98 protein-coding genes (1 of these 98 running past the window's edge) are annotated in these 115,343 nt (G+C 69.9%); 37 read left to right on the top strand and 61 right to left on the bottom strand.

Annotation, left to right across the window (positions count from 1 at the left end; translation table 11 throughout):
* Positions 1-135 precede the first annotated feature (135 nt).
* The 15 genes from QSK15_RS10575 to QSK15_RS10505 form a co-directional block, all read right to left on the bottom strand.
* A complete protein-coding gene (locus tag QSK15_RS10575) occupies positions 136-1,119 on the bottom strand; it encodes a LacI family DNA-binding transcriptional regulator (protein ID WP_209444598.1) in 984 nt (327 codons plus the stop codon).
* Positions 1,120-1,531: 412 nt separating this feature from the next.
* A complete protein-coding gene (locus QSK15_RS10570; RefSeq protein WP_285793986.1) occupies positions 1,532-3,637 on the bottom strand; it encodes a family 43 glycosylhydrolase in 2,106 nt (701 codons plus the stop codon).
* Positions 3,638-3,976: 339 nt separating this feature from the next.
* Positions 3,977-5,479, bottom strand: coding sequence for an L-arabinose isomerase (gene araA, locus QSK15_RS10565; RefSeq protein WP_285793985.1), 1,503 nt, complete (start codon positions 5,477-5,479; stop codon positions 3,977-3,979).
* A gap of 26 nt (positions 5,480-5,505) precedes the next feature.
* A complete protein-coding gene (gene yjfF / locus QSK15_RS10560) occupies positions 5,506-6,495 on the bottom strand; it encodes a galactofuranose ABC transporter, permease protein YjfF (RefSeq protein WP_030333976.1) in 990 nt (329 codons plus the stop codon).
* Positions 6,492-7,562, bottom strand: coding sequence for an ABC transporter permease (locus QSK15_RS10555; protein ID WP_285793984.1), 1,071 nt, complete (start codon positions 7,560-7,562; stop codon positions 6,492-6,494). The genes yjfF and QSK15_RS10555 overlap by 4 nt, the downstream gene beginning before the upstream one ends.
* Positions 7,559-9,100 (bottom strand): sugar ABC transporter ATP-binding protein, encoded by a 1,542-nt coding sequence (locus tag QSK15_RS10550; protein ID WP_285793983.1) that lies wholly within the window; start codon positions 9,098-9,100, stop codon positions 7,559-7,561. The genes QSK15_RS10555 and QSK15_RS10550 overlap by 4 nt, the downstream gene beginning before the upstream one ends.
* Positions 9,101-9,288: 188 nt before the next feature.
* Positions 9,289-10,293: an ABC transporter substrate-binding protein gene (locus QSK15_RS10545; protein WP_285793982.1), complete on the bottom strand. Its 1,005-nt coding sequence runs from the start codon at positions 10,291-10,293 to the stop codon at positions 9,289-9,291.
* 125 nt (positions 10,294-10,418) lie between these two features.
* Complete coding sequence (locus tag QSK15_RS10540; RefSeq protein WP_285793981.1) at positions 10,419-11,111, bottom strand: L-ribulose-5-phosphate 4-epimerase; 693 nt, start codon at positions 11,109-11,111, stop codon at positions 10,419-10,421.
* Complete coding sequence (gene araB / locus QSK15_RS10535) at positions 11,108-12,790, bottom strand: ribulokinase (protein WP_285793980.1); 1,683 nt, start codon at positions 12,788-12,790, stop codon at positions 11,108-11,110. The genes QSK15_RS10540 and araB overlap by 4 nt, the downstream gene beginning before the upstream one ends.
* Positions 12,791-13,420: 630 nt before the next feature.
* Positions 13,421-14,209: an ABC transporter permease gene (locus QSK15_RS10530; RefSeq protein ID WP_285793979.1), complete on the bottom strand. Its 789-nt coding sequence runs from the start codon at positions 14,207-14,209 to the stop codon at positions 13,421-13,423.
* Positions 14,206-15,183 (bottom strand): ATP-binding cassette domain-containing protein, encoded by a 978-nt coding sequence (locus tag QSK15_RS10525; protein ID WP_285793978.1) that lies wholly within the window; start codon positions 15,181-15,183, stop codon positions 14,206-14,208. Before QSK15_RS10525 ends, QSK15_RS10530 begins: the two co-directional genes overlap by 4 nt.
* Positions 15,184-15,216: 33 nt before the next feature.
* The gene (locus tag QSK15_RS10520; RefSeq protein WP_285793977.1) at positions 15,217-16,059 is read right to left on the bottom strand and encodes a DUF4097 family beta strand repeat-containing protein; all 843 of its coding nucleotides are present in this window, start codon (positions 16,057-16,059) and stop codon (positions 15,217-15,219) included.
* A gap of 71 nt (positions 16,060-16,130) precedes the next feature.
* Complete coding sequence (locus QSK15_RS10515) at positions 16,131-16,655, bottom strand: hypothetical protein (RefSeq protein WP_285793976.1); 525 nt, start codon at positions 16,653-16,655, stop codon at positions 16,131-16,133.
* A 91-nt stretch (positions 16,656-16,746) separates the two neighbouring features.
* Positions 16,747-17,892: an FUSC family protein gene (locus tag QSK15_RS10510; protein WP_285793975.1), complete on the bottom strand. Its 1,146-nt coding sequence runs from the start codon at positions 17,890-17,892 to the stop codon at positions 16,747-16,749.
* Positions 17,893-17,948: 56 nt separating this feature from the next.
* On the bottom strand, positions 17,949-18,917 hold the full coding sequence (locus tag QSK15_RS10505) for an SDR family NAD(P)-dependent oxidoreductase (RefSeq protein ID WP_285793974.1): 969 nt from the start codon (positions 18,915-18,917) through the stop codon (positions 17,949-17,951).
* An 84-nt stretch (positions 18,918-19,001) separates the two neighbouring features.
* Between QSK15_RS10505 and QSK15_RS10500 the strand changes: the two genes are divergently transcribed.
* Positions 19,002-19,928: an AraC family transcriptional regulator gene (locus tag QSK15_RS10500; RefSeq protein ID WP_285793973.1), complete on the top strand. Its 927-nt coding sequence runs from the start codon at positions 19,002-19,004 to the stop codon at positions 19,926-19,928.
* 130 nt (positions 19,929-20,058) lie between these two features.
* Positions 20,059-22,290 carry a hypothetical protein gene (locus QSK15_RS10495; protein WP_285793972.1) on the top strand — a complete coding sequence of 744 codons (2,232 nt, stop codon included), beginning with the start codon at positions 20,059-20,061 and terminating at the stop codon, positions 22,288-22,290.
* 10 nt (positions 22,291-22,300) lie between these two features.
* Here QSK15_RS10495 and QSK15_RS10490 read toward each other — a convergent pair whose 3' ends face one another.
* Positions 22,301-23,056, bottom strand: a complete 756-nt coding sequence (locus tag QSK15_RS10490) for an SDR family oxidoreductase (RefSeq protein WP_285793971.1) — start codon at positions 23,054-23,056, stop codon at positions 22,301-22,303.
* Positions 23,057-23,186: 130 nt separating this feature from the next.
* Here QSK15_RS10490 and QSK15_RS10485 point away from each other — a divergent pair, with 130 nt between their 5' ends.
* Positions 23,187-23,870, top strand: coding sequence for a class I SAM-dependent methyltransferase (locus QSK15_RS10485; RefSeq protein WP_285793970.1), 684 nt, complete (start codon positions 23,187-23,189; stop codon positions 23,868-23,870).
* On the opposite strand, the gene QSK15_RS10480 is transcribed toward QSK15_RS10485, so the two are convergent.
* Entirely contained in the window at positions 23,814-24,344 is a 531-nt protein-coding gene (locus QSK15_RS10480; protein WP_285793969.1) for a P-loop NTPase family protein, read from the bottom strand. The two genes, QSK15_RS10485 and QSK15_RS10480, sit on opposite strands and share 57 nt — an antisense overlap.
* A 172-nt stretch (positions 24,345-24,516) precedes the next feature.
* On the opposite strand from QSK15_RS10480, the gene QSK15_RS10475 reads away from it, so the two are divergent.
* Both QSK15_RS10475 and prfH read left to right on the top strand, forming a co-directional pair.
* Complete coding sequence (locus tag QSK15_RS10475; protein ID WP_285793968.1) at positions 24,517-25,704, top strand: RNA ligase RtcB family protein; 1,188 nt, start codon at positions 24,517-24,519, stop codon at positions 25,702-25,704.
* Entirely contained in the window at positions 25,701-26,315 is a 615-nt protein-coding gene (gene prfH, locus QSK15_RS10470; protein WP_285793967.1) for a peptide chain release factor H, read from the top strand. Before QSK15_RS10475 ends, prfH begins: the two co-directional genes overlap by 4 nt.
* 4 nt (positions 26,316-26,319) lie before the next feature.
* Here the strand turns inward: prfH and QSK15_RS10465 are convergent, their stop codons facing one another.
* Positions 26,320-27,225: an alpha/beta fold hydrolase gene (locus QSK15_RS10465; protein ID WP_285793966.1), complete on the bottom strand. Its 906-nt coding sequence runs from the start codon at positions 27,223-27,225 to the stop codon at positions 26,320-26,322.
* Positions 27,226-27,416: 191 nt separating this feature from the next.
* Here QSK15_RS10465 and QSK15_RS10460 point away from each other — a divergent pair, with 191 nt between their 5' ends.
* The 3 genes from QSK15_RS10460 to QSK15_RS10450 all read left to right on the top strand — a co-directional run bounded on the left by QSK15_RS10460 (position 27,417) and on the right by QSK15_RS10450 (position 30,364).
* Positions 27,417-28,238, top strand: a complete 822-nt coding sequence (locus tag QSK15_RS10460) for a PIG-L family deacetylase (RefSeq protein WP_285793965.1) — start codon at positions 27,417-27,419, stop codon at positions 28,236-28,238.
* Positions 28,239-28,627: 389 nt separating this feature from the next.
* On the top strand, positions 28,628-29,821 hold the full coding sequence (locus QSK15_RS10455; RefSeq protein ID WP_285793964.1) for an endo-1,4-beta-xylanase: 1,194 nt from the start codon (positions 28,628-28,630) through the stop codon (positions 29,819-29,821).
* Between the two features lie 201 nt (positions 29,822-30,022).
* The gene (locus tag QSK15_RS10450) at positions 30,023-30,364 is read left to right on the top strand and encodes an ArsR/SmtB family transcription factor (RefSeq protein WP_030333934.1); all 342 of its coding nucleotides are present in this window, start codon (positions 30,023-30,025) and stop codon (positions 30,362-30,364) included.
* Between the two features lie 21 nt (positions 30,365-30,385).
* Here QSK15_RS10450 and argS read toward each other — a convergent pair whose 3' ends face one another.
* Positions 30,386-32,104 carry an arginine--tRNA ligase gene (gene argS / locus QSK15_RS10445; RefSeq protein ID WP_285793963.1) on the bottom strand — a complete coding sequence of 573 codons (1,719 nt, stop codon included), beginning with the start codon at positions 32,102-32,104 and terminating at the stop codon, positions 30,386-30,388.
* A gap of 349 nt (positions 32,105-32,453) precedes the next feature.
* On the opposite strand from argS, the gene QSK15_RS10440 reads away from it, so the two are divergent.
* The 3 genes from QSK15_RS10440 to QSK15_RS10430 all read left to right on the top strand — a co-directional run bounded on the left by QSK15_RS10440 (position 32,454) and on the right by QSK15_RS10430 (position 34,476).
* Positions 32,454-33,221 (top strand): superantigen-like protein SSL4, encoded by a 768-nt coding sequence (locus tag QSK15_RS10440; protein WP_285793962.1) that lies wholly within the window; start codon positions 32,454-32,456, stop codon positions 33,219-33,221.
* 179 nt (positions 33,222-33,400) lie between these two features.
* The gene (locus QSK15_RS10435) at positions 33,401-33,889 is read left to right on the top strand and encodes a nitroreductase/quinone reductase family protein (protein WP_285793961.1); all 489 of its coding nucleotides are present in this window, start codon (positions 33,401-33,403) and stop codon (positions 33,887-33,889) included.
* Positions 33,890-34,044: 155 nt separating this feature from the next.
* Entirely contained in the window at positions 34,045-34,476 is a 432-nt protein-coding gene (locus tag QSK15_RS10430) for a DUF6223 family protein (RefSeq protein ID WP_285793960.1), read from the top strand.
* Between the two features lie 51 nt (positions 34,477-34,527).
* Here QSK15_RS10430 and QSK15_RS10425 read toward each other — a convergent pair whose 3' ends face one another.
* The 4 genes from QSK15_RS10425 to QSK15_RS10410 all read right to left on the bottom strand — a co-directional run bounded on the left by QSK15_RS10425 (position 34,528) and on the right by QSK15_RS10410 (position 39,001).
* Positions 34,528-35,190, bottom strand: coding sequence for a response regulator (locus QSK15_RS10425; RefSeq protein WP_279518873.1), 663 nt, complete (start codon positions 35,188-35,190; stop codon positions 34,528-34,530).
* Positions 35,187-36,314 carry a sensor histidine kinase gene (locus tag QSK15_RS10420; RefSeq protein ID WP_285793959.1) on the bottom strand — a complete coding sequence of 376 codons (1,128 nt, stop codon included), beginning with the start codon at positions 36,312-36,314 and terminating at the stop codon, positions 35,187-35,189. The genes QSK15_RS10425 and QSK15_RS10420 overlap by 4 nt, the downstream gene beginning before the upstream one ends.
* A 68-nt stretch (positions 36,315-36,382) precedes the next feature.
* Positions 36,383-38,263, bottom strand: a complete 1,881-nt coding sequence (locus QSK15_RS10415; protein WP_285794379.1) for an ABC transporter ATP-binding protein — start codon at positions 38,261-38,263, stop codon at positions 36,383-36,385.
* Between the two features lie 249 nt (positions 38,264-38,512).
* Positions 38,513-39,001, bottom strand: a complete 489-nt coding sequence (locus tag QSK15_RS10410; protein WP_285793958.1) for a MarR family winged helix-turn-helix transcriptional regulator — start codon at positions 38,999-39,001, stop codon at positions 38,513-38,515.
* Positions 39,002-39,108: 107 nt separating this feature from the next.
* Between QSK15_RS10410 and QSK15_RS10405 the strand changes: the two genes are divergently transcribed.
* From QSK15_RS10405 to QSK15_RS10395, 3 genes are read left to right on the top strand one after another with little or no spacing between them, the layout of a single operon-like run.
* Positions 39,109-40,158 (top strand): LLM class flavin-dependent oxidoreductase, encoded by a 1,050-nt coding sequence (locus tag QSK15_RS10405; protein ID WP_285793957.1) that lies wholly within the window; start codon positions 39,109-39,111, stop codon positions 40,156-40,158.
* Positions 40,151-41,179: an LLM class flavin-dependent oxidoreductase gene (locus QSK15_RS10400; RefSeq protein WP_285793956.1), complete on the top strand. Its 1,029-nt coding sequence runs from the start codon at positions 40,151-40,153 to the stop codon at positions 41,177-41,179. Before QSK15_RS10405 ends, QSK15_RS10400 begins: the two co-directional genes overlap by 8 nt.
* Positions 41,180-41,205: 26 nt before the next feature.
* Positions 41,206-41,907, top strand: coding sequence for an NADPH-dependent F420 reductase (locus tag QSK15_RS10395; RefSeq protein ID WP_285793955.1), 702 nt, complete (start codon positions 41,206-41,208; stop codon positions 41,905-41,907).
* Between the two features lie 182 nt (positions 41,908-42,089).
* Here QSK15_RS10395 and QSK15_RS10390 read toward each other — a convergent pair whose 3' ends face one another.
* Both QSK15_RS10390 and QSK15_RS10385 read right to left on the bottom strand, forming a co-directional pair.
* On the bottom strand, positions 42,090-42,818 hold the full coding sequence (locus tag QSK15_RS10390) for a tetratricopeptide repeat protein (protein ID WP_285793954.1): 729 nt from the start codon (positions 42,816-42,818) through the stop codon (positions 42,090-42,092).
* A 14-nt stretch (positions 42,819-42,832) separates the two neighbouring features.
* Positions 42,833-43,606, bottom strand: a complete 774-nt coding sequence (locus QSK15_RS10385; protein ID WP_285793953.1) for a GNAT family N-acetyltransferase — start codon at positions 43,604-43,606, stop codon at positions 42,833-42,835.
* A gap of 202 nt (positions 43,607-43,808) precedes the next feature.
* Here QSK15_RS10385 and QSK15_RS10380 point away from each other — a divergent pair, with 202 nt between their 5' ends.
* The 5 genes from QSK15_RS10380 (at position 43,809) to QSK15_RS10360 (ending at position 47,569) form a co-directional block, all read left to right on the top strand.
* Positions 43,809-44,255 (top strand): iron chaperone, encoded by a 447-nt coding sequence (locus QSK15_RS10380; protein WP_285793952.1) that lies wholly within the window; start codon positions 43,809-43,811, stop codon positions 44,253-44,255.
* A gap of 104 nt (positions 44,256-44,359) precedes the next feature.
* The gene (locus tag QSK15_RS10375; protein ID WP_285793951.1) at positions 44,360-44,911 is read left to right on the top strand and encodes a hypothetical protein; all 552 of its coding nucleotides are present in this window, start codon (positions 44,360-44,362) and stop codon (positions 44,909-44,911) included.
* Between the two features lie 3 nt (positions 44,912-44,914).
* Complete coding sequence (locus QSK15_RS10370) at positions 44,915-45,727, top strand: inositol monophosphatase family protein (protein ID WP_285793950.1); 813 nt, start codon at positions 44,915-44,917, stop codon at positions 45,725-45,727.
* 65 nt (positions 45,728-45,792) lie between these two features.
* On the top strand, positions 45,793-46,197 hold the full coding sequence (gene sodN / locus QSK15_RS10365) for a superoxide dismutase, Ni (protein ID WP_285793949.1): 405 nt from the start codon (positions 45,793-45,795) through the stop codon (positions 46,195-46,197).
* A 61-nt stretch (positions 46,198-46,258) separates the two neighbouring features.
* Entirely contained in the window at positions 46,259-47,569 is a 1,311-nt protein-coding gene (locus QSK15_RS10360) for a radical SAM protein (RefSeq protein ID WP_285793948.1), read from the top strand.
* A gap of 57 nt (positions 47,570-47,626) precedes the next feature.
* Here QSK15_RS10360 and QSK15_RS10355 read toward each other — a convergent pair whose 3' ends face one another.
* Complete coding sequence (locus QSK15_RS10355) at positions 47,627-49,162, bottom strand: pectate lyase family protein (protein WP_285793947.1); 1,536 nt, start codon at positions 49,160-49,162, stop codon at positions 47,627-47,629.
* Between the two features lie 477 nt (positions 49,163-49,639).
* Here QSK15_RS10355 and QSK15_RS10350 point away from each other — a divergent pair, with 477 nt between their 5' ends.
* Positions 49,640-50,953, top strand: a complete 1,314-nt coding sequence (locus QSK15_RS10350) for a hypothetical protein (RefSeq protein WP_285793946.1) — start codon at positions 49,640-49,642, stop codon at positions 50,951-50,953.
* A gap of 61 nt (positions 50,954-51,014) precedes the next feature.
* Here QSK15_RS10350 and QSK15_RS10345 read toward each other — a convergent pair whose 3' ends face one another.
* The 8 genes from QSK15_RS10345 to QSK15_RS10310 all read right to left on the bottom strand — a co-directional run bounded on the left by QSK15_RS10345 (position 51,015) and on the right by QSK15_RS10310 (position 62,461).
* Positions 51,015-52,094 carry a hypothetical protein gene (locus QSK15_RS10345; RefSeq protein WP_285793945.1) on the bottom strand — a complete coding sequence of 360 codons (1,080 nt, stop codon included), beginning with the start codon at positions 52,092-52,094 and terminating at the stop codon, positions 51,015-51,017.
* 60 nt (positions 52,095-52,154) lie between these two features.
* Positions 52,155-52,787, bottom strand: a complete 633-nt coding sequence (locus tag QSK15_RS10340) for a hypothetical protein (protein ID WP_285793944.1) — start codon at positions 52,785-52,787, stop codon at positions 52,155-52,157.
* A gap of 27 nt (positions 52,788-52,814) precedes the next feature.
* Positions 52,815-55,235, bottom strand: a complete 2,421-nt coding sequence (locus tag QSK15_RS10335; protein ID WP_285793943.1) for a family 43 glycosylhydrolase — start codon at positions 55,233-55,235, stop codon at positions 52,815-52,817.
* A gap of 188 nt (positions 55,236-55,423) precedes the next feature.
* The gene (locus QSK15_RS10330) at positions 55,424-57,934 is read right to left on the bottom strand and encodes a glycoside hydrolase family 43 protein (protein ID WP_285793942.1); all 2,511 of its coding nucleotides are present in this window, start codon (positions 57,932-57,934) and stop codon (positions 55,424-55,426) included.
* Between the two features lie 236 nt (positions 57,935-58,170).
* Positions 58,171-59,331: a serine hydrolase domain-containing protein gene (locus QSK15_RS10325; protein WP_285793941.1), complete on the bottom strand. Its 1,161-nt coding sequence runs from the start codon at positions 59,329-59,331 to the stop codon at positions 58,171-58,173.
* 3 nt (positions 59,332-59,334) lie between these two features.
* A complete protein-coding gene (locus QSK15_RS10320; protein WP_030333883.1) occupies positions 59,335-60,159 on the bottom strand; it encodes a carbohydrate ABC transporter permease in 825 nt (274 codons plus the stop codon).
* Positions 60,156-61,109 carry a carbohydrate ABC transporter permease gene (locus QSK15_RS10315; protein WP_285793940.1) on the bottom strand — a complete coding sequence of 318 codons (954 nt, stop codon included), beginning with the start codon at positions 61,107-61,109 and terminating at the stop codon, positions 60,156-60,158. The genes QSK15_RS10320 and QSK15_RS10315 overlap by 4 nt, the downstream gene beginning before the upstream one ends.
* Positions 61,106-62,461, bottom strand: coding sequence for an ABC transporter substrate-binding protein (locus QSK15_RS10310; RefSeq protein WP_285793939.1), 1,356 nt, complete (start codon positions 62,459-62,461; stop codon positions 61,106-61,108). Before QSK15_RS10310 ends, QSK15_RS10315 begins: the two co-directional genes overlap by 4 nt.
* 371 nt (positions 62,462-62,832) lie before the next feature.
* Here QSK15_RS10310 and QSK15_RS10305 point away from each other — a divergent pair, with 371 nt between their 5' ends.
* Positions 62,833-63,858 carry a LacI family DNA-binding transcriptional regulator gene (locus QSK15_RS10305; protein ID WP_285793938.1) on the top strand — a complete coding sequence of 342 codons (1,026 nt, stop codon included), beginning with the start codon at positions 62,833-62,835 and terminating at the stop codon, positions 63,856-63,858.
* Positions 63,761-64,885 (top strand): glycoside hydrolase family 68 protein, encoded by a 1,125-nt coding sequence (locus QSK15_RS10300; RefSeq protein ID WP_285793937.1) that lies wholly within the window; start codon positions 63,761-63,763, stop codon positions 64,883-64,885. Before QSK15_RS10305 ends, QSK15_RS10300 begins: the two co-directional genes overlap by 98 nt.
* A gap of 64 nt (positions 64,886-64,949) precedes the next feature.
* Here the strand turns inward: QSK15_RS10300 and QSK15_RS10295 are convergent, their stop codons facing one another.
* The 6 genes from QSK15_RS10295 to QSK15_RS10270 form a co-directional block, all read right to left on the bottom strand.
* Positions 64,950-67,343 (bottom strand): RICIN domain-containing protein, encoded by a 2,394-nt coding sequence (locus QSK15_RS10295; RefSeq protein WP_285793936.1) that lies wholly within the window; start codon positions 67,341-67,343, stop codon positions 64,950-64,952.
* Positions 67,344-67,423: 80 nt separating this feature from the next.
* On the bottom strand, positions 67,424-68,275 hold the full coding sequence (locus QSK15_RS10290) for a sugar phosphate isomerase/epimerase family protein (RefSeq protein ID WP_285793935.1): 852 nt from the start codon (positions 68,273-68,275) through the stop codon (positions 67,424-67,426).
* A 6-nt stretch (positions 68,276-68,281) separates the two neighbouring features.
* A complete protein-coding gene (locus QSK15_RS10285) occupies positions 68,282-69,466 on the bottom strand; it encodes a substrate-binding domain-containing protein (RefSeq protein WP_285793934.1) in 1,185 nt (394 codons plus the stop codon).
* 12 nt (positions 69,467-69,478) lie between these two features.
* Entirely contained in the window at positions 69,479-70,462 is a 984-nt protein-coding gene (locus tag QSK15_RS10280; RefSeq protein WP_279518848.1) for an ABC transporter permease, read from the bottom strand.
* A 2-nt stretch (positions 70,463-70,464) separates the two neighbouring features.
* Entirely contained in the window at positions 70,465-71,436 is a 972-nt protein-coding gene (locus tag QSK15_RS10275) for an ABC transporter permease (RefSeq protein WP_285793933.1), read from the bottom strand.
* A gap of 173 nt (positions 71,437-71,609) precedes the next feature.
* Positions 71,610-73,127 (bottom strand): sugar ABC transporter ATP-binding protein, encoded by a 1,518-nt coding sequence (locus tag QSK15_RS10270; RefSeq protein ID WP_285793932.1) that lies wholly within the window; start codon positions 73,125-73,127, stop codon positions 71,610-71,612.
* 526 nt (positions 73,128-73,653) lie between these two features.
* Between QSK15_RS10270 and QSK15_RS10265 the strand changes: the two genes are divergently transcribed.
* Complete coding sequence (locus QSK15_RS10265) at positions 73,654-77,205, top strand: ThuA domain-containing protein (RefSeq protein ID WP_285793931.1); 3,552 nt, start codon at positions 73,654-73,656, stop codon at positions 77,203-77,205.
* A 128-nt stretch (positions 77,206-77,333) separates the two neighbouring features.
* Here QSK15_RS10265 and QSK15_RS10260 read toward each other — a convergent pair whose 3' ends face one another.
* From QSK15_RS10260 to QSK15_RS10225, 8 genes are all read right to left on the bottom strand, one after another.
* Complete coding sequence (locus QSK15_RS10260) at positions 77,334-78,338, bottom strand: aldo/keto reductase (protein WP_285793930.1); 1,005 nt, start codon at positions 78,336-78,338, stop codon at positions 77,334-77,336.
* A complete protein-coding gene (locus tag QSK15_RS10255; protein ID WP_285793929.1) occupies positions 78,338-79,216 on the bottom strand; it encodes an amidohydrolase family protein in 879 nt (292 codons plus the stop codon). Before QSK15_RS10255 ends, QSK15_RS10260 begins: the two co-directional genes overlap by 1 nt.
* Entirely contained in the window at positions 79,213-79,974 is a 762-nt protein-coding gene (gene kduD, locus QSK15_RS10250) for a 2-dehydro-3-deoxy-D-gluconate 5-dehydrogenase KduD (protein ID WP_285793928.1), read from the bottom strand. The genes QSK15_RS10255 and kduD overlap by 4 nt, the downstream gene beginning before the upstream one ends.
* The gene (locus tag QSK15_RS10245) at positions 79,971-80,996 is read right to left on the bottom strand and encodes a zinc-dependent alcohol dehydrogenase (protein WP_285793927.1); all 1,026 of its coding nucleotides are present in this window, start codon (positions 80,994-80,996) and stop codon (positions 79,971-79,973) included. Before QSK15_RS10245 ends, kduD begins: the two co-directional genes overlap by 4 nt.
* 105 nt (positions 80,997-81,101) lie before the next feature.
* On the bottom strand, positions 81,102-82,325 hold the full coding sequence (locus QSK15_RS10240) for a mandelate racemase/muconate lactonizing enzyme family protein (RefSeq protein WP_285793926.1): 1,224 nt from the start codon (positions 82,323-82,325) through the stop codon (positions 81,102-81,104).
* A 1-nt stretch (position 82,326) separates the two neighbouring features.
* Positions 82,327-83,154: a carbohydrate ABC transporter permease gene (locus QSK15_RS10235; RefSeq protein ID WP_285793925.1), complete on the bottom strand. Its 828-nt coding sequence runs from the start codon at positions 83,152-83,154 to the stop codon at positions 82,327-82,329.
* The gene (locus tag QSK15_RS10230; RefSeq protein WP_285793924.1) at positions 83,154-84,128 is read right to left on the bottom strand and encodes a carbohydrate ABC transporter permease; all 975 of its coding nucleotides are present in this window, start codon (positions 84,126-84,128) and stop codon (positions 83,154-83,156) included. Before QSK15_RS10230 ends, QSK15_RS10235 begins: the two co-directional genes overlap by 1 nt.
* A 10-nt stretch (positions 84,129-84,138) precedes the next feature.
* A complete protein-coding gene (locus tag QSK15_RS10225) occupies positions 84,139-85,401 on the bottom strand; it encodes an ABC transporter substrate-binding protein (RefSeq protein ID WP_285793923.1) in 1,263 nt (420 codons plus the stop codon).
* Positions 85,402-85,547: 146 nt separating this feature from the next.
* On the opposite strand from QSK15_RS10225, the gene QSK15_RS10220 reads away from it, so the two are divergent.
* Positions 85,548-86,318, top strand: coding sequence for a FadR/GntR family transcriptional regulator (locus QSK15_RS10220; RefSeq protein ID WP_285793922.1), 771 nt, complete (start codon positions 85,548-85,550; stop codon positions 86,316-86,318).
* Between the two features lie 72 nt (positions 86,319-86,390).
* Here QSK15_RS10220 and QSK15_RS10215 read toward each other — a convergent pair whose 3' ends face one another.
* From QSK15_RS10215 to QSK15_RS10200, 4 genes are all read right to left on the bottom strand, one after another.
* Positions 86,391-87,776 (bottom strand): RICIN domain-containing protein, encoded by a 1,386-nt coding sequence (locus QSK15_RS10215; protein WP_285793921.1) that lies wholly within the window; start codon positions 87,774-87,776, stop codon positions 86,391-86,393.
* A gap of 413 nt (positions 87,777-88,189) precedes the next feature.
* Positions 88,190-89,656, bottom strand: a complete 1,467-nt coding sequence (locus QSK15_RS10210) for an endo-1,4-beta-xylanase (protein WP_285793920.1) — start codon at positions 89,654-89,656, stop codon at positions 88,190-88,192.
* Between the two features lie 478 nt (positions 89,657-90,134).
* The gene (locus tag QSK15_RS10205) at positions 90,135-90,611 is read right to left on the bottom strand and encodes a tetratricopeptide repeat protein (RefSeq protein WP_285794378.1); all 477 of its coding nucleotides are present in this window, start codon (positions 90,609-90,611) and stop codon (positions 90,135-90,137) included.
* 114 nt (positions 90,612-90,725) lie between these two features.
* Positions 90,726-91,724 (bottom strand): PaaX family transcriptional regulator, encoded by a 999-nt coding sequence (locus QSK15_RS10200; RefSeq protein ID WP_285793919.1) that lies wholly within the window; start codon positions 91,722-91,724, stop codon positions 90,726-90,728.
* A 265-nt stretch (positions 91,725-91,989) separates the two neighbouring features.
* Here QSK15_RS10200 and QSK15_RS10195 point away from each other — a divergent pair, with 265 nt between their 5' ends.
* Entirely contained in the window at positions 91,990-93,339 is a 1,350-nt protein-coding gene (locus tag QSK15_RS10195; protein WP_285793918.1) for an extracellular catalytic domain type 1 short-chain-length polyhydroxyalkanoate depolymerase, read from the top strand.
* A gap of 86 nt (positions 93,340-93,425) precedes the next feature.
* Here the strand turns inward: QSK15_RS10195 and QSK15_RS10190 are convergent, their stop codons facing one another.
* Entirely contained in the window at positions 93,426-94,991 is a 1,566-nt protein-coding gene (locus QSK15_RS10190) for an arabinofuranosidase catalytic domain-containing protein (protein ID WP_285793917.1), read from the bottom strand.
* 181 nt (positions 94,992-95,172) lie between these two features.
* Entirely contained in the window at positions 95,173-96,969 is a 1,797-nt protein-coding gene (locus QSK15_RS10185; RefSeq protein ID WP_285793916.1) for an RICIN domain-containing protein, read from the bottom strand.
* Positions 96,970-97,308: 339 nt separating this feature from the next.
* Between QSK15_RS10185 and QSK15_RS10180 the strand changes: the two genes are divergently transcribed.
* From QSK15_RS10180 to QSK15_RS10165, 4 genes are read left to right on the top strand one after another with little or no spacing between them, the layout of a single operon-like run.
* On the top strand, positions 97,309-98,547 hold the full coding sequence (locus QSK15_RS10180; protein ID WP_285793915.1) for a sugar ABC transporter substrate-binding protein: 1,239 nt from the start codon (positions 97,309-97,311) through the stop codon (positions 98,545-98,547).
* A gap of 18 nt (positions 98,548-98,565) precedes the next feature.
* Positions 98,566-99,537 carry a carbohydrate ABC transporter permease gene (locus tag QSK15_RS10175; RefSeq protein WP_285793914.1) on the top strand — a complete coding sequence of 324 codons (972 nt, stop codon included), beginning with the start codon at positions 98,566-98,568 and terminating at the stop codon, positions 99,535-99,537.
* The gene (locus tag QSK15_RS10170; protein ID WP_285793913.1) at positions 99,534-100,358 is read left to right on the top strand and encodes a carbohydrate ABC transporter permease; all 825 of its coding nucleotides are present in this window, start codon (positions 99,534-99,536) and stop codon (positions 100,356-100,358) included. Before QSK15_RS10175 ends, QSK15_RS10170 begins: the two co-directional genes overlap by 4 nt.
* A gap of 56 nt (positions 100,359-100,414) precedes the next feature.
* Positions 100,415-102,127, top strand: a complete 1,713-nt coding sequence (locus QSK15_RS10165; protein WP_285793912.1) for an amylo-alpha-1,6-glucosidase — start codon at positions 100,415-100,417, stop codon at positions 102,125-102,127.
* A 10-nt stretch (positions 102,128-102,137) separates the two neighbouring features.
* Here QSK15_RS10165 and QSK15_RS10160 read toward each other — a convergent pair whose 3' ends face one another.
* On the bottom strand, positions 102,138-103,151 hold the full coding sequence (locus QSK15_RS10160; RefSeq protein ID WP_210857605.1) for a LacI family DNA-binding transcriptional regulator: 1,014 nt from the start codon (positions 103,149-103,151) through the stop codon (positions 102,138-102,140).
* Positions 103,152-103,350: 199 nt separating this feature from the next.
* Here QSK15_RS10160 and QSK15_RS10155 point away from each other — a divergent pair, with 199 nt between their 5' ends.
* The 3 genes from QSK15_RS10155 to QSK15_RS10145 all read left to right on the top strand — a co-directional run bounded on the left by QSK15_RS10155 (position 103,351) and on the right by QSK15_RS10145 (position 106,247).
* Positions 103,351-104,829, top strand: coding sequence for an arabinofuranosidase catalytic domain-containing protein (locus QSK15_RS10155; protein WP_285793911.1), 1,479 nt, complete (start codon positions 103,351-103,353; stop codon positions 104,827-104,829).
* A 120-nt stretch (positions 104,830-104,949) separates the two neighbouring features.
* Entirely contained in the window at positions 104,950-105,297 is a 348-nt protein-coding gene (locus QSK15_RS10150; protein ID WP_285793910.1) for a PadR family transcriptional regulator, read from the top strand.
* An 8-nt stretch (positions 105,298-105,305) separates the two neighbouring features.
* Complete coding sequence (locus QSK15_RS10145; protein WP_285793909.1) at positions 105,306-106,247, top strand: hypothetical protein; 942 nt, start codon at positions 105,306-105,308, stop codon at positions 106,245-106,247.
* A gap of 31 nt (positions 106,248-106,278) precedes the next feature.
* Here QSK15_RS10145 and QSK15_RS10140 read toward each other — a convergent pair whose 3' ends face one another.
* Positions 106,279-106,878 carry an alpha/beta fold hydrolase gene (locus tag QSK15_RS10140; RefSeq protein WP_285794377.1) on the bottom strand — a complete coding sequence of 200 codons (600 nt, stop codon included), beginning with the start codon at positions 106,876-106,878 and terminating at the stop codon, positions 106,279-106,281.
* A 104-nt stretch (positions 106,879-106,982) separates the two neighbouring features.
* On the opposite strand from QSK15_RS10140, the gene QSK15_RS10135 reads away from it, so the two are divergent.
* Positions 106,983-107,579 (top strand): VanZ family protein, encoded by a 597-nt coding sequence (locus QSK15_RS10135; protein WP_285793908.1) that lies wholly within the window; start codon positions 106,983-106,985, stop codon positions 107,577-107,579.
* A 13-nt stretch (positions 107,580-107,592) separates the two neighbouring features.
* Here the strand turns inward: QSK15_RS10135 and QSK15_RS10130 are convergent, their stop codons facing one another.
* Genes QSK15_RS10130 through QSK15_RS10120 form a run of 3 tightly spaced genes read right to left on the bottom strand, consistent with a single transcriptional unit; the run spans position 107,593 to position 109,974 of the window.
* Positions 107,593-108,372 (bottom strand): MerR family transcriptional regulator, encoded by a 780-nt coding sequence (locus QSK15_RS10130; RefSeq protein WP_285793907.1) that lies wholly within the window; start codon positions 108,370-108,372, stop codon positions 107,593-107,595.
* Between the two features lie 46 nt (positions 108,373-108,418).
* The gene (locus tag QSK15_RS10125) at positions 108,419-109,180 is read right to left on the bottom strand and encodes an ABC transporter permease (RefSeq protein WP_285793906.1); all 762 of its coding nucleotides are present in this window, start codon (positions 109,178-109,180) and stop codon (positions 108,419-108,421) included.
* Complete coding sequence (locus tag QSK15_RS10120; RefSeq protein WP_285793905.1) at positions 109,177-109,974, bottom strand: ABC transporter ATP-binding protein; 798 nt, start codon at positions 109,972-109,974, stop codon at positions 109,177-109,179. The genes QSK15_RS10125 and QSK15_RS10120 overlap by 4 nt, the downstream gene beginning before the upstream one ends.
* Positions 109,975-110,166: 192 nt before the next feature.
* On the opposite strand from QSK15_RS10120, the gene QSK15_RS10115 reads away from it, so the two are divergent.
* Entirely contained in the window at positions 110,167-111,621 is a 1,455-nt protein-coding gene (locus QSK15_RS10115; protein WP_285793904.1) for an alkaline phosphatase PhoX, read from the top strand.
* Between the two features lie 59 nt (positions 111,622-111,680).
* Here the strand turns inward: QSK15_RS10115 and QSK15_RS10110 are convergent, their stop codons facing one another.
* Complete coding sequence (locus QSK15_RS10110; protein ID WP_285793903.1) at positions 111,681-112,055, bottom strand: cupin domain-containing protein; 375 nt, start codon at positions 112,053-112,055, stop codon at positions 111,681-111,683.
* A 188-nt stretch (positions 112,056-112,243) separates the two neighbouring features.
* Here QSK15_RS10110 and QSK15_RS10105 point away from each other — a divergent pair, with 188 nt between their 5' ends.
* Positions 112,244-112,741, top strand: a complete 498-nt coding sequence (locus tag QSK15_RS10105) for a GNAT family N-acetyltransferase (RefSeq protein ID WP_285793902.1) — start codon at positions 112,244-112,246, stop codon at positions 112,739-112,741.
* A gap of 49 nt (positions 112,742-112,790) precedes the next feature.
* Here QSK15_RS10105 and QSK15_RS10100 read toward each other — a convergent pair whose 3' ends face one another.
* Positions 112,791-113,288: a YcxB family protein gene (locus QSK15_RS10100; protein WP_285793901.1), complete on the bottom strand. Its 498-nt coding sequence runs from the start codon at positions 113,286-113,288 to the stop codon at positions 112,791-112,793.
* Between the two features lie 97 nt (positions 113,289-113,385).
* On the opposite strand from QSK15_RS10100, the gene QSK15_RS10095 reads away from it, so the two are divergent.
* Together QSK15_RS10095 and QSK15_RS10090 are read left to right on the top strand one after the other, a co-directional pair.
* Positions 113,386-114,345, top strand: a complete 960-nt coding sequence (locus tag QSK15_RS10095) for a PaaX family transcriptional regulator (RefSeq protein WP_285793900.1) — start codon at positions 113,386-113,388, stop codon at positions 114,343-114,345.
* Between the two features lie 278 nt (positions 114,346-114,623).
* On the top strand, positions 114,624-115,343 hold the 5' portion of the coding sequence (locus tag QSK15_RS10090) for a cellulose binding domain-containing protein (protein WP_285793899.1). Its footprint extends 486 nt past the window's final position; 720 of the gene's 1,206 nt are visible here — the first part of the coding sequence; the start codon lies at positions 114,624-114,626; the stop codon falls past the right edge of the window.

The raw sequence follows: 115,343 nt of genomic DNA, 5'->3' as shown, positions 1-115,343 counted from the left end.
ACGTCTTATCGGCGACGTAGCCGCAAACTGCCGCACGCCGACACCGACACCGACGCCGGCCCACACCCGCACCCGCACCCGCTCAGCGGACAGCCGCGGCGGGACCGATTCCCGCCGCTGGGGCACCGCTTGTCGTCAGCGCGGTGGGGCGACACTCTGGCGGGCGACCAGAGCCGGGGCGACGGTCTGCCGCAGCGCCCCGCCGGTACCCGACTCGATCTGCGACAGCAACATCTGCAGGCTCGCCCGCGCCACCGCGTCGAAGTCCGGTCGGACGGTGGTCAGCGGCGGAATGAAGTACGCCGCCTCCGGCACGTCGTCGAAGCCGACCACACTGATCTCGTCCGGCACCCGCCGGCCGAACTCGTGCAGTGCCCGCAGCACGCCCAACGCGAGATGGTCGTTGGCGGTGAAGACGGCGGTGACCTCCGGCATCCGCGCCAACATCTGCCCGCACCGGTAACCCGACGCGGCCGACCAGTCCCCCGGCATCGGCGGCGGCGGATCCAGCCCGGCGGCCAGCAGCGCCTGCCGCCAACCGTCGATCCGGCCGACGCTGTCGAACCAGTCGGTCGGGCCGGAGACGTGCCAGACGGTGCGGTGCCCGGCGTCGAGGAGATGTTGCGTGGCCGCCCGGGCTCCCGCCACCTGGTCGACGGTCACCAGCGGCACCGGCCGGCTCGGATCGCCGTCGACAGTGACCAGCGGGACGTCCTTGGGTAGGCGCTCCAGCGCCTCACCGGCCGACTCGACCGGGGCGATGACCACGATGCCGGCGACCCGGTGCGACAGGTGTCGCTCGACGGCCGCCGAGATGGACCGGTGGTCGAGATTGCGCACGCTGCCGACACTGACCGCGAAACCCTCTTCCGCGGCGGTCTGCTCCAACGCGGCCAGCAGCGACGCCGGGCCGTAGAGCGTCGTGTTCTGCGCGACCACACCGATGACCTGTGATCGGCCGGTCACCAGGGCGCGCGCCGCGCCGTTGGGGCGGTAGCCGAGTTCGGCGATCGCCGCGCGCACCCGGAGCCGGGTCTGCTCACGGACGTTGGGATGCCCGTTGAGCACCCGCGACACCGTCTGATGGGAGACACCGGCGAGACGAGCAACGTCCGTCATCGCGGGACCGTGGACGGCCATTTCACTCCCCCCGCTACATCTCCGGCCCGCGGCCCGTCGACGTCGACTGGAGCGGCCCGGCCCGATCCCCCTCGCTCAGTCACCACGCCGGTGCTGAATCCCAGGTGACCAGCGCTGGATCGCCGACAGTCTACGCCAGCAACCGTCCTGAACACGGCACGGCTCTGTCGGGTCTGCGTAACCCGCCCACGCCGTACCACCCTGCCCCCACCGGAGGTGCGCGCCAGCCGGTGCGGCGCAGGGCCCCCGACGTGGTACGCCGGCCTGCCCGCGCTCCTGGACAGAGCGTGGAGCAGGCCGGCGCAGGCCCGACGCGGTGGCGCCGACTCGACATGCCGTACGGCGTGCGGGGCCGGCGCCACCGGTCAGACCGGACGTCGTGTGACTGGTGTCACGGCGTCGTCAGGTCGAATCGCCGCACGGTGACCGCGCCACCGAGCGCCTGTGTCGCGTGGTTGAAGATGGCGAACCGGTAGCCCATGAAGAACTGCCAGTTGTTCGCCAGCGTCAGGGCGTTGCCGAACGAGGTGAAGTTGACCCCGTCGGTGCTGTACGAGAAACGGGCCTGCCGCCCGGAGCCGGGTCTGATGTCGGCGTTGGCACGCAACCAGATCCGGCCACCGGAGACGGCGGTGCTCGCCACCTCGCTGCCGGTGCTGGTGGTGTTCCAACTGCCGTCCATGGTCAGGCCGTTCTGCATGACCAGGCGGGTGGAGCCGTTGTCCCGCCGGACGCCGATCCAGGCCGAGGAGTTGCGCAGTACCGCCAAGCCGGTGCGGTCACCGTCGCGCATGGTGGAGTAGTCCAACTCGATCGTGGCGGTCGAGGTGGGTCCCTGAATGCGGTGGGTCAGCGTGTTGCGGGCCTTGTACAGGTCGCCGGTGACGGTGGCGGTCTGCAGGTTCAGGCCGTTGTTGACCGACCACTTGCTGTTGTCCGGATTGTGGTTCCACTCCCACTGCGGGCCGAGGGTGGTGCCGGCGAACGTGTCGGTGCCGGTGAGCGGCTTGACCGCCCGGGGCGGCGCGGGCAGGTTCGGCTTCGGGTACGAGCTGCCCCAGGCGCCGTTGACCGTCTGCAGCACGGGCCAGCCGTCGCCGGTCCAGGTGATCGGGGCCAGCGCCGGCATCCGACCACCGGGGTACGCGTCGACGAACGACATGTAGTACCAGTCGCCGTTCTGGGTCTGCACCAGCCCACCCTGGTGCGGCACGCCGCCACCGGAGATCGGACCGGGCAGGTTGAGCAGCACCTGACGCTGCTCGTACGGGCCGAACGGGCCGTTCGTCGACTTCAGCACGTACTGGCCGTTGGCCGGGCGGGTGAGCCAGATGTAGTAGGCGCCGTTGCGCTTGTAGAACCGGGCACCTTCCAGCGTGCCGATGCTCGACGGCGTCTGGTACACCTGCTGCGCGCGCACCTGGGACTTCCCGTCGGCGGAGAGCTGGGCCACGCTGATGGTGCCGTTGCCGTACGCGATGTACGGCGTGTCGTTGTCGTCGAACAGCAGGCCGGCGTCGTAGTAGCAGTTGGGGATGGTGGTGTGCTTGCTCCACGTGCCGTCGACGGCGGACGCGGTGTAGATGTGCGTCTGCGCGAAGTCGATGCACCCGGCCCAGTAGTACTGCCTGTTGCTCGGCCGGTAGTTCAGCGTCGACGCCCAGATCCCGTCGACGTACGCGTTACCGCCGCTCATGTCGTACTTCGACCCGAAGTCGAGTCGGGGCACGGCGTGCCCGGCGAACTCCCAGTTCACCAGGTCGTAGGAGCGCAGCACCGGCGCGCCCGGCGAGTAGTGCATGGTGGACGACGTGAGGTAGTACGCGTTGTCGACCCGGATGATGTCGACGTCGGCGAAGTCCTGCCAGATCGCCGGGTTCGAGAAGGTGCCGTTCGACGGGGGCGGCGTGGTGGGGTTGCTCCCGCCGTCGACGCGGACGAACTGCCACTGCTGGTTCGCGCCGTTCCAGTCGTCGTACTGCACGATGTTTCCGCCGTCGGCGGTCGAGGCGCTCTGCACCTCCATCACCTTGTTGCTGTTCCGATTGATCAACCGGACGTAGCCGCCGTCGGAGTCGGCCAACCGGAACTGCTGGTTGGTGCTGTTGTTGTCGGTCCACTGCACGATGCTGGCGCCGTTGGCGGTCGAGAAGCCCGAGACGTCCAGCACCTTGTTGGACAGCCGCGACTTCACCCGGTAGTAGCCGCCACCGGAGTCGACGAACTGCCACTGCTGCTGGTTGCCGTTGTTGCGGGTCCACTGCGTGATCCGCGCGCCGTCGTTGGTCGCCAGGTTGTACACGTCCAGGGCCTTGCCGCTGTTGCGGTTCACCAACACGTACCAGGCACTGGTGTCGACAGTCGCCGCTGACGCGGGTGCCGAGGCGACGGCTGCGGCCGCGCCACCGACCACCAGTGTCATCGCGGCGACGGCAAGTCTCGACAGCCACCCGCGCCGACGCGGCGCACCCCGGGGAACCCGACCGATGGAAAGCATGATCCTCCTCTGCTGACGTCAACCGAGCGATCTGGGTCGGCGTCCGTGGCACCGGGCGGGGCACCGAGCTGACCGACGTCCGGCCATGTGATCGCTAACACCGCCAGCCCGACAGTCGCGGCGATGAGCTGCCGCAACCGGGAGAGGTGGAACGCGCGCGTGGCCGGACAGTCAAAGACATCGACCATCTTGGCTATAGACTGTGAGCGATAACATGCTGTTAGTCAAGCCGTAACACGGCCGCCTCGCGGCACGCCGGGACCACACGCGAACGGGTGGTCCACCCCAGCCGCAGGCAGGGATGGACCACCCGTGTCGAGCGCGATCGGAGCGCGCGAATCAGAAGCCGCGGGCCAGCCGGTAGTAGGCCTGGTTCCAGCGGATCTCGTCGGCGAAGCGGCGCGGCTGCGTCTCGGCGTCGATGACGACGAGCTCGGTGCGGCTCATCTCCGCCAGGTCGTGCAGCTCCTCCACGCCCACTGCCTGCGACAGCACCGTGTGGTGCGGGGCGCCAGCGGTGATCCACGCCTCGGCCGAGACCGGCAGGTCGGGGCGCGGACGCCACACGGCGCGGGCCACCGGCAACCGGCGCAGCGGCTGCGGCGGGGACACCACGTCGATCTCGTTGGCCACGAGCCGGAAGCGCTCCCCCATGTCCGCCAACCCGAGCACCACCGCCGGACCGGGTGCCGCGTCGAACACCAGCCGGACCGGGTCCTCCCGGCCACCGATGCTCAGCGGGTGGATCTCCACGTTGGGCACGTCCGACGCGATGGTCGGGCAGACCTCCAGCATGTGGGCGCCGAGCACCAGCTCGTTGCCCGGGGTGAGGTCGTAGGTGTAGTCCTCCATGAACGAGGTGCCGCCACTCACGCCCACCGACATCGCCTTGAGGGTGTGGACCAGGACTGAGGTCTTCCAGTCGCCCTCGCCGCCGAAGCCGTAGCCGTCCGCCATCAGCCGCTGCACGGCGATGCCCGGCAGCTGACGCAGCCCTCCGAGGTCCTCGAAGTTCGTCGTGAAGGCCCGGAACCCACCCGCGTCCAGGAAGGCGCGCATGCCCAACTCCAGGCGCGCGGCGTAGCGCAACGCGTCGTGCTGATCGCCGCCGGGCAGCAGCTCGCCGACGATGCGGTAGGTGTCCTGGTACTCCTTGACCAGGTCGTCCACCTGCGCGTCGGTGACCTCGCCGACCACCTCGACCAGGTCGTTGACGCCGTAGGTGTTGACCGAGACCCCGAACCGCAGCTCGGCCTCGACCTTGTCGCCCTCGGTCACGGCGACGTCGCGCATGTTGTCACCGAAGCGGGCCAGGCGCAGCGACCGCATCGCCGACCACCCGATCGCGGCCCGCGCCCACGCCCCGATGCGGGTGGTCACCCGCGGGTCACTGACGTGCCCGGCCACCGTCTTACGCGCCACACCGAGGCGCGTCTGGATGTACCCGAACTCGCGGTCGCCGTGGGCGGCCTGGTTCAGGTTCATGAAGTCCATGTCGATGTCGTTCCACGGCAGCAGAACGTTCGCCTGGGTGTGCAGGTGCAGCAGCGGTGTCTGCAACGCGTCCAGACCGGAGATCCACATCTTGGCCGGCGAGAACGTGTGCATCCAGGCGATCACCCCGACGGCACCCTGAGCGGCGGCCTCCCGGCAGACCTGCAGGATCTCACCACTGTTGGTCAGGACGGGCTTCCAGACCACGCGGGCGGGAATCTGCGGTGAGTCGTCGAGTGCTGCCGCGATCTGGCGGGACTGCTCAGCCACCTGGCGGAGCGTCTCCTCGCCGTACATGCCTTGGCTGCCGGTGAGGAACCAGATCTCGGGTTCGGTGTGTGGTGCCATGGGGTTGCCTTCCGCGAGAGGGGCGGTCACTTGTAACGGATTCCGATGAGACGCTGCAGGAGGATGAACGCGAAGAGCAGGCCGCCAATCACGATCTTGGTCCACCAGGAGTTGAGGCTCCCATCGAAGGTGATGAGGGTCTGGATCACGCCCAGGACCAGCACGCCGAGCACCGTGCCGAAGACGTAACCCGCGCCACCGGTGAGCACCGTGCCACCGATGACGACGGCGGCGATGACGTCCAGCTCCATCCCCACGGCGATCAGCGGCGCGCCGGAGAGGGTGTAGAAGGACAGCAGGATCCCGCCGATGGCCGAGCACAGACCACTGATCGTGTAGACGGCGATCCGGGTCCGCCCCACCGGCAGGCCCATCAGCAGCGCCGACTGCGGGTTGCCGCCGATGGCGTACACGTTGCGCCCCAGCCGGGTGTAGGCCAGCACGTACGCGGCGATCGCGACCACCACGAAGGCGATCAGCACGCTGATCGACACGAAGTTGCCGCGCGGGTTCCCGATCCGCTCCTGCGACATCGCCGTCCAGAAGCCGTCGGTGATCGGGATCGACGCGCCGGAGATGAACGTGCACATGCCCCGGGCGAAGAACATCCCGGCGAGCGTGACGATGAACGGCTGGATCTCGAAGAAGTGGATCACGCAGCCCATCAGCAGACCGAGCGTCGGGCCGATGAGCAGCGCGATGACGAGTACCAGCGCCGCCGGCATGCCGTCCTGAAGCAGCGCGGCCGACACCATCGCCGTCATGGCGACGACCGAACCGACCGACAGATCGATGCCACCGGTCAGGATCACGAAGGTCATGCCCACCGCGACGACGAGCAGGAAGCCGTTGTCGATGAACACGTTGAAGATGACCTGGACGTTGGAGAACGCCGTGTACTGCGAGACACCGATGCCGTACATCACCAGCAGCAGGGCGAGCGTCGCCAGGACCGGTATCTGCTTCCTCGGCAGCCGGAACCGGTTACGACCGGCGGTAAGCGTTCCAGTGGTCATGCCGGCACCTGCTCCTTCGGCTTGTCGGCGACGGGGGCGGGCGGCGGGGCGTTGCGCCTGCGGCGGGTGAACCGGGCCCGGAAGGCCGGCGCCTGGATGAGGCAGACGGCGATGACGACGACCGCCTTGAACAGCAGCGACGTCTGCGGCGAGATGTCCATCGCGTACACGGTGGTGGTCAGGGTCTGGATGATCAGCGCCCCGATGATGGTGCCGCTGAGGAAGAACCGGCCACCCGCGAGGGAGGTGCCGCCGATGACGACAGCCAGGATCGCGTCCAGCTCGACCCAGAGGCCGGCGGCGTTGCCGTCGGCACTGGAGACGTTGGCAGTCATCATGAAACCGGCGACCGCGGCACACGCGGCGCTGATCACGTACGCGAGGAAGATGACCCGGCCGGACCGGATGCCGGCCAGCCGACTGGCCACCGAGTTGCCGCCCACCGACTCGATGATCATGCCGAGCGCGGTGCGACGGGTGAACGCGGCGACGAGCAGCGCCGCGGCGAGAGCGATGAAGATGGCCAGCGGCAGGGTCAACGCGTGGCCCAGGCCGATCGCCCGGTACGGCTCGGAGTTGATGGTGATGATCTGACCCTCGGTGATCAGCTGGGCGAGACCCCGGCCGGCGACCATCAGGATCAGGGTGGCGATGATCGGTTGGATGCCGATCACGGCCACCAGCACCCCGTTCCAGGCGCCGAGCACGAGCGAGACGCCCATCGCCAGCGCGAGGGCGGTCGCCACCACGGCAATGCTGCTCTGGTCGGGCTGCTTGCTGATGTACATGCAGGCGATCGCGCCGCTGATCGCGCAGAGCGAGCCGACCGACAGGTCGATGCCGCCGGTCGAGATGACCAGGGTCATGCCCAGCGCGACGAGGATCAGCGGTGCGCTCAGCCGCAGGATGTCGATCGGCGTGCCGTACAGGTGCCCGTCCTTGAGCTCGATGGACAGGAACCCGGGCCGGTAGATCGTGTTCGCGGCGAGCATGACGAGCAGCACTGCGGCGGGCCAGAACAGCCGGTGTCCGGTCATCGCCCGATAGCGGCTCATGGTGTCGTTCATCGGTCTGCCTCCTCCCGGTGGGATCCGCTGGCGATGGTCTGCATGACGCGCTCGGCGTCGAGGCTCTCGTCGTTGGCGAGCTGCGCGACCATCTGCCGGTCCCGCATCACGGCCACCTTGTGGCTCAGGCGCAGCACCTCCTCCAGCTCGGCGGAGATGAACAGCACCGCCATGCCCCCGTCGGACAGCTGCGTCACGAGCTTCTGGATCTCGGTCTTCGCGCCGATGTCGATGCCCCGCGTCGGTTCGTCGAGGATCAGCAGCCGTGGCTCGGTGATCAGCCACCGGGCCAGGAGCACCTTCTGCTGGTTGCCGCCGGAGAGGTTGCGGACCGGAACCTCCGGGTCGGCGGGCCGGATGTTGAGGGCCTTGACGTACTTGTCGACCAGCTCGTCCTGGCGACGACGTGGAATGGGCCGCAGCCAGCCGCGCGCCGCCTGCATGGCGAGGATCATGTTCTCGCGCACCGACAGGTCGGCGACGATCCCCTCCGCGCGGCGGTTCTCCGAGCAGAAGCCCACGCCGTGGTCGATCGCCTGGGCGGGGGTGCGCAGGCTGCTCGCCGTGCCGTCGACAGCTACCTGACCCCCGTCGCTCCGGTCGGCCCCGAACAACAACCGCGCGACCTCGGTACGCCCCGAGCCCAGCAGGCCGGCCAGGCCCACCACCTCGCCGGCGTGGATGGTGAGGCTGAACGGCTCGACAGCGCCCGCCCGACCGAAGTTCGACACCGCCACCAGGGGGGTGCCCTCCTCTAGGGTGGCCAGGTCCCGCCGGGAGTGCTCCTCAATGCCCTCCAGGACGTCGAGCTCCTTGCCGATCATCTTCTCGACCAGGGACAGCTGGGGCAGCTCAGTGGTGAGGTACTCGCCGACCAGCCCGCCGTTGCGCAGCACGGTGATCCGGTCCGCGATCTCGTAGACCTGGTCGAGGAAGTGGGTCACGAACAGGATGGCGATGCCCTCGTCGCGCAGCTGCCGCATGATCCGGAACAGCTGCGCCACCTCGTCGGCGTCGAGGCTGGACGTCGGCTCGTCCAGGATCAGCACCCGCGCCTTGATGTCGATCGCGCGGGCGATGGCGACCATCTGCTGGATCGCCAGGGAGTACGAGCCGAGCGGCGCGCTGACGTCGAGGTCGAGATCGAGGCGGGCCAGCAGGGCTCGGGCGCGGCGGCGAACCTCGCCCCAGCGGACCGCGCCGAAAACGCGAGGCTCACGGCCGATGAAGATGTTCTCCGCCACCGAGAGATTGGTGCAGAGGTTGACTTCCTGGAAAACGGTGCTCACACCGGCGGCGGTCGCCTGCATCGGCCCGGTGAACGACACGGGCTCGTCGTGGAGGGTGATCGCGCCCTCGTCGGTGTCGTAGACACCGGTGAGCACCTTGATGAGGGTCGACTTGCCGGCGCCGTTCTCGCCCATCAGGGCGTGCACCTCGCCGGGGAAGAGCCGGAAGTTGACGTCGTGGAGTGCGCGCACCCCGGGGAAGGACTTGCTGATCCCGGTCATCGTCAGGACCGGACGGCTATCCGTCATCCCATCAGACCTCTTCTGGGTTCTCGACACGGAAGGGCCGCCACGCCCCCGCGACGCCCGCCCGGTCGCCCCTGGAGGTCGCTCGGGCGGGCGTGGTACGGAGGTCGTCGCGGGCCAAGCCCGGTCCGTTTCGGGTAGGGAGGCGACGCGGCGGGGCCGCCACGCGAGCGCGGCGACCCCGTCGTCGATCAGTACTTACGGTTGGGCAGAGCTTCCTTCGCCTGCTCCTGCGTGAAGGTGGTCTCCTCGGTCTCGATCCGAGCCGGCACCTCCTCGCCCGCGTGGACCTTCTTGGCCAGGTCCATCAGCTGCGGGCCGAGCAGCGGGCTGCACTCCGCGATGAAGTTGAACTTCCCGTCGGCGAGAGCCTGCATGCCATCCTTGACGGCGTCGACGGTGATGATGGTGATGTCCTTGCCGGGCGTCTTGCCGGCCGCGGTGATCGCCTCGAGCGCGCCCAGACCCATGTCGTCGTTGTGCGCGAACAGCACGTCGATCTTCGGGTACGCCTTGAGGAACTGCTCCATGACCTGCTTGCCGCCGGCCCGGGTGAAGTCACCCGGCTGCGAGGCGATGATCTTCAGGTTCGGGTTGGCGGCGATCGCCTCACCGAAGCCCTTCTTGCGATCGTTCGCCGGCGCCGCACCGGTGTTGCCCTGCAGTTCGACGATGTTCACCGGGCCCGACGCGCTCTTCTTCTGCTCGACCAGCCACTCACCGGCGAGGCGGCCCTCCTTGACGAAGTCCGAGCCGAGGAAGGTCTTGTACAGCGACTTGTCCGCCGAGTCCACCGAGCGGTCGGTCAGGATGACCGGAATGCCGGCGTCCTTGGCCTCCTTGAGCACGGTGTCCCAGCCGGACTCCACCACCGGCGAGAAGGCGATCACGTCGACCTTCTGCTGGATGTAGTTGCGGATCGCCTTGATCTGGTTTTCCTGCTTCTGCTGAGCGTCGTCGAACTTCAGCTCGATCCCCGCGGCGGCAGCGGACTCCTTGATCGAGGTGGTGTTCGCGGTACGCCACCCGCTCTCCGCCCCGACCTGGGAGAAGCCCATCGTGATCTTGCCGTCGTCCTTGGACCCGCCGCCGCCGGTGTCGCTGTTACCGCAGGCCGCCACGCCGCCGACCAGCAGCACGCTGGCGAGGACCGCGGCAGCGCGCCACGGAGCGGACTGCATTCGCATCTTTCCCATCGAATCTCCTTGGTGGATGTGGTGGGTAACCGCGACCGACCGCCGAGGTGCGAGAGAGCGGCGTACGCGGGTGGTGCGTGCTGGTGCGCGTGGTGCAGACCGACGGGTCCGGGGTTCGGTGAGGGTCAGGAACCCGCCGGTGCGACTGGTTGTTGGCCGTAGACGTTCTGGTAGCGGTCGTAGAGCGAGTCGATGTCGGCCTGTGCCATCGGGACCGGCCGCCCGAGGGTGTGTGCCAGGTGCGCGGTCCGGGCCACGTCCTCGCACATCACCGCCGCCTTGACCGCCGCGCGGGCGTCGCGGCCGATGGTGAACACGCCGTGGTTGCGCATCAGCACCGCCGGCGAGCGGTGCCCGGCGAGTGTGGCCACGATGCCCTTGCCGATGTCGTCGCCGCCGATCAGCGCGAACGGACCGACCGGGATCTCCCCGCCGAACTCGTCGGCCTGCGCCGTGAGGTGGCAGGGGATCGGCTCGCCGCACGCCGCCCAGGCGGTCGCGTACGAGCTGTGCGTGTGGACGACACCACCGACCTCGGGCATGGCCCGGTAGACGTAGGCGTGGGCGGCGGTGTCGCTGGACGGGGCGAAGTCGCCCTCGACGAGAACGCCGTCGAGGTCGCACACCACCATCGTGGCCGCGGTGAGGTCGTCGTAGCTCACCCCACTCGGCTTGATCACCATCAGGTCCTGACCGGGAACCCGCGCGGAGACGTTGCCGGACGTCCAGGCGACCAGGTTGTACCGGGTCAGCTCGGCGTGCAGGCGGGCGACGGTCTCGCGCAGCTCGCCGATCTGTCGGGTCACCTCGGCGTTCACGCCACCACCTCCAGCGGTGTCTCGTGTGTGGTGGCGGCGGTCTCGACCGCCGCGTTACGGATCGCCCGCAGGCGGAGCATGACGTCGTTGCCGCCACGACCGAAGTGGTCGTGCAGCGCCCGGTACTCGGCGTAGAGGGCGTCGTAGGCGCGGGCCCGCTCGGGGTCCGGGCGGTAGACGGCCTCGTGCACCCGACCCATCGCCTGCGACGCCTCGTGGATCGAGGGGAACTCACCGGCGGCAACCGCGGCGTGGATCGCCGAGCCCAACGCCGGCCCCTGCGACGAGGCGATGATGTTCAGCGGACGCCTGGTCACGTCGGCGTAGATCTGCATCAGCAGCGCGTTGTTGGTCAGACCACCGGCGATCACCAGGTCGTTCACCGGGACTCCGGCGTCGACGAACGCCTCGATGATCATCCGGGTGCCGTACGCGGTGGACTCCAGCAGGGCCCGGTAGATGTCCGCTGGCCGGGTGGCCAGGGTCATCCCGACGATCATGCCGCTGAGGTCGTGGTTGACCAGCAGGGACCGGTTGCCGTTCCACCAGTCCAGCGCGATCAGGCCGTGCGCGCCGACGGGCTGACTCGCGGCCAGCTCGGTGAGGCGCTCGTGCGAGTCGATGCCGGCCGGGGCGGCGTGCTCGACGAACCAGCCGAAGATGTCGCCGACACCGCTCTGCCCGGCCTCGTAACCCCACGCGCCGGGGCTGATGCCGCCGTCCACGACACCGCACATACCGGCCACCTCGGCGACCTCCGCGCCGTTGACCACGTGGCAGGTCGAGGTGCCCATGATGGCGACCAGTCGACCGGGCTGCACCGCCTGCGCGGACGCCGCGGTGACGTGCGCGTCGACGTTGCCGACGGCCACCGCGATCCCCTCCGGCAGGCCGGTCCATGCGGCGGCCTGGGCGGTGAGCGCGCCGGCGCGGGCACCGAGGGGCAGCAACGGGCCGTCCAACTTGGACACGAAGTCACCGAAGTTGGGGTTCAGGGCGGTCAGGAAGTCCTTGGCGGGATACTGACCGTCCTGCAAGATGCCCTTGTATCCGGCCGTGCAGACATTGCGGGTCTCGGTGCCGCAGAGCTGCCAGACGATCCAGTCGGCCGCCTCGATGAAGCGCTCGGCCCGGTCGTAGACCTCCGGGTCCTCCTCCAGGATCTGCAGGCCCTTGGCGTACTGCCACTCGGCGGAGATCTTGCCGCCGTACCGGCCGATCCACGGCTCGGCCCGCTCGTGGGCCAGCGCGTTGATCCGGTCCGCGTGCGGCTGCGCGGCATGGTGCTTCCACAGCTTGACCCAGGCGTGCGGTCGGTCGCGTAGCTCGGGCGTCTCGCACAGTGGAGTGCCGTCGGCGAGCGTCGGCAGCACGGTGCAGGCGGTGAAGTCGATGCCGATGCCGACCACCGCCGTCGGGTCCACCCCTGCGGCGGACACCGCCGCCGGCACGGCGTACCGCAGCACGTCGCGGTAGTCCTGCGGGTTCTGCAGGGCCCAGTCCGGGGGTAGCGCTCGACCTCCCGGCAGCGCCGTGCTGATCACGCCATCGCCATACTCGTGCACCGCGGTCCCCAGTTCGGCACCGTCGCCGACACGGACCACCAGAGCTCGCCCGGACAGGGTGCCGTAATCGACACCGACGACATAGCGGTCGTCAGCTCCGTCCACACGGTTCATGTTCACCTCCACCGTTAACGGGGATAGTGTTAACGCTCACATCCAGCCTCGTCAAGACATCTACCCGCAACAGCTCCGTAACGGAACGCGGAAGGCGGACCGACTCGGGAGGGTTGATAGCGGACCGGTGCAAAGCGCACCATTCCGGCGGCAAGTGCGCCGATCAGGTGCCGAACGGGGCCTTGCTGCGGAGCGGACGCCCACCAAACGACCGTCGACAGGCGGGGCGACAGGTGCGGGGCGCCGGACAGTGCGGGACGACCGTCCGATAGCGACCACCTAAACTTTCGGTGGCAATGGCAGCGATAACATCATCCAGCCCGAGCGTTCCCCCGCCCGGATCCGCGCCGCTGCCGTCAATGACCATGCGGGCTCATGGGTGAGCGCTCCGCACGGGTGGCCCCGCCCAGCGCGCAACCGGGCGACGCGGCCGTGTTATCGATAACATTCAACGTCTTGATGTGCTCTCGCCGCCCGGGTCGGGCAGCGGCGGGACACGTGCTCCACAGCCCGGTCAGGTGCTCGCGCCGCCGCACCCGCAGGCCGCGCGACACCACGAACCGGCGGCCCGCCCCCCTGGGCCGAACCGCCGGTTCCGCGTGCTGATGGCGAGACCGCGCGCCGGTCGGGTCAGCTCGTCCGGTTGCGGTTGTAGAGCGACTTGGCCCAGAGGAAGCAGGCCACGGTGATGACGGCGCACCAGACGACGGCGATGGTGGCGTTGTTCCCGATCCCGGTGCCCAGGAGCAGGCCGCGAAGGGTTTCCATGACGGGCGTGAAGGGCTGGTAGTCCGCGAACCACCGCACGGCGGCCGGCATGGAGTCGGTGGGGACGAACCCGCTTCCGAGGAACGGCAGCAGGATCAGCGGCATGGGCAGGTTGCTGGCCGTCTCGACGCTGTCACTGACCAGACCGAGGGCGACGGACAGCCAGGTGAGCGCAAAGGTGACCATGGCGAGGACACCGACCGCGGCGAGCCACTCGACCGGGTTGGCGGTGGGCCGGAACCCGACCAGCAGCGCCACGACGATGACGGCCGCGAGGCTGAGCATGGTCTGGACGAGGCTGCCCAGCACGTGACCCGTCAGGACCGACGGTCGGAAGATCGACATCGTCCGGAACCGGGCGATGATCCCCTCGGTCATGTCCATCGCGACAGAGATGGCGGTGCCCTGCGCGGCACTGACCACCGTGATGAGCAGGATGCCGGGGGTGACGTAGTTGGCGTACTGGGAGCGGTCGCCGGACGGGCCGAGGCCCGCGCCGAGCGTGCCGCCGAAGACGTAGACGAAGAGCAGCAGGATGATGATCGGGATGCCGATGAGCAGGAACGTCATCGACGGGTACCGCCGCATGTGCAGCAGGTTGCGCCGCAGCATGGTGCTCGAGTCGCGGACAGCGAGGGAGAGGGTGCTCATCGCGCGGAGGCCCTTTCGTGATGGGTCCGGCCGGCCCGGGTGTCCGGCTGGCCGGTGAGGGTGAGGAAGACGTCGTCGAGGTCGGGGGTGTGCACGGAGAGCCCGGCCACGCTGATCGAGGCGCTGTCGAGCTGGTCGAGCAGGGATCGCAGTGACCCGACCCCACCGTCACTGGGCACCTGGAGGGTGAGCGCCGCGTCGTCCCGGGTGGCCGCCCGCAACGTCCGGGCCGCCGAGTCGAGCCCTTCCTGGTCGGCGAACTGCAACACGACGTGACCGCCCGGGATGAGCCGCTTGAGCTCGCGTGGTGTGCCCTCGGCGATCAGACGGCCGTGGTCGAGGAACGCCACCCGGTCGGCGAGCTGGTCGGCCTCCTCCAGGTACTGCGTGGTGAGCAGGATGGTGACGCCCTCGGCGACGAGCGCCCGGATGATGTGCCACATGGCCCGGCGGCTGCGCGGGTCGAGGCCGGTGGTCGGCTCGTCGAGGAAGATGACGCGGGGCTCGCCCACCAGGGTCATCGCCAGGTCGAGCCGCCGGCGCATGCCACCGGAGTACGTCGACACCGGCTTGCCGGCCGCCTCGGTCAGGTCGAACTGGTCGAGCAGGTCGGCGATCCGACGCCGTCCGGCGGCCCTGCCCAGGTGACACAGGTCGGCCATCAGGGTCAGGTTCTCCCGGGCGGTGAGCAGGTTGTCGACGGCGGAGAACTGGCCGGTGACGCCGATCAGCGCGCGTACCGCGTCGGGCTCCCGGGTCAGATCGTGGCCGAAGATGCGCGCATCGCCGCCGTCGGCCCTGATCAGGGTGGAGAGGATCTGCACGGTGGTGGTCTTGCCGGCCCCGTTCGGACCGAGCAATGCGAAGATCGTGCCCTCGGTGATCATCAAGTCGACGCCGTCCAGGACGACCTTGTCGCCGTAGGACTTGCGCAGGCCGGTGGCGACGATCGCGGGGTTCATGGAGCTGGTCATGGTCTCCTCATTCGGGATCGGGTGCGGTGGGGGTCAGGCGCGGCGGATCATGATGTCGCCGTAGGAGGTGTTCGCCCGGACCTCGACCGTCTCGTCGGTCTGCGCCGGGCTGCCGGTCGACTCCAGCGCGTTGTGCACGCGGCCATGCTTGGAGCTGACGTCGAGCCAGGCGGCGGTCCCGCGACGGATGCCGACCTCGATGGCGCCGTACGAGGTCTGCACGTCGATCGCGCCGCGGGCGACCTCACCCAGCCGAAGGTTGCCGTAGGCGGTACGGGCCGTCACCGAGGCCAGCGACGCGTCCACGGTGATGTCGCCGTAGGCCGTGTTGATCCGGACGTCGCCGCCGCTGCGGCCGATCCAGCAGTCGCCGGACGAATTCTTGATCTCGGCGGTGCCGTCGACCGCGCCGATGCGTACCTTGCCGGACGAGGCCTTCACCCGGGCGGGTCCGAGGACGCGCTCGACCGCGACCTCGCCGTGGCTGCTGTCGATCTCCAACGGCCCGGTCTCGTCGAGCCGGATGCCGCTGCCGGTCTTGATCCGGCACTCGCCGAGCCGGCCCTCGCAGCGGAACGCCGCCCACGACGCCTCGGCGTGCACCCGCGACCCGGTCGGCACCTCGACCAGGACGTCGACCGACGGCCCGGGGCCGAACCCGTAACGGCGCCAGCTCCTGGGCACCCGGATCATCAGTTGCCCGGCGGCGAACTCGACGGTGGTCTGATCGGCGGCGCTCACGTCGGCCTTGCTCGACGGGTCGCGGGGGCGCACGGTCACCACCGTGTCGCTGCGGTCGCTCGCGGCGATCCAGGCGTCGCCGATCGGCAGCTCGATCTGGACGGAAATCGGTTCTGGCGTCTCGAAAACAGGCATGGTGGTCTCCCGGAAGGTGGTCGGCGACGCTTGCCGCTGGTCAGCGGCGCGGCGGAAGGGGGTACGGGAAGTCAGCGGGCCCAGCCGGTGAAGCGCTGGCCGGAGGTTGGCTCCACCCGGCGCGGCGGACGACGTTCCGGGTCGCCCGCCCCGATGGCACCGGCGACGGCGCGCACCAGCCAGGCGTTGACCGAGAGCCCGGCGCGCCCAGCGGCTTCCTCGACGCTGGCCTTCAGGTGGTCGGGCAGCCGGAGGTTGATCCGCGAGGTGCCGCCCTCGTCGCCGTCGGGCGCGGACACCGGCACCGCCAGCGGTGGCGGGCCGCTGGACTCGCTCGCCAGCTCGACCGGCGGGCTGGCCGGGGTCACCACGAAGTCGGGCTCGCGCCCGCGCAACCGAACGTGCACCGAGCCCGGCGCGAGGTCACGAGTGATCTCGTCAGCCGCATCGGAGAGCGCTTCGAGCAGCGTGAGACGGGTGGCCGCCTCCAACTGCGTGAAGAGCCGTTCGGCCAGCACCCGGGCCTCCGGGTCCACACCCTCCGCCGCCACGGCGAACTCGTTACGCAGGTTCTCGACGTATGACCTCAGCTCCATGGCACCATGATGGCATCACTTTGGCTCAGTTGGCAACAGTGATGGCTCATATATGTGCCAGCGACTGGCACCAGGGGGTGCCGCCGGGCTGTCAGAGATCGCCGAAAGCCCTCCGGACCAGGTGATTCGCGTCCTCCTGGGTCAGGCCGGTGGCGACCAGCAGGTCACTGACCGTGGTCCGGATCTGCGCCACCACCACCGCACCGGAGAAGCCCACACCGTCCCGATAGGCGTTCCCGGCCGTTCCGACGGCCCGCAACCCCTGCTCCCGCGCCCGGTACGGCTCAGCGCCGGCGGCGAACTGCCGCTTGAGCAGGCGGACGGTCTCGGCCAGCTCGCCCACCGCCCTCGGCAACGACTCCGGTACCGGCTCGCCGTCCTCGATGAGCGTCACTGACCGCCGGATCAGGGTGCCGCTGTTGCGCACCGCCCGGTCGATCGGCTCCGCCGCCTGCGCGTACCGGCCCACCGGTCCGTGTCGCTGGTGCCAGTACACCGGCGACAGGGTGCTCGCCTCCCGGGCACCCTGGGTCGCTTCGACGAACGCCTTCAACCGGCCCGCGCTCTGTCGCAGCTCACCCCGGGCGGTACGGGCCCGGGCGGCGTCCCGCTCGGCCAGCGCCCCGGCGGTGGCGTCGAGCTGGGTCATCAGGAGATCGAGCGCGGGCCGGGCGGCCCGGTTGAGAACCCGTAGCGGGTTCAACGGCAGCAATACGGCGGTGACCAGCAGCGCCACCCCTCCCCCGACCAGCGCGTCCACGAACCGGGGGATCTCCAGGTCCCGGACGGTTGGGCTGAGCGTGGCGATGAGCACCGCCGTCGCCCCGGCCTGGATCACCACCGCCGCGCTGCCGGCGAGGAAGAGTGCGACGACGATCGCCAGCACCACGATCAGGGCGAGCTGCCACCACCCGGTGCCGATCACCAGGAGCAGCAGGTCGCCGATCAGCACGCCGACGGTGACACCGATGATCAGCTCGATGGTGCGACGCAACCGCTGGCCGACGGACGCGGCGAGCGTCGAGACGGCGGAGATCGGCGCGAAGACCGGCTGCGACACGTGCAGCAGCGAGTGCGCCACGAACCAGGACAGCCCCGCGGCCAGGCCGGCCTGCAGGGCGAGGCCGCCGATGGCGCGTACCCGACGGGCCCGGTCATGCCAGGCGTCCAGCAGGCGGTCCCAGCGCCGCGCTGTCGACGGGCCTGCGTCCGCTCCGCGCCGACCGGCAGCGACCATGGCGGCACCTACCCCGCCACGACCGGCTCAATCCTCGCCCGCAGGCGTCGGCGCTCTCAGCGTGCGGCGAGCGTCTTCTCGGCGTACGCCCAGAGCCGGTCGGCGGCGGCCGGGTCCAGCGCGTGGGCGGCGACCCCGCCGGTGGCGTCGGGGCCACCGCTGACGACCTCGGCCTCCTGGTTGTCGTCGAAGTACCGGCCGCCGACCCCGTCGAGCAGGGGCGAGCCGGCGAGCAGCACCGTCGTCGACGCGCCCTGCGCGGGCGTCTTGTAGTAATCCGCCTCGATGAGGTTGCCCGCTTCGTCCATCGCGCCCATCGCACGCATCGTGTCGTCGTCGATGTGGCGCTGGAGGTTGGTGAAGATGTACCCGGGGTTGAGGGCGTTCGCGGTGATCCCGTCAGCCGCCCACTGGCGGGTGATACCGACAGCGAGCAGCACCTCAGCGGTCTTCGACTGGCCGTAGGCCGACCACGGGTCGTACGGGCGCCGCTCGAACTGCGGGTCGTCGAAGTCGAACGGCGCGGCCAGGTGCGCCCCGGAGCTCACCAGCACGACCCGGGCCGCCGTGGCGGCGCGCAGGTTGTCGTGCAGCCCCCGGGCCAGCGCGAAGTGACCGAGGTGGTTCGTGGCGAGCTGGAGTTCCCAGCCCACGGCCGTCAGCTGGCGGGTCGGGATCGCCATGATTCCGGCGTTGGCGACCAGCACGTCGAGCGGGCCCTGCCAGGCTGCGACGAAGTCGTCGACCGACGCCAGGTCGGCGAGGTCGAGGGCGGCCGAACGGACCGTGCCCGGGGTGGCGTCGGTGGCGAACTCCTCGGCGAGCCGGTCGGCCGCTCGGGGATTCCGGGTCGCGACGGTGACGTCGGCGCCGGCCCCGGCCAGCGCGCGTACCGTCTCTACACCGATGCCGGAGGCGCCCCCGGTGACGATCATCCGGCGCCCGGTGAGGTCGACACCGTCGAGGATCTCGGCGGCGGCGGTGCGGGCGTTGAACGGTGTGGTGAGGCGTGAGTTCGCTGTCATGGAACCCAGGCTACGAACGTACGCCTCGGACTGCCTATAGTCTGGAGTCCTTCATACTTTCGTGAGAGTCCAGTGGAGGTGGGGATGGATCCGCTGGAGGACGTCCTGGCCCTGCTCGGCGCGACGAGCCACGTCTCCGCCGGCCTGGTCGGGGGCGGGCGCTGGGCCGTCGGTTTCGACCCACCGGCCGCTGCCAAGTTCAACGCCGTCCGGCGCGGCCGATGCGCGCTGCGGGTCGAGGGCCACGCCGACCCGATCGCTCTCGGTCCGGGGGACTGCTTCCTGCTGACCCGCCCGGCGGCCTACACGCTCTTCAGTGACCCCGAGGCGCCGGTCGAGCCCGCGTACCCGATCTTCGCCGCCGCCGTCGACGGCGTCGCGCACGTCGGCCACGGTGACGACGTGTTCCTGATCGGTGGCGCCTTCGCCCTGGGGGGACGGGCGCGCGGCCTGCTGCTGGACAACCTCCCGCCGGTCATCCACGTGCCCGCCGACACCCCGGAGGCCGATACCGTCCAGTGGGCCCTCGGCGAGATCGACGCTGAACTGCGATCGACGCGGCTCGGCTCCCACCTCGTCGCCGAGCATCTGGCGCTGGTCCTGCTGATCCGGGTGCTGCGGCTGCACCTGGCCCGCGACGACCAGCCCACCTCGGGGTGGCTGGCCGGCTTGACCGACCCGGTGGTAGCTCCGGCGCTACGCGCGATGCACGCGCGACCCGCACACCCGTGGACGGTGGACGAGGTGGCCCGGGCAGCCACCGTCTCCCGGTCGACACTGGCCGCCCGCTTCAAGAAGGTCGTCGGGGTGGGCCCACTGGAGTACCTGACCGGGTGGCGGATCGAGCTCGCGGCGGACCGCATCCGGCGCAGCTCCGACACTGTCGCCACCATCGCCCAGTCCGTCGGTTACGGCTCGGAGAGCGCACTGAGCGTGGCCTTCAAGCGCACCACCGGCCTCTCGCCGCGCGCCTACCGCGCCGAGATCGCGAAGGCCGGCCGCCGGGATTGAGGGCGTCCGGTTCGGGTAGACCCCGCTCCGCTGTCACAACGGTCGGCGGCGCCGACGCGTGACGTCGGGGCTCGGTCGTGGGCCACGAATTGCGGGACGCCTCGGGGGGACGTCGGATGGATCAGCGCGGTTGAGCGGGCCGGACAGCTCCGGTGGCGTCGTGGAGCTACGGGTGCACGGAGTCTCCGGCGCGAGTCCCGCACAGGTGCTGGGTCTGCAGCAGACCGGACAGGTCGCCGGTGACCGCAGTGGCGGGTTCTACCGGCCGCGCCCCCGGTGCTCGGACAGTGCCGGCGTGCCGGGGGTGACGCTGGAGGCGTACCGCTGGGGTGACCTGCCCTCCGGTACGGTGGCCCGCACCCTGGCGGTGGTCTTCCTGCTCCCCTTCATGCTTGTCAACGTCGCGATCTGGATGCGCCCGGCCAACCCCGGATCCGAGGCGATGGTCAAGTCCCTGTGCCGGCTGCTGGCACTGACGCTCACCGTGCTGTACGTGCTCGCCATCGCCGGCGTTGCCCTGGACCTCCTCGGTTGGAAGTGCCTGGCCTCACCGGACTGCCTGGCCGGACGCAGTTGGTTGTCCTGGTTGGGCGGGCGGCCGGTCGGGCTGCGGCTGGCGGTGCTCGCGCTCGTCCCGGCCGCCGCGATCGGCCTGATCTGGCGGGTCAGCTGCCGCCCGGGGCGGACGTTCGAGGCGTTCCGCGCGCCCGATCAGGGCATCTCCGCGTCTCGGCTCGGCACCGTCGGCCAGTGGGACGCCGAGCCGCTCGTGGGTCGGTTGCGGGCCATCCACGTCGCCGCGGCCTTCGCGACGCTGGACCTCGTCCTGCTCCTGGCCCGCGGCGCGAGTGACGCCTCGGCGGCCTCCATCGCGCTGGCGGCGATCACGATGGTGATCCTGGCCGGCTGTGTGGGGCTGCTCTGCACACCGCCGCTGATGGACCGGTCCGCCGACGACGAGCGGCTCGACCGGGTCACCCGCACCCTCCGGACCGCCGCCATCGTCCTGACCGTGGTCGTGGTGGCGTACGTGCCGACGAGCACGCAGTCGTGGCCGGCGGAGCACGGGCTGCCCGGCTACGACACGACACTGGCCGGTCTGTTCGTGGCACAGACGACGCTGTTGGCCGCCCTGGCCGTGGTGCTGCTCTGGCGCCGACGCCGGGAGAGCGCCGCCACCCCGCTGTTCGGGCTGGGCGCCCTCGTCGTCGCGGCCACCGGGATCAGCATGGCGGTGGCGTACTCCGCCGAGCTGGTCTACCGGGTGGCGGACTTCCTGGACCGCGACGCCTCGACCGGAGCGGGCATCGCCTCCGGCCCGCCCCGCGCCTACACCTGGGCGATCTTCGGCTTCTTCCGCGCGGTGCTGTTCACCGCGATCGTCGCCGGCCTCGTCGTCCTGCTCTCCCGGCGGAGCCGACGCCGGGCCGCGGCAGCGATCGTCGCGCGCGACTTTCCGAACCCGCCCGTCGGGGCAGACCGCCGACTGCGGCAGATCCGCGACGCGATAGCCCGGGCTCGCTTCACCGAGAAACTGGTGCCGCTGGCCGTGCTCTACGGCTGTCTCGCCGGAGTCGGCACGGCCACCACCACCATCGGCCTGCTCGGGCAGGCCCCGAGCGACGTCATCGAACGCGGCATCGGACTGCCGGCGGACGCGATCACGTTCGCCATCGCGTTCGGTAGCTGGGTCATCGCGGCGATCATTCTCGCCCTGATCGTCGGCGGTATCTTCGCGTACCGGACCGAGCCGTACCGCCGGCACATCGGGGTCCTCTGGGACCTCGGCACCTTCTGGCCCCGGGCCGCCCACCCGTTCGCACCCCCCTGCTACTCCGAGCGGGCCGTGCCGGAACTCGGCCGCCGGATCACCTACCTCGTCGAACGCGGCGACGCGGTGCTGCTCACCGGGCACAGCCACGGCTCGGTGCTGCTCGCCGCCACGGTGCTCCAACTGCCGCCGCACATCGGCGACCGAGTCGCAGTGCTCACCCACGGGTCACCACTGCGCCGCCTCTACGCCCGACTCTTCCCCGCCTACGTCGACGACACGGCACTGCACGAGATCGGCCGTCGGGTGGGTTGGCGCTGGGTGAACCTGTGGCGCGACACCGACCCCATCGGCGGCTGGATCTTCTCCCCGCACCCGTCACGCGCGCCCACCATCGCCGACGACCCGGCCGGCGGGGTGGATCGCCGGCAGCGTGATCCGCGCGGCCTGGTGGCACCCCCTGGGGACAGCGTCGCCCCACCCATCCACGGGCACTGGCCGGACGAGTCCGACGAGCCGTTCACCGAGGCCGTTCAGGAGTTGGTGCAGCGCCTCGGTGGGCGGGCTGGCCCGCCCACGACGCCGAGGTAGCGGGGCCGGCTCAGCGTCCCCGGCCGGCCGCCGTACGCCAGTCGTCCAGGCCGGTGCCGGGGATGCGGGCGCCGTCGGCCGGAACGAGCGAGCGTTCGTTCAGCTTGGCGCCAAAGTACCGGGCGTCGGGGTCGGCCACCACCGTGCGGCGATCCTGCTGGTCGGCGAGGAGCGAACGGCCCAACTCGTCGAGCCGGAACTGCTCCGGACCAGCGACCTCGACCACGGAGTTCGTCGGCGCGCCGAGCGCGACCTCGGTCACCGCGGCCGCGACGTCGTCAGCGGCCATCGGCTGGATGAGGACCGGTGCGAGGTGCACGGTGTCGCCGTCCGTGGCGGCGTCGATGATGCCCTGGAGGAACTCGAAGAACTGGGTGGCGTGCACCACCGAGTACGGGATTCCGGAGGCGACGATGAGCTTCTCCTGGGCGACCTTCGCGCGCATGTAACCGCTGTCCGGGATCCGGTCGCTCCCCACGATGGAGAGCGCCACGTAGTGATTCACCCCGGCGTCCGACGCGGCGGCGAGGAGCGTCCGGGTCGAGGTCTCGAAGAACTCCAGTACGGCGGCGTCCTCGAACGACGGCGAGTTCGACACGTCGACGACGACCTCGGCGCCGGCGAGCGCATCGGCCACTCCTTCGCCGGTCAGGGTGTTCACGCCGGTCTTCGGCGATGCCGGCACCGCCTCGTGGCCCTGGGCACCGAGGCGGTCCACGACCTTGGAACCGATGAGGCCGCTGCCCCCGATGACGACGATCTTCATAGCCGATCCACATCCTGTCTGCACTGGGTTGAGTCGTGCTGCCCATCAGTAAGACGCAAAGCGTGCGCGGATGCAGGACAATCGCCGGAGAAAGCGTTCTACGGAGATCACGCCATCAGTGGAGGTCGACGTGGCCACGGTGTCCCACCCCGTGTTCGCCCGGGTGTACGAGCGACTCAGCGTCGCCATGGACCGCGCCGGCACGGCGGCGTTCCGGCGGGAGCTGGTCGCCGGCCTGTCCGGCCGGGTGATCGAGATCGGTGCGGGCAACGGGCGGATGTTCGCCCACTACCCGCCGGGGGTGACCCAGGTCCTCGCTGTCGAACCGGAGCGGCGGCTGCGGGCCGCCGCCGAGCGCGCCGCCGCGGACGCGCCGGTTCCGGTCACCGTCGTCGACGGTCTGGCCCAGGCGCTGCCCGCCGCAGACGGCGAGTTCGACGCGGCCGTGGTCGCGTTGGTGTTGTGCACGGTGCCCGACCAGTCGAGCGCGTTGGCCGAGATCAGCCGGGTGCTGCGCCCCGGAGGCCAGGTGCGGTTCTTCGAGCACGTGGCCGCCGAGCAGGCCACCGGTCTGCGCCGCGCCCAACGTCTCGTCGACGCCACAGTGTGGCCGAGGCTGTTCGCGGGCTGCCACACCAACCGCGACACCGTCGCCGCCATCGCAGCGGCCGGCTTCGAGGTGGCGCAGCTGCGCCGGTTCCGGTTCCCGGCCACCAGCAACAGCCCGTCCTCCCCCTGCGTCCTCGGCCGGGCGGTCTCACCGGCGGGGCAGCCCGGCCAGCCAGACGTCCAGCTCCGCCGGGGAGCGCAGTAACACCACTCGCGGCGCGGACGGGTCCGCCTGCCAGGCCCGCATCCGCCGGCGGGCCCGGCCGAACGCGGTGACGTGCCACAGCAGGATCGAGTCCCGGGACAGCACACTGCTCAGCGACTCGCGGTTGCCGTTGCAGATCACCTCGCCGGTGACCACCCGACGGACGGTGCGGCGGAGCAACCGTCCGAACGAGCGCCACCGTGGATAGTCCAGGCCGACGACCAGGTCGGCGCGGGCCAGCGGGACGTCCCGCCACCCGTGGTACGCCCCGTCGATGATCCAGCGGTCCCGTCGGCAGATCTCCTCGATCCGGCTGCGCTGCCGGGTGACCGGCACCTCGACCCAGCCCGGTTGCCAGAGCAGATCGTCCACCGGATACCACGGCAGTCCGAGGTGGTCGGCCAGCCGCGCCGCGAGCGTGGACTTGCCGGAGCCGTACACCCCGTAGACCAGGACGCGACGCGGTGCGCTCATCGCGGCAGCGTACGTCGTGAAGGAAAATCAGTTGTCGGGCCTGACCCGCCTGGGCCAGAGTGACGGCCATGACGTACTGACGGACACCACCCCCTGCTCCGCGCCACCGGTGACGCCTCCCCGGGGCCGTGACGCCGTCCGTTCCCACGTTCGCAGCGAGAAGTGAGCCTCCTTGTCCCAGCACCATCTCCCTCGGGAGCCCCTGCCCCCGTCCGCCCCGGCCACCGTCACGGTGTTCGCCTCGTCGACGAGCTGGATCGAGTCCGCAGCGCTCGCCCAGTGCCGACAGGTCGCCGCCCTGGACGGCATGCGGCACGTCGCCGCGATGCCGGACCTGCATCCCGGCAAGGGCGCGCCGATCGGCGCGGCCATGGCGTCGACTGTGCTGTACCCGTTCCTGGTGGGCTCCGACATCGGCTGCGGCATCGCCGTGTTTCCGATCAAGCTCAAACGGGCCGTACCGGAACGGCTCGCCGCCCGGTTCCCCGACCTCGACCAGGCGTTCAACCCGGTACGCGACGCCGACGACCCGGCCTGGGCCGCCGTCGACGGTGACGTTCCGGCCGGTCACCTGGACGGCCTCGGGACGGTCGGCCGGGGCAATCACTTCGTGGAGCTGGCCCGGGTCGACGCCATCCTCGACGGGCGGCACGCCGGCCGGCTCGGGCTCGAGGCGGGCGACCTGGTGCTCATCGTGCACAGCGGTTCCCGTGGCCTGGGCGAGCGGATCCTGCGCGCGCACACCGAGGTCCACGGCGCCGGGCCGGCTCCCGATCCCGCCGCCTACCTGCGCCGCCACGACGACGCCGTGCGCTGGGGATCGCTCAACCGCCGGGTGCTGGCCGCCCGGGTGGCGCACGCGTTGGGGACCGAGCCCACCGCGCCGATCGTCGACCAGTGCCACAACCTGGTCGAGGTTCGGGACGGGGTCTACCTGCACCGCAAGGGCGCGGCACCGGGTGACGGGCGCGACGTCCTGATCGCCGGCACCCGGGGCACGGCGTCCTACCTGGTGGCCGCGCACGCCGGGCCGGACGCCAACCATTCCGTGGCCCATGGCGCCGGCCGCAAGATGTCGCGCGCCGACGCCCTGCGGCGGGGCCGGGCCAAGCACACAGTCGAGGAGCTGCGGCGTACCCCGGTCGGGTCGCTGGTGGTGTGCGGTGACCGGCAGCTGCTCTTCGAGGAGGCGCCCACGGCGTACAAGCGCATCGAGCAGGTGATCGCCGACCTGGTCGAGCACCGCCTGGCCACGCCGGTGGTCTCAACGACGCCAGTGGTCACCTACAAGACGCCCGATCCCGGGCCCGCCGCCCGCGCGGACCGGCGGGGACAGCGCGGCAGGCGGGGCCGGTCGTGAACGTGTTCCTGCTGCTGTCGGCCGGGCGGGGGCCGCAGGAGTGCGCCTGGGCACTGGGTCAGCTGCTGCACCGCCTGCGGGGCGAGGGCACCCGCCGAGGCCTGACGCTCCAGCAGGTGCACGCGGTGCCCGGTGACCGCACCGGCACCTACCGGTCGGTGCTGATCCGGATCTCCGGCGCCGACGCCGACGCGTTCGCGGCGTCGTGGACCGGGACGCTGTGCTGGCAGGCACCCAGCCCGTACCGGTCGGGCAACGGCCGGAAGAACTGGTACGTCACCGCCCAGCCGCCCGAACGCGACGCCCGACCCACGACGTTCCGCGAGGCGGACGTCGACATCGTCGCCTGCCGCACCGGCGGGCCGGGTGGTCAGCACCGGAACAAGGCCAGCACCGCGGTACGCGCGACGCACCGCCCCTCGGGCATCGTGGTCGTGGTGGACGAGGAGCGGCAGTTCAGTCTCAACCGCCGGATCGCAGTGGATCTGCTGCGCCAGCGCGTCGAGCACTGCGACGAGGCGGCCCGGCGGGCCGTCACCACCGCCCGGTGGCGCATCCACGACGGGCTGGTCCGCGGTGACCCGGTGCGGGTGGAACGCCCGACGCGCTAGCGACTCAGACCTCCAGCACCGCGTCCGCGAAGGCCTGCGGCGCCTCCTGCGGCAGGTTGTGCCCGACGCCGCCGCCGACGGTCCGGTGCTCGTACGGCCCGGTGAACTGCTTGGCGTAGACGGTGGGTTCGACGTGGGGCGCACCGTTGGCGTCGCCTTCCATGGAGATGCTGGGCACGCTGATCTTCGGTTGCCCGGCGAGGCGCTGCTCGATCTCGTCGTACTGTGCCTCGCCGTCGGCGAGGGCCATCCGCCACCGGTAGTTGTGGATCACGATGTCGACGTGGTCGGGGTTGTCGAACGACGCTGCGCTGCGGTCGTAGGTCGCGTCGTCGAACGTCCACCGGGGGGACGCGGTGTGCCAGATCAGCTTGTTGAAGGCGCGCCGGTTCTTGTCGTAACCTTCCCGCCCGCGCTCGGTGGCGAAGTAGTACTGGTACCACCACGCCAACTCCGCCTTCGGCGGCAGCGGCGCCTTACCGGATTCCTGGCTGGCGATCAGGTAGCCGCTCACCGAGACCAGCCCTCGGCAACGTTCGGGCCACAGCGCGGCCACGACGTCGGCGGTCCGAGCGCCCCAGTCGAAGCCAGCCAACGTCGCGGTGTCGATCTTCAGGGCGTCCATCAGGGCGATGAGGTCGAGCCCCATCGCCGCCGGTTCGCCGTTGCGCATGGTGTCGTCGGAGAGGAACCGGGTCGTGCCGTAACCCCGCAGGTACGGGACGACGACCCGGCGACCGGCAGCGGCGAGCAGCGGTACGACGTCGACGAAGCTGTGGATGTCGTACGGCCACCCGTGCAGGAGGATCACCGCGTCCCCGTCGGGCGGCCCGGCGTCCACGTACCCCACGTTCAGGAGTCCGGCCTCGACCTGTCGCAGGTCGGTGAACCCGCCAGCGGCCCTTGCCATCGGCTCTCTCCAAACGTCCGGACCTGCTCGGATGGGGTGATCACGGCCGAATCTAGCGACCCTCCCCGGGCGTGATCACCATTCGCGCAAGGACCGCTGCGCCGACCCCGAACTGGCTAGGATGCCCGCTTCCCGCAGTCGTTGCGGGTGGAGGTCGTGGGGTGGTAGCCGCAGAACCGTAGGGTGGTGGCATGGCTGAGCGACCTCTGACCCTGATGGCGGTGCACGCCCACCCCGACGACGAGGCGACGAGCACCGGGGGCGTCCTCGCCCGCTATGCCGCCGAGGGGGTCACGACCGTGCTGGTGACCTGCACCGACGGGCGATGTGGGGACGGCCCGGGTGGGGTCAAGCCGGGCGAGGAGGGGCACGACCCGGCCGCCGTGGTGGCGATGCGTCAGGCCGAACTGGAGGCCAGCTGCGCGGCGCTGAACGTCACCCACCTGGAGACCCTCGGCTACGCCGACTCCGGAATGATGGGCTGGGCGACCAACGACCAGCCCGGCGCGTTCTGGACGACCCCGGTGGCGGAGGCGGCGGCCCGGCTCGCAGAGCTGATCCGGCAGTACCAGCCGGACGTGATCGTCACGTACGACGAGAACGGTTTCTACGGCCACCCGGACCACATCCAGGCCCACCGGATCACCATGGCCGCCGTCGAGCAGACGGACGTCCCGGCGAAGGTCTACTGGACCACGGTGCCGCGTACGGCGTTCGCGGAGTTCGGTCGGATCATGAAGGAGCTCGGCGTCGAGTGGGCCGAGCCGGACGCGTCGCAGCCGCAGCTCGGCCTCCCCGACGACGAGATCACCACCTGGGTCGACACGGGCAAGTACGGCGCGCAGAAGTTCAACGCGCTGGCCACGCACGCCAGTCAGACCGAGAACATCTTCTTCCTGCAACTCGGTCAGGAGCGGTTCACCGAGCTGATGGGCGTGGAGACCTTCCTGCGGGTCCGGGACCGGACCGGCGCGCCGACCCCCGAGGACGACCTCTTCGCCGGCCTGCGCTGACCGGTCGCAACCAGCGACACCCGGGCATCGTCGACCACCGCGTCGACGATGCCGGCGGCGTGCGCCGCAATCATGCCCCCGCGGCAGCCTGCCGCAGCCCTGCCCTGCGGCGGTCTCGGGCCGCCGTGCCCCACGCCCGGGGACTGGCCAGGGTCTCCGGAAGTTTCGACCGCTGACCGCCTGGAGCGGCGCAGGTCATGTGATGAATTTCCGGAAGTTTTCACCGTTGACGCCCAGACATCGATCGGCTTAACGTTTCGAACGGGTTTCCGGTTTCCGACCGGAACTACCGGTGTCGCCACCTGACCCGACCACGTTCCCGCCGGCCAGCACCGGACCCTCGCCTCCTTGATCGACACATTCCCATTGATCGTTTGGAAGGAAGGCACATGAAGCTCAGGCAGTGGTCGACCGTCGGCCTGGTCGCCGTCGCGACCGTCGCGACGCTGAACACGGTGCCGGCCACCGCGAGCCGGCCGTACGACCCCACGACGCAGAGCCTCGCCACCCTCGGCCTGCGCCACGGTCTGCACGTCGGCACCGCGGTGAACATGGACGCCCTCAACGACGCCGATGATCCCCAGTACCGCAAGCTGGCCTCCACCGAGTTCGCCTCGGTCACCGCCGAGAACGTGATGAAGTGGGAGAGCCTGGAGCCCGCCCGTGGCACCTACAACTGGGCCCCGGCCGACGAGTTCGTCGAGTTCGCCAAGCGCAACCGGCAGAGCGTGCGCGGTCACGTGCTGGTCTGGCACAACCAGTTGCCCGCCTGGTTGACCAGTGGCGTCGCCGACGGCTCCATCAGCAAGCAGGAGTTGCGCGAGCTGCTGCGCAAGCACATCACCACTGTCGTCAACCGCTACAAGGGCAAGATCTGGCAGTGGGACGTGGTCAACGAGGCGGTCAGCGACCCCTGGGACACCCCGTCGACCCTGCACTACAAGGGTTTCTGGGCGCAGAACCTCGGGCCCGGCTACATCGCCGACGCGTTCCGCTGGGCACGGGCTGCCGACCCGAAGGCGCTGCTGTTCTACAACGACTACAACATCGAGGCGTTCGGCTCGGGCAACCCGGCCGACGACAAGACCCAGTTCGTGTACGACATGACCAAGAGCCTGCGCGCTCAGGGTGTCCCGATCGACGGCGTCGGTGCCCAGGGCCACCTGGGCACCCAGTACGGCAACTTCGACACCCTCCAGGTGACAGCGGCGCTGAAGAAGTTCAGCGGGCTCGGCGTCGCGACGGCGTTCACCGAGGTCGACGTCCGCAGTCAACTGACGGCGGGCGTCCAGGCGGGCAACTCGGAGGAGATCAACCCGCGGCTCCAGGCGTCGGCCGCCAACTTCAGCGTGCTGATGAAGGCGTGCCTCGCGGTGCGGAGCTGCCTGTCGTACACGGTCTGGGGTTTCAGTGACAACCACTCGTGGGTGCCCGGCTGGTTCAGCGACCCGCCGGAGGGCCTGGCCACCATCTACGACGAGAACTACCAGCCCAAGCGGGCCTACCACGAGTTGAAGTCCGACCTGATCTTCGCTGGGCCGCCGTACGTCCTGCCCCGCGTCGCCCCCAAACCGCGCCGCTGACACGCGTCTCGCCGGGCGGGCCGTGTGGAGCTTCGGGAAGCTCCACACGGCCCGTGTGCCACCACGGACGTCGGCGTTCGACTCACGTTCGGTGGCGTCGTTACGCCATCTGGACGCCATCGGAGGGCTGGTGTCGGTTTCTGCCGGTTTATTGATGGTGTTGGTGTCACTATGGCAGGCGTGGGAACTGCGAAAACTGCCATGCCTGCGATCTCGCCGCTCACCGGCGATCCCATCAAGCGGGCCGATGCCGAGCGGCTAGCGGGGGTGCTGAAGGCCTTCGCCGATCCGGCGCGACTCCGGTTGCTCAGCCTGATCCAGTCCGCGCCGGAGGGTGAGGCGTCGGTGAGTGACCTCACGTCGGCGCTCAATCTCTCTCAGCCGACGGTGAGTCATCACCTTCGGATCCTCACCGAGGCCGGCCTGCTCGAACGCGACAAGCGTGGGGTCTGGGCGTACTACCGCCTGGTTCCCGCCGCGATCGCGCAGATCGCCGACCTGTTGACGCCACCCCGGAAGCGGGCAACGAAGCGGGCCCGCTGACCGGGCCGGGGAGCCGGCCCGTCACATCCGTGCCAACGTTCGGATGCCGAGCAGGTCCAGCCCCTGCCGCAGGGTCCGGGCGGTCAGCTCGGCCAGCAGCAGCCGGCTCTCCCGCAGTTCGTCCGACGCGCGCAGCACCGGGCAGCGCTCGTAGAACGCGCTGAACGCGGTAGCCAGCCGGTGCAGGTACCCGGCGAGTTGGTGGAGTTCGAGGCTCCGCTCCACCTCGCCGACCACCCCGGCGAAGCCGAGCAGCTCGACCGCGAGCGCCCGCTCCGCCGGCTGCGCGAAGACGATGGGCGCGTCCGGCCGGGCGGCGGTCCCGGCGCGCCGCAGCACCGACCGGATCCGGGCGTACGCGTACTGGAGGTAGGGCGCGGTGTTGCCGTCCAGCGCCAGCATCCGCTCCCAGTCCAGGACGTAGTCCTTGGTCCGGTCGACGGACAGGTCCGCGTACTTGATCGCGCCGATGCCCACCGCGCGGCCGATCTCGGCGGCGGCTTCGGCGTCCAGGTCCGGGTTCCTGCTGCGGGCCAGGTCGGTGGCGCGGGCGACCGCCTCCTCCAGCAGGCCGACCAGCTTCACCGACTCACCGGCCCGGCTGCGCAGCATCCGACCGTCGGCGCCGAGGATGGACCCGAAGCCCAGATGCTCGGCCCGGACCGGTGGGTGGAGCCAACCGGCCGCCTCGGCGACGGCGAACACCATCGCGAAGTGCTGCCGCTGCGGCAGGCCGACGACGTACAGCAGCCGGGTCGCGCCCAGCTCGCCGACGCGCTGCCGCAGCGCGGCCAGGTCGGTGGCGGGATAGCCGTACCCACCGTCGCTCTTGCGCACGATCAGCGGCAACGGCGCGCCGTCCCGGCCGGTGAACCCGGGCGGGAAGACGCACTCGGCCCCACCGCTGGGCCGCAGCAGCCCCAGCCGGTCCAGGTCGTCGACGACGCCAGCGAGCAGCTGGTTGTAGGCGCTCTCGCCCCGGAAGTCGTCGCCGGACAACCCCACGTCGAGCAGGTCGTACACGGTCAGGAAGTACCGCTCGGACTGCGTCACCAGCAACCGCCACAGCCGCCGGGTCCGCTCGTCGCCGCCCTGCAACGCGACCACCCGCAGCCGGGACCGTTCCTGGAACGCCTCGTCGGCGTCGAACTTGACGCGGGCCGCCCGATAGAACGTGTCCAGGTCGCCCATCGACAGGTGCTGCGCGGCCTCGGCCTCACCGAGGTCGATCAGGTGCTCGATCAGCATGCCGAAGGGTGTCCCCCAGTCACCCAGGTGGTTGACCCGCACCACCCGGTGCCCGAGCCAGGTCAGCAGCCGCACCGCCGCGTCACCGATGACGGTCGAGCGGAGATGCCCGACATGCATCTCCTTCGCCACGTTGGGCGCCGAGTAGTCGACCACCACGGTCTGCGGCGTCGCCGTCGACGGCACGCCGAGCCGGGCGTCGCCCGCCAGCCCGGCGACCAGGTCGGCCAGCGCCCGGTCGGCGAGGGTCAGGTTGATGAAACCCGGCCCGGAGACCTCGGCCGACACGCCGAGGTCGTCGAACACCGCGTGGGCCAGCACCGCGTCGGCGATGTCCCGCGGCGGGCGGGCGAGCCGCCGGGCCAGCGCCAGCGCCGCGTCGGACTGGAAGTCCGCGCGCCCCGACCGCCGCACCAGCGGGTCGACCGGGCCGCCGGCCACCGCCGCGAACGCCGGTTCCAGCCGGTCGGACAACAACTTTTCAAGATCCATGGGTACGCCGATCTCGCTCGGACCCGCGCTGTCACGCGAGCCGTTGACGGGGAGATGCGGGCGGACCGAGGACGACCAGTGAACGACCGGCGGCTCGATCCGCCGGTCGCAGGAAACAGGTCAGCGCGGGCGGGCGACGGATCGCCGGCGTCGCTCCACACCAACCTGGACGTCACCCGACAGTCCGGTGGTGCAGTGAGCGTTTACGCTGGTCATGCGGGGCAGCCTAGCGGCCCGGTCGATGTGACGACACCTCAATTCCGGTGGCCCGGTCGATCCCCGCGCCGCCTGGTGATCGTTTCGGTCGGCGCGGCGCTGGGCACCTTCCTGGCACAGACAAGGGGTGATGATGAGCCGATCCGTACCACTGCCACCGGCGCGTACCCGGCGTGCGCTCGCGCTGCTCCCGCTGCTCGGCACCATCGCGCTGGCCGCCGCCTGCACCACCACTGAGGAACCGCCCGACTCGGCCCCGGCGACCACCGCGCCGTCCAGCACGGCGGCGTCAGCGCCCCCGACGGACGCACCGTCTCCGAGCGCGAGCAGTCCTCGGGTGACCATCCCGACCTCGGCCTTCGTCGAGTTGCCCGCCGAGCTGCGGAAGTCTCCGCGACGGACGACACCCGTCGAGGAGGCGCTGCCGACGTTGTGTGGCAACGAGTTCGGCACCGGCGGCCGGCAGGTCACCGCGAGCGCCGCGATGACCGTCACCTACCAGACGGCCGGCGAGCCCGCCAGCAACGTGCCGCAGGGGATGATCCATCAGACCATCTTCACCTTCGACGGCGCCGGAGCCTCGGCCTACCTGGACCGGCTCCGCACCGCCGTGCAGGCGTGCCCCTCGTACGAGCAGGCCGGAAACCGGGTCACCGTCAAGAGCGAGGTGCTGACCGGGGTCGGTGGCGAGGGGTTGCTGCTGACCCGGACCTGGCCCGAGACGAGCCTGAACGGCGAACGCACCGGCGGCACCGCGTCCAGCCAGATCGCCGTGGCCCGCGTCGACAGCACGGTGACGGTCTTCAACGACCAGGGGTGGGAGGGCACCAGCGGCAACCCGGCCATCCTGGACCGGGTCGTTCGCGACGGCGTCCGCGTCATCGACGCCTGGCAGCGGTAGCTCATCCGGCTGCCGCCGAGGCGGGGCTTCCACCGATCGGTCCGATCCTCGGTCGGATCATGGACAACAGGACGCAAGCTGTGCTCACGCCGGGAGACCTTGGGCTCTCGGTCCACAGTGGGGTTGACGGATACGGCAGCCTGCCGGGCCATCAGCAGTGGTCGGTGGAGGAGGTCGTCATGTCCGATGCTCAGGAGACGAAGGCACCGTGGCTTCCGCCGCGGTGGTTCATCCGGCTGGCCTGGTCGGTGCACCGGGGTCTGTACCGGGTCACCGGCAGCCGGGTCGGGCTGTGGCGGCCGCGCGAGCACCGCTGGGGCACGTTGCGACTGACCACCACCGGTCGCCGCACCGGCCAGCAGCGCAGCGTCATCCTCGCGTACTTCGAGGACGGCCCGAACCTGGTCGGGGTGGCGATGAACGGGTGGGGCGAGGGCGCCCCCGCCTGGTGGCTCAACCTGCAGGCCCACCCGGACGCGTCAGTGGACCTGGCCGACGGGCGGCGGCTGGTCCGCGGCCGGGCCGCCACCGCCGACGAGCGGGCGCGACTGTGGCCACGCTGGCGCGGGGCCGACAAGAACTTCGAGGCCCACGCGGCGCGGCGATCGTCGGAAACCACCGTGGTGGTGCTGGAACCCCGGTCGGCGGGTGACTCCGCAACGCCCTGACGCGCTGCCCGGCCCGAGACAACCGCCGAAGTACGACGTCCGGGGCGGATACATCCCGGGTGGTAGGCCCGTTGGCAACTCCGGCATGACGACTCGCGGGCGGTCCGGTTCCTACGCTGCCGCATGTAGTCGTCAGCCGACCGAGGGGAACCACGATGTCCGTCAGCCACCTGTTCGTCACCGCCGTAGCCGCCCCGCTCGGCGGGATCACGCTCACCGCACCGGCGGCCGCGCACGTCTCGGCAGAGTCGGCCGCCGCTGCCGTCTCCATGAGTTCCGGGCGTCTCGGCGCCAGTGTGGGCGCTCTGCTGGGATTGGCCGGTGCCGTCGTCGGAGGGCTGGCTCTGGCCCGCCCCGCCAGCCGCGTCGGCGTCGCCTCGGGCCGCCTCGGAGCCGTCCTGGCGCTGGCGGCGGGCCTGATCGGCCTGGCGCTCGGCGGGCTGGTGGTGGCCACCTCCGACGGTGGTGTCGGCACCGGCAACGGGCGAGGTGGGGCCTACGTGGCAGTGGTGGTCGGGGTGATCAGCGCGGTCCTCGGCGGGCTGGCGCTGGCCCGCGCCCGCCGCACCGACCGGCTGACCGCCTGACCGGTCCGGACGCGGGCCGGGTGGCTCTGCCGGCCAGCCCGGAGGCGGTGGTCACTGGCGGGTGAGCCAACCGGGCACGGTCAGACCGGACTCGTAGGCGAGGATCACCAACTGGGCCCGGTCCCGGGCAGCCGCCTTGGTCATGATCCGGCTGACATGTGTCTTGGCGGTGGCCGGGCTCAGCACCAGTCGCGCGGCGATCTCGTCGTTGGACAGGCCGGCCGCGACCAGCGCCAGCACCTCCCGCTCCCGCTCGGTGAGCACGCTCAGACGCGGCCCCGGGTCGGGATGCCCGGCCCGGGCCGCGAACTCGGCGATCAACCGACGGGTGATCGACGGCGCGATCAGCGCGTCGCCCCGGGCCACCACCCGCACGCCGTGGATCAGCTCGGCCGGTTCGGTGTCCTTGACCAGAAAGCCGCTGGCGCCGGCCCGCAGCGCCCCGTAGACGTATTCGTCCAGGTCGAATGTGGTCAGGATGATGACCCGGGCGTCGGAGTTCCCGACGATCTCCCCGGTCGCGGCCAGGCCGTCCAGTCCGGGCATCCGGATGTCCATGAGCACGACATCCGGCCGCAGGTGCCGGGCGAGCCGCACCGCCTCCGCGCCGTCGGCAGCCTCGCCGACCACCTCGATGCCGTCCTCGCCCTCCAGGATGGACCGGAAACCGGCGCGGACCAGGGTCTGGTCGTCGACGAGCAGCAGCCGGATCATGCCCGGTCCCCCGCCGGGGCGGGCCGGACCGGCAGTCGGGCACGGACCCGGAAGCCGCCGTCCGGCTGCGATCCCGCGCTCAACGAACCGCCCAGTGCCCGCGCCCGCTCACGCATCCCGACGATCCCGCTGCCCGGCGTACCCGGTTGGCTGGTGCCGTCGTCCTCGACCTCCACGAGCACGTCGTCGTGGTCGGGCCGGACCCGGATCACGGCGGTGGTGGCACCCGCGTGCCGTGCCACGTTGGTGAGCGCCTCCTGGACGATCCGGTACACCGCCAGGTCGACCTCCGGCGGCAGCGACCGGGTCTCCGCCACCTCGGTGCGGATCTCCAACTCCGGCCGACCGGCTGTCCTGACCAGGTCGCCGAGGCGGGACAGACCGGGCGCGGGCGCCTCCGCGGCGTCCTGCCGCAGGACGCCCAGCGTCGCGCGCAACTCGCTCAACGTCTCCTTGCTGGTCTGTTTGATCGCGGTGAGGGCCTGCTCGGACCGGACCGGGTCGGGCCGGTGCAACGCGGCGCTGGCCTGCACGTTGATCAGTGACAGGTGATGGCCGAGCACATCGTGCAGTTCCCGGGCGATGCGCAGCCGCTCCTCGGTGGCCCGCCGCCGGGCCTCCTCCTCCATCCGCTGCTCGGCGGCGGCCGCTCGGGCCTGCGCCTCGGCGAGGTAGGCGCGACGGTTGCGGGTCACCCCGACGATGACCGCGACGAGCCATCCCGCGTGCAGCAGTGTCGCCCCGTTCATGCTGTTCGGGGACCGGTTGTAGCTGTCCGCCACGGCGAAGGCGACCACCGAGGCGAGACCCAGCCCGATGGCCACCGCGAGGTGCCCCTCGTCGACGACGGTGTAGAGCGCCACGACGAACACCAGCATGATCGGACCGGGTCGGTGCAACAGCGCCCCGTACGCGCCGACGGCGGCCAGCGCCACGACGCCCACCGGCACCGGGTGACGCCGGCGGACGGACAGCGCGGCGGACGAGAGCAGCACCGCCGGCAGGGCCGCCCATTCGGCGGTGGTGTCGATGCCGCGCGACTGCACCACCAGGCCCACGAGGGCGATCAGGCCGACCACGAGCACCAGGGCCGTGTTCGCCGTCCGGACGCGCCACCCCGACATGCGCGGAAGCCTAGCCCTTCGATGGGGAACGGGAGAAGGCCTGACCTGCGGACCGGCGGTGACGGTCCTCAGTGGGAGGTCGGGGCGGGCCGGTTGCCGTCGGTCAGGTTCGCGTCGTAGCCGGCGGCCTGGAGGGCGAACAGTTCGGCGTACCGGCCTCCGGTGGCGACGAGGTCGGCGTGTGAGCCGGCCTCGACCAGTCGGCCGTGGTGCAGGACGAAGATCCGGTCGGCGTGCCGGACGTTGGCGAGCCGGTGCGTGATGAGGATCGTGGTGGCGCGACCTCTGCGGTCCCGAATGGCCTGGAACAGGGCGTCCTCGGCGCGGGGGTCGAGCGCGGAGGACGGCTCATCCATGATCAGCAGTTCGGCGTCGCGCAGGAAGCCGCGGGCCGCGGTGATGCGTTGCCACTGCCCACCGGAGAGGTCCTGCCCGCGCGCGAAGGTCCGGTCGAGCAGTGTCTCGTACCCGTGCGGAAGGTCGTTGATCATGTCGTGGGCGACCGCGCGGCCGGCGGCGGCCTCGATGCGATCCTGCCGGGCCTCGCTGTCGACGTCGCCGATGGCGATGTTCGTGGCCGCGGTGAACGGCCACTTGTGGTATTCCTGCGTCACGACCGCGATCCGGGCCCGCAGCCCGTCGACGTCGAGCTCCGACAACGGGCGGCCGTTCCACTCGATACGGCCGGCGGTGGGCACGCGCAGGCCGGCGATCATCGCGGCGAGGGTGGTCTTGCCCGAGCCGTTCTCTCCGACGAACGCGACCGTCTGCCCGGCGGTGATCGTCAACGTGACGCCGTCGACGGCCGGGGTGTCCCGGTCGGGATAGCGCAGGCTCACGTCGTTGACCGTCAACTCCCGCAGCCGGTCCGGGGCGTCCCCGGCTTCGGCGTCGGCGTTGCCCGGCAGGTAGGCGTCGGCGCGGGTCATGAAGCCGGTGTAGTCGCCGAAGTGCTGCCCCTCGGTGTAGACGTGGTCGACCTGGAAGGTCGCGATGGCGAGGGACCGTTGCGCGGACTGCACCGCGATGACGCAGGTCGCCGCCGCGGCGAGCGGGATCTGCCCGTCCAGGAGCAGCAACCCGAGCAGGGCGTAGACGGTGCCGGTGGCGAGGCCACCGATGATCGCCCCGACGGTGGTGGTCGTGGTGACGCGCCGGGCCAGGGCGAGCTGGATGTCGGTCTCCACCCGCATCACCCGGTCGTACTGGTCGAGCAGGAACCGGCGCAGACCGTAAGAGCGCAGCTCCGGTGCCGAGGCACGTTCGGCCATCAACTTGTGCAGCAGCCACAGTCGACGTCGGCGCACCGATCCGGCGGTGTACGTCTGGTAGCGCAGATGCCCGGCCCGCAACGACGCCCACGCCGTGGGCACCGTGGCGACCAGCAGTGCCAGCAGCAACAGCGGATGGATGATGATGACGGCAGCCGCCACGGCGAGCAGGCCGGCCAGCCCGGCGAGCAGGTTCATCGACGCCTGCACCAGCCCGATCGTCGACTCGGTGCCCCGGGAGGCGCGTTCCATGTCGTCGGCGAACGCGTCGGCGTCGAACGCCTCCAACCGGACCGCGGTGGACACCTCGAACAGGCCCCGCTCCACCTCCCGGCTCACCCGGGGCGTCAGCCCGTTCTGCGCGTACCCGGTGGCGATGCCCATCCCGGCGCGGAGCGCGACCGTCGCGGCCAGCACGGCCAGCGCGGGCAGCGCCGCCCGTACCTTGTCCGGTGTCGGCCCGCCGGCGAACAACTCCACCAGCACCCGCTGCGTGGCCAGCAGCCCGAAGGCCGCCATCACCCCCGCGCCGACGGTGGCCACGGCCACCACACCGGTACGGAGCCGGTCCGCGCGCCAACTGATGCCGAGGGCGGTCCAGACGAGCCTGGGTAGTTCCGCGAAGACGGCGAAGACGCCGGCCTCGGCGCGCGCCCGCACCCCCGTCTCCCACCACATCTCCCGCAGTTCCGGCAGCACCGACTCGGTGCGTCCCGGGCGGGACCGCGCTGGCCTGACCCGGTGGGCTTCTGCGGTGGCGGTCTCGCTCATGGACGTACCTCCCGGGCGGCGCGGCCGACGCCGTTCCCCGCGGATGGGCGGGGTGGCGGCTTTCTGGAGGATTGGACCACCCTGGCGTAGCTGTCGGCAATCTCTCGAACACTCGCAGTTATGGATGCGACATTGCCGGCCCGGCAGCCAGGCGTGTCATCGCGCGCGCAGGACGTCGAGGCGCGCTCGCAGTGCGGTGGCGATCTCGCCCGCCGCGACGATCTGGTCCGGGGTGAGGGCGTCGACGAAGAGTTCGCGGATGGCGCGCAGGTGCGGAACGGTGGCGCCCCTGAACGCCTCCGCGCCGGCCGTCGTGAGCAGCACCTCGGCGCCACGGGGCACCGTCGCGCACTCCTGGCGGCGGATCAGGCCACGCCGTTCCATCCGCCCGAGATGGTGCGAGAGGCGGCTCCGCTCCCACCCGATGTGCGCGGCGAGTTCGGACGACCGCATCGACTGACCCTGCGCCTCACTGAGGGCGAGGAGCACCGCGTAGTCGCCCGTCGAGAGCGAGGAGTCGCTCTGCAACCGGGACTCGAGCCGGGAGCCGAGCGCCGTCGTCGTCTCGATGAAGTCCCGCCAGATCCGCAGCTCGTCGGCGGTGGGGAGTTGGCGTCCCCGCCGGGCCGGTGTGGCGTCCGTCATCTCACTCTCCTGGGAATTGACGTGTCAATCGCAAAGTTAGCATCATTGACACGTCAACCGGTAGGTCTGCTTCCGCAGCTCGCCGGCTGAGCACCGAGGAGGAGACGATGGCAGCTGCAGACTTCGAGCTGGGGCTGAACTCGTTCGGGGAGGTCGCCACCGACGGCGACCGAACCCTGAGCGACGCCGAGACCGTACGGCTACTCGTCGACGAGGCACGGCTCGCCGAGTCGGCCGGAATCGACGTGTTCAGCGTCGGTGAGCACTACCGCGAGGGCCACAACGACTCGGCGACACCCGTGCTGCTGGCGGCGGCCGCGACGGCGACCGAGCGAATTCGTCTCGGCACCTCGGTCACCGTGCTCAGCACCAACGATCCGGTACGGCTCTACCACGAGTTCTCCACCCTCGACGCCGTCTCCAACGGCCGCGCCCAGGTGGTCCTCGGCCGCGCCTCGGCAACCGAGTCGTTCCCGTTGTTCGGTTACGACCTGGCCGACTACGAGCGGTTGTTCGAGGAGAAGCTGGACCTCTTCCTCCGGCTGCAACAGGACGAACCGGTCACCTGGTCCGGCACGGTACGAAGCCCGCTCACCGCGCAGCGGCTGCACCCACGGATGCGCTCCGGCGGCATCCCGACCTGGATCGGCGTCGGGGGAAGCCCGAACTCGGTCATCCGCGCCGCCCGGCACGGACTTCCGCTCATGCTCGCGATCATCGGCGGGCGTCCGCAGCGCTTCGCCGGCCACGTCGACCTCTACACCAGGGCGCTCGAACAGTTCGGGCATACCCTGCCGCCAATCGGGCAGCACTCCCTCGGCCTGGTCGCGGACACCGACGAGGAGGCGGTGGAGACGTGGTGGCGGTACTGGCAGCCGGTCGTGGCAGCCCTGGCAGCCGAACGGGGATTCTACAAACCGGACCGCGCGCGCTACGAGGCGGAAATCGACCACGGGGCGCTGTTCGTCGGCTCACCCGAGACGGTGGCGCAGAAGATCGCCACTGTCGCTCGCGACCTGCGGCTGAGCCGCTTCGACCTGAAGTACGACATCATGCACCTGCCCCGCGAGGCCCGTGCGCGCACCATCCACCTGCTGGGCAGAGAGGTCGCGCCACGGGTCCGGGAGCTGCTGGCGAAGGAGCCCAACCATGTCTGATCTCTTGTTCGGCCTTGACACGTTCGGCGACGTACCGCAGGACGACGCCGGCAGGCTCGTCTCCCACGCGGCGGCGATCCGGCAGGTCGTCGACGAGGCGGTGCTCGCCGACCAGCTCGGGGTCGACGTCATCGCCCTGGGCGAGCACCACCGGCCGGAGTACTCCGTCTCCACACCGGAGACGGTGCTGGCCGGCATCGCCACCCGCACCTCACGGATCCGGTTGGCCTCCGGCGTGACAGTGCTGAGCTCGGACGACCCGGTGCGGGTGTTCCAGCGCTTCGCCACCGTGGACGCGCTGTCGAACGGCCGGGCCGAGGTCATCCTCGGCCGCGGCTCGTTCACCGAGTCGTTCCCGCTGTTCGGTTACGACCTGCGCGACTACGACACGCTGTTCGAGGAGAAGATCGACCTGTTCGTGAAGTTGCTGGACGAGAAACCGGTCACCTGGAGCGGCACCCTGCGTGCCCCGCTGGAGAACGCCGACGTCTTCCCGAAGACCGAGTCGGGTCGCCTGGACACCTGGGTCGGCGTGGGTGGCTCGCCGCAGTCGGTCGTCCGCACCGCCCAGTACGGGCTTCCGCTCATGCTCGCCATCATCGGTGGCGCCCCCGACCGCTTCGCGCCCTACATCGACCTCTACCGCCGGGCCGCCGAGCAACTCGGCACGACCGCGCACCCGGTCGGGATGCACTCGCCCGGCTTCATCGCCGACACCGACGCAGAGGCCAAGGAGATCTACTGGCCGCACTACCGGATCATGCGGGACCGGATCGGCAAACTGCGGGGTTGGCCGCCGATCCGCCGCCAGGAGTTCGACTCCGAGGTGGAGAACGGCTCGCTCTACATCGGTTCACCGGAGACGGTGGCCCGCCGGATGGCCCGGGCGATCCGCAGCCTCGGCGTCGGCCGGTTCGACCTCATCTACTCGGCCGGAGCGCAGCCGGCGAGCGCCCGCATGCGCGCCGTGGAACTGTACGGCTCGAAGGTGATCCCCATGGTCCGCGAACTGCTCGCCTGACCGCCACTTCCCCGCGAGAGGACGACATGACCGACAACGATCGAAGCCGGCCCACCACCCTCGGCATCCTCGGCGCCGGCAAGGTGGGCACCGTCCTCGCCCGGCTCGCCGTCGCCGCCGGCTACCGGGTACGGGTAGCCGGCTCCGGCGACCCGGCGAAGATCGCCCTCACCGTCGAGGTGCTCGCCCCGGGGGCCGAGGCCACCACCGCGCTGGACGCGGCGACCGACGCCGACATCGTCGTACTCGCCCTACCCCTGGGCAAGCACCGCAGCATCCCCGCCGAGGCGTTGCGCGGCAAGCTCGTCGTCGACGCCATGAACTACTGGTGGGAGATCGACGGCATCCGCGACGACCTCACCGACCCGCGTACCTCGTCGAGCGAGATCGTCCAGGCGTTCCTGTCCGGCTCCCGGGTGGTGAAGGCGTTCAACCACATGGGCTATCACGACCTGGAGGACGAGGCCCGACCGGCGGGGGCGGCCGGGCGCAAGGCCATCGCGATCGCAGGCGACGACAGCGCCGACCTCACCGAGGTGTCGACACTGGTGGACGCGCTCGGCTTCGATCCGGTCGTCGCCGGCCCGCTGGCCGAGGGGGTACGACTCGAACCGGGCAGCGAGTTGTTCGGCGCCAACGTGAGCGCCGACGAGGTCCGCGCGATGCTCGACCGCTTCCCGGAGTCGGAGCGGGGACGGGTCGTCACCGCTGCCCGAGAGCCGTCCTAGTCGTCCTGCGAGCGTTCCCGGCGGGCGTCGCCACGATCCGCGCGACACAAGATCCGCGCAACATCAGGGATGTTGCTGGCTCACGCGCTCCGGAGGCAGCACTATCCGGGAAGTTGCGCGGATCTTGGGCGCGGGGTGCGGAGCGCGGGGGCGCAGAGCGCGAGGGCGCGCGGCGCGTGCGATCAGCGGTTGTCGTACCCGAAGGCTGTTCGCGGGTCGAGGCGCTGGCCCTCGGCGTACTCCTTGTCGAACGCGGCCGGGCCGAGCGCTCCGATCGCGGCGGCGCGCATCCGGGCGAGGTCCGCCGCGTCGTCCGGGTCCGGCACCTGACCGAGCGCCGCGAACGCGGCATCCGCGACGCCGATCATCCGCGCCGCCCGCAGGTGATCTCCCTCGGCGGTCGCGAGCGCGGCGCCCGCGACGCAGACGTACGGCACGAAGTCGGCCCAGCCGTTGTCGAACACCCGCTCGCGGTTCTCGGCGAACAGTGTCCGCGCCACGTCGAGGTTGCCCAGCCCCAGCTCGCAGAACGCCAGGTTGTGATACTCGGAGTTGACAGTCTTGGGTTGGCCGAGCGTCTCGTTGAGCGCGATGCTCTCCCGGTACAGCTCCCGCGCCCGAACCAGGTCGCCGGACATCCGCGCGACGCCGGCCAGCACGTGCCTCGGCCGTTCCTCGAGGGCGCGGTCGCCGGAGCGCAGCGCCACCGCCAGGGCCTCCCGCGCCCGGGCCTCCCCGCCCGCCAGATCGCCGCCGCGGATGGCGACCCGGGCGAGGCTGTAGCGGGCCTCCACCTCACCTGCCGGGTCGCCGGCCGCCCGCGCCCGCTCGATCTCGGCCTCGCTCATCCGCACCACGGCGTCGGTCTCGCCCCGTCGGAAGGCCGAACGCACGTTCTCACTGAAGCTCATGGCCTTCTCCCCCGTCACGCGTCGCTCGGTCGTGCCGTCAACATGGTCCAGTTCTGCACGAGCGTGAAGCCCATCGACTCGTAGAGCGGCCGGCCCATCGGGCTGCTGTGCAGGTAGGCGATGTCCGCGCCGGCCGCGATGCCGTCACGCAGCACCGCTTCGGTGAGCGCCCGGCCGAGGCCACGACCCCGGGCGGACGGTACGACGCCGATGTTGAACACACCGATCACGCCGGGGGCCCGCATGCCGAGGGCGGTGCCGACCGGACGGCCGGATTCCTCGGCCAGATAGCCGGTCACGCCGTCGGTGTCGAGCACCGCGCCGCCCATCAGCGAGCCGAAGGCACCGACGGGCGCCTCGAAGCTCTCGGCGAAGGCATCGGTGTACGTGTCGCTCTCGGCGGCGCCGACCCGGCGTACCAGGGTCTGCTGGGTCGAGCCGGTCCGGAACTCGATGGCGTCGGTGGCGCAGGCCATCAGCGGGAGGGCGCTGCGTTCGGTGAGCCCGTGCCGGGCCCCGAGGTCGGTGATCCCGGCGCTGGGCTCACCCCGGACGATGATCGACCAGTACGGAACCTGCCTGGCGACCTCGGTCGCCAACTCGTCGAGCGAGCCGAGGTCCGGGTCCGTGGTCAGATCGAAGACCCCGTTGAGCGACGCGACGCCGGTGCGGGTGACCCCCGCGCGAGCGGTGCCGCGTTCGGCGTACCAGCCCTTCGGTGTCACCCGGCAGAGTGTCCCGATGGCGTCGGAGTACGCCCTCGCCAACCGGTCGGCGGTGGTGCTCATGCCTGGTCCCCCCATGGAACTGTCCTGACGAGTCCGTCAACCTAGCCAGCAATCCGTTAGACCAGCAAACGTGACGATTCGGGCAGTCGGCGGTGCTCCGTACCGATCAGGAATCGAGAAGCCCCGAGGCCGGCGTCCGGCCTAGCCTTTTCCCAGAACGGCCGGCGGCACGCCGAACCGGACGACGAGAAGGAGACCACACATGTCCACGAAGACCACCACCGAGTCCGACGGCTTCACCGCCGAGGAGCGCGCCGCGATGAAGGAGCGCGCCGCCGAGTTGCGCGCCGAGGGCAGGAAGGGCGCCAAGAAGGCCGACGGGCTCCAGGCGGTCCTCGACCGGATCGCGCAGATGGAGCCGGAGGATCGGGCGCTCGCCGAGCGCGTCCACGTGACGGTGACCGCCGCCGCCCCGGACCTGGCGCCCAAGACCTGGTACGGGATGCCCGCCTACGCGAACGCGGACGGCAAGATCGTGGTCTTCTTCCAGGACTCCGGGAAGTTCAACTACCGGTACTCGACGCTGGGCTTCCAGGACACCGCCAACCTCGACGACGGCGACATGTGGCCGGCGTCGTACGCGCTGCAGAAGTGGAGCCCCGCCGTGGAGAAGAAGATCACCGAGCTGGTGCGGGCAGCGGTTTCCTGATCGTCCCGGCAACCGCCTGGATCGGGGCGACCGCAGTGGCCCGACCGACCCGAGGTGAGCGATGATCGGGGCCTGCGAGGAGAGGGAGGCACCGTGCGGACGATGTGGCGCAGGCGACCAGCGGCGACACGAGCAGCCCGGTGACGGCCAAGGCAGGTCAGGCGTTCGACACCGGTCGGGCCGTGTCAGACGTCGAGTCGCTGCTCGCCGCAGAGTTGCCCACGGACGGCGAGCCGGTCAGCGAGGGAGACCCGGCAACCGGGGAGTGGACCGGCACCCGCGGGGCGGGCTTCCGGATCATTCCGATCTGGGAGGGCGACGACCTCACGGGTGTGTACGGCACCGACTGGACCGACGCCGAGGAAGCCGCCACGGCGAAACTGGCTCTCGTCGTCGGTGAGCTGGACCGCCGTTGGGGCCCGCACCGCAGGGTGTCCATGCACGTACCGCTGTTCCGCAAGCAGGCCGGCACGCCGATGCCGGCGTTGTTCCAGTCTCTGAGCGACATGGACTGCTACGGCGACCTGACGGTCTGGGGTCCGATCGCGGCCGACGGCCGCTGGGTGGCGGTCTCGGTCAACCAGTGCGACGGTGACGCCCCGATGATCATGATCGCGGTGGTCAGTGAGTCCGCGATCATCGAACTGCCGGAGTAACGCGTGCCGATCACCGACCACGCGGTGGCCATCGCGGCGGCGGAGGCCGGCGCGGCTGTCGTCCGCGCGCGATACGGGTCGCCGCTGACCCGCTTCATGAAGATCGGAAACGACTTCGCCACCACCGTCGACATCGAGGCGGAGGAGGCCATCCTCGGCGTCCTGCGCGAGGCTCGTCCGAACGACGTCGTGGTGGGCGAGGAGAGCGGGCGCACGGGCACTGGTGACAACGGACGCACCTGGCTTGTCGACCCGCTCTGCGGCACGTTGAACTATGCCGCCCGCACCACGCTGGTCGCGGTCAACGTCGCGCTGCTCACCGGGACGGGTTGCGCCGTGGCCGCGTCGGCGGACCCGTTCAGCGGTGAGGTGTTCTGGACCGACGGCGGTGCCGCGTACGTCCGCCTCGCCGGCACCGACGAGCGTCTTGTCCCGTCGGCCGAGTCGAGGCTGGTCGACGTCAACCTCGACCCACCGTTCCCCAGCCGGGACGTCTTCCTGGCCGCCCGGATGCTCGCCGACGAGGACTTCATCGAGCGGTTCCACCCCCGGGTGGTCTCCACCAGCCTGGCCGTGGCGTGGGTCGCCGCCGGTCGCCGCGCCGCCTACCTGACGGACCGTCACGACCTGAGCCGCAGCGTGCACTTCGCGGCCGGAGTCGCGCTCTGCCAGGCGGCCGGCTGCGTGGTCACCGCGCTCGACGGCGAACCGCTGCACGCCGGTGGGAATGGTCTCGTGGTCGCCGCCGACCAGCGGACACACGCCGCCCTGCTGACCCTCGTCCGGAAGCAACGCCAGACGACGGCGCGACCTTGACATGAAGTGCGGTTGAGGTCTTAACCTCCCGTCCGGCACCTCAACCTGTCGTCGGAGGGAATCTGATGCACCTGCCCCGCCCGTTCCGCCCGCGTACCGTCGCGAGCGCCCACTGCGACCTGCCGTGCGGCGTCTACGACCCGGCCCAGGCCCGCATCGAGGCCGAGTCGATCAAGGCGATCTCCGAGAAGTACCAGGCCAGCGACGACCCGGAGTTTCGCACCCGCTCGCTGCTCATCAAGGAGCAGCGAGCCGAGCTGGTCAAGCACCACCTCTGGGTCCTCTGGACCGACTACTTCAAGGCGCCGCACTTCGAGAAGTACCCCCAGCTGCACGGCCTGTTCAACGAGGCGACGAAGCTGGCGGGTGCCGGCGGCGCGAAGGGCGCCGCGGACCCGGCGGTCGCCGAGCGGCTCCTCGGCAAGATCGAGGAGATCTCGAAGATCTTCTGGGAGACCAAGCAGAGCTGAGCAGCCGGTACCGGGTGGCGCAGGCCACCCGGTTCGGGGTACCACGTTCGGGAGGAACCGCATGACGTCGCGCACCGACCTCGTCGAAGAGTTGATGAGCCGTTTCCCACACGTGCCGCGGGAGGCGGTCCTCAAGGAGGACCTGCTGCGGGGCGGGCTCGCCTTCGACGACACGGCACTGACCGACAACGAGCACGGCGACGTCAAGCCGAAGTCGTACTTCATCTTCTCCTTCGACCACCGGACGCTGCCGGAGTTGGGGACGGCCGCGCTGCGCCGACCGCCGGAGGAGATCGTGCTCACCGGGGGTCCGTACGAGCTGCGGCGGACCGTCGTCTCGGTCCGCACCAACCCCAGTTCGCCGTACCGGGTCGGCACCGACGGCGATGGTCGGCTGCGCCTGTTCCTGGATGGGCGGCCGATCGCCGATGTCGGGCTGCCCCCGATGCCGGCGTACTACCGCCACACCCTCGCCAACGGCAAGTCGGTGATGGAGGTCGCCCCGACGATCCAGTGGGGCTATCTCATCTACCTCACCGCGTTCCGGGTCTGCCAGTACTTCGGCGCCAAGGAGGAGTGCCAGTACTGCGACATCAACCACAACTGGCGGCAGCACAAGCAGGCGGGCCGGCCCTACACCGGGGTCAAGCCCGTCGACGAGGTCCTTGAAGCCCTGGAGATCATCAACCGGCACGACACCGACCGCGCGTCGCAGGCGTACACGCTGACCGGCGGCAGCATCACCTCGCAGGTCAACGGGCTGGCCGAGGCCGACTTCTACGGCCGGTACGCGCAGGCGATCGAGGAGCGCTTTCCGGGCCGCTGGATCGGCAAGGTGGTGGCCCAGGCGCTGCCCCGAGCCGATGTGCAGCGGTTCCACGACTACGGGATCCGCATCTACCACCCCAACTACGAGGTGTGGGACAAGCGGTTGTTCGAGCTGTACTGCCCGGGCAAGGAGCGCTACGTCGGTCGGGAGGAGTGGCACCGGCGCATCCTCGACTCCGCCGAGGTGTTCGGCCCGCGCAACGTGATCCCGAACTTCGTGGCGGGCGTCGAGATGGCCGCCCCGCACGGCTTCACCAGCGTCGACGAGGCGATCGCCTCCACGGCCGAGGGGCTGAACTACTTCATGTCCCGGGGGATCACGCCCCGGTTCACCACCTGGTGCCCGGAGCCCACCACCCCGCTCGGCCGGACGAACCCGCAGGGCGCGCCGCTCGAATACCACGTCCGCCTGCTGGAGGTCTACCGGGCGACGATGGAGGCGCACGGTCTTTCCAGCCCGCCCGGGTACGGCCCCGCCGGGCCGGGGCGAGCGGTCTTCTCGGTCAGCTCCTTCATGGACACCCTGCCGTCGACTGATTCGTGACGGACGCCCGCGGGCGGGAGCGGCGTGCTCTGCCGCCCCCGCCCGCGACGACGCACGCTAGCTGGCGTACGTCTCGAACTCACCGACTCGTGGCGTACCGCCGGAGCTGTTGATCTTGAAGTTGATCTTGCTCAACGAGGTCGCGGAGAAGGTGATCGTTCCGGCCCCGCTGCCAGCGGCCAGGACCGCTCCGTTGTCGTTGTTGATCAGCTGCCAGGACCCGATGGAGCCCTGGGTGCCGGACGGCTCGCGGATCACCACCCGGGACACCCGGGTCGCCGAGCCCCACTTGATCGAGATCGTGCCGGTCGACCCGGCCGGCGACCAGTAGGTGCTCAGATCGCCGTCGCGGACGTTGCCGTAGCTGGTCCCGCTGGCCTTGCTGGAGCCGTCGGCGCCGGCGCCGAGGCTGAGGTTGGTCCCACCGGAGGGCGGCGGGGTGGTGGGCGGGGGCGTGGTCGGTGGCGGGGTGGTGGGCGGCGGGGTCTGCGGCGAGCAACTGCCGTTCGACACCTTCAGGCCCGTGTTGGCGCCGACCGTCTGGCGGACGATCTCCGGCACGCAGCTCGCCCCGTCGAGGCTGTACGGGTACGGGATGCCGACCGTGGTGGTGGAGGTCGGGTTGGGGCCGGCGGGGTAGTTCTCGCTGCCCGCGCTGGACCAGGTCACGTTGTCGAAGATGTTGCCGCCGACCTGCCAGTAGCCACGCTCGTTGGTGTAGAAGGTGCCCAGGACGTCCTTGGAGTCGCGGAAGTAGTTGTTCTCCACCTTGGCCCTGGCACCGGCCCGGGAGTTGATGCCGGACTCGCGCAGGCTCACGTAGTGGTTGTTGTAGATGTGGGCCACACCGCCGCGCAGCAGCGGCGTCCGGGAGTCGATGTTCTCGTAGAGGTTGTGGTGGTACGTGATGTAGCCGTTCGACAGGTCGCTCTCACTGGACCCGACGAGGCCGCCGCGACCGGAGTTGCGCAGGATGCTGTAGGACAGCGTCACGTACTGGGTGTTGTCCTTCATGTCGAAGAGGCCGTCGTACCCTTCGGACTCCCCACCCGAGGCTTCCAGGGTGACGTGGTCGACCCAGACGTTGCGAACCGTGCTCTCCATGCCGATCGCGTCCCCACCGTTCGAGGTGGGCGAGCCCGACTTCTTGACGTTCCGCACCGTCACGTTCTGGATGATGATGTTGCTGGAGTCCCGGATGTGGATGCCGAGCTGGTCGAAGACGGCGCTGCCGACCCCGATGATGGTGACGTTGCTGATCTGCTTGAGCTCGATCACGCCCGCCGCGGTGTTGCAGCTCGACCCCGACACCTTGCTGGTGTTGCCGTGGTTGATGGTCCCGCTGACCTCGATGGTGATCGGGGTGCTGCTGCTGGGCCGACCGCACAGCGCCGCGTGGATCGCCGTGCCGGTGGTGGCCCGCACCGTCTGCCCGCCCGCGCCGCCGGTGGTCCCGCCGTTCTGGGTGGCGTAGCCGGTGGCGCTGCCGACCGCCGCCGAGGCCTGCGGGGTCGGCACTGTCACCCCGACCGCGACCAGCACGGCCGCGGCGGCAAGCACCGCCCGACGCCGCAACACGACTCGTCGTCTCATGTCGCCTCACCTTCGCATTCGTCTCGTACCAGGTTCCGACTCGACGGACACCGCGATCACACCTGCCGACGGACGCCATTCAGGAATTGACGGCAGTCAATCGTCAGAATCTCGTCGAGATCTTTCACGCCCAGGTGAAAGCACTGATGAGTCGGGTGAGCGGGGCGCTCCGGGTGGCGCCACTCGCCCGACCGTTAATCGAAACATCGATGTAACGCAATCGTAGGAAAGCGGTTTCCCTGAAGGCAATAGCTGACGCTTGCAGGTTTGTTGCAGTGCCGCCGGGCCGGTCGGACGAGCGGGCCGGGGGCTCGCCGGCCCCGGTCCGCGGGTTGGCGCACGCGCGGTATTGACAGCGCCGGACCCGCCACCGATGCTCTGCTAAATCAGTTTAGCGACCGACTCGCTTCGACCCGTCCCCTCCCGTTCCCGGGCAGGCCCGTCGACTGAGCGCACCACCCCCGAGAAAGGACCCGCATGAGACTGCGAAAAGGACTGATCCCGCTCGCCACCGCCGTCGTCCTGGCCACCGCCTCCGGCACGGCGTACGGCAGCGCGAGCGGTAACCCCGGCGCCCCGGACGGAATCCGCAGCATCACCCCGATCACCACCGTCCACACGTACGGCCAGAAGGTCTCCGCGGTGGCGATCGAGTACGGGGCCACAGTCAACCCCCGCACCCTCGACACCGACACGTTCTCGGTGAGCGACACCATCTACAACTTCCGCTTCAACCCCATCGAGGACCTGCCGAAGCTCGCCGAGCGGACCGTCACCCGCACCTACACCAACTCGGCACCGGACACCCGCGACGACCACCGGTCGACGCCGGGCAGGTACGTCATCGTCGAACTCGACCCCGCGGACACCGGCGGCTCGACGGTCATCGTCTCCAAGTGCCCGACGTTCCTCTGCACCGTGAAGGTCAACCCCGAGCTGCCCACCCGGGTCGTGCAACGCGAGGACGTGCACGCCCAGCCCGGTCGAGGGGCCGGCAAGGGGCCGGTGCTCGCCCGCGCCACCCCGCGCGAGTCCCGACCGGTCACCGCGAAGCCGGTCAACCACCTGGTCGACGAGTTCACCTACGGCTCGTTCCTCAGCGGCGGAATGGTGCTGCCGTACCACTACCACCTGCCGAAGAACTACCAGCCGGGCCGCACGTACCCGCTGATGGTCGTCCTGCCCGGTCACGGAATGGGCTGGGACGGCGACAATCTCGGTGTCCAGCTCGCCGCCGACATCCCGGCGACCGCGTGGCTCCAACCGCAATGGACCGGCACCTCCGAGGACGTCATCGTCCTGGCGCCGCAGCACCAGCGGGTCGGTGGGGCCGCCGAGGCGGATCTGCTGGTCAAACTGCTCGATCAGTTCGCCGACCAGTTCGCGGTGGACACCCGTCGGGTGTACGCGACCACCGTGTCGTACGGCTCGCAGCTGCTCTGGGAGGCGTTCGCCAAGCGTCCGGACCTGTTCGCCGGCGGGTTGGTGACCGGTGGTTTCCCGGTCAACGCCACCCAGGCGAGCGCCATCGCGGCGGCCGAGGTGCCGGTGTGGATCACGCACGGCGAGCACGACCACCTGCTCAACGTCTCCGGCGCGCGCAACTCCACGGCGGTGCTGCGCCAGGCGTACGCCGCCCGGGGTAAGACGCCCGAGCAGGCCGCCGACCTGGTGCGCTACACCGAGTACGCCGACGCCGCGTTCTCGGTGCCGGACTACCACGCGGCGTTCGGGCCGACCTACGAGGACGCCGGCATCCTGCGCTGGCTGCTCGACCAGGCCAAGCCGTAGGGGCGCGGGCCGGGCGACGCCACGCCGCGACCCGACGGCGCGATCCGTTCGCGTCGACGGGTCACCGGTGGGCGTCGCCCGGGTCGGGCTCGCCAGCGGTGGCCGCGCCCCCGACGAGCACGGACTCCTGAGCCTCCCGCCGGCCCTCCTGCCGGGCGCGGGCCAGCAGGCCGGCCAGTCGACGCCGCCGGTGCCGGGCCGCCGCCCGCAGCCCCAGGAGCAGGCCGACGAGCAGAGCGAGCAGTGCGAGCTGCGCCCACGGTACGACCCAGGTGGTGACGGTGGCGGAGGCCGGGCGGAGGTCGGCCCCGGCCTGGCCGTCGCCCAGCAGCGCCGGCGACGTGGTGACGGTCGTGCGGAGGCGGCCCAGGGCCCACACGCCGTCGGCCCGGGTCCGCACCGTCCGGCTGCCGCCGGGCAGCAACTCGTCGACGGCGCTGGTGGCGTCGTGGCTGCTGCGGCCGAGCAGGTCGGACATCGCCACCCGACCGGTTCCGCTGACCCAGACGTTGCCGTCGTTCTCGACGGTGTAGCGGACCCGCACCGTGCCACCGGCGAAGGGATTCCACGACGGGGAGTACGTCGCGTCGAGGCCCCGGACGGCCAGGGCCGCCCGCGCGGAGCCGTTGACCCGCAGCATGACCCGGAACCCGACCCGACTCTCGACGGTGACAGTGCCTCCGGCGCTGCTGACGGTCGCGGCGATGCCGGCCGGGTGGTCGCCCGGTGTGGCGCTCCCGGGCACCGTGATGGTGAACGGCACGACCCGCGTCTCGTTCGGGCCGACGGTGACCTTCTCCTGCACGTCGATCCAGGTGCCGCCGTCGACCGAGGGCCGGTCGGACGACAGCATGTTGAAGCGGCCCTTGTCGGTGAGGTACCCGTCGGCGGCCTTCAGGGCGAACGTGACGGCGGTGCGGCTGAAGTTGCGGACCGCCAGGTGCTCGGTCACGGCCTGCCCCGGGTCGAGACTGGCGGTGATCCACCGGCGTTGGTCCGGGCCACTCGCGGTGGCCGGCTGGACCGTCCAGGTCAGGGCCTTGGGGTCCGGCTCCGCCGCCGCCGCGACCGGCGTGGCCGCAACCGTGAGGAACGCGACGGTGAGGACGACGAGCGCCCGGCGCAGGGGGGTGACGGTCATTCAGGCGGCCCTTCGGCACGGGGCTGGGCGGGGACCCGGTCCGGGCCCCCGCCCAGGCCACTACTCGAACAGTGAGAGTGTGAGGGTGGAGCTGTACTCGCCGGCGGCGACCTCAGCGGGGGTCCGCAGGTACAGGTCGGCGTTGACCGAGTACGAGTCGCTGGCGACGGCAGTGGAGTCGAAGGCCGAGACCAACAGCTCCTGATCGACAAGGCCGACATTGTTGCCCGGCTGGGTCGGCTCGTCCAGGCTGGTCACCACCTCTTCGCCCTCGGTGACCAGGCCGGTCTCGCCGCCGTCGAGCAGGCGCGGCTTCCAACCGAAGTGGTCGGCGGTGATCGGCGCCTGACCGGCGGCGCCCGTGAAGTCGGTCGCGCTGCCGAGCACCGCCCAGCTGGCACCGTCGGGCACCTCGTCGGCGACCCGGGTGTCGGTGACCGTCACCGTCGGCAGCGTGCCGACGAACTGGCGTACCAGCAGGGTCGAGCCGTCCTCGGAGAGCGCGACGGCGTCGCCGGCGATCGACAGGGCGAGCACGCCCGGTTCCCTGATCTCGTCGATGTCGACGGTGACCCGCACGCTGGCGTCGTCACCGGGCTCGGCCAGCGCGGGCGACGGCAGCACCGCCGCCCCGGTCAGCACGGCGCCGACCGAGCAGGCCGCCAGCAGCTGCCGCCGTTTGTATGTGTTCATGTGATCTCCGTTCTCTGCCATGAGGGGTTATCCGCCGCAGGTGCCGGCGGGGTGTTGCACGGTGCGGACGGTCGTCACGTCCTGCCCGCCGATCGCCCCGGTCACCCGGACCGTCGCCGAACCCGCCGGCACCGACCCGGCCCGGGTGGTGAAGGACTGGTAGGCGTTCGCGCCTGGCGCGACCGCCGCGAAGGACCGCTTGCCGTACGGCGTCTCCATGCTCACGCCCACCGGCGCGTCATGGTCGTTGCGCGCCTGCACCGCCACGTACGCCGTGCCACCGACGCACCGCGTCGACGCGGTGACCGTCGCGGGCAGGTCGACGGCGGCCGACTGGAAGGCCCAGGTGTCGATCTCGAAGAGGTCCGCGCCGGCCGGGCCGGTGTAGGTCAAGTAGACGTCGTGCACACCGCTGACGCCGGTGAGCTCGGCGCTCACCTCGGCCCACTGTCCGACCGGCGTGTCCACCGCGACAGTGCCGACGACGGGACCGTTGACGTCGTCCAGCCGGACCTGGACCTGCCCGCCGGCGGCCAGCGCACGCACCCGCGCCGTCAGGCTGCGCGCGCCGCCGTCCCCGAAGTTCACCGAGGACAGCGCCGTCCAGTCCCCGTTGTCGATGTCGCGGACCACCAGGTTCGGTGCCGCACCACCGAACTGGGCGGAGCCGCCGTCGACCTTCGTGGTCGCGACGCCCTTGCTCCAGCCGAAGGTCTCGGCCTCGAAGACGCGGTACGGGTCGAAGTCCCGGACCTGGTCCACGCCGGCGTAGGTGCCGACGACCTGCTGGATCGTGCCGTCCGGGTTGAAGGTCAACTCCTGGATGTGCGGGCTGCGGTACCCCTGGGTGGTGTTGCCGTTGATGCGCTTGTTCAGAGTCGGGGCGTGGTAGGTGAAGTAGTACCTGCCACCGAACTCGAACACCGACTGGTGGTTGTTGCCGCCGGTGCCGGCACCGAAGAACTGCGACTGGTTCGGGAAGAGCACACCGGCGTACGCCTCCTTCGGCCACGACATCGGGCCGTCGGAGATCATGTAGCCGATCTGCCCACCGCCCGGGTAACCGGGAAGGGGCTGCTGGCTACCACCGAAGTCGTTCCCGCCGAAGTGCGAGGAGTACGAGAAGTAGTACTTGCCCTGACGCTTGAAGACGTGCCCGGCCTCGAAGGCGACCGGGGCGTCGACCACCGCGGCCGTCCCCTCGGTCGACACCATGTCGTCGCCGAGCTCGATCGACCGGATGTTCTTCGGGTTGTTGAAGCGTTCGGCCGGCGGCATGCTCGTCGACGCGGGGCCGCCACCGAAGTAGAGGTACGGCTGGCCGTCGTCGTCGACGAACGGCGCCGGGTCGAACTTCCACGCGACGGCCTCGGCACCGGGGGTACGGCCGTCGATCAGCGTGCTGGTGCGCTCGCTGGTCCACGGGCCGAGCGGCGACGCGCCCGTGATCACATTGCTGGAACCACCGCCGTTGGCGTAGTAGAGGAAGAACTTCTCCACCCCGTTCACCACCTTCTTGGTGATGCCCGGTGCCCACGAGTTGGCGGTGAACGGGGCCACCCCGTTCGGGCCGGCGACCTGGATCTCACCGTGGTCGGTCCAGTTCACGAGGTCCTCGGAGGAGATCACCGTGATCTGGTTGATGTCGCCGTAGTTGATCCCCGGCGAGACACCGGTGGTCGGGTTCGGGGCGTAGCCCTGGGTGTCGTTGGTCATGTACATGTAGACCCGACCGTCGTGCACGAGACCGAAGCCGTCGGCGCCGAACTTGTGCCCGATCAACGGGTTGTGCTCCCCGGGCAGCTTGCCGACGACCTCGATGGTCTTCGACGCCGGGGCGGGCGGCGCGGCGCCGACCACCGACACGTCGTCGAGCGTGAAGTCCATGAGGTGCAGTGCCGGGTCCGTGGACGGGGTGCTCGTCCACGGGGTCTCGAAGAACAGGCGTGCCGTCGACACGCTCTGCGTCGCCGGGATCGTGAACGTTCCGCTGAACTGTGCCCACTGACCCTTCGTCGCCGTCACGCTGACCAGGTTGGTGTAGGTGCCACCGCCGTAGTGCATGGTGGCGAAGAACTGCTTCGTGGCCGGTCCGCTCTCGTTCGCGTACTTGATGCGGGCCGTCAGGGTGTACGCCTGACCGGCCTGCACCTTGCCGCTGAGGTCCTGCATCGGGCCGGATCCGGTGGTCGCCCGGTTGGTGACGAGCGCGGCGGTCGCGCCGGAGTAGGCATCGGACGTGGCCGACAACTGGGCGCCGTCGGAGGCGTTTCCGTTGTTGACGAACCAGTTGGCCAGGCCGTCCTCGAACCCGCCGTTGACGACGAGGTTCGTGTCGGCGGCCTGGGCGGGGACCGACCCGGTCCCGAACGTCGCGGCCAACAGCAGGCCGACTGTCGCGAGCGCTGCGACCCGTCCTCGGGTCGCCCGTCGCAGTCGTTGTTCCACGAGACATCCTCCTTCATCTCTGACGTGCGGTCATCGGTGTACGGGGGATCGGTGGGTGGTCCGGACATCTGGGGTCGGCCGTCACCACCGGCTGACCGTGGCCGGCGGCGCGGGACAGGTCCGCTGTTCCGCGCCGCCCGGCCGGTCGCCGGTGGTGCTGGTCGATGAGCCGAGGGCTCGTGGTGGGGTCAGCCGCCGCAGGCGTTGGCGGGGTGCGGCGTGGAGTGGACGGTGCTCACGTCGTGACCGGCGACGGTGCCGGTGACCCGGACCGTCGCCGTGCCGGCCGGCACGGACGCCGCACGCGTGTTGAACGACTGGTAGACGTTCGCTCCCGGCGCGACGGCCGCGAACGACCGGTTCCCGTACGGGGTCTGCACGCTGATCTCGACCGGCTCGGTCGAGTCGTTGCGCGCCTGCACCGCCACGTACGTCTTCCCGCCCAGGCAGCGCACCTGGGCGGTGGCCGTGGCGGGCAGTGCGGCCAGCACCGCGAGTCGGGCCAGGTGGTAACTCAGCGCCCGCTCCGGCGCGTCGATCTCGTTCTGGGTGCCGAGGTGACCGGCACGTGCCGCGTTCGCCGCGGCGAGCGCGGCCTGCGTCGTGGCCCAGGCGTCGGCCGGGTAGTGGCGTGCGTCGAGCGTCTGCGCGTGGGCGATGGCCGCGTCGAGCGCGGTGGTGTCCAGCGGCCGGCCCTGCGCGGTCAGCACGTCGCTGAGCAGGTAGTCGTCGAAGTCGACGTGGCCACCGGCCTCCTGGGTCGCGTAGGTGAACAGGCCGACCCGGTGGCCCATGAAGTGCGCGAGGCTGCCGTCGAGCGCCTGCGGGCCGACGCGGTTGCCCAGCCGGGTCCACTGGACCCCGTCCAGGCTGTAGTAGAACGTCGTCCACAGTTGGCCCACCGGCGAGGCGAAGTCGAGGTCGGCCTTCACGTGCACGTCGGTGGCGTCGCCCAGCGGCACCGTCGTGCCCGCCACGAAGTTCTCCAGCGTCGACTGGTCGAGATCGACGGCGAACGGCTGCGACCGGTTCACCACACCAAGGGTGTTGACGCCGTCGACGCGCTTCACCGCCACGTACGAGAATCCGCGGTTGTAGGCCGCCAGGCCCGCGACGTCGCCGTTGCGCATCCCGCTGATGTCCATCCGGGTCTGGACCGACTGCCGTGGCCCGAACGTCCGCTGGGAGAGCGTGTTGCGAGCCTCCTCGAACCACGCCAGCTCGGCCCGGTTGGACAGCTTCGTGTAGACGTACTGGCCGGTGACGACGCTGCCGGCCGTCAACCGCAGCCAGCCGTCGCGGTCGGTGAGCGACCAGTACCGGTTGTCCGGGGCGTGGTTCCACTCCCACGCCAGGTCGAGCCGCGACCCGTTGGGGGCGATCTCCGCCGGGTCGAGCGGCGCGGGGACCGTCCACTGCTCGTCCTGGTACGCCCGGTGCGGCGCGTCGTTGGCGAAGTCGTCCGAGGCGACGAGGCTCTTCTGCCGCTCGAACGTCTCCTCCGCCGGGCTGAGCCGGATCGGCTTGTCGAACAGGCCGTTGACCGGCACGACCCCGCCTGTGCCGAAGGTCGGCCACCCGTCCTGCCACGTGGCGGGGATGAGCGCCGGGATCCGACCGATCGGGAAGGTGTCCCGGAAGAACATGCCGTGCCAGTCGGTCCGGCCGTCCGCGCGGCTGATCGGGACCAGGCTGCCCTGGGCGAAGCCGTTGGAGTTGAGCACGCCGCGCGCCTCGTAGGTGTTGACGCCACCGGCCGAGGTGTAGCGCCCGAGCAGGTCCCTCGACCGGAACATGACGACCTGGCGTCCCTGCCCGGACGGCCAGGTGATGATGACGGCGTAGTACCAGCCGTCGATGTGGTAGACCTGCGCGCCCTCGAACAGGCCGCCGATGAACGGCTGCCCGGCGTAGTTGTTGGCGGTGAAGATGTTCGGGTAGTCCTGCGCGATGGCGGTCAGGTCGGCGTTGAGGCGGACGGCGCTGGTGCCGCCGGAGCCGTAGAAGATGTACGGCGTGCCGTCGACGTCGAAGAAGAGCGACGGGTCGTGCAGGCCCCGGCCGAGGGCGGTGCGCTGCCACGGGCCGTTCTCGATGTCGTCGGTGCGGTAGAGGTACGCCCCGCTGAGGTTGTTGGTGTTGAAGACGGCGTAGAACGTGCCGTCGTGGTAGCGCAGCGACGACGCCCACTGGCCCTGGCCGTACGAGTTCTGGCCGTTGCGCAGCGAGAAGGAGTCGCCGATGCTCGCCCGGTCGAAGACGTAGTTGACGATCTCCCAGTTGACCAGGTCGTACGACTTCATGATCGGCGCACCCGGGCTCAGGTGCATCGTCGTGCTGATCATGTAGTAGAGGTCGCGGCCCTCGTCGTTCTCGGCGGCCGGTACGCGCTCGACGCTGATGTCCGGCACGTCGGCGTTGAGCAGCGGCACCGAGTAGGTGCCGGCGCCGGTGTCGGTCGAGGTGTACGACGACCGGGGCGACCAGCCGTCGGCGGCGTGCGCGGCGGCCGGGGTGACCACCAGGCTCGCGGCGACCAGGGTGGCCGCCGATGCGAACGCGCACAGTGGGCGCAGTGGACGCGGCAGCACTGTGGACACCAGTCGGGTCAGCGCGTGCCGGGTGTGGTGTGCGAGGGCGTTCAGGCTGTTCGCAGGAGTGGTGCGGGAGGAGGTCAGGACACGCGATCCGATCGACACGACCAAGACGAGCTCCAAACGCGAGAGCGGCGTGAAGGCCATCGTGTTATCGCTAACAACCCCTGTCAAGACTATCGATGAAACGTGCCCGAAGTATCCCCGTAACACCCCCCGCCCTCCACAGTGGACGGTCAATCCTCTGCCCCGCCCCGGTGATCATGAAGTTATTGCCACCGGACACGGCGTGTCAGCGCAATAACTTCATGATCAGCGAGGCAGGGGTGGGGCGGGGCGGTTCAGGCTTCGAGGCAGGCGCGGACGGCGGCGGTGAGCCGGTTGGCCCGCTCGTCGCCCATCCCACGCATCTGGTTGACCACGTAGCCGAATCCCACCTGATGCTCAGCGTCGGCGAAGGCCAGGTTCCCGCCCGCGCCGTCGTGGCCGAAGCTGCGCTCACCCAGCAGCGGCCGGGCCGGTGCCGAGTGCAGCAGGAAACCGGTGCCCCAGCGCTGCCCGGTGTCCGGCGGGCCGTGCCGCTGCTGACCACGCGAGCGAACCACCACCGCGTCGTCCACCGACGCGGACGTGAGCAGCGGTCCAGCCTGACCCGGGAGACCGGAGACGCAGGCGGCGTAGAGGCGGGCGAGGCCGTCCGCGGTGCTCACCGCGCCCGCGCCCGGAACACCGGCGGCCCGGATGGCGTCGTCGTTGAAGCTCACCAGGCCGTCGGCGTCGGCGGGGAAGGCGAAAGCGCCCCCCATGGTGATGCCGCGTTCGGCGACCGGGTCCTCGAACGGGTCCGGGTCCGGTGGCGGCGCCAACCCCCAGGCAACGGTGTCACTCTCGGCGGCCGGAAGCCCGAGCCAGGTGCGCAAACCGAGCGGGTCCGCGAGAGTGTCGGCGAAGAACGCGCCGGGTAGTTGGCCGGTGATGCGGTGGATCACCTCTCCGACCAGCCAGCCGTAGGTCATCGGGTGGTAGCCGTGTGCCGTGCCCGGCTCCCACAACGGGGCCTGCGCCTCGATCGCCTTGATCACGGGGTCCCACGCCAGGACCTCGTCGAGGGTCAGGGGTCGGTCCAACGCGGGCAGACCGGCCTGGTGCGTGAGCAGCCAGCGCACCGGGATGTGCGCCTTGCCGTGCTGTCCGAACTCCGGCCAGTAGCGCGTCACCGGAGCATCGAGGTCGAGCCGGCCCTGTTGGACCAGCAGGTACGCGCAGATCGCCAGCATTCCCTTGGTGCAGGAGAAGACGACGACCGGCGTGTCCCTGCCCCAGGGCCGGCCGGTACGGGTGTCGGCGACCCCGCCGTACAGGTCGACGACCTTGCGGCCCCGCACGTAGACGGTGACGGCGGCGCCGACCTCTCCCCGGGAGGTGAAGTTGTCCCGGAAGACGTCGGCGACGCGCCCGTAGCGATCGGCGACCTCGCCGTGGATCTGTGGCTGTGTGACCACTGCCTACCCCTTCACTGACCCTTGGATCAGGGCCTTGATGAACTGTCGCTGGAAGATCAGGAAGACGATGAGGGTCGGGGTCAGGATCAGCAACGACCCGGCACACAGCAGCACCAGGTCGGTGCCCCACTGGCCCTGGAACGCACCGAGCGCTCCGGCCATGGTGCGTTTGGTGGCGTCGTCGACCAGGACGATGGCGAGCAGGAACTGGTTCCACGTCCAGAGGAACATCAGGATGGTCAGCGAGGCGATCGCCGGCCGGGCCAGCGGCACCTGGACCCGCCAGAACAACTGCCATGTGCTGCTGCCGTCCACCCGGGCCGCCTCGGTCAACTCGACCGGCACGTTGGTGAAGTGCGCCCGCATCCAGAACACCGCGAACGGCATGTACAGGCCGATCAGCGGCAGGATGATGGCCCAGCGCGTGTTGAGCAGGCCGAGATCCTGCATCTGGTAGTAGAGCGGCGTCACCACGGCCTCGAACGGCAGGGTCAGGCCCAGCAGGAAGAGGCCGAAGACGAGCCGGCCACCGGGCACCCGCAACTGACCGAGGCCGAAGCCGGCCATGGTCGCGATGAGCACCGACACCGGTACGACACCGGCCACGATGAGCAGGCTGGACCGGAGCAGAGCGCCCATGTTCGCGGCGGTGAAGGCGTCGGCGAAGTTCCCCCACTGCGGGTCGGACGGCCAGTCGAGCCCGCTGGGCACGGTGCCACGCGGCTGCAACGCCGCCGACAACATGCTCACGAATGGCAGCAGGGTCACGACGATCAGGGCGATCAGGAAGACGCGCCCGGTCAGCTGTTCGCGTCGGGTCAGGTTCACGACTTCTCCCCTCGGCTCAGCCGCTGGATCGGCAGCACACACGCCAGCACCAGCAGCATCAGCACGACAGCCAGCGCCGAGGCGAGGCCGACCTGCCGCTGCGAGAAGGCCAGCCGGTAGATCTCCAGACCCGGCACCGTGGTCTGGAGGCCGGGCCCGCCGCTGGTGGAGATGTAGACGATGTCGAAGCTCGCCAACGCCGCGATGATCGTCACGGTGAGGCAGACGCCGATCTCCTGGCGCAGGCTGGGCAGGGTCACGGCGAAGAACTCGCGGACCGGACCGGCACCGTCCAGGCGGGCGGCCTCGTACAGCGCCGGATCAATCTTGCTCATGCCGGTCACCAGCAGGATCGTGCAGAGGCCGAGCAGGACCCAGGCCCCGATGACACCGACGGCGGGCAGTGCCGTGTCGAAGTCGCCGAGCCAGGCGCGGGCGACGCCACCCAGCCCGACCGCGCGCAGCACCTGGTTGACCAGACCGTTCGACGAGAGCAGCCAGCTCCACGCGATGCCCGCCGCCACCAGGGGGATGACCTGCGGCAGGAACAGGATGGTCCGGACGACGGTGCCGAACGGGCCGGTGGTGATCCGGCGAACCATGCTCGCCACCAACAGCCCGAGCGTGACCGGGATGAAGCTGAAGAAGACGATCAGGACGATCGCGTTGCCGATGATCTTCAGCAGGTCGCCGTCGGTGAAGACGGTGAGGTAGTTGTCCAGGCCCACCCAGCGGGCCACCCCGATCCCGTTCCAGTCGTAGAGCGAGTACTGCAACGTCAGGACGAGCGGGCGCAGGACGAACACCGCGTACATCACCAGGGCGGGCAGGACGTACAACCAGCCGGTCCCGGCCGCGCGGGCCCACCGAGAACGGTGGGCCCGCGTGGGGGTCGGACGGGCACGACGATCGTCGCGCCCGGTTGGTGCGCTGCCGAGGGCAGACGTCATCGGGACAGTTCCTTCTGGTACTCGGCCTGGACCGCCTTCACGTACCCCTCGGGCGTCTGCTGGCCGGCGATCAGCTTCTGCATCTCCGGGGTGATCGCGGCGGCGAAGATGCCGCCGGTCGCGTTGGCGGTGAAGTCCACCGCGCCGTTCTCCGCGCCGAGCTGCTGCGACGCCTTGAGGGTCTCGGCGAGCACGGTGTTCGGGGCGGCGGCCGGCACCGGCAGGTCGCTCGGGCCGCCGGGGCTCGAGCCGCCGACGGTCACCGAGATCTCCCGGGCCTTGGCGTTGGTGTGCACCCAGTTCAGGAAGTACGCGGCGGCGTCGGGGTTCTTCGCCTTGGCCGAGACGCCGAAGGTGTTGGGGGCGGACATCGCCACGTGCTTCCCACCGGGGGACTCGGTGGGGAAGAGGAAGAAGCCGACGTTGCCGGGCATCGACTTGTCGAGGTTCGCCGACTCCCAGTCACCGTTGAACATGAACAGGCCGTTGCCCTTCTGGAACTCCCCCACCATGCCCGCGTAGTCGATGGCGTTGGCGTCCTTCGGGAAGTAGCCGGCCTGCGCCCACTTCTGGATGGTCTGGGTGGCCTTCAGGGCGGCCGGGGTGTCGAACGTGGCCCCCGGCTTCTGGAAGATCCAGTCCGCGACCTGGGCCGGGTCACCGAACTGGTTCTGCAACGCCTGGTGCGGGAAGTTGATGCCGGCGGTGTTCTTGTTGAACTGCATGATCGGCTGGACCCCACCGGCCTTCGCCTTGGCCAACAGCTGCTCGAAGTCGGCCACAGTGGCCGGCGGCTGGGTCATGCCGATCTGGGTGGCCAGCTTCTTGTTGTAGAACACGCCGGTGACGCTGTAGCCGAGACCCATCCCGAACAACGAGCCGGTGCCCCGGGTGTTCTCACCGACGCGCAGCTGCACGAGCTGCGAGGCGGGGAACTTGTCCCAGCCGTACGCGGTGAAGTACGGGTCGAGGTTCTTGAGCAGGTCGTCCTTGACCAGGTCGACCATGGTGGGGAGCCGGATGATGTCGGGCGAGTTGTCCGAGGCCATCACCCGGGGCGCGTTCTCCACGATCACCGTGAACTGGTCCTCACGGATGTTGAACTTGACGTTCGAGTGCTGCTTGGAGAACTCCTCGGCCAACGCCTTGGCCAGCGGGAAGCCGGTCTCGGCGTACATCTCCAGGGTGATCGGGTCGGTTCCCAGCTCCGTCGAGACGGCGGCATCGGACTTCTGGGTCGACGACCGGTCCTCGCCCGGGGCGCTGCAGGCCGTCGCGGTCATCCCGACCGCCAGCAGCGACGCGAGGAGCACCGTTCTCCGTCGCGGAAACTTTGTCAGCAATTCTGCCATTTCATGACTCCTTGACATCTCCACGCGTCCCGCGACCCATGGCCGCGCGACGGCTCCACCGGGACCAGCGCGACCGGGTGCGGCCACGACACGTACGCCGTGACCTGCCGCCCGGGCGCAGCACCCGTACCGTCAGCGAAAAGGAAGCCGGCACGGCCACCGAAGGCGCCTCTGGATGCACCAGAAGTGGTCGCTAAACTGATTTAGCAGAGCATGCGCGTGGCACGGGACGCTGTCAAGGACAACTTGGCAACGGTGCGGAAACGTCGGGTTCACACCGCACCGACATGACCGGCGCTGGGTCCTGGGCGGCGACGCATCATGATGGGCGGGAGCGGTGCCTGCGGCACCGCGCCTGATTCGGAGGACTGATGGGCCGCAACAGAGCAACACTCGCCGACGTCGCGCGCAGAGCCGGGCTGTCCAAGACCGCCGCGTCGATGGTGCTCAACGGCAGGGAGGGCACCCGACTCTCGGCCGAGGCGCACCAGCGGGTGTTCGCCGCCGCCGAGGAACTCGGCTACCGGCCCAACCTCGCCGCGCGCAGCCTCCGCACCCGCAAGACCGCCACCATCGCGTTCGTCTCCGACATCGTGGCCACCACCCGGTTCGCCGGTGACCTCATCCGTGGCGCTCTCGACGCGGCCCGCGAACGCGACCACGTCCTGCTCATCACCGAGACGCAGGGCGACGCCACCTTCGAGCAGTACGCCATCGAGGCCGTCCTGGACCGGCAGGTCGACGGGGTGATCTACGCGGCGATGGCGACCAGACGACTGTCGGTGCCCGCGGCCATCCTCGGCGGACCGGTGGTGCTGCTCAACGCCACCAGCCCCGACGGTCTACCCAGCGTGGTTCCCGACGACGAGGGTGCCGGCAGCTCCGTCGCCGCCGCCCTGCTGGAGCTCGGCCACCGCGACGCGATCGCGCTCATCGGCCGCAACCGGCTCAAGGAGGACGACCCGGAGGTCTCGCTCGCCGCCCGCGCCCGCCTGCACGGCATCCGGCAGACCCTGAACGAGGCGGACGTCAGCCTGCTGGCCGAGTGCTTCTGCACCGAGTGGTTGCCCGAGCACGGGTACGCCGCCATGCGCGGCCTGCTGAGCAGGCCGAAGCGCCCCAGCGCGGTCATCTGCATGAACGACCGGTTGGCCTTCGGCGCCTACCAGGCGCTCGGCGAGGCGGGGCTGACCGTCCCGGAGGACATCTCGGTCATCTCGTTCGACGATGACCCGATCGCCGCCTGGTTGCGGCCCAGTCTGGCCACCACGGCGTTGCCGCACGAGCAGATGGGGCGGCGTGCTGTCGAACTGCTCCTGGACGGTGGCGTCGCCGAGCCCGCGCTCGTTCCGATGCCGCTGCGCCGACGCCGGTCCCTCGCGCCTCCGGCCGGCTGACCAAGGGCTCACGAGCGCACCGCCGGGGCGGCCTGGGCCGACGCTAAAACGGTTTAGTGCTAGGTTTCCGACCATGCTTCGTCTACCCGACCACTGGGTGTGGGACAGCTGGTACGCGCGGGACGACAACGGCCTCTGGCACGTGTTCTTCCTGCGCGCGTCCCGTGCCCTGCACGACCCGCACCGCCGCCACCGCCGGGCCACGATCGGCCACGCCGTCTCGACGGACCTGCGCTCATGGCGTCTGGTCGCCGACGCCGTGGTCCCCGCCGACCCGCCCGGCTGGGACGACCTGGCGACCTGGACGGGCTGCACGGTTCGCGGGCCGGACGGACTGTGGTACCTGTTCTACACCGGTGTCGGTCGCGCCGAGGACGGGCTCGTCCAACGCATCGGGCTGGCCGTCTCCGACGACCTGATGACCTGGCACCGGCACGGCAGCGAACCGATCGTCCAGGCCGACCCCACCTGGTACGAGCTGCTGGACACGGACCTGTGGTACGAGCAGGCCTGGCGTGACCCGTGGGTGTTCCCCGACCCCCACGGCCAGGGCTGGCACATGCTCATCACCGCCCGCGCCAACACCGGGCCGGCGAACACCCGTGGCGTCGTCGGCCACGCCACCTCCACCGACCTGCTGCACTGGACGGTGAGGCCGCCTTTGTCTACCCCCGCCGGCTTCGGTCACCTCGAAGTGCCCCAGGTCGCGGTCCTCGACGGGCAACCGCTGCTGCTGTTCTCCACCGACGCCACCGGCAGCGCCCGGCGCGACGGCCACCGGATCTGGGTGGCGACGGGCGAGAGCACCGTCGGGCCGTGGGACATCGCGTCCGCCCGGCCGTTCACCCACCCGCACCTGTACGCGCCCCGACTGGTCCACGGACCCGCCGACGACTGGTCCCTCATCGGCTTCCTCGACCACGTCGACGACACCTTCGTCGGGGAGATCACCGACCCGATCCCCGTCCGCTACCGGGCCGCGACCGGGCTGACAGTGGACACGGCGAGGGCGACGGCCGGGCAGTAGACCGGACAGGTCCGGGCCGAGGCGTGTCGCCCCGGCCCGGACCCGTCGGCGCGCGGCTACCAGGTCAACTGCGCAGCTGCCACTGCTGGTTGGTGCCGCCGTTGCAGGACCAGAGAATCAGTTTCGTGCCGTTCGCCGTCCCGGCGCCGTTGGCGTCCAGGCAGAGACCCGACTGCACGCCGGTGATCGTGCCGTTGGCGTTGACGTTCCACTGCTGGTTGGCCTGACCGTTGCAGTCCCAGATCACCACGATGGTGCCGTTACTGGTGCCCTGGCCGGAGGCGTCCAGGCACTTGGTGCCGTACACCATGAGCTGCCGGCTGGCCGTGTGGGTCCACCGCTGGTTGGTGGCCCCGCTGATGCAGTCCCAGAGCTGGGCCTGCGTGCCGTTCGTGGTGCTCGATCCACCGATCTCCGCGCACCGGCCCGACTGGACGCCCACGATCTGCACGTTCTGCGGGTTGGTGTTGCCGCCGCTCTGCACGCCGGCCGCGTTGATCACCGTCTGCGCACCCGACGGCCAACTGCCGTTGCTGACCGTGACGTTGCCGTTGACGACGTTGCCGCGGTCGCCGTTGGTCACGTTCGTGCTGTTGTTCGTCGACCAGTTGTTGGTGACGGTGAAGTTGCCCATGTTCTCCGCGTACCAGTAGTTGGCGGTGGCCCAGGTACCGGTGGAGGAGAACACGTTGTTACGGGCGGTGTAGTAGCGGGAACCCTCGTCGAAGTAGAGCCCGAACCAGCCGTTGGTCCGCAGGCAGTAGTTCTCGTTGATGGTCCCGCCCGGGTTCGCCGACAGCGTGTAGATACACCCGCCGTCGGTCATCTGCTGCATCACGTCGTGCACGTAGTTGCCGATCACCTGGTTGTTGGCCGCGGTGGTCGCCGTCGTGTAGCGGGGCTGGTAGTTGTACAGCCCCCGGTTCGCGTAGTGCTGGCTGCCGCCGGCGTCGTTGGCGCCCCAGCCGTAGCCGACCGACAGACCGGTGTACGGCATGTTGTAGACCTCGTTGTGCGAGACCAGTGCCGTGTTCACGTAGGTGGTCAGGATCGACACCACACCCCGGTACTCCAGGCCGAGGTCGTGCACCCGGTTGTTGCTGATGGTGATGTTGCGGTTGACCATCCGCTGGTCGCTCGGGTGGTGGGCGTCGGCCCGCACACCGCCGACCACGATGCCACCGGCGGAGTTGCGGGCGATCTCGGAGCGGGTGACGGTGATGTTGCTGGCCCCCAGGCCGACCCCGCTGGCGTGGGCGTTGGCGTCGTTGCCGATGCCGATCGCCGTCTGCCCGAGGTTGACGAACTGGGAGTCGCTGAAGGTGATGGTGTTGGCAGCGGAGACCTGCACGGCGGCGGGCATCTGGTTCCAGTTCGGTCGGGTGGCCTCGAACTGAGGGCAGCCGGCCTGACAGGAGGTCAGCGCGTCGGACGGGCGGGACCAGGTGCCGGTGATGTGGGCGCCGGTCTGCTGGTCGGCGAAGCCGTTGCTGCTACTGGGGCCGAGCCAGCTGGTGCCGGTGAAGGTGATGCCGCTGAACGAGATGTGGTGCGCCGGTGCGTCGTAACTGCCCCCGACGTTGACCAGCGACTGCAACTGCGGCAGCTCGACGCTGACCGAGCTCATGTTCTGCCCGGCGAGCGGGATGTAGTTGAGCTGGCCGTTGCTCGGGTTGAGATACCACTCCCCCGCCGAGTCCAGGAACTCGTACGCGTTGGTCAGGTAGAACGGACCGGCGCGGTGCGGGCTGGAGAGGGTGTCGAACCCGAAGGTGTTGTTGTTCCACGCGGGCTGCTGCATCGTCAGGAAGTTCCCGCTGATGCTCTGCACCGGCGAGTACCGGTCGGTGAACGAACCGACGCTCTCCACCTCGACGCGGTTCTGGTTGCCCAGGTTGTTGAGGTAGCTGAGCGCGCTGTTGGTGAACCGCATTCCGGACGTGGTGAAGGTGAAGTCCGAGCGGTTCACCGCGGTACGCGCCCGCGTGGCGACGGCCCCGCTGACGTAGAGCTGACGGGAGTCGAGCCCGGCGGGAACACTGGCCCGCCAGATGTTCTTCCCGGAGTCGACGAGCGACCAGCCGGTGACCGCGCGAGCGCCGGTGATGGTCGGACGTGCGCCGTTGGCTGCCCGCCAGATCACCTGGTAGCCGTTGTTGCCCGAGTCGGCCGCGGTGAACCGCAGCGGCGACGAGAGCCGGTACGTGCCGTTGGCCAGCTCCACCACGATGTCACCGGACATCGCGCTGTTGATCGCCCGGACTGCGGTCTGGGCACCGGTCAGCGAACACGGCTGGCTGGCGGAACAGGTGCTGCCGGAACCGGAGGGCGACGCGTAGAGGGTGGTGGTGGCCGCCACGGCCGGGGACGCCGAGACGGTCACCGCGACCAGGGCGGTCAGCGCTGTCGCGGCGGCGCCGGCCAGAAGTCTGCGCAGCGGCGGAAGGGACGAGGACACGGGACGGTGCTCCTGACGTGAGAAGGGGGTGGGGGTGGGCGGACGGCCTCGACGAGCGCGCGGGTGACGGGCCGAGACGGTTATCCGAGGATCTCCCGGAGATAGCGCAGGCCGTCCGTGGCGAGACGGTCCTGCGAGGGAGCCAACGGCCGCCAGATCGCCGCGGCGGTGGCGATGGTCTCGTTCTCCGCCGTGAACGACTCGATGCAGACAGCGCCCTGGTAGCCGGTGTCCCGCAGGACGGTGAAGAAGCGGGGCCAGTCGAAGTGGTCAGCACCGGGCGCGCCCCGGTTGGTGCCGCTGACCTGGACGTGCTTGATGTGCGGGCCGGCGACGGCGAGGGCCGCGTAGGGGTCGGCCTCCTCGATGTTCATGTGGTACGTGTCGATCATGATGCCGACGTTCGACGGCAACCCGTCGATCATCTCGACGGTCTGCTCGACGGTGTTGACGACGCTCGTCTCGTACCGGTTCAACGCCTCGACACCGATGCTCACGCCCAACTCGCCGGCCCGATCGGCCACCGGCGCCAGGTTGCGCCGGAAGTCCGCGTAGCAGGCCGCGCGGGCCGCCGGCGACATCCGCCAGGTGCGGCCGACCGAGGCGTACGCGGGGCCGCCGACGCATTTGGCGCCGACGGCCGCCGCGCTCGCCACGCAGCCCATGAGGTACGCCACCGTCGACTCGACGACCGCCGGCGCGGCGTCGACCAACTCCCGCCCCGGCGGGGTGACCGCGCAGACACCGGCGGCCACGAGTCCGTGCGCCGCCAACAGGTCCCGGGTACGGATCGGATCCCAGTCACCGGGCTGCTCGATCGGCAACTCGACAGCGTCGAAGCCGAACCCGGCGATCCGCGGAATCAGCTCGGCCAGGGCCTTGTCGTCGACCGGCGAGGCCCAGACCCAGGGGTTGACGCCGACGGCGTACATCAGGACCTACTTCCAGCGCTGCGGGTAGCCGGGCAGGTCGGTGCAGCCGCACATCGCGTAGTGCAACGGCGGCATGCCCGCGTCGAGGTACTGGTCCAGGTTGTCCTGGGTGACGGTCGGCTGCGGCAGCTTCCACGGGTTGGACACCTGCTGGCCGTCGAGGATCCGCAGCGCCGCGATGATCGGCGTACGCCACTGGTAGGTCGGGTAGGTGGGCGCGATAGCGGTGAGCTTCTTGTCCTTCCAGATCTTCAGGAAGTCGAGCTGGTCCTCACCGTTCATCGGCGGAACCGGCTTGCCCGCGTCCTGGAACGCCTCGACCGCCGCGACGGCCACCGCTCCGGCGTCCATCCAGACCCCGTCGATCGTGCCGTAGCGCTGGATGTAGTCGTCGACGATCTTCTTGGTCTTGGCCGGGTCACCGTCGGTGAACTCGACGCCGACGACGTCGACCTTCGCCTTGTCGAACGCCACCTTCGCCGCCGACCAGCGGGTCTCCAGGACGTCGACGCCGGGCAGGATCCGCAGGGCGAGGACCTTGCCGCCGGGCTTCATCTTCTGGCTGACGAACTCGGCGCCGACGTGGCCGAACCCGTACCCGCCGATGGGGTTGATGAACGTCACCGGGCACTTCGTGTTGACCCCACGGTCGAAGACGACGACCGGCAGCCCCGCCTTGCAGGCCGCCTCGACGGCCGGGGTGAGCGTGGCGGTGGTGTTCGGCGAGACGATGAGCGCGTCGCAGCCCTTGCCGAGCAGGTCGTTGATGTCCGCGATCTGCTTCTGGTCCTTGCCCTCGGCGTCGACGTGCACGAACTCCTTGATGCGGCTCTTCTGCGCCTCGACCTCGGCCTGCATCGTCTTGAAGCCGACCTGCCGCCACGGGTTGTTCAGGGCCGCGTTCGAGAAGCAGATCTTGTGCGGGCCGTTCTTCTTGAACTTGGCCGTGTCGACCATCGTCGGGTTGAGCACCTGCTCCCACGGCTTGTCGGCCGGGCCCGTCGGTGCCGCGTCGAGCAGCGCGAGCTCGGCGTCGTAGTCGGCCTGCACGAAGAACTTCGACTGGTCCCCGGTCCCGGAACCAGTGGCGGCGGACGCGCTCCCCGAAGGGCTCGCGGCCGGCTCGTCGGTGGCACATGCGGCAAGAGACAGCAGCGTGACAGCGGCCAGTGCCGCCATGGAACGTCGCACTATGGTTTCCCCTTATCTGGACGAAGAACGCGTTGCCGAGACCGCCACGGCGAGCAGGATGATCGCGCCCTGGACGGTCGACCTGAGGGCGCCGGAGACGCCGTAGAAATTCATGAGAGCGAACAGCAGTTCGAGGGTCAGCGCGCCGAGCATCGCCCCGACGACAGCGCCGCGACCCCCGCCGAGCGCCACCCCACCGAGGACGACCGCGGTGATCGCACCGAACTCCAGGCCGTTGCCGGCCTGGAACGACACGCCGCTGTAGCCACCCAGGAGGATCGCCGCCACCGCCGCGGCCAGACCGCTGAGGATGAAGGCGAAGGTCCGGGTACGCCACACCCGTACCCCGCTCAGCTCGGCGGTGCGCGGGTTGTCGCCGACGGCGACCAGCGTCCGACCGAAGTCCGACCGCATCAGCAGCACCGCCGCCACCGCCAGGACCACCAGGACCACCAGCGCGTACGGCACCCGGCCCAGCACCGGAACGTCCTCGAAGGCCCGCCGGCCGAACCGCCGGAACTCCTCCGAGAGCCCACCCTTCGGAGCGCCGTCGGACCACAGATAGACAGCGCCCACGAGGATCAGGAACATGCCGAGCGTGGTGATGAACGACGGCACCCGCAGCCGGGTCGTCACCAGGCCGTTCACCAACCCGACAAGTGCTCCGAAGGCGAGCAGGAGCAGCACCACCGGCCAGGTACGCGCCGGGTCGCTGTCGATGAGTCGGGCGGCGACCACCACCTGCGCGGTGACCAGAGACCCGACCGAGAGATCGAACTCACCGGAGACGATCACGAAGTACTGACCGGCGGCGAGCAGGATGATCGGCGCCGACCGCCCCAGGAACGACATCAGCGACGGCGGGGCCAGGAAGTCGGGCTGCCGGATGCCGACCAGCACCACCAACACCGCGAGAATCGCGAGGATCGGCAGGACACCACCGGGACGCACCCGCGGCAACCGCAGGGGCAGGGAACGGGGTTGGACGGTCTGCATGACTAGGCCGCCTTTCGCATGGCCCTGCGGGCGTAGACAGCGACCGCGGCGATGATGATGACGCCCCGGATCACCTGCTTGAAGAAGGCGTCGACCTCAAGCTGGTTGAAGATGGCGTCGATGCTGGCCAGCAGCAGCACGCCGCCGACGGTGCCGACGACGCCGCCGCGCCCGCCGGCGAGAGCGGTCCCGCCGATCACCACCGCGGCGATCGACTCCAGGTCGTAGAGACCCTCGGTGCCGACACGGGGGGCGCCCGAGCCGAGCCGACTGGCGAGATAGATGCCGGCGAGCCCCGCGCACATCGAACACAGGACGTGGGCGGTGACGAGGATCCGGTCGTTGCGGACACCGGAGAGCCGGGCCACCTCCGGATCCCCGCCGACAGCGACCAGGTGGTGGCCGAAGCGGGTCCGCGACAGCGCGAACCAGGCCGCCGCGGTGACGGCTACCAACAGCAGGAACGACACCGGGACCGGCCCGACACGCTGGTAACCGAGCGCCTGCACGAGTGCGGGTGCGGTCGTACCGGCCGGACCGTCGTAGCCGTTGTCCAGGTAGCCCTTGAGCAGCAACCCGACGCCGAGCGTCGCGATGAACGCGTTGACCCGGAACCTGGTGACGAGGATCCCGTTGAGCAGCCCGACGCCGGCGCTGACGACGAGCACCAGGCCGATCGCCGGCAGCACCGCACCGTCGCTGCCGTTCATCGTCTCGGCCGCGACGAGGGTGCTGAGGCTGATCACGTACGCCACCGAGAGGTCGAGCGAACCCCCCAGGATGACCAGGGTCTGCCCCACCGCGACCAGCCCCAGGCCGGCGGCGACATGCAGCAGGCTCACCGTCGTGGACTGGTTGAAGAGCTGACCGCCGTCGAGCAGAACGACCAGCCATCCGATCGCCAGGGTCAGGGTCAGGGCCACGAAGACACCCGGTACGGGACGCCGGGCCGGCAGCAGCGACAAAGCGCTCACTGGGCCACCTCTGTTCGCGACTGCGGGGCTCGCAAACCCGGCTCACTCCTCGCGCTCACTGGACCCCCTCGGTTCGCGACTGCGGGGCTCGCAAACCCGGCTCACTCCTCGCGCTCACTGGACCCCCTCGGTTCGCGACTGCGGGGCTCGCAAACCCGGCTCACTCCTCGCGCTCACTGGACAAACTCCCGTGTGGTGGTGGTGCCGACCGCCAACGCGACGACCTCCTCCTCGGTCGCGCCGGCCGGCAGCTCGCCCGCGACGTGGCCGTCCCGCATGACGACGATCCGGTCACTCATTCCCAGCAGCTCCGGTAGATCGGACGAGATCATCAGCACCGCCGCGCCGTCGCGGGCGAGGCGGCGGACGAGATCGTGGATGGCTGACTTCGCGCCCACGTCGATGCCCCGGGTCGGCTCGTCGAAGAGCAGGATCCGCGGATTGAGCGCGAGCCACCGGGCCAGCACGACCTTCTGCTGGTTGCCCCCGGACAGGAAGCGGATCTCCTGGTCGTCGCCGGCGCCGCGCACCTCGACGGCGGCCAGCAGCTCGCGTACCCGCAGCGTCCGTGCCGCCCGGCCGGAGCGAGCGGCGAAGACGGCCCGGCTGGCGAGCAGCGCGTTGTCGAGCACCGACTGCCGGGGAACGATCCCCTCGCCCTTGCGGTCCTCGGTGACGTAGGCGATGCCGGCCCGCATCGCGGTGCGGGGCGAGCGCAGCCGGACCGGCCGGTCGTCGAGCGTGACGTCGCCTGTCGTGAACGGCGACACCCCGAAGATCGCGCGGGCCAGCGCGGACCGCCCGGAGCCTTGCAGGCCGCCGATGCCGAGCACCTCGCCGGCGCGCAGCTGAAGATTGACGTCGCGCAGCTTCCGGTTTCCCGCGTCGCGAAGGTTGAGCCGCACCGGGCCCCGGTCCTCGGGGGCCGCCCGGTCCGGGTAGTAGCTGGACAGTTCCCGGCCGACCATGTGCCGCACCAGCTCGTCGGCGGTGGTGTCGGCGGTGGCCACCGTCGTGACCCGGCGGCCGTCCTTGAGAACGGTGATCCGACCGGACAGGTCGAAGACCTCGGCGAGCCGGTGCGAGACGTACAGCAGGCCGATGCCCCGCTCCTGGAGTCGGCGCACCAGCCCGTAGAGCAGCTCGACCTCGTGGTCGGCCAGCGCCGCGGTGGGCTCGTCCATGATCAGCAGCTGCGCGTCCAGGGCGAGCGCCTTGGCGATCTCGACGACCTGCTGCTGAGCGACACCGAGCTGCCCCACCCGGGCGTCGGCCGGCAACGTGGTCTCGCCGATCGAGGCGAGCAGCTGCCGGGTGCGCTCCAGCATGCCCCGACGGTCGACCAGCCCGCGGCGGACCGGCTCGTGCCCCAGGTAGACGTTCTCCGCGACGGTGCGCTCCGGCAGGAGGTTGAACTCCTGGTGGATGATGCCGACGCCGGCCCGCTGCGCGTCGCGCGGGCCGCGGAAGCTACGGGTGGCACCGGCGAACTCGACGGTGCCCTCGTCCGGGCTGTAGCCGCCGGAGACGATTTTCATGAGAGTCGACTTCCCGGCGCCGTTCTCACCGACGACGGCGTGGACCTCGCCCGGGGCGACGTCGAGGTCGATGCCGTCGAGAACACGTACGCCGAGGAAGGACTTGCCGATGCCCCGAAGGGTGAGAAGTGGCGTCGGCGGCGGATCTGACATCCCGAAAGCCCTCACAGACAGTAGTCATCAACAAGGTTCGATGAAACTCTACGGCGACTTCGAGGCACTGGGCATCGAACTTTCGTAGCCATCGACGGATGCTTACGTTCTTATGGTGCGAACATTCCCTTGACATCGAGGAAACATCACACGTATGAAGATAGATGTTTGGATTGAGGTCCGCAATCCTCGACCGGGGCTGATTGCCAGGGCCGCAGCTTGAGTGGCAGCGACGCCGCAGCGAGGAAGTCGACCACGGCCGTCGTCATCCGGGCGCGACGTCGGACGTTTACCTCTTTGATTGACAGTCATCTATTTCTAGCTCATCCTGACCCCGTGGATCACCGGACGAAGCCCACAGCCACCATCACGCTGGGTGACGTCCCACGGGTCTGACTGCCGTCTTCGGCGAGCGGCACGAGGACCGACCACCACCCTCGTGCCGTCGCACGCGTCCAGGCACAACCTGACGTGCTGCAGGGCCCGTGGTCGCTACCGGAGTTGCCCGTCCAACCTAGGAGACGCCATGCGTCGCAACACACTGCTCATATCAGTGATCGCCGGTTTGTTACTGGCACTCGGACTCGCCCCACCCGCGTCGGCGGCCCCGGCCTTCCGGGCCCTGCTGTTCACCAAGACCGTCGGCTACCGGCACGACTCGATCCCGGCCGGCATCAGCATGTTTCAACAGCAGGCCGCGGCGAACAACTTCGAGCTGGTGCAGACCGAGGACTCGAGCGTCTTCACCGCCAGCAACCTGGCGACCTTCGACGTCATCATCATGTTCCAGACCTCCGGCATGGTCTGGACCTCGGCGGCCCAGCGCCAGGCGGTGGAGGGTTACCTCGCCAGCGGCAAGGGCATCGTCGGCATCCACAACGCCACCGACATGGGCATCGAGTCCGAGTACCCGTGGTGGGACCAGACCATCAACGGCGGCGCCCACATGCCCGAACACTCCCCCGGCGTACTGCAGGGCACCGCCATCGTCGCCGACAAGAAGCACCCGTCGACGTCCAGCCTGCCGGATCGGTGGACCCGCAGCGAGGAGTGGTACAACTTCGACGCCAACCCGCGCGGCAACGTGCACGTGCTGGTGACCGCCGACGAGCGCACCTACAACCCGGGATCACGGGCGATGGGGCCGGACCACCCGATCTCCTGGTGTCGTAACGCCGCCGGCGGGCGGGTGTGGGCCACCGCGATGGGCCACGCGATCGGCTCCTACAGCGAGACGAATTTCCAGAACCACGTCCTCGGTGGTGTCAAGTGGGCGGCCGGCAACCTCGCCGGTGACTGCGGCGGCACCGTCTGGGGCAACTTCGAGAAGCGCACTCTCGACGACAACACCGTCGACCCGATGGCGATGGGTGTGGCACCGGACGGCCGGGTCTTCTACGTCCAGCGCGGCGGCCAGGTGAAGATCTTCAAGCCCTCCACCAACAGCACCGTGACCGCCGGCACGCTCAGCGTCTACACCGGCGGCGAGGACGGCCTCACCGGCATGGCGCTGGACCCCAACTTCGCCAGCAACGGGTACATCTACCTCTACCACTCGCCGGCCAGCAGCAGCACCGACGTCAACCGGGTCTCCCGTTACACGGTCAGCGGTGACACGCTGAACACGTCCAGCGGTGTGACGATCATCGACATCCCGGCGTACCGGGACCGGACCTTCCCCGAACCCGGCCACACCGGCGGGTACATCAAGTTCGGCCCGGACGGCAACCTCTACATCGGCACCGGCGACGACACGCCCCCGAACCTCGACCCCAACTGGCAGGGCTACGCCCCACTGGACTGGCGCTCGGGCAAGTCCAACCTGGACGCCGCGCGCAGCGCCGGCAACACCAACGACCTGCGGGGCAAGCTGCTGCGCATCCGACCCTCGACCAGCGGTGGCTACACCATCCCGTCGGGCAACCTCTACCCGCAGGGCACCGCGCAGACCAAGCCGGAAATCTACGCGATGGGCTTCCGCAACCCGTTCCGCTTCTCGATCGACCCGGCCAACGGCTGGGTCTACCTCGCCGACTACGGACCGGACCGCAACCCGCCCACCACCAACCGGGGGCCCGAGGGCCTGGTCGAGCTCAACGTGATCAAGCAGGCCGGCAACTACGGCTGGCCGTTCTGCCACGGTGACAACCAGCCGTACGCGCCGTTCAACCCGGACACCGGCGTGGTCGGCGCGAAGTTCAACTGCAACGCGCCGGTCAACAACTCGCCCAACAACACCGGTCTGACCAGCCTGAAGCCGGTCGTCGCGCCCAACATCTGGTACGGCTACGGCACCTCGCCGACCTTCCCGGAGCTGGGCTCCGGTGGCTCGGCGCCGATGGGCGGGCCGATCTACCGGTACGACGCGTCGAACCCGTCCCAGACGAAGTTCCCGCCCTACTACGACGGCGTGCACTTCTTCTACGAGTGGGCCCGCAACTACATCAAGGAGGTGCACTTCGACTCCTCCTCGGCGGTGACCCGCACCAACCCGTTCCTGCCCAACACCCGCTTCAACAAGCCGATGGACATGGAATTCGGCAAGGACGGCTCGCTGTACCTTCTGGAGTGGGGCACCAACTTCGGTGGTGGCAACAGCGACTCCGGGCTCTACCGGATCGACTACATCCAGGGCGGCCGGTCACCGATCGCCAAGGCCACCGGCACACCCACCAGTGGTAGCGCACCACTCACCGTCCAGTTCAGCAGCGCCGGCACGGCCGACCCGGACCCGGGCAACACGCTGAGCTACCAGTGGACGTTCGGCGACGGCACCACCTCGACCGCTGCCAACCCGTCGAAGGTCTACACCGCCAACGGCAACTACACCGCACAGTTGAAGGTCACCGACAACACCGGCAAGACCGGCTTCGCCAACGTCCAGATCACCGTCGGCAACAGCGCCCCGGTGCTCACCATCACCACTCCACCGAACGGGGGCATGCTCACCTTCGGTGACAAGGTGCCGTACCAGATCACCGTGACCGACCCGGACGGCGGCACCGTCGACTGCTCGAAGGTGTTCCTCAACCCGGCACTGGGTCACGACGACCACGCGCACGAGACCACCGAGTACCCGGGCTGCTCGGGGACCATCTCCACCGACCTGCTCGGCGGGCACCCCGACGGCGCCAACCTGTTCTACGTGCTGAACGCGCGGTACACCGACAGCGGCGGCGCGGGCGGGGCGGCCCCGCTCACCGGCACCGCCCAGGCGATCCTGCAACCGAAGCACAAGCAGTCCGAGTACTTCAGCAACCAGTCCGGCATCCGGGTCGTCGACCAGGCCGCCGCGGAGAGCACCAAGCGCATCGGTGACATCTCCAGCAACGACTGGATCGCGTTCAGCCCGATGAACCTGTCGGGTATCTCGACGGTTAGCTACCGGCTGTCGTCGCCCTCCGGTGGCGGTTCGATCGAGCTGCGGGCCGACTCGCCGACCGGCACCCTGTTGGCCACCACCACGGTGCCCAGCACGGGTGGCTGGGACAACTACCAGTCCACGACACCGGTGAGCGTCGCCGCCCTCGGCGGGACGCACACGCTCTACATGGTGTTCAAGAACGCCAACAACTCGTTCGATGTTGACTCGCACACCTTCGGCGGCAACGGCGTCGGGACACCCGGCACCGGAACCGGCACCGGCCTGGCCGGTAAGACCTACACGGTCACCGCACAGCACAGCAACAAGCTGTTGGACGTCAGCGGTGTCTCCACCGCCGACGGCGCCCAGATCACCCAGTGGGCGTCCACCGGTGGCAACAACCAGAGGTGGCAGGCGGTCGACGCCGGTAACGGCGCGCTCTACCTCAAGGCCGTGCACAGCGGCAAGTGCGTCGAGGTGATCGGTAGCTCGACCGCAGCGGGTGCCTTCCTCCAGCAGGCCACCTGCAACAACGGCAACCAGCAGAAGTTCACCGCCACCGCGACGGGAACCTCCGGCGTGTACACGGTGAAGAGTGCGCTGAGCGGGCTCTGCATGGACGTCAACGGCGCTTCCACGGCCGACGGCGCCCGGGTGTTGCAGTGGAACTGCACCAACGCGACGAACCAGCAGTGGCGGTTCACCGCCCTCTGATTTGCGGCTGTCGCGGTAAGAGATGACGTCCCGGTCGGGACCGGTATCCGATGATCGGAGCCGGTCCCGGCCGGGACGTCGTCGTCACCGTCGCACCCACGGGTACGCGGCAGAGGCGAACGCAGCCGTCAGTCGGACGGGGCCGGGGAGCGCCGACCGGGCGGCGCGGCGAGCAGCCCGGCCGCCGCCAGGTCGTCCCACAACTCCTCCGGCACGACCACCCCGGACCGTCGCACCGTCTCCGCCACCTGCGCCTCGTTGCGGACGCCGACCACCGTCGACACCACCGCCGGGTGCCGACGAACGAAGGCCAGTGCCGCCTGCGGCAGGGTCACGCCGTGCGTCTCGCAGACCGTGGCAATCCGCCGCGCCCGCTCGATCACCGCCGGCGGCGCCTGCTCGTAGTTGTAGACGGCGTCGGCCGGCGGCCGGTCCCGCGACAGCAGCCCCGAGTTGTAGACCCCCGCGATGACCACGCCCACCCCCCTGCTCTCGGCGGCCGGCAACAGGTCACCGGCAGCGCCCTGTTCGAGCAGGGTGTACCGCCCGGCGCACATCATCACGTCGACGTCGGTCTCCCGCACGAACCGCGCCAGCATCGCCGACTGGTTCATGCCCGCGCCGATGGCACCCACGACACCCTGGTCCCGGAGGTCGACCAGGGTGGGTACGGCCTCGTGCGCGGCCTGCTCCCAGTGGTCGTCCGGGTCGTGCAGGTAGACGATGTCGATCCGGTCCAGCCCGGTCCGGTCCAGACTGGCCTCGATGGAGCGCAGGACGCCGTCGCGGCTGAAGTCCCACACCCGCCGATGGGTCGCAGGCACGTCGAACCCTTCGGAGTCCCGCAGGTGCGCGTCCTCGGGCGATGGCACCAGGAGCCGCCCGACCTTCGTCGACACCACGTACTCGTCGCGCTGCCGTTGGCGCAGCGCGGCGCCGAGGCGACGCTCGGACAGCCCGAGACCGTAGTGCGGCGCGGTGTCGAAGTACCGGACGCCCGCCTCCCACGCGGCGTCGACCGCCGAGGCGAACTCCTCGTCCGTCGTCGCCCGGTAGAGGTTGCCTCCCTGGGCCGCGCCGAAGCCCAGCTCGGTGAGCCGGGTCCCCGGCCGGCGCGGCAGCGCACGCGTCATCACGACGCCTCCAGCCCGTAGGCGCGGCGTGCCGTTGCGCCCCAGACCGACGCCTTGTCGGCCCCGTCCTGGCTGTCCAGCAGCTCCGCCAGGGTGTCCACCCACCGCTGGTACGAGCTGGCGAGCAGGCAGACCGGCCAGTCCGAGCCGAACATCAGCCGGTCCGGCCCGAACGCGTCCAGCGCGTCCTCGACGGCGGGTCGCAGGTCCTCCGGCGTCCAGGGCGAACCCGGCACCTCCGTCACCAGCCCGGAGAGCTTCGCCGTGGTGTTCGGCGAGGCCGCCAACGACCGCAGGTCGCGGCTCCACTGCGCCATCTCCGGGCTGCCGAGCGCGGGCTTGCCGAGGTGGTCGAGGACGAAGCTCACCTCGGGCAGGTCGCGCGTGAGGCGTACGGCCATGGGGAGTTGGTGCTGGCGTACCAACAGGTCGAAGACGAGGCCGGCGGCGCCCACCGCGGCGATCCCCCGGCGGACGTCCGGGCGGTCCAGGTACGCCGGGTCGGTCTCGGACTGCACGAGGTGGCGGATGCCGACGAGACGCTCCCCGCCCCGCGCGGACCGTAGCCGGTCGAGGCGCTCCGCGACGTCGTCGGCGGTCAGGTCCACCCAGCCGACGACCCCACGGATCAGGGTGTCCTCGGCCGCGATGCCCAGCAGGTCCACCGTCTCCGCCACCGAGGCGATGGACTGCACCACCACGGTCGCGGTGACCCCGGCCGCCCGTGCCAGCGGCGCGAGATCGGCGGGTTCGAAGTCGGCGTCGATGGCCGCCATGGTCATCGGGTCGATCCACGGCTGCGGGTGCCGGGCCCGGACCCAGAGGTGATGGTGTGCGTCGACGATCCCGGCGCGGCCGGGCCCCGGTGCGCCCGTCATCGGCCCAACCAGCCGCCGTCGACGGGCAGCACCACGCCGTTGACGTAGTCCGACGCGGACGACGCCAGGAACACCGTGGCACCGCCGAGATCGTCGGCCCGGCCCCACCGCCCGGCCGGGATGCGGCCGAGGATCGCCTGGTTGCGATCGGGGTCGTCACGCAGCGCCTGGGTGTTGTCGGTGGCGATGTAGCCGGGCGCGATGGCGTTGACGTTCACCCCGTGGGCCGCCCACTCGTTCGCCAGCGCCTTGGTGAGGCCGGCCACGCCGGACTTCGACGCGGCGTAACCGGGGACGGTGATGCCGCCCTGGAAACTCAACAGCGACGCGGTGAAAACGATCTTCCCTCGGCCGCGCTCGACCATCGTCCGGCCGATCTCCCGGCTGAGGACGAACTGGCTGCTGAGGTTCACCTCGATCACCTGGTCCCACATCTCGTCCGGGTGCTCCGCGGCCGGGGTCCGGGCGATCGTGCCGCCGTTGTTCACGAGGATGTCGACCGGCCCGAGCGCGATGATGTCGCGGGCCAACCGGTGCACGGCCTCCCGGTCGCCGAGGTCCGCCCGCAACGCGGTGAACCGGCGGCCGGCGGCGCGCACCCGGCGCTCGACCTCGCTGCCCTCGGCTTCGAGCTGCGCGGAGACGCCCACGATGTCGGCACCGGCCAGGGCCAGCGCCTCGGCCATGGCGAGACCGATACCGCGCCGCGCCCCGGTCACCACGGCGGTCCGTCCGGACAGGTCGAACAGGGCCGTCACTGGTTGCCCTCCCGCACGTCGAGCAGCACCTTCATCACGCCGCCACCCTCCAGGGCCGCGAAGGCCCCGCTGGCCGACTCGACCGGCTCGATCCGGGAGATGAGCCGCTGTGCCGGGATCGCACCCGAGGCGACCAGTCGGATCGCCTCCTCCATGTCGTCTCGCTGATACAGCCGGGCACCGAGCAGCTCCAGCTCACGCCAGAAGAACCGGTGCAGGTTGACCTCCCGGGGCTGGGGGTGGATCGCCACCATGACCAGCCGCCCACGGGTGGTGAGGACGTCGACCGCCGTGGTGACACCGGCGGCGGAGCCCGACACCTCGAAGGCGATGTCGGCGCCCGCGCCGTCGGTACGGTCGTTGACCAGCGCCACGACATCGGTCGACAGCGGGTCGATGGCCTCGACCCCGATCCCTTCGGCCACCTCGCGGCGGAACGGGTCCGGCTCGACGAGGAGAACTTGGGCGCCACGGCTGCGCGCGACGGTGGCGATGAGGACACCCACCGGTCCACCACCGACAACGACCACCTGGTCGTCGGCGGTCACGTTCCCCCGACGTACGTCGTGCACGGCGACCGCCACCGGCTCGACGAGCGCCGCGTGGTCGAGGGGCAACTCCTGCGGAAGTGGCAGGACCAGCTCCACCGGCACCGTCCAGGACGACTGCATGGCACCCGGTGAGTCGATGCCGAGGAAGTTCATGGCGTGGCAGACGTGGGAGTTGCCCCGCTGGCAGGCGGCGCAGCGTCCGCACGGTCGGGTCGGCATCACGGTGACCGGCTGACCGACATCCCAGCCGGTCACGCCCTCACCGAGGGCCGCGATGCGGCCGGACATCTCGTGCCCGATGACGGCGGAGTCACCAACCCGGGCGTCCATGTCGCCGTGGTAGATGTGCAGGTCCGTACCGCAGATGCCGGTGTACGCCACCTCGATCCGTACCTGACCCGGACCCGGTGGCTCCGGGTCGCGGTGCTCGATCCCGAGGTTTCGCGCCCCCCGGTAGACGACTGCCTTCATCGTTCCTCCGTCTCGACGGTCGGTACGTCGGTCGTGCCGACCGGGCATGGTCGTGGGTGCACCGCCGTCGCGATGCACCCACGCCTCCCTGTTCTGGCGGTCAGCTCAGTGCCGTGCGGTCGGTGACACGTCGTTGTGGGAGTGCAGCGACGTGACCGGCACCTGACGGGTGGGGATCACCCCGTCGACGCCGGCCAGCAGCCGCCGGCCGGCCCGCTCCGGCCGGACGTTGGGGCTGTCGGCCGTCTGCGCCCGCGGGCGCCGGTTGGTCGCCCGGATCTGCTCCTCGTCCAACCGGATGCCCAGCCCGGGTGTGTCGCCGAGGATGAAGGCGCCATCCTCGACGTGCAGGTCGATGGAGACACCGACCGGCGGGTGCAGGTCCTGCAACTCGCTCGTCAGGTGGTTCGGCACCGAGGTCGCGGCGTGCAGCAGCCCGATCGGGCTGTTGCCGATCGGGCTGACCGGCAGGTCGTGGGCGTGGGCCAGGGCGGACGCCCGCAGGAAGTGGGTGACCCCCCAGACGGCCGCCATCTGGACGATGTCGACAGCGCCGGCGGCGATCAGCGGACGGTACTGTTCGAGCCCGGTGAGGTTCTCACCGGTGGCTACCGACGCGGACACGCCCCGGCTCACCGCGGCGAGACCCTCGGCGTCCCAGCGCCGGACCGGCTCCTCGATCCAGATGAGGTCCAGGGTACGTTCCAGTTCGCAGACGTGCCGGACGGCCTGCTTCCGCGTCCACGCCTCGTTGACGTCGAGCATGAGGCCTGGCCGCTGCCCGTTCCCGGCCTCGGTCAGGACCTCCTTGACCAGCCCCAGGCGGCGCCTGTCGTGGTCGATGTCGAGCCCGCCCTTGAGCTTGGCCGCTCGGAGGCCGTGGCTCGCGTAGACCTCGTACTCCGCGACGAGTTCGTCGTCGGTGAGCCCGATGTCCAGGCCGGACGCGTAGGCGGTGACCCGCCGGTCGCGTCCGCCCAGCAGCCGCCACAGCGGTTCGCCGGCGGCCTGCGCCTTGATGTCCCAGAGCGCGGTGTCCAGCGCGCCGATGGTGCCGAACACCGGCCCTGCGTGGCCCGCCTTGAAGGTGTGCCGCAACATGCGGTCGTACAGGGACGTCACGGCACGGGGGTCTTCGCCCTCGACGGCTGCGAAGATCCGCTCTATCTCGACGTGCGGCCCGAGGCCGATCCCCGAGATTCCCTCGTCGGTGTCGACGATGACGATCGAGACGGGGACCACCCCGTCGGCGAACACCCCGTTGGCGTCGCCGACGGGTCGCCCCCATTCCTGGACCGTCGTGAGCGTCCGATATCCCGTGATCCGCATGTCAACCCTTCGTGGAACCGGCGGCGACGCCGTCGGCAATTTGGCGCTGGAGGAACAGGTAGACCAACAGGACGGGTATCGCGGCGATCAGCACACCCGAGGCGAAGGTGGGGATGTTGTCGGAGTACTGCCCGCGCAGCGAGGTCACCCCGATCATGAGCGTCCGGTGTTCGGCCGACGGCATCATCACCAACGCCATGAGGACGTCGTTCCAGCAGAACAGGGTGTTGAGGATGCCGACCGACAGCAACGCCGGGGTGCCGAGTGGCAACATGATCCTGCGGTACACGCCGTACACCGTGTTGCCGTCGATCCGCGCGGCGTCCACGATCTCCGGCGGGATGCCCTTGTAGTAGCTCGTCATGAGGAAGACCGTGAAGGGCAGGAACTGGGCCACATAGACCAGGATCAGGCCCGGGTACGTGTCGATCAGCGCGGTGTCGGCCATGATCCGGGCGAGCGGGACCATGACCACCTGGAACGGGATGAAGAGCCCGGCGAGGCAACCCAGGAACAACGCCGACGAACCACGGAACCGCAGCTGGCTCAGGGCGAAGCCGGCCATCGACCCGAGCAGCAGCAGCAGCAGGACCGACAGCGTCACCACGACGAGTGAGTTGAGGAAGTAACGGCCCATCCCGGCGCTGGTCCAGGCCGTGCTGATGTTCTCCCAGTTCAGAGAGTCGGTCAGGGAGAACCGGTCGAGGATGTACTCCCGGCGGGTCTTCAGCGCGACGTTGGCGGTGAACAGCAGGGGGTAGATCGTCGCCAGCGCGAGCAGTGACATGGGGATGGCGAGCAACCACCATCCCAGACGAGCCCGGCGCATCAGTCCTCCTTCCCGGACCGGTCGAGCAGCTTGATCTGCAGCAGCCCCACCACGAGCATGATCACGAAGAGGATGGTCGACGCTGCCGACGCGAGAGCCGGGCGGTTCATCTGACCCTGCTGGATCCAGATGTAGTACTCCGGCAGGTACGTCGAGCCCTCCGGGCCGCCGCTGGTCATCACGAACAGCAGCCCGAACATCGAGGTCAGCATCCCGATCATCGTGGTCACGAAGACGAACTGGATGGTCCGGGCGAGGCTCGGAACGATCACGTGCCAGACGACCTGGCGCAGCGACGCCCCGTCCACCCGGGCAGCGTCCAGGAGCGCGGCGTCCAGCGTGGCGAAGCCGGCGAGGAACACCACCAGAGCCATGCCGAAGGTGGCCCAGATGTGCACCCCCACGACCATGAACATCGCGATGTCGGGGTCACCGAGCCAGTCCACCGCGTCGATGCCGAACGACCCGAGCACCGCGTTGAGCGGGCCGTCGAAGGCGAGCAGCAGGTTGAAGATCGCACCAACGATGACCGGCGAGAGCACCGCCGGGAAGAAGTAGACGCTGCGGTAGAAGCGGTGGCCGGGCACCCGGAGGTAGATGAACGTGGCGAGCAGACCGGGGATCGCCACCGCCACCGGGAGCAGCAGCACCAGCAGCCCGACGTTTCGCAGCGCGGTCTGGAACAGCTGGTCACCGAACAGCTCTTGGTAGTTGCCGAACCCGACCGCTTCTCCGTTCTGGTCGCCGTCGCCGGTGAAGGAGAAGTTGACCCCGAGGACCAGCGGGTAGAGCCGCAGCAGCACGATGATCAGAACGGCCGGGGCGACCAGGATGTAGGGGGCGTAGCGCTCGGCCCCCAGGCCGCCACGGGCGCGACGCTGTCGTGCGCCGCTGCGAGGGACGGCGGGGGTGACTGCCGCCCCGCCGGCCCGTCCGGCCGAAGCCGGACGGACCGATGGTTGCGTGTTTCCCATTGGCACGAGGTCAGCCCGCCTGGTCGGAAGCGGCCAACTGCTTCACCACCTCGTCGACGGTGATCGAACCGCTGAGCAACTGCTGGGAGAGGCGTCCCATGAGGTCGATCGTCTTCGAGGAGAGCGCGACGTGCAGAGCGGGCTTACCGCTCTTCAGTTCGCTCACGATCGTGCTCGCGGCCGGGCCGGCCTGCGACACGTCGATGGTGGTGTCGGCGACGATCGCGCCGGCATCGGCGTAGAACGCCTTCAACGCGTCGGCCGAGGTCAGCGAGCGCACCAGGTCGGCGGCCACCTTCGGGTCCTTCGTCCACTTGGCGACCGCGTAGCCGATGCCACCGTCGTACGGCAGACTCGGGGTGGTGCCAGCGGTGACCACCGGGGGCTTCATGACGCCGAGCTTCTCCGGGGTGAGGAACTCGTTGAAGGCCTTCCAGTGCCCGACGTCCGACATCAGGCCCATGACGTGGGCGGCCTTGCCGGACTGGAAGGCGGCGAAGGAGTCGTTGAACATCGCGGTCGAGTTGGCCCCGTCCGTGTTCATCTTCTTGTCGCCGGTCTCCTTCCACGTTTCGAAGACCCGCTTCACGTTCGGCGACGTCCAGTCGCGCTTGCCGGTGATCCAGGCGTCGTACTCGGCGGCGGTGAGGGTGACCGATCCCATGCTGGAGAGCCAGAACTGGATGCCGACGCCCTCCTTGTTGCCGAGGGCGAAGCACTTGGAGCCGGCCTTGGCGACGGCAGCGCAGTCCGCGACGAACTTGTCCCAGGTGGTGGCCGGGCTGGCCGGGTCGAGGCCGGCCTTCTGGTAGATGTCCTTGTTGTAGTAGATCGGGTAACCCTGCAGCGTCACCGGGCTGCCGTAGACCTTGCTGTCCTTGGTGAACGCCTCCCACCCGGCCAGCCGCTGCTTGTCCTCGGCCACGTAGTCGGTGATGGGCACCAGCGCGTCCACCCGGTCGCGGATCTGGCCACCGCCGTTGAACATCATGACGTCGGGGCCCTTGCCGGACTGGATCGCCGCGCCGAGCAGCGTGTAGTACTGATCGAAGGGCTGCGCGACGAACTCGACCTCGACGTCGGCGTGCTTCTTCTTGAAGTCGGCCTTGGCCTTGTCCAGATAGGATTTGGCGAACGGCTCGCCGGACTTCCAGTCCCACACCACCAACTTGCCGTCCGAGCTGGTTGACTTGCCCGAATCGCTAGCACTTCCACAACCGGCCAGGGCCAGGCCCACAACGAGGACGGCCGACCACATTGCGCGCTGTCTCATCAGTTGTCACCTCTATATGGGGGGTGGCCGGCGGGTGCCCCGCGAGCCAATGTTGACGGGAACGTAACTCGTATGACGTGTGACGTCAACACCCGGCCGTACACTGATCCGGACGTCGTGCCACGGCGAGCCATTCGGAGGGGGACATGACGCCACCACGGGAGACAGCCCTGAACAGCCCGGCGACCCCGGCGTGGGTGCGTCGGCCGACCAACCTCGCCAGGGCGGTCACCGCCGAACTGGTGGAGCGCATCGTCCGCGGCGTACACCCGTCCGGGACGTCCCTACCTCCCGAGCCGATCCTCTGCGAGACCTTCGGCGTGAGCCGGACCGTCGTCCGGGAAGCAGTGAAGATCCTGCAGGAGAAGGGCCTGGTGCAGGTCCGCCAGGGCGCCGGCACCATGGTCACCCCACCGGCACACTGGGACATGCTCGACGAGCTCGTCCTCGCCGCGACCATCGCCGTGGACGACAGCTTCGCCATCCTCGACGACCTGGTCGTCACCCGGCGGGTGCTGGAGTCCGACATGGCGAACGTCGCCGCCCGCCTCGCCGACACCGAGACCATCGATCGGCTGCGGGCCATGGTGGACCGGATGGACGAACTCGTCGACGACCACGTCACCTACCACGACCACGACCGGGCCTTCCACGACACGATCATGCAGGCGTCGGGGAACCGCATCGCTCGTGGCGTCGTCCGCGCGTTGGAGAGCCAGGTGATCAACACCGCCCGGTACATGGGCCGGACGGAACGCGCCCTGTGCGTGGCGTCCAACCAGGGCCACCGACGCATCTACGAGCGCATCGCCGCCCACGACGCCAACGGCGCCGCCGAGGCGATGTTCACCCACATCACCGAGGCCTGGCTGGTCCGCCGCAACGGCTCCGGGAGCCCGGCTCGCCTCGAACGCTGACCGCCGCGCCAGCCGGGACGGCGCCCACCCCCGGGTACGGGAGCGGACGCCGCCGGCCGCGCCGACCGTGTGTCACGAGAACTGGGCGAAGAACCTCCAGATCTCACCCTTGGTCCAGGTCGTGACGCCGCTCTCGGCGTAGGTGCCGTCCACCGGGCCGGGCATGTGACCGTTGTCGTACGCCGCCCACTGCACCGGGTAGCCGGCCCGGCAACCGGAGTAGGCGGTCGTGATGTGCGTACGACTACCACCGGCCGGCTCGGGCGGGTTCTGGGCGGTGCAACCGTTGTTGCGGACGAAGGTGTCGCGCAACGCCCTGCCCTGGGAGATGTTCAGGACGTTGTCCGAGATGCCGTGCAGCCCGAAGTACGCGATCGGCTGGGTGCCGCCGCTGCACCCGCTGATCTGCGCGCCGGAGATGACAGCGACCGCCCGGAAGACGGTGGCCCGTGCGCAGGCGACGGCGTAGCTCATGCCGCCACCCCAGCTGAAGCCGAGCGCGAACCGCTGCCTCGGGTTGACGCAGAGACTGCTCTCGATCCGGCTGATCATGTCGTCGACGAAGGTGATGTCCTCACCGCCGGAGTTGCCCCAGCCGTTGCCGAATCCCTGCGGCGCCACCAGGATCGCGCTGTTGTTCGACTGCTCCTGCTGCCCGTAGTAGGACCAGGCGGCCCCGCTGGTGCCGCCGGAGGAGATCTCCTGCATGGTGCCGCCCCGCCAGTGGAAGGCGAAGATCAGCCGGTACGGGTTGCTGTTGTTGTAGTTGGCGGGCACCCGCAGGATGAAGGTTCGGCTCTTGCCGTTGCTCTGGATCGTGTGCGTGCCGCTGGACAGCGTCGGCGCGTTGCCACAGCCGCTGCCGCCGGTCGGCGGTGGGTTGCTGCCGCCGACGGGAACGAGTTGCCACTGCTGGTTGGTGCCGCCCCAGTCGGCGTACTGCACGATGTTGCCGCCGTCGGCGGTGGACGCGCCCTGCACCTCGACAACCTTGTTGCTGTTGCGGTTGATCAGCCGGACATAGCCACCGTCCGAGTCGGCCAGCCGGAACTGCTGGTTGGTCCCGTTGAGGTCGGACCACTGCACGATGGCGCCGCCGTCGGCGGTGGAGAAGTTGCTGACGTCGAGCACCTTGCCCGAGTGCCGGGACTTGACCCGGTAGTAGCCGCCCCCGGAGTCCACGAACTGCCACTGCTGGTTGGTGCCGTTGTTGCGCGTCCACTGGCTGATCCGCGCGCCGTCGTTGGTGGCCGAGGCGTACAGGTCCAACGCCTTGCCGCTGTTCCGGTTCACGAGGGTGTACCAGGCGTTGGTGTCCACTGTCGCCGCCGCCGCGGGCGCCGCGTCGACCGCGACGAGGGTGCTGGCTGCCATGACCGCGGCCGCCGCCGCGGCCAACCCTGACCGCCAGCGACGTCTCTGTCGAGAGGCGGGACGAGCCTCATCGAGGGCTTTCATGTCCACTCCTTCGATCGGGGTCACCCACGAGCGGAGAGCCGCGGGTGTCCTGGCGTGCGTGCCGGCGTCGTGGTGGTGGCGTCAGCACGTTTGGGGGTGTCGTGCGGGCATCCTGCGGCGTACGGCGCACGTCGATGGCGATGCCGCGATCCGGGCTTCGGAGCAGGCCGCATCGAGCCGTGCGACGCGACGTCCTGCCGCGTGGCCCGCTGCTGAAAATTAGCGGCAAAGACGTCATACGTCAAATGACTGTCATCGATTCGAATCGTGGCCCGAAACGACTACCTGATGGTCACGGTGGCCCGCCCCCACCCGGGGACGGACCACCGGTCGGGACACCTCGCCGGGGCGGGCGCCGGCCGGATCCCGGTCGGCCGGCGGCCCTCTCTCCCCAGCTCAGGCGGTGTCAGCGGTTAGCCGATCCGGACCAACTGCCACTGCTGGTTGGTGCCGCCCCAGTCGGCGTACTGCACGATGTTGCCGCCGTCGGCGGTCGATGCGCCCTGCACCTCGACCGCCTTGTTGCTGTTGCGGTTGATCAGCCGGACGTAGCCATCGGACGAATTGGCGAGCCGGAACTGCTGGTTCGTGCCGTTGAGGTCGGACCACTGCACGATCGCGCCGCCGTCGGCGGTGGAGAAGTTGCTGACGTCCAGCACCTTGCTGGAGTTGCGCGCCTTCACCCGGTAGTAGCCGCCGCCCGAGTCCACGAACTGCCACTGCTGGTTGGTGCCGTTGTTGCGCGTCCACTGGCTGATCCGCGCGCCGTCGTTGGTGGCCGAGGCGTACACGTCCAGTGCCTTGCCGCTGTTCCGGTTCAGCAGCACGTACCAGGCGCTGGTGTCCACCCCGGTGCCCGGCGGCGGCGTGGTGGGCGGGGTGGAGCCGCCGTTGAGCGCGTCCAGGACGGCGTTGTACGCGGCCTTCTTGTTGCCGTTGCAGTCGAACAGCAGCGCGTTGTCGGAGCCACGCCACGAGTCACAGTCGCGCACACCCCAGGTGGTGATGCCGGTGCAGCGCGAGACGGCCAGGCAGGCGCGGGTGACGGCGGCGTAGATGTTGGCCTGGTTCCCGCCGGTCATCACGTCCAGCTCGGTGATCTGCACATCCACACCGAGGTCGGCGAAACGCTGCAGGTTCGCCTGGTAGTCACCGGCCAACGAGGTGCCCAGGTGCGACTGGAACCCCACACAGTCGATCGGCACACCACGGGACTTGAAGTCCCGCACCATGTTGTAGATCCCCGTCGACTTCGCGTTGATCCCGTCGGTGTTGTAGTCGTTGTAACACAACTTCGCACCCGGATCCGCCGCCCGCGCCGCCCGGAACGCCGCCTCGATCCAGTCGTTACCGGTGCGCTGCAGGTTCGAGTCCCGCCGCCCACCCGAACCACCGTCGGCGAACGCCTCGTTCACCACGTCCCACGAGTGAATCTTGCCCCGGTAGTGCGTGGCGACCTGGGTGACGTGGTTGATCGCGGCGTTGCGCAACGCGCTGCCGGACATGCCCTGCGCCCAGCCCGGCTGCTGCGCGTGCCACAACAGCGTGTGACCCCGCACGCTCATGCCGTTGGCCTGCGCGTGGCTGACCAGGCGGTCACCAGTGGAGTGATTGAACACGCCCTGCTGCGGCTCGTTGGAGGCCCACTTCATCTCGTTCTCGGCCACGACACTGTTGAACTCACGGTTCAGAATGGTCGTGTAGGCGCTGGTCGACAGCTTGTTGACGGCGACGGCCGCGCCGAAGTAGCGGCCCTTCTCGGCGGCGGCCGCCTTCAGGGTCGTGCCGGCGCCGGCTGCGGGAGTCAACACCACGGTCATGCCGGTGGTGAGGGCGACGGCGAGGGTCGCCGCCGCCAGCAACGTTCTCGGTGATTTCATGTCGTTCCTTCTCAGTGGGTGCATCGGTGGTGGTGATGTGCCACTTCAGTCAGGACGGCCCCTGGTGCCGGCGCACATGGTTGGGGAAGGCGTTCGCCGGCACCGCCGGGAGCCCTGGGGTGACGTCCGCCTGCCCGGATGGGACGCCGAGATCCGAGAAACGACGCGTAGGGCCCGCCCGGTGAACCCAACGAAACGATCGTCCTCTATATCGAGAGTGAGCGATAACATGTCGTTCGTCAAGACGAAATGAGCCGTTCACGCCGACGCGCCGGAACGCCTCGCTCCGATCACCACCCGCCGCCTGCGAGGATCCGCGTCGCTCGCCGCGCGACCTGCCGGAACGGCCGCCCCACGGCGCCACCGGAAGACGCCTGAGGGTGGCTCTGTTATCGCTCACAGCTAGCGAGCGAGACCGGGACGGGCGGCGGCGGGGCAGGCGGTCCGGCGACCAGAGGTCCTTGTCGGCAGCGCGCGCCTACGTGGGGGGCAGCTCCCGCGCCAGCCGATCCAGACCGTCCCTGATCAGCTGCCCGTAGGCGTCATCGCCAAGCGCGCCGATCCCTGCCTGCGCACGCTGAAGGCACTCGCGGGCCCGGTCGATATCGCCGAGCTTTCGGTAACACTCACCCAGGTTGAGATGCAACGACGGATACAGAGCCGCCACCGACATCGGCACCCCGGCCCGCGCGACCCGGTCATCGGTGAGCAGGCCGGCCGCTGTCAGCGCCCGCTCGTCCCAGACCAACTCCTGGCGCACGTCGTCCTGAACGTCGGCCATCGAGTGCGCCAGAACGCAGACATGCAACGGATCGCCTCGCTCACCATCGATCTCATCCCAGATCTGCGCGAACACGTCACGGGCAGCCTCACGCCGACCCTGCTGATGATGCAACTGCACCGCTTCATTGATGCGAGCGAGGGTCTCATCAATGATCATCGGTAACTCCTGCATGCTCACCTCGACGATGGCACGGATCGTACGTGCCCCGACGCCCAGCGGCAGCCCGCCGAGCCGTCCACGGCCGTAGACCCGGGTGCGCCACCGGCAAGATCCACGTAACTCTCGTCAGCCGGCAGAGCCGCCGTGCCCATGCTCGGCCAGGCTCGCCTCGACGCGTACACCGGCGAGCATGTCGGCGGTGGTGTGTGCCCGGATGTCGGGCTGCGTGCCGTCGGCAAACCGGGCGACGACCGCCCGAACGTGCCGCTCGGCGGGCGCGGCGAGGCCGTCGTAGACGGCCGCGAACAACTCCTGCGCCGGCCTCCGGAGCCACCCCTGCGGAAGAAGCTCCAGGGGCAACTGCGGATCGAGTACGGGGAACCGCCGGAAGGTGTCCATCACCTCGGTACGCGCCCGCACCGCGGCAACCCCGTCGACCTCCCCGGACACCACAGCGGGCAGCAGCGGCGTCCAGCGCCGGAGGAACGCGTCGTAGCTCCGACTGATCGCCTGGATGTCCCAGGCCTCGATCGGGGCACGATGAGTCGCCGAGCCGAGCGGGGTCTGTCGGCCGCGAAACACCGTCACGGCACCGAGGGTGAGCTGGTCTAGCCGAGCCCGAGCCGGAGCGTTCAGTTCGCGCGGCGAGATCCACAGCCCGTCGTACAGCGGCGCGTAGCCGAGCCACCGCAGCTGAGCCCGCAGAGCCCGTCGCTGCGTGCTCAGCTCCTGCGGCAGCGAGAAGGCGACGACCGTCCAGCACCCGTCCCATCGCACCGTCGAGGTGGTGGAGGCGAGGATCCAGTGAGCGCCTGCGGAGAGGCTGGCCGCCGCCGCACGGCTGAGGCGGTATGAGCTGCGGCGTCCCAGTCGGCTGCCCTCCAGCACCCCGCGGCGGGCCAGCCGGCTGATCGCGGTGCGCGCCCCGGCCGTCGTCACGCCGGTCTCTCCGAGCAGCGCCACGATGGCGGCGGACGGCAGGGAGACACGGGTCCGCAGGGTGTAGTCCGCCAACAGGGTCACGGCGACCCCCTGGGGGGAGTTGCCCACCTGCCGCCTGGGCAGCCGGAGTTCGTGATCTCCGTCGTCCGGATATATCTCGTCGATGTCGAACGGGCTTGCCACAGGCGCTCCGTGCTCTTCAGGGACGGTGTGACGACTGTAGACGGATCGCCGCTCCCCGCCGAGCCCCGGGACCGCTTCGCAATAGAGAGACTTCGATTGACACTTGTCGGTCCGAGGGGAACACTAATTGCCATGCAATGCCGTCCGGAGCCGGGCAGGGCAAGCCACAGGTAGCGGGCAGGCGCGATCACGCGGGAACCGGGCGCACCCGCTGACGGATCGCGCGACCAATCCCAGCCGAACCGGCAATCGAAGGAGTCGTCCGTTGAGAATCAAGAGAAAACTGCTGCTCGCCCTCGCCGTGCCGCTGCTGACAGCCGGCCTGCTGGTCCCCGCGCTCCGACCCGCGTACGCGGCGTCGCTGACCGAGGTGACCAGCTTCGGGGACAACCCGGGGCGGATGCGCATGCACGTCTACGTGCCGGACAACCGCCCGGCCCGGCCGGCGGTCGTGGTGGCCATGCACGGCTGCGGGGGGTCCGGCCCCGGCTTCTACTCCGGGAGCGAATTCGCCAGCCTGGCGGACCGCTACGGATACATCGTCATCTACCCGTCCGCCACCCAGCAGGCCGGGTTCGGCAACTGCTTCGACACCTGGTCGGACGCCGCCAAGCGACGTGGCGGCGGCAGCGACCCGGTGTCGATCATCTCCATGATCCGGTACGTGCAGCAGCAGTACGCGGCCGACGGGGACCGGGTCTACGCCACCGGCAGTTCGTCCGGCGGCATGATGACAAACCACATGCTGGCGCTCTACCCCGACGTGTTCAAGGCCGGCGCCGCGTTCATGGGCGTGCCGTTCAACTGCTTCGCCAACGCGGCGGACTACCCGCCCGGCAGCAGCCAGTGCACCGGCGGGAACATGAACCGGACCCCGCAGCAGTGGGGTGACGCGGTCCGCCAGGCGTACCCCGGCTACTCCGGGACCCGCCCGCGCGTGCAGCTCTGGCACGGCACCAACGACACGCTCGTGCCGTACTCGCTGCTGCAGGAGACGATCGAGCAGTGGACCAACGTGTTCGGCCTGAGCCAGACACCCACCTCCACCGACACGCCCCAGGCCAACTGGAACCGGCGTCGCTACGCCGACTCCAGCGGCACCGTCCAGGTCGAGGCGTACAGCATCCAGGGTGCCGGGCACAGCCTGCCCTCCGGCGGAATGGCTGCCGCCGCCCTGCAGTTCTTCGGCCTGACCAACCCCACGACGCCGCCGCCGACCACCCCGCCGCCGACGACGCCACCCCCGACCACGCCACCGCCCACCACGCCACCGCCCACCACGCCACCGCCGGCCAACGGCGCGTGTCGGGTGAGCGTCGCCGTCAACGCCTGGAACAACGGCCTGACCGAGAACATCACCATCACCAACACCGGCACCGGTGCCGTCAACGGCTGGTCCCTGGTCTTCACCCTTCCGAGCGGGCAGACCATCACCTCGGGCTGGAACGCCACCTACTCACCCAACTCCGGGCAGGTGACGGCCCGCAACGTCGCCTACAACGGCGGCATCCCCGCCAACGGCTCGGTGACCATCGGCTTCCAGGCCACTCACAACGGCAACAACGCCCGGCCGCCCTCGTTCACCCTCAACGGCGCGTCCTGCACCATCGCCTGAGACCAGGCTGGCTGGCGTCGACGAGACCGTGCGCCGGTCACCACGCAGGTGGTGACCGGCGCACGACCCGTTCCGGCGCCACCGGGTCAGCGGTAACCGGCGCCCACCACGCTGGCCTGCACCGCGTTCTCGGTCGCGTCGGACGGGTAGCCGGCGACCATGGCCCCCTCGTAGAAGGTGCCGGCGCTCAGGTTCGCGCCGCCGTCGGGCTTGCAGCAGTCACCACCACTGCCCAGGATGATCGCGCCCTGCTTCTTCATCGGGCTGTACCCGGGCGGGAGCGAGCCGTCGTACAGCGTGTAAAGGCTGCCGGACTGCGCGTCGCTGCCCTTGATGGCGAAGCGGGTCGTGCCGTTGTTCTTCAGCGTCGCGGTCACGAACTTGCTGGTGAAGGCACGCTGGTTCGGGTTCCAGGTCTGGCTGCCACCGGGGAAGAGGCCCCACTCCAGGTCCGCCTGCACCCAGGGCCCGCTGCCGGAGCAGCCACCGAACCAGCACTGCTTGCTGAAGTTGATGGCGTCCATCGCGCCGGCGGCGTCGGCCTTGCGCGTCGTCTCGCTGTTGCCGTAGTCGAAGCAGCAGCCGCTGTTGACGTGGGTCCCGCTGGTCACCATGTACATGCCCTCGGGCGCCGCGCCGGTCGGCACGCCGGTCAGGTGCCCGTCGCGCCAGTAGCTGTTACCGGGATTGATGTAGAGCGAGTACGCCTTGGCCCCGCCCACGGTCAGCGACTCCGAGGTCGCGATCGCCGGCTTGCTCTGCGGCGAGCCCGGCACCACGCTCGACCCCTGGTACCAGAGATCGTTACCACGCCCGGACTGGTCGAAGACCACAGTGATTACGCAGGTCGTGCCGGCGCAGAACGAGTCCTGCGTCGCCGCGTTGGCGGTGCCGCCGGTTGCCGTGAGCCCGATGTTGCGGGTCGTGTTGTCCGACGAGCGTCGGACCTGGTACAGGTTGCCGGCGTACGCCTCGTAGAGCGCTCGCGTGGTGCTGTGCGCGGCGATGCACGGGGTGCCGCCGGAGGCGTAGATGTCGCACGGGCGCGCGCCGGTGGGCGGGTTGGTCGGCGGCGGGGTGGTGGTCGGCGAGGCCCACTGCTGGTTGGTGCCGCCGTTGCAGGCCCAGAGGATGATCTTGGTGCCGTTGGCGGTGGCCGCGCCGTTGGCGTCGAGGCAGAGCCCGGACTGCACGCCGGTGACGGTGCCGTTGCTGTTGACGTTCCACTGCTGGTTATTCTGACCATTGCAGTCCCAGATGATCACCTGGGTGCCGTTGGTGGTGCCCCGGCCGGAGGCGTCCAGGCACTTGTTGCCGTACACCTGGAGTTGCTGTGTCGACGTCCAGGTCCAGCTCTGGCCGGCGCTGCCGTTGCAGTCCCAGAGTTGCGTCTGGGTGCCGTTGGTGGTCGTGGAGTTGGGCACCTCGAGGCAGCGGCCGGATGCGGTACCGATGATGGGGGTGCTCTGCCCCGGCTGAATGGCGGCCGCGGCGGCTGCCTCGGCGGACGGCGACGAGGCGCCCGGGGTGGCGCCGATGCCGACGAGAACGCCGACCAGAGCGCCCGCCACGGCGGTCAGCCGTCGGGCGCGATGACGTCTCGGGATGAGGTCACGGGCCTTTCCTGGCCCGATGGGGGACGGGGTTCGCACGGGGTGCTCCTCGGATGTCGTGGAGGCGCGGGGAATTGTCGATGCGCCCTGTCGGTGGTGGCGGCGAATCGATTCGCAGCGAATCGTATGACCTTTGAAGAATTTATGTCAATGAATGCAATGTGGCGTGACGCGCTGGCCGTTGGACCGACGGCCAGCGCGTCACCCTTTCCCGGGACGCCTACCGCCCCAGAAGCCGCCACGTCTGGTTCAACGGGCTGCCCTGGCTGGCCGCCCGGCAGGTCCACTGGTGCACCTGCGCGCCGGCCGCCGTGGAGACCGCGTTGACATCGACGCACTTGCCACTGTGCCGGGCGATGAGTTGGTAGTCGTGCGAGTCGTTGCCGGAGTAGGTCACCTTGCGCAGCGTGAACTGCTGGTTGGTGCTGTTCAGACAGGTCCACTGGTGCACGGCCGCGCCGTCGGCGGTGGACACGCCGCTGACGTCGAGACACTTGCCGCTCTGCTGGTTGACCACCGTGTAGGTGTTGGCCACGCCGGCCACCGGCCGGAAGTTCCAGAGCTGCTGGTCACCGCCGTCGCAGTAGTTCTGCTGCTGGACGTTGCCGTCGGCGGTGCTCAGCCCGGCGTTGTTCAGACACTGCTGGGAGTGTTGGGCCACCGCCACCGACTGGAAGCCACCGTCCGAGGGAGGCAGCAGCGTGACGGTGTAGGTGTCGGTCTGGTTGGTGTACGGCACTGTCACCGTCGCGTTGTTGTTGGAGACCGTGACCACGCTGTTCGAGACCGTGACCGGCCCCGGCACGGCGCCACCGCCGTTGTGCGGGATGCGTTGGGTGACGACCCGGACCTGGTTGTTCTGCACGATGCCGCTGGTGGTGTCCAGGCGTTGCAGGTTGACGGTCAGGTTCCCGGTGGTACGACCACCGCCGATGAGCACCTTCGCCGACCCGGCCGTCTTCGTGGCGTACGCGTCGTACGACTGGCTGGGGGTCACCGCCGCGTTCTCCCCGACCTGGGAGGCGTAGTAGCGGTAGTTCCACCACTCCCCCTTGGGCTGGTGCTGGCCGGCCGAGTTGCGGATCAACAGGTTGCCGAGGTCGTTGTGCAGACTGCCGCCGCTGGCCCAGTTCGCCCGCAGGCCGTCGGCCCGGGCCCGCTCCAGACGCGCGATGTACCAGGCGCCGTCGGCCGGGTTCTGCTCGTCGGGCGCGCCGTACTCGTTGATCTGGTACGGACGCGGGTGGGCGATGCCACGCGGGTCGAGGGTGGCGTTGGCGGCGGCGACGTTGGCGACCGGGTCACCGGGAAGCGAGTGCCAGCTGATGATGTCCGGCACCGTGTTGGTCGAGCGGACGAAGTCCAGGTACTGGTTCCAGAAGGCGTGCGTGGTCGACGGCACGCAGGCGCAGCTCGGCCCGACGATGAGCTGGCTGGGGAACTCCGCCCGGATGCGCTGGTAGGTCCGACGCCAGAGTTCGAGGTACTGGGAGATCGGCCGGTTCCAGAAGATGGTGATGTTGGGTTCGTTCCAGATGTCCCACTGCACCGACAGGCCGGACGCCCGTACGTCGCTGATCAGGCGGGTCAGGAAGTTGTCGTAGTCGGTCCAGTTGCCGTTGTCACCGGGGAAGCGCGAGATTCCGGCACCGTCGGCGCCCCACAGGTCGTGCGGCAGGATGATGAACTTCCCGCCGAGGGACGTGGTCCGGCGCGCCTGGGCGAGGGTGGAGTTCCAGCGACGGTCGTAGGTGCCGCCGACCCAGCCACTCCCCGGAAGCTGCGCACCACCGGCGCGCATGTACTGGAACTTGACGTCCCGGTAGAAGTGGTCGGCGGGGCCGCTGGCGTTCTCGGTCATGCCGTAGATCCAGCCGGACGCGCGGTAGGTCGGTGCACCGCTGGTGGTGGAGAAGTTGACACTGATCGACTCGTCGGCGGCCTGGGCGGGGGACGCGACGACGGTGACGGCGGCTGCGGCGGCGAGCAGGCCGACGACGAGTCGGGCCGCGGACACGCGGGCTCGTCCTGACCTGCTGCGGGACGGGGTTTTCACGGGCGGCTCCTTGGTGGGGCGCGGGGGACGCTCTCCGGAGGGCAGCGCTTGCGAATCGATTCGCACGGATCGTAGGACCACGAACTGAACCATGTCAATGAGATGACGGTGCGGTGACGTCCACGTTGCCCAGCGATCCTCCCTGAGCGAGCGACTGGCTCTTGACCCCCGGGCACGGCCAGACCTATCTTCGGGCGAACCGATTCGTCGAATCGATTCGCCTCATGGTTGGACTGGTCCAACCATGAGGCGATCAACCCACCCACCCCACCTGACGATCGATTTGAAGTGAGGCACCAGATGACCGGACTCAGTCGTCGGCGGCGCCTGGCCGCCGTCGCCGTGATAGCTCTCGCCGCAGTGACGGGCAGTGCCTGCTCGTCGTCCACCGACGGCCCCGCCGACGAGGGTGCCTACCTCGTCTGGGACCCGTATCCGCAGTTCGCCGACGACTCCGAGTGGGTCGCGCTGCTCAAGAAGTGCGGCACCTCCGCCGGAGTGACCGTCGAGCGAACCGGCTACGACACCACCGACCTGACCAACAAGGCACTGCTCGCCGCCCAGCAGGGAAACTCACCGGACGTGCTGATCGTCGACAACCCGGTCATCTCGACGCTGGCCGAGGCCGGTGCGCTCACCACCACCGACGACAACAAGCTGGACGTCTCGGCCATGGAGAAGAACCTGCTCGGTGCCGGCCAGAGCGACGGCAAGACCTACGGGGTGCCGATCGGGGCCAACACCCTCGCCCTCTACTACAACAAGGACCTGCTCACCGCCGCCGGCGTCGATCCCGCCACCGTCACGGACTGGACGTCGCTGACCGCGGCACTGACCAAGGTCAAGGCCAAGGGGAAGAAGGGCATCACCTTCTCCGCGATCGGCACCGAGGAGGGCAGCTTCCAGTTCCTGCCCTGGTTCTGGGGCTCGGGGGCCCAACTGACCAGTCTGGACTCGCCGCAGGCGGTGTCCGCGCTGACGCTCTGGACCGACTGGCTCAAGCAGGGCCACGCCCCCAACTCCGTCATCAACAACACCCAGACCACGAGCTGGCAGGAGTTCGCCACCGGCGACTACGCGTTCGCCGAGAACGGCACCTGGCAGTTGGCGAACGCGGAGAAGCTTCCCTTCGCGTACGGCACCATCCCGGTCCCGGCCAGCGCGGGCGGCCCGGCCCCGGCGCCCACCGGTGGTGAGTTCGTCTCCATCCCGGTGCAGAAGAAGACCAGCCGGTACGAGACGTCGCAGAAGCTCGTCACCTGCCTGACCAACGCCGACAACCTCCTCACCACGGACACCACGCTCTCCTACGTCGCACCTGTCGCCGCCGTGCAGGAGCGACAGGCGACCGCGGACCCGAAGCTCAAGGTCTGGGTGGAGGCGGTCCGGGCAGCCAAGGGCCGCACCGGCGACAACCTCGGCACGAAGTACCCGAAGATCTCCGAATCCCTGTGGACGGCGGTCCAGGCGGCCCTCAGCGGCGGGAAGTCGCCGCAGGAGGCGCTGACCGCCGCGCAGACCGCCGCCTCGACCAGGTAAGCGATCCGAACCGACACCATGCGCGCCACGACAGAGACCTCCACTGCCGTACGGGACCAGGGTGGGGCGGCGAGCACCGCCCCACCCGGGCCTCCCCCGTCCCGGGCCCGCCGGCCCCACAGATGGTTGGCCTGGGGCTTCCTGGCACCGGTGACCATCTACCTGGCGGCCTTCTACGCCTACCCGCTCTATCGCAACGTCGAGTTGAGCCTGCGGGAGTACACCGTCCGCTCGTTCGTGCAGGGCGGGGCGCCGTTCGCCGGCCTCGACAACTATCGGACGGTCCTGACCGACCCGGCGTTCTGGCCCACGCTCACGCACACGGTGGTCTTCACCGCGGCCTCGCTCGCCTTCCAGTTCACCATCGGGATGGCCCTGGCCCTCTTCTTCCACCAGCACTTCCCGCTGTCACGCACGCTGCGCGCGCTGATCCTCGTACCGTGGCTGTTGCCGCTGATCGTCTCGGCGTCGACCTGGTCGTGGCTGCTCAACAGCGACTCGGGGCTGGTCAACGCGGCGCTCGGCGTCGTCGGGATCGGTCCGGTCAACTGGCTCACCTCACCGGGCTGGTCGCTCACCTCGGTGATCATCGCGAACGTCTGGATCGGCATCCCGTTCAACCTGGTGGTGCTCTACAGCGGCCTGCAGGCGATCCCGGCGGAGATGTACGAGGCCTCCGCGCTCGACGGCGCGACCGGGTGGCAACGGTTCTGGGGGATCACCTTCCCGCTGCTGCGTCCCGTCTCCGCGATCACGCTGCTGCTCGGGTTGATCTACACGCTGAAGGTCTTCGACATCATCTGGATCATGACCAGGGGTGGCCCGACCGGCTCCTCCGCCACGCTCGCCACCTGGTCGTACCGGCTCGGCTTCGGCAACCTGCTGCCCGAGTTCGGTCCGGGCGCGGCCATCGGGAACCTGCTCATCGTGCTGGCGCTGATCGCCGGCCTCGTCTACATCCGGATCGAGCGGAGGCAGCAGCTGCGATGACCACCTCGACGCCCCGGGCCTGGTGGAAGACCGGCGTCGGCCTGGTGCTGACCGGGCTGATGCTCTTCCCCGTCTACTGGATGATCAACGTGTCCTTCACCCGGGACCAGGACATGCGGGCCAGTCCCCCGCACCTGTTCCCCACCAACGGCACCCTGGACGGCTACCGGGCGGTGCTCGACCAGCAACTGCCGTACCTCGGCACCAGCTTCCTGGTCGGCCTCGGCACTGTGGCGCTGACAGTGGCACTGGCCGCCCCCGCCGGCTACGCCCTGGCGAAGCTGCGGCCGCCCGGGGGGCCGGCGCTGAGCTTCGTGCTGCTGATCGCGCAGATGATCCCGGGAATCATCATGGCGATGGGCTTCTACGCCATCTTCCTCACCCTCGGCGTCCTGAACACGCTGCCCGGCCTGATCCTGGCCGACACCACGCTCGCGGTGCCGTTCGGCGTCCTGATCTTCACGGCCTTCATGTCCGGCATCCCCGACGAGTTGCTCCAGGCCGCCGTGGTCGACGGCGCCGGTCGACTGCGGACCTTCTGGTCGGTGGTGCTGCCGGTCAGCCGCAACTCGATCGTCACGGTGTCGCTGTTCGCGTTCCTGTGGTCCTGGTCGGACTTCATCTTCGCCTCGACCCTGGCCGGAGGCGGCGACCACCAGCCGATCACCCTCGGCATCTACCACTACATCGGCAACAACAACCAGCAGTGGAACGCCATCATGGCCACCGCCGTCGTCGCCTCGGTTCCCGCCGCCGTCCTGCTGATCCTGGCCCAGCGCTACGTCTCGATGGGCGTGACCGCCGGCGCCGTCAAGGACTGACCATCCGCGGCGGTCGAGGACCGACCACCCGCACCACAGAAAGGCACCCGCCACCCATGACCGTCGCCCCGTCCGGTCCGGAGTTCGGAATCCAGGACATCCCCTTCAGCTACCGAGGATCCTGGTTCAACATCTCCCCGGTGGTAGCCGAGAAGACGTACGCCGACGATCTGCACCTGGTCTCGCACCAGACCGGGCTGCACCCCGTCCTGCGGCTCACCCCCACCGTCGCCGGCACCACCGTCGTCGCCACACCCACGGTGCTGACCTGGCACCACGGCACCGGCCGGATCGAGGCCGTCTACGACGGGCCGGACACCCTGCGGATCCGGGGCCACCGGCTCGGCCTGCGGGTGGCCGCTGCCGCGCACACCCTCACCCCGTTCAGCGGCACCTACCTGTACGCCGACCCGGTCGACGGGTCACACGTGTTCACCTCGTACGAGACCGGTCGCCGCTACCGGGTCACCGTGCTCTCCGGCGCTCTGTCGCGGACCGACGGCGCGCAGGCGCTCGGCACCGCCGACCGGTCCGTGGACCTGCCAGGCGACCAGCCCTGGGAGATCGCGATCGAGGAGTACGCCACGGCACGCCGCCCGTACGCCGGATCCGTCGCCTTCGAGCGGTTGTGCCGTGACCGGATGGCGGAGTTCACCGCGTTCGTCGACGCCATCGCGCCCTGGCGGGGTGCGGAGACCCCGGCCGCCGAGCTGGCCGCGTACGTCCTGTGGTCGGCCACCGTCGCTCCGGCGGGTTTCGTCACCCGACCGGCCGTGCTGATGTCCAAGCACTGGATGGACAAGGTGTGGAGCTGGGACCACTGCTTCAACGCGATAGCCCTGGCGGCCGGCGAGCCGGAGCTGGCCTGGCACCAGTTCCAGCTGCCCTTCGACCACCAGGACGAGACCGGCGCCCTGCCCGACTCGGTCACCCACTCCGAGGTCCTGCACAACTACGTCAAGCCCCCCATCCACGGCTGGGCCCTGCGTCACCTGCGCCGACGCCTTCCCGTGCCGCCGGACCGGGCGGCGCTGGCGCAAACCTACGACCGGCTGGCGCGCTGGACCGGGTTCTGGCTCGACGCGCGGCGGGCCCCCGGCCACGACCTGCCGCACTACCACCACGGCAACGACAGCGGTTGGGACAACGCCACCACCTTCGACGACAACCGGGTCCTCGAGACGGCCGACCTCGCGGCGTTCCTGGTGTCGCAGCTGCGCTGCCTCGCCGACCTCGCCACCGAGCTGGGTGAGCCCGCCACCCGCTGGTCCCGGGAGGCCGACCGGATCCACGCTGCCATGCTGCGCGAGCTGTGGGACGGGGAACGTTTCCGCGCCCGTGACCCCCGTACCGGGCACCGGCGATCCAGCCGCAGCCTGCTCGACCTGATGCCCGTCGCGCTGGGGGCCGACCTGCCGGCCCCGGTCGCCGCCGCGTTGGCGCGAGGCGTCGAAACGCACCTGACCACGCACGGACTGGCCACCGAGCCGACGGACTCAGCCCACTACGTGGCCGACGGCTACTGGCGTGGCCCGATCTGGGCACCGTCCACGGTGCTGGTCGAGGACGGCCTGCGCCGGGCCGGGCAGACCAGGATCGCCGACGACATCAGCCGACGATTCCTCGCCCTGTGTGAGAAGTCCGGCTTCGCGGAGAACTTCGACGCCGAGACCGGCACCGGCCTGCGGGACCGGGCGTACACCTGGACCGCGAGCAGCTATCTCATCCTCGCCGCCGCCGCGGAGCAGCGTCGGGTCAGGGGTGGGTAGCCGGTTCGGATCAGCGGGCCCGGACCGGCCCGGTGCTGGAACGCAACGAGATGGGCGGGCTGTAGAGGCGGTGTCGTGGCACGGCGCCGGGAGCCGCGATGATCTCCAGCAGGAGCGCCACCGCCTCGGCACCCATCTCGACCATCGGCACGTCGGCGGCGGTCAGCGGCGGGCGGAAATCCTCCGCCCAGTGCTGTGCGGCGACGCCGGTGACGGAGAAGTCGCGGGGCACGGACAGCCCGGCACCGGTCAGCGCGCGCTGCATCCCCGGCAGTGCGGCCTCGTTGATGGTGGCCACCGCGGTGACCTCCGGGTGCGTGGCGAGCAGCTGCTCCATGCACGCCTCGCCGGAGGCCGTGTCGTCGCCGCTGCAGACCTCCACGCCGGTCAGCCCCCGCTCCAGCGCCGCCGCCCGAAAGCCGGCCAGCGCGCGATGACTGGGGCCGTATCCGGCGGCCACCAACTCCGCCGACCGGTTGACGAGGGCCACCTGCCGGTGACCCAGATCGGCCAGGTGCTGCACGCACCGGGCGATCAGGCCGGCGTAGTCGATGTCGATCCAGCTCATCCCGTGCGGCTCGGCGGTCCGGCCGATCGTGACGAACGGCAGCCCGGCCGTGGTCAACCGGGTCACCCGGTCGTCGGCCAACCGGATCTCCATCAGGATCACGCCGTCCACCCGACGCCCGGTGACGATCCGTTCGAAGGACCGGTCGTGGTCGCCACCGGAGGGCGACAGCAGCACGTCGAGGTCATGGCGGGCGGCCGCCTCGACGACGCTGGCGACGAAGCCCAGCTGCATGTCTGTCAATCGTTGGCTGGCCGGCGGGATGACCAGCCCGAGGGTGCGGGTACGCCCCTCCTTCAGCGCGCGGGCGCTGGCGTTCGGCCGGTAGTTCAACTCGTCGATGACCGACTGGATGCGTTGCCGGGTCCCCTCCGAGACGCTGCGTTTCCCGCTCAGCACGTAGGAGACGGTGCTGCGGGACACCCCCGCCCGACGAGCGATCTCCCCGATGTTCATCAATCGCCCTCGAATCGATTCTTGCCCCGACACGGGGACGCACCTTGCACCGCCGACCAGCATATCCGTCCTCAGGCTCATCGATCGACTGCCAACGCGTGCCAACTAGCGCTCATAGATGGACGACTATTAATGTCACAGGTATGACGTGTGACGTCAATCTCCGCACCGCACCCCGTCCCGCACCGGAAAGGATCCGATGAATGTGAAGAGAAAACTGGGTCGCCTGATGGCCGCCGCCGGGACCCTGCTGGCAGTGGTCGTCAGCGCCGGCGTCTACGTGGTCTCGGACACCCCGGGCGTCGCCCGTGCCGCCGGCACCGGCCCGTGTGACATCTACGCCTCCGGTGGCACACCCTGCGTGGCCGCGCACAGCACCACCCGCGCGCTGTACGGCGCCTACAACGGCCCGCTCTACCAGGTCCGACGCTCGTCGGACAACACCACCCGCGACGTCGGCGTACTCAGCGAGGGGGGCTACGCCAACGCCGCCACCCAGGACTCGTTCTGCGCCAACACCAGCTGCGTCATCACGATCATCTACGACCAGTCCGGCCGCAACAACCGGCTCACCCAGGCACCGCCCGGCTACTTCGTCGGCCCCGCGCCCGGCGGGTGGGACAACCTCGCCGACGCGAAGGCGGCCCCGGTCACCGTCGGCGGCCAGAAGGCGTACGGCGTCTACATCGCCCCCGGCACCGGCTACCGCAACAACAACACCAACGGCGTCGCCACCGGCGACCAGCCCGAGGGCATCTACGCGGTCGTCGACGGCACGCACTACAACCAGTGGTGCTGCTTCGACTACGGCAACGCCCAGACCAACAACCTGGCCGACGAACGCGCCATCATGGAGACCGTCTACTTCGGCGCCAACAAGCAGTGGGGCTACGGCGCGGGCGCCGGACCCTGGATCATGGCCGACCTGGAGTGGGGGCTGTTCTCCGGGGTGAACGCGGGCTACAACAACATCGCGTCCATCAACCACCGCTTCGTCACGGCCATGGTCAAGGGCGAGCCGAACCACTGGGCGATCCGGGGCGGAAACGCGCAGTCGGGCAGCCTGACGACCTACTTCGACGGGCCACGCCCCAACGGGTACCACCCGATGAAGAAGGAAGGGGCCATCCTGCTCGGCATCGGCGGTGACAACAGCATCACCGGCCGGGGCACCTTCTTCGAGGGCGTACTGACCTCCGGCTACCCGACGGCGGCCACCGAGAACGCCGTCCAGGCCAACATCAACGCCGCCGGCTACGCGCCGGCCGGAGGCGGCAACCCGCAACAGAACGCCCAGGTCGTGGGCGGCCAGTCCGGGCGCTGCATCGACGTACCGAACGGCACCACCACCAACGGCACCCAGGTCCAGCTCTGGGACTGCATCAGCAACAGCACCGCGCAGCGCTGGACCTACACCGCCGCGAAACAACTCCAGGTGTACGGCAACAAGTGCCTCGACGCCAACGGCCAGGGCACCACCAACGGCACCCAGGCCATCATCTGGGACTGCCACGGTGGCACCAACCAGCAGTGGAACCTCAACGCCAACGGCACCGTCACCGGCGTGCAGTCCGGGCTCTGCCTCGACGCCAACGGCGCCGCCACCGCCAACGGCACCAAACTCATCCTCTGGGCCTGCAACGGTGGCAGCAACCAGCAGTGGTCCACCCGCAGCTGACCCACCCACCCACTGATCGGTCGTGCCGCCCCCCGCAACCCGACCGGGGGGCGGCACGACCGGCGAGGTCCTTACACCGATATCGTTGCTTTATATATCGCGGTGCGATATATATCGCGCATGGACCTCAGTGAGCAGACGTTCCTGATCCTCTCCGCCCTCGCCGACCAACCCCGGCACGGCTACGCGGTGGTGACGGAGGTCGACCAGATGACCGACGGCAGGATCCGGTTACGCGCCGGCACCCTCTACGGAGCCCTTGACCGCCTCGTCGCCCAAGGGCTCATCGCCCCCGACCGCGACGAGGTGGAGAAGGGTCGGCTGCGCCGTTTCTACAAACTGACCGACGCGGGGGCCGACGCCATCCGTGCCGAGAGCCAGCGGATGGCCGGGGCGGTCCGACTCGCCGAGGAGCGCCTCAGCAAGCGTGCCGCCCGCAACGCTCCGCGCCTCGGGACCACCGGATGAACCCGGGCATGAGCAGTCTGGAGCGACGCTATCGACGGCTGCTGCGGCTGCTGCCAGCCGCGCACCGCACCGCCCGCGGCGAAGAACTGCTCGGACTGCTGCTGGACCTCGACCACGGCCGCCGGCACCCGAGCCGGCACGAGACACTGCACATCATCGCCCTGGCGATCCGACTGAGACTCACCACGCCCGTCACCACCACAGCCCTCACCACTGCCCTCAGTGCCCTGCTCGTCGCCGCCGGCACCCAGCCCGCCGGTCAGACCCTGGACCTGTTCACCGGCGCCGTCCTCCCCACCGACATGCCGGCCATCATCGCCAGCTGGCCGCAGATAGTCGGTCTCGGCCTGCTGCCCCTCGCACCGCTGATCGCCTGGCTGTGCGGCGCGGCCCGGACCGCCCTCACCGTGCAGGCGATATTCCTGACGGCCACCGTCGGTTGGTTCGTCGTCGATGCCCGCAACGGCGGCCTGGGCACCAACCTCGGCCAACAGCTCTTCACCACCGCCGTACCGGTCTCGATCCTCGTCCTGCTCGTGATCGCCGCCCGCGAGCGGTGGACCGCGCCCCGGCCACGCCTGTTCTGGTGGGCCCTCGTCCCGCTCGGGATCCTCGCCTGGAAAGGCACCGGAGCATGGGGACGCCACGGCGTCCACGTTCTCGACGCCGTGCCGACGGTCCTGGGGATCCTCGCCGCCGCTGCCGCCGCTGTCGTCGCCGCCTTCGCGGTCCGCCGCCATCGGCCCGCCGTCATCGTCGGCGTCGGACTCACCGGCTTCCTGGCCGGATGGCTCATCCCCGACCCGCTTCTCGTCAACACGGCGATGCGGCACTTCGATGGTCAGCCGCTAGCACTGGCAATCCTCATCACGGTGATCGCCGCCACCGTTACCGGCATCAACCACCTCGCCCGCCAGCACCAGCCCGAGGCGCGGTTGCGACCCCGATGAACCCGTGCTGCGCTGAGCACCAGCTTCTGGGTCAGACGAGCGGCGACCGCGGCGGAACACGGTCCGCCGCGGTCGCTGGACCGCGCCGGATCACCGCAGCCACCTCGCGCAGGTCATCGTTCAGCTGGTGATCGCGCCCCGGCAGCCGGTGCAGACGCGCCTGGGGGATGACCGCCGCGTACCGATCGGCGTGCGACGGCGGCACCGTGTCGTCCCGGAGACCGTGGAACACGTGCACCGGCACCCCACGCGGCAGCCTCGCGCCGAGGTCGGGTGGCAACTCGAACTCGTCGCCGGCCCAGCCCCCGGTGCCGACGAACGGGGCGGCGATCAGCACGATCGCGCCGAGCACCCGCTGCGGTGGCTGTTCGGCGAGCGTCTGGACGAGGATCGTCCCGCCCACCGAGTGGCCCACCACGACCGCCCCGTCGGCCAGCGCCCCGAGCTCCCGCCGGATGGCCGCGCTCCAGGTGGCGTAGCTCGGGTCGTCCTCCGCGGGCATCCGCGGGTAGCGGACCTCATACCCGTCCCCGAGCTCACGGCGCAAGCTGTCCACCAGCCGGTTGTCCCACTCGTCGTGCACGCCGGCACCGGCTCCCTGAATCACCAGGATCTGCCCGACCCGTCCCATCGTCACGCTGGTGTGTGCCCGGCGCGCGGGTGTCACAAACGGGCGAACGCCCGCCGCCCGGCCCGGTAGGTTTCGGGGCCGGGCGAGAGGCGGGGGGGGGTCGCGTGGTCACGGGTTGGCACGGTTGGCTCGGCACGATCAACGGCGTCGTCCTCATCACGGTGCTCCTCCTGCCGTTGGCCGCGCTGACGGTCTGCGCAGTGGCGCGCCGCCGACGCGCCGCCGGCACCACCTCGGCGTGGCGGACGTCGCTGGCCGACGTCGGCATCGTCTACGGCACGGTGCCGTGGGTCTGGATGATCATGCTGCCGGGCGACCAGGCCGGTGTGGTGCCCGGCCGGCTGGCGCTGGTGCCGCTGCGCGACCTGCTCACGATCTTTTCCGACGGAGGCCCGCTGACGGCGACGGTCCAGATCGTCGGCAATCTGCTGGTCTTCGCTTCACTGGGGTTCTTCGCCCCGCTGCGGTTCCGGGCGCTGGCGTCGGTGCCGCGAATCCTGGCCCTCGCGGCCGGCGCCTCGATCCTGGTCGAGACCGCCCAGTACGTCCTCCGACTCGACCGGGTGTCGTCGGTGGACGACGTCCTGCTCAACGCCGCTGGCGCCGGACTGGCGGCGTTGGCGTCCCGCCGATGGTGGCGGCCCACCCCCGATGCGTCAACGGATCGCCGACCTCAACCGGCCCCGGCAGCCGGACGCTGAGCGCTGGCGACGGTCAGTCGGGTGGCGTCGGTAGCCGCTCCAACCTGGCCAGCCCAGCCCAGCCCCGCTCCCGGACGAGATCCAGCAGTCGCCGCAACCGCGGGTCGGCCTCGACGGCGAGCGCGTCCAGCAGGTCGAACGGCAGATCGTCCTGTGCCACCTCACCGAGGTCGATCTGGCCGGAGGCGTACGCCTGCTCGGCCAGTCCGGCGATGAGGTCGGCGGCTTCCTCCAGGCGCGCGTCGTCGCCCGCGTCGCTGTCGAAGATCCCGGACAGGATCTGGTACAGCCGCACGACCTGCGGGTCGTCCAGCTGCGCGATCTTGCCGGGCATCCAGTCGCCGACGCGGTCGGGCCAACGAGCCGCCATCAGGATCCAGCCGTCCCGCTCGCCCGCCACCACCCGCTCCGAGGCCCCGATCTCCCGGAGCCGGTCGAGATAGGCGATCACCTGCGGCGGGAGTGCCAGCCGGTCCCCGGCGGCGAGTTGCGCGATCTGCTGACGGCTGGCCTCCAGTCGGGCGATCTCCTCGCCCAACTGCCTGTCGATGTCAGCGACCGCGGCGGCGAAGGTCGGCGTGTCGGCCTCCAGCATCTGACCGATCTGGGACAGCGGCACCCCGGCGTTGGCGAGGATACGAATCCGGATGAGAGACACCGCCGCCGTGGCGCCGTACCGCCGGTAGCCCGAGGCGTCCCGCTCGGGTTCCGGCAGCAGCCCGATCTGGTGGTAGTGGCGCACCGCCCGCACCGTGACGCCGGCGTACGCCGCCAGTTGGCTGATCGTGAGCATGCCCTGATCCTGCCTTCCGGGTCGTCCGGCCCCACCCGAATCCGAATCAGGAGATCCTGCGGCGGTAGGTCAGGTTGGCGAACACGTACGCGACCACGAGGATGCCGACGCACCAGGCCAGGGCGGTCCAGATGCCCGCACCGACCGGCTTCTGCGCGAAGAGGTCCCGGATCGCGTTGACGATGGCGGTCACCGGCTGATGCTCGGCGAAAGCGCGCACCGGGCCGGGCATCGACGCGGTGGGCACGAAGGCCGAGCTGACGAACGGCAGGAAGATCAGCGGGTACGAGAACGCGCTCGCGCCGTCCACCGACTTCGCGGTGAGTCCGGGGATCACGGCGATCCAGGTCAACGCCAGGGTGAACAGCAGCAGGATGCCGGCGACGGCGAGCCAACCCAGCACCCCGGCGCCGGTGCGGAAGCCCATCACCAGGGCCACCAGGACGATCACGGCGAGCGAGATCAGGTTGGCCACCAGCGAGGTCAGCACGTGCGCCCACAGCACCGAGGATCGGGCGATCGGCATGGACTGGAACCGTTCGAAGATGCCGCCCTGCATGTCCAGGAACAGCCGGAAGGCGGTGTACGAGATGCCCGATGCGATGGTGATGAGCAGGATGCCGGGGAGCAGATAGTTCACGTACGAGTCGGAGCCGGTCTCGATCGCGCCGCCGAAGACGTAGACGAACAGCAGCAGGAAGGCGATCGGCATGACAGCCGTCGTGATGATGGTGTCCGGGCTACGGGCGATGTGGCGCAGTGAGCGTCCCAGCAGGACCGTCGTGTCGCCGAGGAAGTGCTTGTTCATCGTTGTTCCTTCTCCGTCTTCGTGCCGACGAGGGTGAGGAAGACGTCCTCGAGGGTCGGCTGTTTTTCCACGTACTCGATCTCGGCGGGCGGCAGGAGCTGCTTGAGTTCGTCGAGGGTGCCGTTCACGACGATCCGGCCCTCGTGCAGGATCGCGATCCGGTCGGCGAGTTGCTCCGCCTCGTCGAGATACTGGGTCGTGAGCAGCACTGTCGTGCCGCCACTGGCGAGTTCCCTGACCGCCTGCCACACCTCGATACGCGCCTCCGGGTCAAGCCCGGTCGTCGGCTCGTCGAGGAAGATCACCGGCGGGTTCCCGATCAGGCTCATCGCGATGTCCAGACGACGACGCATGCCGCCGGAGTAGGTCCGCACCCTGCGGCTGCCCGCCTCGGTCAGTGAGAAGCGCCGCAGCAGGTCGTCCGCGATCACGCCGGGCTCTTTGAGGTGCCGCAGCCGGGCGACCAGGACCAGGTTCTCCCGGCCGGTGAGGATCTCGTCGACAGCCGCGAACTGCCCGGTGAGGCTGATCGCCTGCCGTACGTCGGCGGCCTGGGTCGCCACGTCGAAGCCGGCAACCCGGGCGGTCCCCCCGTCGGCCTTCAGGAGCGTGGCCAGGATTCGCACCACGGTGGTCTTGCCGGCCCCGTTCGAGCCGAGCAGGGCGAAGATGCTGCCGCGCGCCACGTCGATGTCGACGCCGCGCAGCACCCTCAGCTGCTTGAACGACTTCTCCAGGCCGTGCACGTGAATCGCTGGTTGCTCGGCCTGCGCTGGTGGTGGCGGGATGCTCATGGCGTCAGCATGGAGGGTTGACGCAGCGTCAAGGTCAAGCCCGCAGGCCGCCGACACCACGGACCGCACGCCGTCGCGACCCTGACTCTTCACTTCGATGTCACCGCCCGCTCCCATCGGTGACGTGTCGCCGTCCGCCCGCAGGAGTTGGCTGCGAGCCGTCGCACTTGCCTTGACCAGGAGCTGATCCGCGTGCCTTCCTCTCGTCGTACCTTCCTCGCCAGCGGTGCCGCCGCCGGCGTCGGCCTTGCCGTCGCAGGCGGCCTGCCGTCCCTGGCCCAGGCCAGCCCGGCCCGGCCGCACCCGCCGGTGAAGCCCGGCAACGTGCCCTTCCCGCCGCTGGTGGACGACCCCAAGGGAGTCCTGGCCCTGCCCAAGGGCTTCAGCTACACGGTGATCACCCGAACCGGCGTCACCCGGCTCGACCGCGGCCAGGGCGTGACCCCGTCGGACCACGACGGTATGGCCGTCTACGACGCCGGCCGCGGCCGGTACACCCTGATCCAGAACCACGAGATCGACCCGGGCGCCGAGTTCGGTGTGCCGCACGTCAAGGGGACCGTCTACGACGCGGGCGCCGTCGACGCCGGCGGTTGCACCGTGATCAAGACCGACCTCGCGGGCCGCAACCTGGGTGAGTTCGTGGCGCTCTCCGGCACCATCTCCAACTGCGCCGGCGGGCCGACCCCCTGGGGCACCTGGCTCACCTGCGAGGAGACCGAGGACCGGGCCGGCGACAAGTGGGAAGAGGGCAGCCGCTCCGGCGTCTACCAGAAGGACCACGGCTACGTCTTCGAGGTGTGGGCCGACGGCAGCGCCGACCCGAAGCCGATCAAGTGCCTGGGCCGCTACTCTCACGAGGCTCTGGCCATCGACAAGGACCGCACCCGGATCTACCTCTCCGAGGACGCCGACGGGCCCAACGGCCTCTTCTACCGGTGGACGGCGCCGCACGGCGTCAAGCTGGGCCCGGGTGTGCTCACCCGCCTCGCACCGAACGCCGGTGTCCTCGCCGCCATGCAGATCATCATGGACGACGGTTCGGTGCTGCCGGACGTCGCGTACCTGACCTCCGCCCAGTTGGGCCGCCCCTTCCCGGTCCGCTGGATCGAGGTGCCGGACCGCGACGCGCGCACCACGTCGGTACGCGAGCAGTTCGCCGACGGCCAGGTCACCCGCGGACGCAAGTTCGAGGGCGTGTGGGCCACCGACGAGGGCGTGTACGTGGTCAACTCGTACGCCTGGGACGAGGGTGACCTGCCGGCGGACGCGGCGCCGCACGACGGCATGGTGTGGTTCTACAACTTCAAGGACCAGACCATCCAACTGGTGACGTACTTCCCGCACCAGACCCAGTCCGAGGAGGGCACGGCGGTCAAGTACACCGACCTCACCTTCGACGGCCCGGACAACGTGACGGTCACCCCGTGGGGCAGCCTCGTGCTCGCCGAGGACGGCTCCGGTGCCTCGCACGTGCTCAGCACCATCCCGGGCGGCCCGACGTACCCGATCGCCCGCAACCAGCTCAACGACTCGGAGTTCTGCGGGCCGACCTTCAGCGCCGACGGCAAGGTGCTCTTCGTCAACATGCAGGACCCGGGCCTCACCCTGGCCATCACCGGTCCGTGGGAGAAGTACCTGGGCTGACCGAGCCCGAACGTGGGGGCCAGGCACGCGCCCGGCCCCCCACCAGGCTCGGCCGTCCCTCACTCCACCTTGGTGAGGAGTGGTTTCCCCTTTTCGACGACGTACGTGGCCAGTTCGACAGCGACACCGTCGCCGACATTGCGGGCCTGGTGGTGCACACCGTAGGGGACGGTGAGCGCGTCGCCGGGATTGCACACCACGGGTGGCTGCCCCTCCAGCCGATATTCGAGCGTTCCCTGCAGAACGCAGATGATTTCCTCGCCGGGGTGGAAGTGCTTGAACGGTGGCGAATCCGGCGTGAACTCCACCCGGGTCTGAATGACCTCCCGCCCGGGAATGCTGAGGTCGTGCCGTTGCAGGTCGATCCGCCACAGCCCCGGCGCTGACTCCACCGCAGTGGGGCTGATCCCCGCAGGTCGATCCTTGGTGCTCATGACGGCCTCCTGTAAGCCGTCGGGCCGACGGCCATTACTCGGATCAGTGCATCCCCCGTCGAGAATAGGTAGCCGCGAACGATTAGGTGCGGGGACGCCGACACGGAGGTTCGATTCTGTGGAGCCGTCCTGTGCCGGGCTCGTAAATCGGCTTGTGCTGTTTCCTGAGGGCTGCTTCGCTGTTGCCCGTGACCGACCTTCATACGCCGCGACTGTGCCTGCACCCCGTCGACACCGCAGAGGGTGAACGCATCGTCGAGCGACGCGCCGGGGCCGGGGATGACTGGGCCGAGGACTTCCCTTTCGACGGCGACGTCCTCGGCGTGCGGGGCTTTCTCGCCGCCACCGCCGCCTACGGCGACCGACGTCCGTTCGGGCACTACCGGATCACCCGCACCGCCGACGGAAAGGCCATCGGAGGAATCGGTTTCAAGGGTCGGTCGGAGAACGGACGCATCGAGGTCGGTTACGGCCTCGCCCCGTCAGCCCGGGGAAACGGCTACGCGACGGAGGCACTCGCCGCCCTGCTCGACCTCGCGACCGCACACGGACTGTCCCGCGTCGTCGCCGAGACCACCGGCGACAACGTCGCCTCCCGGCGGACCCTCGAACGTGCAGGCTTCCGGCACACCGGCACCAACGATGATCTCTACCAGTACGAGGTGATCCTCGGCGCCCTCTCGTGACCGGCTGGCACGCGGCAGTCCGGTCCCCCGGCGGCCTGGGCAGCCTGGTTCAGCGACGGGGCAGCAGCCCTCGTTCGGTCAGGTGGGCGCGCAACGTCTCGGCGTCCTCGGCGGACATCAGCCAGCGCGGGATCACGGTCGCCGGCATCCGGCCGACGTACACGACCCAGAAATCTCCGACGTCGCGCACCTGGTCGACCCCGTCCCAGGCGATGCCACCGGACTCGGAGCCGCTGCGCATCATGATGTTGTCATCGGTGATGTCGTAGGCGCCCGCGACGGCGTAGCGGCCGGAGCGACGTCGGGCGCGTGCCAGCACCCACGGCCGGTACAGCATCGACAGCACGCCGGCGACGACCAGCGCGGTCCACAGCGGTGCGCTCCGCTCACCCCACCCGAACCCGCGCGACACGACGAGGCCGATGACCCCGACCGCCGTCAGGACCGCTCCGATATAGCCGAATCTGCGTAACCGGACGGCGCCGAGCGCGGCGGCCACCCGGCCGGGGTAGGCAGGATCGGCGGGGACGTCGAAGCGGATGTGCACGCCAGAACGATAGTGCCCTCGTCCGCCCCGGGTAGCGCCTTACCCCGCCCTGCTCGTGACGAGGCCCGTGCGCGTCCTGGTGCGGCAATCTGGTGAGGTGAACCTCCACGAGCCCGCCGACGACGTCCGAACCCCCCGGGCCCAGGCCGGGTCCAGCCCGCAACACCTGCTGACGACCCTGCTCGGCGAGTACCTCGACTCCGCGGAGGCCGACCTGCCGTCGACGGCGGTCATCGCGATGCTGGGCGAGTTCGGGGTCACCGAATCCAGTGCCCGTGCCGCGCTGTCCCGGCTGGTCAAGCGTGGTCTCATCGCCATGCGGGGGAAGCGCCGGCCGCCGGTCTACCACCTCACGCCGCAGGCGATCGCCAAGCACCGCTCCCGGATGCAACACTTCCTGAACTTCGGTTCCCATCCGGCGTCCTGGACCGGCGAGTGGCTGCTGGCGTCCTTTTCCCTCCCGAGTTCCGGCCAGGCGTCCCGTCACGCGCTGCGCAGGTCGTTGAGCGCACTGGGTTTCGTGGGCCTGTACGACAGCGTGTGGATCCGACCGGGTTCCGACGCCGCGCCGGTACGGGAGGCGCTGCGTGCGTTGCTGCAGCACGTGGAGGGCGCCCGCTGGTCGGTCCTGCACGCCCGGTTCGACGAGGAGACCGGGCCACACGGTCCGGCCGCCGCGTACGACCTGACCGCTCTCGCCTCGGCGTACGCGAGCTTCGTTGCGCAGTACGCGCGGCTGCGGGAGGCCGCGCGCAACGGGGAGGTGGACGGGGCCCGGGCGCTGGTGGCGCGCACCTCGGCCATGGACTCCTGGCGGAAGTTCGCCGACGTCGACCCGGACCTGCCCGCGCATCTGCTACCGCAGCCCTGGCCCCGTTCCGAGGCCCGGGAGACCTTCCTGGACATCCACACCATGCTCGGCTCGCTCGCCCAGGCGCGTCTGGTCGAGGTGATGACGCCGCACTGGCCGGAGGCCTCGTCGTGGATCACCCATTTCCGGGCGTCGAGGAACCCCTCGCGCCCGGAGCCGATCGGCGGCAGACCACGTGTCGGCTGACCGGTAGCGGCCGGTCAGAATAGCCCAGACATTGACACTTTTCGTTACGAGCGTGATAGTAACTGCACACAGCTCCCATCGGATCGCCTGTGGGGACCGCGGCCGGGCGGTCGCCGGCGCTGGACGAGCGGGCAGTGGTGGCCGAGGGCACGGCCACCGCCCAGGCCGCGACGCGCCCCTGTCGACCAGACCCGTGGCCAGCGCCGACCACCTTCGTCGGGGTACGGATGACACCACCACCCCAGGGAGCGCCACCGTGACTGTTCCTGGAGGGTTCAATGAGAAGGCGATCGAAGATCTACGCGGGCCTGGCGGCCGCCATCGTCCCGGTCACCTCCGTGATCATGGCTCTGAGCGGGACGCCGGCGTCCGCCGCAGTCGGCGGCTCCGGCCCCTACCCGGCCGACTACGAAACCTCGACCACCCTTGCCAATCACACCATCTTCCGACCCCAGACACTCCCGTCCGAGCGCCTGCCCATCGTCGTGTGGGGCAACGGCGGCTGCTCGGCCAACGGCCTCTCCCAGGGCAACTTCCTCCGCGAGATCGCCTCCCACGGCTTCCTCGCCATCGCCAACGGCGCCCCGAACGGATCCGGCTCCACCACCTCCCAGATGCTCACCCAGTCCATCGACTGGGCCGTCGCGGAGAACTCCCGGCAGGGCAGCAAGTACTACAACAGGATCGACACGAGCAAGGTCGCCGTCGCCGGCTTCTCCTGCGGAGGCTTGGAGGCGTACGCCGTCTCGAGCGACCCGCGCGTCACCACGACCGGCATCTTCAGCAGTGGACTGCTGAACGACGCCGACGACTACCAGCTCCGGGGGCTGACCAAGCCGATCGCCTACTTCGTCGGCGGGCCCAGCGACATCGCCTACCCGAACGCCATGGATGACTGGGGCAAACTTCCCGCCGGCCTGCCCGCCTTCATGGGCAACCTGAACGTCGGGCACGGCGGCACCTACGACCAGACCAACGGCGGCGAGTTCGGCCGGGTC

It is taken from the genome of Micromonospora sp. NBRC 107095, from assembly GCF_030269705.1.
Taxonomy (GTDB): Bacteria; Actinomycetota; Actinomycetes; order Mycobacteriales; family Micromonosporaceae; genus Micromonospora; species Micromonospora parva.
The sequence above is the reverse complement of the archived record's forward strand: the minus strand, read 5'-3'. Positions and strand labels throughout refer to the sequence as shown.

Excerpts from the sequence above, each read along its gene's own strand:
- QSK15_RS10575 (WP_209444598.1), bottom strand. The coding sequence starts at position 1,119 with ATGACGGACGTTGCTCGTCTCGCCGGTGTCTCCCATCAGACGGTGTCG.
- QSK15_RS10570 (WP_285793986.1), bottom strand. The coding sequence starts at position 3,637 with ATGCTTTCCATCGGTCGGGTTCCCCGGGGTGCGCCGCGTCGGCGCGGG.
- araA (WP_285793985.1), bottom strand. The coding sequence starts at position 5,479 with ATGGCACCACACACCGAACCCGAGATCTGGTTCCTCACCGGCAGCCAA.
- yjfF (WP_030333976.1), bottom strand. The coding sequence starts at position 6,495 with ATGACCACTGGAACGCTTACCGCCGGTCGTAACCGGTTCCGGCTGCCG.
- QSK15_RS10555 (WP_285793984.1), bottom strand. The coding sequence starts at position 7,562 with ATGAACGACACCATGAGCCGCTATCGGGCGATGACCGGACACCGGCTG.
- QSK15_RS10550 (WP_285793983.1), bottom strand. The coding sequence starts at position 9,100 with ATGACGGATAGCCGTCCGGTCCTGACGATGACCGGGATCAGCAAGTCC.
- QSK15_RS10545 (WP_285793982.1), bottom strand. The coding sequence starts at position 10,293 with ATGGGAAAGATGCGAATGCAGTCCGCTCCGTGGCGCGCTGCCGCGGTC.
- araB (WP_285793980.1), bottom strand. The coding sequence starts at position 12,790 with ATGAACCGTGTGGACGGAGCTGACGACCGCTATGTCGTCGGTGTCGAT.
- QSK15_RS10530 (WP_285793979.1), bottom strand. The coding sequence starts at position 14,209 with ATGAGCACCCTCTCCCTCGCTGTCCGCGACTCGAGCACCATGCTGCGG.
- QSK15_RS10525 (WP_285793978.1), bottom strand. The coding sequence starts at position 15,183 with ATGACCAGCTCCATGAACCCCGCGATCGTCGCCACCGGCCTGCGCAAG.
- QSK15_RS10520 (WP_285793977.1), bottom strand. The coding sequence starts at position 16,059 with ATGCCTGTTTTCGAGACGCCAGAACCGATTTCCGTCCAGATCGAGCTG.
- QSK15_RS10515 (WP_285793976.1), bottom strand. The coding sequence starts at position 16,655 with ATGGAGCTGAGGTCATACGTCGAGAACCTGCGTAACGAGTTCGCCGTG.
- QSK15_RS10510 (WP_285793975.1), bottom strand. The coding sequence starts at position 17,892 with ATGGTCGCTGCCGGTCGGCGCGGAGCGGACGCAGGCCCGTCGACAGCG.
- QSK15_RS10505 (WP_285793974.1), bottom strand. The coding sequence starts at position 18,917 with ATGACAGCGAACTCACGCCTCACCACACCGTTCAACGCCCGCACCGCC.
- QSK15_RS10500 (WP_285793973.1), top strand. The coding sequence starts at position 19,002 with ATGGATCCGCTGGAGGACGTCCTGGCCCTGCTCGGCGCGACGAGCCAC.
- QSK15_RS10490 (WP_285793971.1), bottom strand. The coding sequence starts at position 23,056 with ATGAAGATCGTCGTCATCGGGGGCAGCGGCCTCATCGGTTCCAAGGTC.
- QSK15_RS10480 (WP_285793969.1), bottom strand. The coding sequence starts at position 24,344 with ATGAGCGCACCGCGTCGCGTCCTGGTCTACGGGGTGTACGGCTCCGGC.
- QSK15_RS10465 (WP_285793966.1), bottom strand. The coding sequence starts at position 27,225 with ATGGCAAGGGCCGCTGGCGGGTTCACCGACCTGCGACAGGTCGAGGCC.
- QSK15_RS10460 (WP_285793965.1), top strand. The coding sequence starts at position 27,417 with ATGGCTGAGCGACCTCTGACCCTGATGGCGGTGCACGCCCACCCCGAC.
- QSK15_RS10455 (WP_285793964.1), top strand. The coding sequence starts at position 28,628 with ATGAAGCTCAGGCAGTGGTCGACCGTCGGCCTGGTCGCCGTCGCGACC.
- QSK15_RS10450 (WP_030333934.1), top strand. The coding sequence starts at position 30,023 with ATGCCTGCGATCTCGCCGCTCACCGGCGATCCCATCAAGCGGGCCGAT.
- argS (WP_285793963.1), bottom strand. The coding sequence starts at position 32,104 with ATGGATCTTGAAAAGTTGTTGTCCGACCGGCTGGAACCGGCGTTCGCG.
- QSK15_RS10440 (WP_285793962.1), top strand. The coding sequence starts at position 32,454 with ATGAGCCGATCCGTACCACTGCCACCGGCGCGTACCCGGCGTGCGCTC.
- QSK15_RS10435 (WP_285793961.1), top strand. The coding sequence starts at position 33,401 with ATGTCCGATGCTCAGGAGACGAAGGCACCGTGGCTTCCGCCGCGGTGG.
- QSK15_RS10430 (WP_285793960.1), top strand. The coding sequence starts at position 34,045 with ATGTCCGTCAGCCACCTGTTCGTCACCGCCGTAGCCGCCCCGCTCGGC.
- QSK15_RS10425 (WP_279518873.1), bottom strand. The coding sequence starts at position 35,190 with ATGATCCGGCTGCTGCTCGTCGACGACCAGACCCTGGTCCGCGCCGGT.
- QSK15_RS10420 (WP_285793959.1), bottom strand. The coding sequence starts at position 36,314 with ATGTCGGGGTGGCGCGTCCGGACGGCGAACACGGCCCTGGTGCTCGTG.
- QSK15_RS10415 (WP_285794379.1), bottom strand. The coding sequence starts at position 38,263 with ATGTGGTGGGAGACGGGGGTGCGGGCGCGCGCCGAGGCCGGCGTCTTC.
- QSK15_RS10410 (WP_285793958.1), bottom strand. The coding sequence starts at position 39,001 with ATGACGGACGCCACACCGGCCCGGCGGGGACGCCAACTCCCCACCGCC.
- QSK15_RS10405 (WP_285793957.1), top strand. The coding sequence starts at position 39,109 with ATGGCAGCTGCAGACTTCGAGCTGGGGCTGAACTCGTTCGGGGAGGTC.
- QSK15_RS10400 (WP_285793956.1), top strand. The coding sequence starts at position 40,151 with ATGTCTGATCTCTTGTTCGGCCTTGACACGTTCGGCGACGTACCGCAG.
- QSK15_RS10395 (WP_285793955.1), top strand. The coding sequence starts at position 41,206 with ATGACCGACAACGATCGAAGCCGGCCCACCACCCTCGGCATCCTCGGC.
- QSK15_RS10390 (WP_285793954.1), bottom strand. The coding sequence starts at position 42,818 with ATGAGCTTCAGTGAGAACGTGCGTTCGGCCTTCCGACGGGGCGAGACC.
- QSK15_RS10385 (WP_285793953.1), bottom strand. The coding sequence starts at position 43,606 with ATGAGCACCACCGCCGACCGGTTGGCGAGGGCGTACTCCGACGCCATC.
- QSK15_RS10380 (WP_285793952.1), top strand. The coding sequence starts at position 43,809 with ATGTCCACGAAGACCACCACCGAGTCCGACGGCTTCACCGCCGAGGAG.
- sodN (WP_285793949.1), top strand. The coding sequence starts at position 45,793 with ATGCACCTGCCCCGCCCGTTCCGCCCGCGTACCGTCGCGAGCGCCCAC.
- QSK15_RS10360 (WP_285793948.1), top strand. The coding sequence starts at position 46,259 with ATGACGTCGCGCACCGACCTCGTCGAAGAGTTGATGAGCCGTTTCCCA.
- QSK15_RS10355 (WP_285793947.1), bottom strand. The coding sequence starts at position 49,162 with ATGAGACGACGAGTCGTGTTGCGGCGTCGGGCGGTGCTTGCCGCCGCG.
- QSK15_RS10350 (WP_285793946.1), top strand. The coding sequence starts at position 49,640 with ATGAGACTGCGAAAAGGACTGATCCCGCTCGCCACCGCCGTCGTCCTG.
- QSK15_RS10345 (WP_285793945.1), bottom strand. The coding sequence starts at position 52,094 with ATGACCGTCACCCCCCTGCGCCGGGCGCTCGTCGTCCTCACCGTCGCG.
- QSK15_RS10340 (WP_285793944.1), bottom strand. The coding sequence starts at position 52,787 with ATGAACACATACAAACGGCGGCAGCTGCTGGCGGCCTGCTCGGTCGGC.
- QSK15_RS10315 (WP_285793940.1), bottom strand. The coding sequence starts at position 61,109 with ATGACGTCTGCCCTCGGCAGCGCACCAACCGGGCGCGACGATCGTCGT.
- QSK15_RS10310 (WP_285793939.1), bottom strand. The coding sequence starts at position 62,461 with ATGGCAGAATTGCTGACAAAGTTTCCGCGACGGAGAACGGTGCTCCTC.
- QSK15_RS10305 (WP_285793938.1), top strand. The coding sequence starts at position 62,833 with ATGGGCCGCAACAGAGCAACACTCGCCGACGTCGCGCGCAGAGCCGGG.
- QSK15_RS10290 (WP_285793935.1), bottom strand. The coding sequence starts at position 68,275 with ATGTACGCCGTCGGCGTCAACCCCTGGGTCTGGGCCTCGCCGGTCGAC.
- QSK15_RS10280 (WP_279518848.1), bottom strand. The coding sequence starts at position 70,462 with ATGCAGACCGTCCAACCCCGTTCCCTGCCCCTGCGGTTGCCGCGGGTG.
- QSK15_RS10270 (WP_285793932.1), bottom strand. The coding sequence starts at position 73,127 with ATGTCAGATCCGCCGCCGACGCCACTTCTCACCCTTCGGGGCATCGGC.
- QSK15_RS10265 (WP_285793931.1), top strand. The coding sequence starts at position 73,654 with ATGCGTCGCAACACACTGCTCATATCAGTGATCGCCGGTTTGTTACTG.
- QSK15_RS10260 (WP_285793930.1), bottom strand. The coding sequence starts at position 78,338 with ATGACGCGTGCGCTGCCGCGCCGGCCGGGGACCCGGCTCACCGAGCTG.
- QSK15_RS10255 (WP_285793929.1), bottom strand. The coding sequence starts at position 79,216 with ATGACGGGCGCACCGGGGCCCGGCCGCGCCGGGATCGTCGACGCACAC.
- QSK15_RS10245 (WP_285793927.1), bottom strand. The coding sequence starts at position 80,996 with ATGAAGGCAGTCGTCTACCGGGGGGCGCGAAACCTCGGGATCGAGCAC.
- QSK15_RS10240 (WP_285793926.1), bottom strand. The coding sequence starts at position 82,325 with ATGCGGATCACGGGATATCGGACGCTCACGACGGTCCAGGAATGGGGG.
- QSK15_RS10235 (WP_285793925.1), bottom strand. The coding sequence starts at position 83,154 with ATGCGCCGGGCTCGTCTGGGATGGTGGTTGCTCGCCATCCCCATGTCA.
- QSK15_RS10230 (WP_285793924.1), bottom strand. The coding sequence starts at position 84,128 with ATGGGAAACACGCAACCATCGGTCCGTCCGGCTTCGGCCGGACGGGCC.
- QSK15_RS10225 (WP_285793923.1), bottom strand. The coding sequence starts at position 85,401 with ATGAGACAGCGCGCAATGTGGTCGGCCGTCCTCGTTGTGGGCCTGGCC.
- QSK15_RS10220 (WP_285793922.1), top strand. The coding sequence starts at position 85,548 with ATGACGCCACCACGGGAGACAGCCCTGAACAGCCCGGCGACCCCGGCG.
- QSK15_RS10215 (WP_285793921.1), bottom strand. The coding sequence starts at position 87,776 with ATGAAAGCCCTCGATGAGGCTCGTCCCGCCTCTCGACAGAGACGTCGC.
- QSK15_RS10210 (WP_285793920.1), bottom strand. The coding sequence starts at position 89,656 with ATGAAATCACCGAGAACGTTGCTGGCGGCGGCGACCCTCGCCGTCGCC.
- QSK15_RS10205 (WP_285794378.1), bottom strand. The coding sequence starts at position 90,611 with ATGCAGGAGTTACCGATGATCATTGATGAGACCCTCGCTCGCATCAAT.
- QSK15_RS10180 (WP_285793915.1), top strand. The coding sequence starts at position 97,309 with ATGACCGGACTCAGTCGTCGGCGGCGCCTGGCCGCCGTCGCCGTGATA.
- QSK15_RS10175 (WP_285793914.1), top strand. The coding sequence starts at position 98,566 with ATGCGCGCCACGACAGAGACCTCCACTGCCGTACGGGACCAGGGTGGG.
- QSK15_RS10170 (WP_285793913.1), top strand. The coding sequence starts at position 99,534 with ATGACCACCTCGACGCCCCGGGCCTGGTGGAAGACCGGCGTCGGCCTG.
- QSK15_RS10165 (WP_285793912.1), top strand. The coding sequence starts at position 100,415 with ATGACCGTCGCCCCGTCCGGTCCGGAGTTCGGAATCCAGGACATCCCC.
- QSK15_RS10160 (WP_210857605.1), bottom strand. The coding sequence starts at position 103,151 with ATGAACATCGGGGAGATCGCTCGTCGGGCGGGGGTGTCCCGCAGCACC.
- QSK15_RS10155 (WP_285793911.1), top strand. The coding sequence starts at position 103,351 with ATGAATGTGAAGAGAAAACTGGGTCGCCTGATGGCCGCCGCCGGGACC.
- QSK15_RS10150 (WP_285793910.1), top strand. The coding sequence starts at position 104,950 with ATGGACCTCAGTGAGCAGACGTTCCTGATCCTCTCCGCCCTCGCCGAC.
- QSK15_RS10145 (WP_285793909.1), top strand. The coding sequence starts at position 105,306 with ATGAGCAGTCTGGAGCGACGCTATCGACGGCTGCTGCGGCTGCTGCCA.
- QSK15_RS10140 (WP_285794377.1), bottom strand. The coding sequence starts at position 106,878 with ATGGGACGGGTCGGGCAGATCCTGGTGATTCAGGGAGCCGGTGCCGGC.
- QSK15_RS10130 (WP_285793907.1), bottom strand. The coding sequence starts at position 108,372 with ATGCTCACGATCAGCCAACTGGCGGCGTACGCCGGCGTCACGGTGCGG.
- QSK15_RS10125 (WP_285793906.1), bottom strand. The coding sequence starts at position 109,180 with ATGAACAAGCACTTCCTCGGCGACACGACGGTCCTGCTGGGACGCTCA.
- QSK15_RS10120 (WP_285793905.1), bottom strand. The coding sequence starts at position 109,974 with ATGAGCATCCCGCCACCACCAGCGCAGGCCGAGCAACCAGCGATTCAC.
- QSK15_RS10110 (WP_285793903.1), bottom strand. The coding sequence starts at position 112,055 with ATGAGCACCAAGGATCGACCTGCGGGGATCAGCCCCACTGCGGTGGAG.